This is a genomic window from Roseibium sp. 10G30-5 (genome assembly GCF_055809635.1).
Map to the genome: position 1 here is coordinate 2068187 of NZ_CM147918.1, position 115343 is coordinate 2183529.

110 protein-coding genes, 2 tRNA genes and 12 pseudogenes (2 of these 124 running past the window's edge) are annotated in these 115343 nt (G+C 56.3%); 59 read left to right on the top strand and 65 right to left on the bottom strand.

Annotated elements, in window-relative coordinates:
- The 5 genes and pseudogenes from AC0L7U_RS10490 to AC0L7U_RS10510 form a co-directional block, all read right to left on the bottom strand.
- On the bottom strand, positions 1-488 hold the 5' portion of the coding sequence (locus tag AC0L7U_RS10490) for a GatB/YqeY domain-containing protein (RefSeq protein WP_473690504.1). Its footprint begins 40 nt before the window's first position; only the first 488 of its 528 coding nucleotides appear in the window; its start codon is at positions 486-488; its stop codon lies beyond the left edge, outside the window.
- A pseudogene (locus AC0L7U_RS10495) lies at positions 485-3981 on the bottom strand (AAA family ATPase). The gene AC0L7U_RS10490 and the pseudogene AC0L7U_RS10495 overlap by 4 nt, the downstream one beginning before the upstream one ends.
- On the bottom strand, positions 3981-4313 hold the full coding sequence (locus AC0L7U_RS10500; RefSeq protein ID WP_473690506.1) for a hypothetical protein: 333 nt from the start codon (positions 4311-4313) through the stop codon (positions 3981-3983). Before AC0L7U_RS10500 ends, AC0L7U_RS10495 begins: the two are co-directional and overlap by 1 nt.
- Complete coding sequence (locus AC0L7U_RS10505) at positions 4310-5200, bottom strand: metallophosphoesterase family protein (protein ID WP_473690508.1); 891 nt, start codon at positions 5198-5200, stop codon at positions 4310-4312. Before AC0L7U_RS10505 ends, AC0L7U_RS10500 begins: the two co-directional genes overlap by 4 nt.
- 171 nt (positions 5201-5371) lie before the next feature.
- A tRNA-OTHER gene (locus AC0L7U_RS10510) sits at positions 5372-5444 on the bottom strand.
- Positions 5445-5673: 229 nt separating this feature from the next.
- Here AC0L7U_RS10510 and AC0L7U_RS10515 point away from each other — a divergent pair.
- From AC0L7U_RS10515 to AC0L7U_RS10555, 9 genes are all read left to right on the top strand, one after another.
- The gene (locus AC0L7U_RS10515; RefSeq protein ID WP_473695761.1) at positions 5674-6753 is read left to right on the top strand and encodes a tyrosine-type recombinase/integrase; all 1080 of its coding nucleotides are present in this window, start codon (positions 5674-5676) and stop codon (positions 6751-6753) included.
- A complete protein-coding gene (locus tag AC0L7U_RS10520; protein ID WP_473690510.1) occupies positions 6743-7510 on the top strand; it encodes a hypothetical protein in 768 nt (255 codons plus the stop codon). The genes AC0L7U_RS10515 and AC0L7U_RS10520 overlap by 11 nt, the downstream gene beginning before the upstream one ends.
- 70 nt (positions 7511-7580) lie before the next feature.
- Positions 7581-7874, top strand: a complete 294-nt coding sequence (locus AC0L7U_RS10525) for a helix-turn-helix transcriptional regulator (protein ID WP_473690512.1) — start codon at positions 7581-7583, stop codon at positions 7872-7874.
- Entirely contained in the window at positions 7871-8656 is a 786-nt protein-coding gene (locus tag AC0L7U_RS10530) for a hypothetical protein (protein WP_473690514.1), read from the top strand. The genes AC0L7U_RS10525 and AC0L7U_RS10530 overlap by 4 nt, the downstream gene beginning before the upstream one ends.
- A 1081-nt stretch (positions 8657-9737) precedes the next feature.
- Positions 9738-11513, top strand: a complete 1776-nt coding sequence (locus tag AC0L7U_RS10535) for a P-loop NTPase family protein (RefSeq protein WP_473690516.1) — start codon at positions 9738-9740, stop codon at positions 11511-11513.
- Between the two features lie 238 nt (positions 11514-11751).
- Positions 11752-13353, top strand: a complete 1602-nt coding sequence (locus AC0L7U_RS10540) for a hypothetical protein (protein ID WP_473690518.1) — start codon at positions 11752-11754, stop codon at positions 13351-13353.
- Between the two features lie 19 nt (positions 13354-13372).
- A complete protein-coding gene (locus AC0L7U_RS10545; protein WP_473690520.1) occupies positions 13373-16165 on the top strand; it encodes a hypothetical protein in 2793 nt (930 codons plus the stop codon).
- A complete protein-coding gene (gene avs3b, locus AC0L7U_RS10550) occupies positions 16149-16901 on the top strand; it encodes an AVAST type 3 anti-phage proein Avs3b (RefSeq protein WP_473690522.1) in 753 nt (250 codons plus the stop codon). The genes AC0L7U_RS10545 and avs3b overlap by 17 nt, the downstream gene beginning before the upstream one ends.
- 168 nt (positions 16902-17069) lie before the next feature.
- Positions 17070-17774, top strand: coding sequence for a recombinase family protein (locus AC0L7U_RS10555; RefSeq protein ID WP_473690523.1), 705 nt, complete (start codon positions 17070-17072; stop codon positions 17772-17774).
- Here the strand turns inward: AC0L7U_RS10555 and AC0L7U_RS10560 are convergent.
- Positions 17761-18057 (bottom strand): STAS-like domain-containing protein, encoded by a 297-nt coding sequence (locus AC0L7U_RS10560; RefSeq protein WP_473690525.1) that lies wholly within the window; start codon positions 18055-18057, stop codon positions 17761-17763. The genes AC0L7U_RS10555 and AC0L7U_RS10560 overlap by 14 nt on opposite strands.
- Entirely contained in the window at positions 18051-18935 is an 885-nt protein-coding gene (locus AC0L7U_RS10565; RefSeq protein WP_473690526.1) for an ATP-binding protein, read from the bottom strand. Before AC0L7U_RS10565 ends, AC0L7U_RS10560 begins: the two co-directional genes overlap by 7 nt.
- Before the next feature lie 376 nt (positions 18936-19311).
- On the opposite strand from AC0L7U_RS10565, the gene AC0L7U_RS10570 reads away from it, so the two are divergent.
- From AC0L7U_RS10570 to AC0L7U_RS10590, 5 genes are all read left to right on the top strand, one after another.
- On the top strand, positions 19312-20172 hold the full coding sequence (locus AC0L7U_RS10570; RefSeq protein WP_473690528.1) for a tyrosine-type recombinase/integrase: 861 nt from the start codon (positions 19312-19314) through the stop codon (positions 20170-20172).
- A gap of 33 nt (positions 20173-20205) precedes the next feature.
- Positions 20206-20481: a hypothetical protein gene (locus tag AC0L7U_RS10575; protein ID WP_473690530.1), complete on the top strand. Its 276-nt coding sequence runs from the start codon at positions 20206-20208 to the stop codon at positions 20479-20481.
- The gene (locus tag AC0L7U_RS10580) at positions 20471-20719 is read left to right on the top strand and encodes a helix-turn-helix domain-containing protein (RefSeq protein WP_473690532.1); all 249 of its coding nucleotides are present in this window, start codon (positions 20471-20473) and stop codon (positions 20717-20719) included. The genes AC0L7U_RS10575 and AC0L7U_RS10580 overlap by 11 nt, the downstream gene beginning before the upstream one ends.
- Before the next feature lie 172 nt (positions 20720-20891).
- Positions 20892-21029 carry a hypothetical protein gene (locus AC0L7U_RS10585; protein ID WP_473690534.1) on the top strand — a complete coding sequence of 46 codons (138 nt, stop codon included), beginning with the start codon at positions 20892-20894 and terminating at the stop codon, positions 21027-21029.
- Between the two features lie 101 nt (positions 21030-21130).
- Positions 21131-23437, top strand: coding sequence for a bifunctional DNA primase/polymerase (locus AC0L7U_RS10590; protein ID WP_473690536.1), 2307 nt, complete (start codon positions 21131-21133; stop codon positions 23435-23437).
- A gap of 175 nt (positions 23438-23612) precedes the next feature.
- Here the strand turns inward: AC0L7U_RS10590 and AC0L7U_RS10595 are convergent, their stop codons facing one another.
- Both AC0L7U_RS10595 and AC0L7U_RS10600 read right to left on the bottom strand, forming a co-directional pair.
- Positions 23613-23903, bottom strand: coding sequence for a hypothetical protein (locus AC0L7U_RS10595; RefSeq protein WP_473690537.1), 291 nt, complete (start codon positions 23901-23903; stop codon positions 23613-23615).
- Positions 23904-24157: 254 nt separating this feature from the next.
- Positions 24158-24811, bottom strand: a complete 654-nt coding sequence (locus tag AC0L7U_RS10600) for a HEPN domain-containing protein (RefSeq protein WP_473690539.1) — start codon at positions 24809-24811, stop codon at positions 24158-24160.
- Between the two features lie 135 nt (positions 24812-24946).
- Here AC0L7U_RS10600 and AC0L7U_RS10605 point away from each other — a divergent pair, with 135 nt between their 5' ends.
- A complete protein-coding gene (locus AC0L7U_RS10605; RefSeq protein ID WP_473690541.1) occupies positions 24947-25333 on the top strand; it encodes a hypothetical protein in 387 nt (128 codons plus the stop codon).
- Positions 25334-25428: 95 nt separating this feature from the next.
- Positions 25429-25689 carry a hypothetical protein gene (locus AC0L7U_RS10610; RefSeq protein ID WP_473690543.1) on the top strand — a complete coding sequence of 87 codons (261 nt, stop codon included), beginning with the start codon at positions 25429-25431 and terminating at the stop codon, positions 25687-25689.
- 13 nt (positions 25690-25702) lie between these two features.
- Here AC0L7U_RS10610 and AC0L7U_RS10615 read toward each other — a convergent pair whose 3' ends face one another.
- Positions 25703-26104: a hypothetical protein gene (locus tag AC0L7U_RS10615; protein ID WP_473690545.1), complete on the bottom strand. Its 402-nt coding sequence runs from the start codon at positions 26102-26104 to the stop codon at positions 25703-25705.
- Between the two features lie 66 nt (positions 26105-26170).
- On the opposite strand from AC0L7U_RS10615, the gene AC0L7U_RS10620 reads away from it, so the two are divergent.
- The 6 genes from AC0L7U_RS10620 to AC0L7U_RS10645 all read left to right on the top strand — a co-directional run bounded on the left by AC0L7U_RS10620 (position 26171) and on the right by AC0L7U_RS10645 (position 28873).
- A complete protein-coding gene (locus tag AC0L7U_RS10620; protein ID WP_473690547.1) occupies positions 26171-26923 on the top strand; it encodes a hypothetical protein in 753 nt (250 codons plus the stop codon).
- A 3-nt stretch (positions 26924-26926) separates the two neighbouring features.
- Complete coding sequence (locus AC0L7U_RS10625; RefSeq protein ID WP_473690549.1) at positions 26927-27193, top strand: hypothetical protein; 267 nt, start codon at positions 26927-26929, stop codon at positions 27191-27193.
- A 2-nt stretch (positions 27194-27195) separates the two neighbouring features.
- On the top strand, positions 27196-27501 hold the full coding sequence (locus AC0L7U_RS10630) for a hypothetical protein (RefSeq protein ID WP_473690550.1): 306 nt from the start codon (positions 27196-27198) through the stop codon (positions 27499-27501).
- A gap of 36 nt (positions 27502-27537) precedes the next feature.
- Complete coding sequence (locus AC0L7U_RS10635; RefSeq protein WP_473690552.1) at positions 27538-27978, top strand: HK97 gp10 family phage protein; 441 nt, start codon at positions 27538-27540, stop codon at positions 27976-27978.
- A gap of 77 nt (positions 27979-28055) precedes the next feature.
- The gene (locus AC0L7U_RS10640; protein WP_473690554.1) at positions 28056-28373 is read left to right on the top strand and encodes a hypothetical protein; all 318 of its coding nucleotides are present in this window, start codon (positions 28056-28058) and stop codon (positions 28371-28373) included.
- 71 nt (positions 28374-28444) lie between these two features.
- Positions 28445-28873, top strand: a complete 429-nt coding sequence (locus AC0L7U_RS10645; protein WP_473690556.1) for a DUF2786 domain-containing protein — start codon at positions 28445-28447, stop codon at positions 28871-28873.
- 71 nt (positions 28874-28944) lie between these two features.
- Here AC0L7U_RS10645 and AC0L7U_RS10650 read toward each other — a convergent pair whose 3' ends face one another.
- The 3 genes from AC0L7U_RS10650 to AC0L7U_RS10660 form a co-directional block, all read right to left on the bottom strand.
- Entirely contained in the window at positions 28945-30294 is a 1350-nt protein-coding gene (locus AC0L7U_RS10650) for a hypothetical protein (protein ID WP_473690558.1), read from the bottom strand.
- Positions 30295-30325: 31 nt separating this feature from the next.
- The gene (locus tag AC0L7U_RS10655) at positions 30326-32710 is read right to left on the bottom strand and encodes a hypothetical protein (protein WP_473690560.1); all 2385 of its coding nucleotides are present in this window, start codon (positions 32708-32710) and stop codon (positions 30326-30328) included.
- A 111-nt stretch (positions 32711-32821) separates the two neighbouring features.
- Entirely contained in the window at positions 32822-33445 is a 624-nt protein-coding gene (locus tag AC0L7U_RS10660; RefSeq protein ID WP_473690562.1) for a hypothetical protein, read from the bottom strand.
- Between the two features lie 121 nt (positions 33446-33566).
- On the opposite strand from AC0L7U_RS10660, the gene AC0L7U_RS10665 reads away from it, so the two are divergent.
- The gene (locus tag AC0L7U_RS10665; RefSeq protein WP_473690564.1) at positions 33567-34127 is read left to right on the top strand and encodes a hypothetical protein; all 561 of its coding nucleotides are present in this window, start codon (positions 33567-33569) and stop codon (positions 34125-34127) included.
- Positions 34128-34170: 43 nt separating this feature from the next.
- On the opposite strand, the gene AC0L7U_RS10670 is transcribed toward AC0L7U_RS10665, so the two are convergent.
- Positions 34171-34247 (bottom strand) — tRNA-Arg (locus tag AC0L7U_RS10670).
- 859 nt (positions 34248-35106) lie between these two features.
- On the opposite strand from AC0L7U_RS10670, the gene AC0L7U_RS10675 reads away from it, so the two are divergent.
- Both AC0L7U_RS10675 and AC0L7U_RS10680 read left to right on the top strand, forming a co-directional pair.
- Entirely contained in the window at positions 35107-35571 is a 465-nt protein-coding gene (locus tag AC0L7U_RS10675) for a hypothetical protein (protein ID WP_473690566.1), read from the top strand.
- Positions 35572-35667: 96 nt separating this feature from the next.
- A complete protein-coding gene (locus tag AC0L7U_RS10680; protein WP_473690568.1) occupies positions 35668-37071 on the top strand; it encodes a M48 family metalloprotease in 1404 nt (467 codons plus the stop codon).
- Positions 37072-37172: 101 nt separating this feature from the next.
- On the opposite strand, the gene AC0L7U_RS10685 is transcribed toward AC0L7U_RS10680, so the two are convergent.
- The 5 genes from AC0L7U_RS10685 to AC0L7U_RS10705 form a co-directional block, all read right to left on the bottom strand.
- Positions 37173-38054 carry an RNA polymerase factor sigma-32 gene (locus tag AC0L7U_RS10685; RefSeq protein ID WP_473690570.1) on the bottom strand — a complete coding sequence of 294 codons (882 nt, stop codon included), beginning with the start codon at positions 38052-38054 and terminating at the stop codon, positions 37173-37175.
- 242 nt (positions 38055-38296) lie between these two features.
- Positions 38297-38875, bottom strand: a complete 579-nt coding sequence (locus AC0L7U_RS10690) for a CarD family transcriptional regulator (protein WP_473690572.1) — start codon at positions 38873-38875, stop codon at positions 38297-38299.
- A gap of 517 nt (positions 38876-39392) precedes the next feature.
- On the bottom strand, positions 39393-39764 hold the full coding sequence (gene fdxA / locus AC0L7U_RS10695) for a ferredoxin FdxA (protein ID WP_473690574.1): 372 nt from the start codon (positions 39762-39764) through the stop codon (positions 39393-39395).
- Positions 39765-39957: 193 nt separating this feature from the next.
- Positions 39958-40359, bottom strand: a complete 402-nt coding sequence (locus tag AC0L7U_RS10700; protein WP_473695763.1) for an RNA-binding S4 domain-containing protein — start codon at positions 40357-40359, stop codon at positions 39958-39960.
- Positions 40359-43379, bottom strand: a complete 3021-nt coding sequence (locus tag AC0L7U_RS10705; RefSeq protein WP_473690576.1) for a helicase-related protein — start codon at positions 43377-43379, stop codon at positions 40359-40361. The genes AC0L7U_RS10700 and AC0L7U_RS10705 overlap by 1 nt, the downstream gene beginning before the upstream one ends.
- Positions 43380-44097: 718 nt before the next feature.
- Here AC0L7U_RS10705 and AC0L7U_RS10710 point away from each other — a divergent pair.
- Together AC0L7U_RS10710 and pyc are read left to right on the top strand one after the other, a co-directional pair.
- Positions 44098-44826, top strand: a complete 729-nt coding sequence (locus AC0L7U_RS10710) for a helix-turn-helix transcriptional regulator (RefSeq protein WP_473690578.1) — start codon at positions 44098-44100, stop codon at positions 44824-44826.
- Positions 44827-44963: 137 nt separating this feature from the next.
- A pseudogene (gene pyc / locus AC0L7U_RS10715) lies at positions 44964-48410 on the top strand (pyruvate carboxylase).
- Positions 48411-48583: 173 nt separating this feature from the next.
- Here pyc and AC0L7U_RS10720 read toward each other — a convergent pair.
- Both AC0L7U_RS10720 and AC0L7U_RS10725 read right to left on the bottom strand, forming a co-directional pair.
- Positions 48584-49327 (bottom strand): glutamine amidotransferase, encoded by a 744-nt coding sequence (locus AC0L7U_RS10720; RefSeq protein ID WP_473690580.1) that lies wholly within the window; start codon positions 49325-49327, stop codon positions 48584-48586.
- Between the two features lie 39 nt (positions 49328-49366).
- Positions 49367-49855 (bottom strand): tellurite resistance TerB family protein, encoded by a 489-nt coding sequence (locus AC0L7U_RS10725; RefSeq protein ID WP_473690582.1) that lies wholly within the window; start codon positions 49853-49855, stop codon positions 49367-49369.
- 468 nt (positions 49856-50323) lie between these two features.
- Here AC0L7U_RS10725 and AC0L7U_RS10730 point away from each other — a divergent pair, with 468 nt between their 5' ends.
- Positions 50324-50599, top strand: a complete 276-nt coding sequence (locus tag AC0L7U_RS10730) for a hypothetical protein (protein WP_473690584.1) — start codon at positions 50324-50326, stop codon at positions 50597-50599.
- Positions 50600-50999: 400 nt separating this feature from the next.
- Here the strand turns inward: AC0L7U_RS10730 and AC0L7U_RS10735 are convergent, their stop codons facing one another.
- From AC0L7U_RS10735 to yddG, 3 genes and pseudogenes are all read right to left on the bottom strand, one after another.
- Positions 51000-51206, bottom strand: a complete 207-nt coding sequence (locus tag AC0L7U_RS10735) for a DUF1737 domain-containing protein (protein WP_473690586.1) — start codon at positions 51204-51206, stop codon at positions 51000-51002.
- Between the two features lie 4 nt (positions 51207-51210).
- Positions 51211-52122, bottom strand: coding sequence for an HpcH/HpaI aldolase/citrate lyase family protein (locus AC0L7U_RS10740; RefSeq protein WP_473690588.1), 912 nt, complete (start codon positions 52120-52122; stop codon positions 51211-51213).
- 2 nt (positions 52123-52124) lie between these two features.
- Positions 52125-53010: pseudogene (gene yddG, locus AC0L7U_RS10745) on the bottom strand (aromatic amino acid exporter YddG).
- Between the two features lie 207 nt (positions 53011-53217).
- On the opposite strand from yddG, the gene AC0L7U_RS10750 reads away from it, so the two are divergent.
- Complete coding sequence (locus AC0L7U_RS10750; protein WP_473690590.1) at positions 53218-53670, top strand: GNAT family N-acetyltransferase; 453 nt, start codon at positions 53218-53220, stop codon at positions 53668-53670.
- Between the two features lie 3 nt (positions 53671-53673).
- On the opposite strand, the gene AC0L7U_RS10755 is transcribed toward AC0L7U_RS10750, so the two are convergent.
- Positions 53674-54726 (bottom strand): DUF2125 domain-containing protein, encoded by a 1053-nt coding sequence (locus tag AC0L7U_RS10755; protein WP_473690592.1) that lies wholly within the window; start codon positions 54724-54726, stop codon positions 53674-53676.
- Between the two features lie 159 nt (positions 54727-54885).
- Between AC0L7U_RS10755 and AC0L7U_RS10760 the strand changes: the two are divergent.
- Positions 54886-55386 (top strand): annotated as a pseudogene (locus tag AC0L7U_RS10760) (gamma-glutamylcyclotransferase).
- Here AC0L7U_RS10760 and AC0L7U_RS10765 read toward each other — a convergent pair.
- From AC0L7U_RS10765 to ftsE, 4 genes are all read right to left on the bottom strand, one after another.
- A complete protein-coding gene (locus tag AC0L7U_RS10765) occupies positions 55376-56080 on the bottom strand; it encodes a lysophospholipid acyltransferase family protein (protein ID WP_473690594.1) in 705 nt (234 codons plus the stop codon). The pseudogene AC0L7U_RS10760 and the gene AC0L7U_RS10765 overlap by 11 nt on opposite strands.
- Before the next feature lie 216 nt (positions 56081-56296).
- Positions 56297-56887 carry a YdcF family protein gene (locus tag AC0L7U_RS10770; protein WP_473690596.1) on the bottom strand — a complete coding sequence of 197 codons (591 nt, stop codon included), beginning with the start codon at positions 56885-56887 and terminating at the stop codon, positions 56297-56299.
- A 188-nt stretch (positions 56888-57075) separates the two neighbouring features.
- Complete coding sequence (locus AC0L7U_RS10775) at positions 57076-58116, bottom strand: cell division protein FtsX (protein ID WP_473690598.1); 1041 nt, start codon at positions 58114-58116, stop codon at positions 57076-57078.
- Positions 58117-58126: 10 nt separating this feature from the next.
- Positions 58127-58786 carry a cell division ATP-binding protein FtsE gene (gene ftsE, locus AC0L7U_RS10780; RefSeq protein WP_473690600.1) on the bottom strand — a complete coding sequence of 220 codons (660 nt, stop codon included), beginning with the start codon at positions 58784-58786 and terminating at the stop codon, positions 58127-58129.
- 195 nt (positions 58787-58981) lie between these two features.
- On the opposite strand from ftsE, the gene AC0L7U_RS10785 reads away from it, so the two are divergent.
- The 3 genes and pseudogenes from AC0L7U_RS10785 (at position 58982) to AC0L7U_RS10795 (ending at position 60917) form a co-directional block, all read left to right on the top strand.
- On the top strand, positions 58982-59926 hold the full coding sequence (locus AC0L7U_RS10785) for an MJ0042-type zinc finger domain-containing protein (RefSeq protein WP_473695765.1): 945 nt from the start codon (positions 58982-58984) through the stop codon (positions 59924-59926).
- Between the two features lie 24 nt (positions 59927-59950).
- Positions 59951-60516: pseudogene (gene hpt, locus AC0L7U_RS10790) on the top strand (hypoxanthine phosphoribosyltransferase).
- A 2-nt stretch (positions 60517-60518) separates the two neighbouring features.
- Positions 60519-60917, top strand: a complete 399-nt coding sequence (locus AC0L7U_RS10795) for a response regulator (protein ID WP_473690602.1) — start codon at positions 60519-60521, stop codon at positions 60915-60917.
- Positions 60918-61129: 212 nt separating this feature from the next.
- Here AC0L7U_RS10795 and AC0L7U_RS10800 read toward each other — a convergent pair whose 3' ends face one another.
- From AC0L7U_RS10800 to argH, 5 genes and pseudogenes are all read right to left on the bottom strand, one after another.
- On the bottom strand, positions 61130-63064 hold the full coding sequence (locus AC0L7U_RS10800; protein WP_473690604.1) for a TIGR02302 family protein: 1935 nt from the start codon (positions 63062-63064) through the stop codon (positions 61130-61132).
- Positions 63030-63740, bottom strand: coding sequence for a DUF4175 family protein (locus AC0L7U_RS10805; protein ID WP_473690605.1), 711 nt, complete (start codon positions 63738-63740; stop codon positions 63030-63032). Before AC0L7U_RS10805 ends, AC0L7U_RS10800 begins: the two co-directional genes overlap by 35 nt.
- Before the next feature lie 93 nt (positions 63741-63833).
- A pseudogene (lysA, locus tag AC0L7U_RS10810) lies at positions 63834-65107 on the bottom strand (diaminopimelate decarboxylase).
- Between the two features lie 63 nt (positions 65108-65170).
- Positions 65171-65425 carry a hypothetical protein gene (locus AC0L7U_RS10815; RefSeq protein ID WP_473690607.1) on the bottom strand — a complete coding sequence of 85 codons (255 nt, stop codon included), beginning with the start codon at positions 65423-65425 and terminating at the stop codon, positions 65171-65173.
- Positions 65426-65563: 138 nt separating this feature from the next.
- Complete coding sequence (gene argH / locus AC0L7U_RS10820) at positions 65564-66946, bottom strand: argininosuccinate lyase (RefSeq protein ID WP_473690609.1); 1383 nt, start codon at positions 66944-66946, stop codon at positions 65564-65566.
- A 40-nt stretch (positions 66947-66986) separates the two neighbouring features.
- Between argH and tlpA the strand changes: the two genes are divergently transcribed.
- Complete coding sequence (gene tlpA, locus AC0L7U_RS10825) at positions 66987-67661, top strand: thiol:disulfide interchange protein TlpA (RefSeq protein ID WP_473690611.1); 675 nt, start codon at positions 66987-66989, stop codon at positions 67659-67661.
- 88 nt (positions 67662-67749) lie between these two features.
- Here the strand turns inward: tlpA and AC0L7U_RS10830 are convergent.
- Positions 67750-68735: pseudogene (locus AC0L7U_RS10830) on the bottom strand (aldo/keto reductase).
- Between the two features lie 89 nt (positions 68736-68824).
- On the opposite strand from AC0L7U_RS10830, the gene AC0L7U_RS10835 reads away from it, so the two are divergent.
- Together AC0L7U_RS10835 and AC0L7U_RS10840 are read left to right on the top strand one after the other, a co-directional pair.
- Positions 68825-69202 (top strand): LysR family transcriptional regulator, encoded by a 378-nt coding sequence (locus AC0L7U_RS10835; protein ID WP_473690613.1) that lies wholly within the window; start codon positions 68825-68827, stop codon positions 69200-69202.
- 40 nt (positions 69203-69242) lie between these two features.
- Positions 69243-69752, top strand: coding sequence for a LysR substrate-binding domain-containing protein (locus AC0L7U_RS10840; protein WP_473690615.1), 510 nt, complete (start codon positions 69243-69245; stop codon positions 69750-69752).
- 35 nt (positions 69753-69787) lie between these two features.
- Here the strand turns inward: AC0L7U_RS10840 and AC0L7U_RS10845 are convergent, their stop codons facing one another.
- The 10 genes and pseudogenes from AC0L7U_RS10845 to AC0L7U_RS10890 all read right to left on the bottom strand — a co-directional run bounded on the left by AC0L7U_RS10845 (position 69788) and on the right by AC0L7U_RS10890 (position 76803).
- Positions 69788-70000 carry a hypothetical protein gene (locus AC0L7U_RS10845; RefSeq protein ID WP_473690617.1) on the bottom strand — a complete coding sequence of 71 codons (213 nt, stop codon included), beginning with the start codon at positions 69998-70000 and terminating at the stop codon, positions 69788-69790.
- Between the two features lie 34 nt (positions 70001-70034).
- Positions 70035-70292, bottom strand: coding sequence for a hypothetical protein (locus tag AC0L7U_RS10850; protein WP_473690619.1), 258 nt, complete (start codon positions 70290-70292; stop codon positions 70035-70037).
- Between the two features lie 216 nt (positions 70293-70508).
- Positions 70509-70709: a hypothetical protein gene (locus AC0L7U_RS10855; protein WP_473690621.1), complete on the bottom strand. Its 201-nt coding sequence runs from the start codon at positions 70707-70709 to the stop codon at positions 70509-70511.
- Between the two features lie 66 nt (positions 70710-70775).
- Positions 70776-71658: pseudogene (locus tag AC0L7U_RS10860) on the bottom strand (3-hydroxybutyryl-CoA dehydrogenase).
- Positions 71659-71815: 157 nt separating this feature from the next.
- Positions 71816-72748 carry an electron transfer flavoprotein subunit alpha/FixB family protein gene (locus AC0L7U_RS10865; RefSeq protein ID WP_473690623.1) on the bottom strand — a complete coding sequence of 311 codons (933 nt, stop codon included), beginning with the start codon at positions 72746-72748 and terminating at the stop codon, positions 71816-71818.
- 25 nt (positions 72749-72773) lie between these two features.
- Positions 72774-73523 carry an electron transfer flavoprotein subunit beta/FixA family protein gene (locus AC0L7U_RS10870; RefSeq protein ID WP_473690625.1) on the bottom strand — a complete coding sequence of 250 codons (750 nt, stop codon included), beginning with the start codon at positions 73521-73523 and terminating at the stop codon, positions 72774-72776.
- A 245-nt stretch (positions 73524-73768) separates the two neighbouring features.
- Positions 73769-74342: pseudogene (locus AC0L7U_RS10875) on the bottom strand (cob(I)yrinic acid a,c-diamide adenosyltransferase).
- Positions 74343-74383: 41 nt separating this feature from the next.
- Complete coding sequence (locus tag AC0L7U_RS10880; RefSeq protein WP_473695767.1) at positions 74384-74461, bottom strand: hypothetical protein; 78 nt, start codon at positions 74459-74461, stop codon at positions 74384-74386.
- A 177-nt stretch (positions 74462-74638) separates the two neighbouring features.
- Positions 74639-75493 (bottom strand): SDR family oxidoreductase, encoded by an 855-nt coding sequence (locus AC0L7U_RS10885; protein WP_473690627.1) that lies wholly within the window; start codon positions 75491-75493, stop codon positions 74639-74641.
- A gap of 35 nt (positions 75494-75528) precedes the next feature.
- A complete protein-coding gene (locus AC0L7U_RS10890; protein WP_473690628.1) occupies positions 75529-76803 on the bottom strand; it encodes a ubiquinone biosynthesis hydroxylase in 1275 nt (424 codons plus the stop codon).
- 148 nt (positions 76804-76951) lie between these two features.
- On the opposite strand from AC0L7U_RS10890, the gene tesB reads away from it, so the two are divergent.
- Positions 76952-77827 carry an acyl-CoA thioesterase II gene (gene tesB, locus AC0L7U_RS10895; RefSeq protein ID WP_473690630.1) on the top strand — a complete coding sequence of 292 codons (876 nt, stop codon included), beginning with the start codon at positions 76952-76954 and terminating at the stop codon, positions 77825-77827.
- Between the two features lie 6 nt (positions 77828-77833).
- Here the strand turns inward: tesB and AC0L7U_RS10900 are convergent, their stop codons facing one another.
- From AC0L7U_RS10900 to AC0L7U_RS10915, 4 genes are all read right to left on the bottom strand, one after another.
- The gene (locus tag AC0L7U_RS10900) at positions 77834-79093 is read right to left on the bottom strand and encodes a CobW family GTP-binding protein (RefSeq protein WP_473695769.1); all 1260 of its coding nucleotides are present in this window, start codon (positions 79091-79093) and stop codon (positions 77834-77836) included.
- Positions 79094-79213: 120 nt separating this feature from the next.
- Positions 79214-79459: a hypothetical protein gene (locus AC0L7U_RS10905; protein ID WP_473690631.1), complete on the bottom strand. Its 246-nt coding sequence runs from the start codon at positions 79457-79459 to the stop codon at positions 79214-79216.
- Positions 79460-79721: 262 nt separating this feature from the next.
- Positions 79722-79913, bottom strand: coding sequence for a hypothetical protein (locus AC0L7U_RS10910; RefSeq protein ID WP_473690633.1), 192 nt, complete (start codon positions 79911-79913; stop codon positions 79722-79724).
- 40 nt (positions 79914-79953) lie between these two features.
- Positions 79954-81183, bottom strand: a complete 1230-nt coding sequence (locus AC0L7U_RS10915) for a D-alanyl-D-alanine carboxypeptidase family protein (RefSeq protein WP_473690635.1) — start codon at positions 81181-81183, stop codon at positions 79954-79956.
- A 707-nt stretch (positions 81184-81890) separates the two neighbouring features.
- On the opposite strand from AC0L7U_RS10915, the gene AC0L7U_RS10920 reads away from it, so the two are divergent.
- The 14 genes and pseudogenes from AC0L7U_RS10920 (at position 81891) to AC0L7U_RS10985 (ending at position 91045) form a co-directional block, all read left to right on the top strand.
- A complete protein-coding gene (locus AC0L7U_RS10920; protein WP_473690637.1) occupies positions 81891-82568 on the top strand; it encodes an urease accessory protein UreD in 678 nt (225 codons plus the stop codon).
- 44 nt (positions 82569-82612) lie between these two features.
- Positions 82613-82915 (top strand): urease subunit gamma, encoded by a 303-nt coding sequence (locus AC0L7U_RS10925; RefSeq protein WP_473690639.1) that lies wholly within the window; start codon positions 82613-82615, stop codon positions 82913-82915.
- Between the two features lie 47 nt (positions 82916-82962).
- Positions 82963-83268 (top strand): urease subunit beta, encoded by a 306-nt coding sequence (locus tag AC0L7U_RS10930; RefSeq protein ID WP_473690641.1) that lies wholly within the window; start codon positions 82963-82965, stop codon positions 83266-83268.
- A gap of 25 nt (positions 83269-83293) precedes the next feature.
- A complete protein-coding gene (locus AC0L7U_RS10935) occupies positions 83294-83725 on the top strand; it encodes a lysozyme inhibitor LprI family protein (protein WP_473690643.1) in 432 nt (143 codons plus the stop codon).
- A 54-nt stretch (positions 83726-83779) separates the two neighbouring features.
- On the top strand, positions 83780-85513 hold the full coding sequence (ureC, locus tag AC0L7U_RS10940) for an urease subunit alpha (protein WP_473690645.1): 1734 nt from the start codon (positions 83780-83782) through the stop codon (positions 85511-85513).
- A gap of 78 nt (positions 85514-85591) precedes the next feature.
- A complete protein-coding gene (locus AC0L7U_RS10945) occupies positions 85592-85870 on the top strand; it encodes an urease accessory protein UreE (RefSeq protein WP_473690647.1) in 279 nt (92 codons plus the stop codon).
- A gap of 18 nt (positions 85871-85888) precedes the next feature.
- On the top strand, positions 85889-86089 hold the full coding sequence (locus AC0L7U_RS10950; RefSeq protein WP_473690649.1) for an urease accessory protein UreE C-terminal domain-containing protein: 201 nt from the start codon (positions 85889-85891) through the stop codon (positions 86087-86089).
- A complete protein-coding gene (locus AC0L7U_RS10955; RefSeq protein ID WP_473690651.1) occupies positions 86016-86819 on the top strand; it encodes an urease accessory protein UreF in 804 nt (267 codons plus the stop codon). Before AC0L7U_RS10950 ends, AC0L7U_RS10955 begins: the two co-directional genes overlap by 74 nt.
- Positions 86816-87430, top strand: a complete 615-nt coding sequence (ureG, locus tag AC0L7U_RS10960; protein WP_473690653.1) for an urease accessory protein UreG — start codon at positions 86816-86818, stop codon at positions 87428-87430. Before AC0L7U_RS10955 ends, ureG begins: the two co-directional genes overlap by 4 nt.
- Before the next feature lie 146 nt (positions 87431-87576).
- Positions 87577-89520 (top strand): acetate--CoA ligase, encoded by a 1944-nt coding sequence (gene acs, locus AC0L7U_RS10965; protein WP_473690655.1) that lies wholly within the window; start codon positions 87577-87579, stop codon positions 89518-89520.
- A gap of 210 nt (positions 89521-89730) precedes the next feature.
- Positions 89731-90105: a copper homeostasis periplasmic binding protein CopC gene (copC, locus tag AC0L7U_RS10970; protein WP_473690657.1), complete on the top strand. Its 375-nt coding sequence runs from the start codon at positions 89731-89733 to the stop codon at positions 90103-90105.
- A 15-nt stretch (positions 90106-90120) separates the two neighbouring features.
- On the top strand, positions 90121-90411 hold the full coding sequence (locus AC0L7U_RS10975; protein ID WP_473690659.1) for a hypothetical protein: 291 nt from the start codon (positions 90121-90123) through the stop codon (positions 90409-90411).
- A 315-nt stretch (positions 90412-90726) separates the two neighbouring features.
- Positions 90727-90774, top strand: a pseudogene (locus AC0L7U_RS10980) (hypothetical protein); the annotation flags it as partial.
- A gap of 70 nt (positions 90775-90844) precedes the next feature.
- Positions 90845-91045, top strand: coding sequence for a hypothetical protein (locus AC0L7U_RS10985; protein ID WP_473690661.1), 201 nt, complete (start codon positions 90845-90847; stop codon positions 91043-91045).
- A 74-nt stretch (positions 91046-91119) separates the two neighbouring features.
- Here AC0L7U_RS10985 and AC0L7U_RS10990 read toward each other — a convergent pair whose 3' ends face one another.
- From AC0L7U_RS10990 to trmD, 6 genes are all read right to left on the bottom strand, one after another.
- On the bottom strand, positions 91120-91599 hold the full coding sequence (locus AC0L7U_RS10990; RefSeq protein ID WP_473690664.1) for a hypothetical protein: 480 nt from the start codon (positions 91597-91599) through the stop codon (positions 91120-91122).
- Positions 91538-92500: a TadE/TadG family type IV pilus assembly protein gene (locus AC0L7U_RS10995; protein ID WP_473690666.1), complete on the bottom strand. Its 963-nt coding sequence runs from the start codon at positions 92498-92500 to the stop codon at positions 91538-91540. The genes AC0L7U_RS10990 and AC0L7U_RS10995 overlap by 62 nt, the downstream gene beginning before the upstream one ends.
- Before the next feature lie 122 nt (positions 92501-92622).
- Positions 92623-93180, bottom strand: coding sequence for an HNH endonuclease (locus tag AC0L7U_RS11000; RefSeq protein WP_473690668.1), 558 nt, complete (start codon positions 93178-93180; stop codon positions 92623-92625).
- Between the two features lie 285 nt (positions 93181-93465).
- Positions 93466-94878 carry a 3-isopropylmalate dehydratase large subunit gene (gene leuC / locus AC0L7U_RS11005; RefSeq protein WP_473690670.1) on the bottom strand — a complete coding sequence of 471 codons (1413 nt, stop codon included), beginning with the start codon at positions 94876-94878 and terminating at the stop codon, positions 93466-93468.
- A gap of 294 nt (positions 94879-95172) precedes the next feature.
- Positions 95173-95637 carry a 50S ribosomal protein L19 gene (rplS, locus tag AC0L7U_RS11010; protein WP_473690672.1) on the bottom strand — a complete coding sequence of 155 codons (465 nt, stop codon included), beginning with the start codon at positions 95635-95637 and terminating at the stop codon, positions 95173-95175.
- 232 nt (positions 95638-95869) lie between these two features.
- Positions 95870-96586 (bottom strand): tRNA (guanosine(37)-N1)-methyltransferase TrmD, encoded by a 717-nt coding sequence (gene trmD, locus AC0L7U_RS11015; protein WP_473690674.1) that lies wholly within the window; start codon positions 96584-96586, stop codon positions 95870-95872.
- A gap of 152 nt (positions 96587-96738) precedes the next feature.
- Between trmD and AC0L7U_RS11020 the strand changes: the two genes are divergently transcribed.
- On the top strand, positions 96739-97224 hold the full coding sequence (locus tag AC0L7U_RS11020; RefSeq protein ID WP_473690676.1) for a VanZ family protein: 486 nt from the start codon (positions 96739-96741) through the stop codon (positions 97222-97224).
- Here the strand turns inward: AC0L7U_RS11020 and rimM are convergent.
- The 4 genes from rimM to ffh are packed head-to-tail and all read right to left on the bottom strand — an operon-like array spanning position 97197 to position 100074.
- Positions 97197-97727, bottom strand: coding sequence for a ribosome maturation factor RimM (gene rimM / locus AC0L7U_RS11025; RefSeq protein WP_473690678.1), 531 nt, complete (start codon positions 97725-97727; stop codon positions 97197-97199). The genes AC0L7U_RS11020 and rimM overlap by 28 nt on opposite strands.
- A 49-nt stretch (positions 97728-97776) precedes the next feature.
- The gene (rpsP, locus tag AC0L7U_RS11030) at positions 97777-98172 is read right to left on the bottom strand and encodes a 30S ribosomal protein S16 (RefSeq protein ID WP_473690680.1); all 396 of its coding nucleotides are present in this window, start codon (positions 98170-98172) and stop codon (positions 97777-97779) included.
- Between the two features lie 19 nt (positions 98173-98191).
- Positions 98192-98521, bottom strand: coding sequence for a chorismate mutase (locus tag AC0L7U_RS11035; protein WP_473690682.1), 330 nt, complete (start codon positions 98519-98521; stop codon positions 98192-98194).
- Positions 98518-100074: a signal recognition particle protein gene (ffh, locus tag AC0L7U_RS11040; protein WP_473690684.1), complete on the bottom strand. Its 1557-nt coding sequence runs from the start codon at positions 100072-100074 to the stop codon at positions 98518-98520. Before ffh ends, AC0L7U_RS11035 begins: the two co-directional genes overlap by 4 nt.
- A gap of 531 nt (positions 100075-100605) precedes the next feature.
- On the opposite strand from ffh, the gene AC0L7U_RS11045 reads away from it, so the two are divergent.
- Both AC0L7U_RS11045 and AC0L7U_RS11050 read left to right on the top strand, forming a co-directional pair.
- Positions 100606-100914: a hypothetical protein gene (locus AC0L7U_RS11045; protein ID WP_473690686.1), complete on the top strand. Its 309-nt coding sequence runs from the start codon at positions 100606-100608 to the stop codon at positions 100912-100914.
- Positions 100862-102055: a TrkH family potassium uptake protein gene (locus AC0L7U_RS11050; RefSeq protein WP_473690688.1), complete on the top strand. Its 1194-nt coding sequence runs from the start codon at positions 100862-100864 to the stop codon at positions 102053-102055. The genes AC0L7U_RS11045 and AC0L7U_RS11050 overlap by 53 nt, the downstream gene beginning before the upstream one ends.
- A gap of 29 nt (positions 102056-102084) precedes the next feature.
- Here the strand turns inward: AC0L7U_RS11050 and AC0L7U_RS11055 are convergent, their stop codons facing one another.
- Entirely contained in the window at positions 102085-102762 is a 678-nt protein-coding gene (locus AC0L7U_RS11055; protein WP_473690690.1) for a YggS family pyridoxal phosphate-dependent enzyme, read from the bottom strand.
- A gap of 210 nt (positions 102763-102972) precedes the next feature.
- Here AC0L7U_RS11055 and leuS point away from each other — a divergent pair, with 210 nt between their 5' ends.
- Genes leuS through holA form a run of 3 tightly spaced genes read left to right on the top strand, consistent with a single transcriptional unit; the run spans position 102973 to position 107198 of the window.
- Positions 102973-105585, top strand: coding sequence for a leucine--tRNA ligase (gene leuS, locus AC0L7U_RS11060; RefSeq protein ID WP_473690692.1), 2613 nt, complete (start codon positions 102973-102975; stop codon positions 105583-105585).
- Entirely contained in the window at positions 105572-106144 is a 573-nt protein-coding gene (locus tag AC0L7U_RS11065; RefSeq protein ID WP_473690694.1) for an LPS assembly lipoprotein LptE, read from the top strand. Before leuS ends, AC0L7U_RS11065 begins: the two co-directional genes overlap by 14 nt.
- Positions 106145-106151: 7 nt before the next feature.
- Entirely contained in the window at positions 106152-107198 is a 1047-nt protein-coding gene (holA, locus tag AC0L7U_RS11070; protein ID WP_473690696.1) for a DNA polymerase III subunit delta, read from the top strand.
- Positions 107199-107503: 305 nt separating this feature from the next.
- Here holA and AC0L7U_RS11075 read toward each other — a convergent pair whose 3' ends face one another.
- From AC0L7U_RS11075 to mnmE, 5 genes and pseudogenes are all read right to left on the bottom strand, one after another.
- Positions 107504-108418 (bottom strand): ParB/RepB/Spo0J family partition protein, encoded by a 915-nt coding sequence (locus tag AC0L7U_RS11075; RefSeq protein WP_473690699.1) that lies wholly within the window; start codon positions 108416-108418, stop codon positions 107504-107506.
- Positions 108419-108608: 190 nt separating this feature from the next.
- Positions 108609-109435 (bottom strand): annotated as a pseudogene (locus AC0L7U_RS11080) (ParA family protein).
- 17 nt (positions 109436-109452) lie between these two features.
- Positions 109453-109947, bottom strand: coding sequence for a 16S rRNA (guanine(527)-N(7))-methyltransferase RsmG (locus AC0L7U_RS11085; protein ID WP_473690701.1), 495 nt, complete (start codon positions 109945-109947; stop codon positions 109453-109455).
- 165 nt (positions 109948-110112) lie between these two features.
- Positions 110113-111986, bottom strand: a pseudogene (gene mnmG, locus AC0L7U_RS11090) (tRNA uridine-5-carboxymethylaminomethyl(34) synthesis enzyme MnmG).
- A gap of 324 nt (positions 111987-112310) precedes the next feature.
- The gene (mnmE, locus tag AC0L7U_RS11095; RefSeq protein WP_473690703.1) at positions 112311-113657 is read right to left on the bottom strand and encodes a tRNA uridine-5-carboxymethylaminomethyl(34) synthesis GTPase MnmE; all 1347 of its coding nucleotides are present in this window, start codon (positions 113655-113657) and stop codon (positions 112311-112313) included.
- Positions 113658-113779: 122 nt separating this feature from the next.
- Between mnmE and AC0L7U_RS11100 the strand changes: the two genes are divergently transcribed.
- Positions 113780-115132 carry a thioredoxin domain-containing protein gene (locus tag AC0L7U_RS11100; protein WP_473690705.1) on the top strand — a complete coding sequence of 451 codons (1353 nt, stop codon included), beginning with the start codon at positions 113780-113782 and terminating at the stop codon, positions 115130-115132.
- Between the two features lie 48 nt (positions 115133-115180).
- Positions 115181-115343, top strand: the 5' end (the start) of a protein-coding gene (locus AC0L7U_RS11105) for a hypothetical protein (RefSeq protein WP_473690706.1). 479 nt of this gene lie beyond the right edge of the window; 163 of the gene's 642 nt are visible here — the first part of the coding sequence; its start codon is at positions 115181-115183; the stop codon falls past the right edge of the window.

Genomic DNA, 115343 nt, shown 5'->3' on the forward strand with positions numbered 1-115343 from the left:
AGCTTGCCATCATATTGGCCCGCACGTTCAGACTTCAGCGCGCCCATGATCTGGCCGATATTGGCACCGCTGTCCAATTGCCCTTGAATATAGCTTTCCAGCTCGGCTTCACTCATCTGCTTTGGCAGATAGGCATCCAGAGCCCTACGTTCGACAGCGATCTTCTCGCGCACATCTGGTGCTTCGGCGCCCCCGAGTGCGGCTTCGGTTTCAGCAATGCCCTTCAGGAACTTCTTCACTTCCGCCACAACCTCTTCATCGGTCATGTCGCGCGGCGGGCTAAAAGTCTTGCTCTTGGTCTGAATGGCCCCCTTCAACGTCACGAGAACGGACGCCTCCGGCGCTCGCGCTTTCCGAGCGGTCAAAGCATCTGCGCTAATCTGGTCAACCAGGTCATTCATCTCTTCCTTGTTCTTGTCGACAACACTGTCGTTGCGGGCAAGATTCGTCTTTCGGCAAGCGAATGCAAGCCCGAAGACATTCTTCACGACAGTTTGGCATCTTCCCCCTGAATCATATGCACCTGAACCCCATCACCACAGACCTGTTTGGCAATATCAACCACATGGCGATGGTGGGTCAGGTAGATCGCCTGTCCGGTCTGGCCGATCCGGCTCATCAAACGACAGGCCGCGCGGGTCCGGTCCTCGTCGAATGTTTCAAAGATATCATCACAGAAGAAGGGGAGCACCGAGCCCCCTGCAGCTCGTTCTTCATAGGCTGCGGCTCGCAGAGCCAGATAAAGCTGAAAGCGCGTCCCTTTGGACATATCTTGTTCACGCGCCTGCTTGACCGTGCCTTGCGCATCGACGACTTGCAAAATTTCCTTGTCGCCATCCGGCACGGTGCGCAAGCCGGTGTAGACCCCGTTGGTCAGGTCGGAGAAAGCATGCTCCGTCGCCGTCAACATGCCTGAGCGGTGCTTGTCACGGTAGCGCCGTAGGGCTTCCTCTGCCAGCCGATGCCCCAACTTCAATTCAAGATAATTACGGGCAATTTCCTGCAATTCAAGCTCAAGCGTCTGCCGAGAGGCTGTCAAACGAGCAACATCCTCCTCCCCTGTGACCTTGTCATAAGCAATCTGTGCCGTGATGCGTGCCTCCGTCGCAGCTTTGCTCAACACTTCCGCAGCCTCCAGACGCTGGTTCATCTCGATAAGCTCTGCCTTGACCTCAGAGACGTCCAGATCGGCACACAGCGTTCGTACGTCCTCAAGCGACATGCATCCAAGCCGGTCACAGATCTGAACACTCTGATCGTCAACCCGTTGCCGCTCTGCAATCGTCCTCTGCGTCTCGGCAACTGCGGTCCTCAGATCTTCCAGCGTTTCGGTGACGATGCGAGCATCAAACCGGGTCGCAAGCGTTCGCACCTTTTGCTCAAGGTCCGACAAGACCTCCTGTTCTTCTGCAAGCTGTTTCACCAGCCCATTGCGCTCTTCAGTCTTTGTTGCCCATGCATCCGCGATCTTGCGCGCCTCCGCATAGCGCTGATCCAGCGTTTCATAAAGGCTCAACAGCGCGGCGCCATGCGCCCGGTCGCTTGTGATCGGTTGCATACTCAGATCTTCAAGGCCCTGCCGGAGAGCTGCCGTATCCGCTGTCATGACATCAAGCTGCTGCTGCGCGCGGGTCGCCTCCTGCGCCGCCTCACGCAGGTTGCGCAAGGGTTCCAGCGAAGACAACACGCGTTCCGCAGACACCGCATCTGGCAAATTCTGGCGCACCAAGACATGCCATGCGGCATCCGCATCCGCAGCCCTTTTGCGCGCTTCAGCAAGACGAGCGGTCTTGATCTCAAGTGCCTTGCGATCACGCGCAATGTCTCGTTCAAGTTCCTGACATCGCCTGCGCACCTCACAGAATTCTTTAACCCGAGCTTCGGCGCGCACCAACATATCCGGCAAGGGCACATCTGTAGCAAGGCCCAGCGCGTCAGCCAGCTCGGCCTGCAAACGACTGGCCCGCACCACCGTCTCGCGGTGCTCCTCTTCCACGGCCTCAAACTGTGCAACCTTCGAATGCGCGAGGTCCAGATCACGCAGCCAGTCGACCAGCTCGGCAGGCTCCAGCGCGACGGTTACCCCCATATCGCGCAAAGCCATGTCTTTTCTCCCCTCAAGAGCGACAAGCGCCTCACCGAGACGGACCTGCTTGCGTCCGGCCTCGTCCCGGCTCACCTGCAACTGCGCAAGGTCATGCTGAAGCTGACGCAACTGGCCAAGATCACTGGCCTGCACAGCACGCGCATCCCCCTTGAGGTCAGCCTCGCTTAAAAGGACTTCAAAGCGCGCTGCACTGTCACGCCCCAACTCCGCTTTATGTGCCTGCCAAGCCGTGTCCCGGGTCTGCCGCACCCGCACCAGTTCCTCATCTGAAACAAGTCCCGGCCGATTTTGCAAAGCGGCAATATCGGTCTCTTTTCCCGCAATCTGACTTTCCAGCCGGTCCGTCTCGTCCCTCAGGCTTTCCCCCTGTTGGCGCAACGCCAACAGGTCTTCCTGCATCTGGCTGGCTTCGGACACAAGCAAGCAAAGCGGCGGCAAAATATCAAAGATCTGTCCCTTGCGCGCCACCGCATCACGCGCGCGGCGAGCCTCCTTCGCAGCCTGTTTCAGCGCAACCGCTGCCAGCGCGTAATCCGCGGCCAGACGTGGCGCAGCACGGGCATCCAATAGAGTTTCAAGGGCTTCATCAGCGCTGGACAAAGTCGCCCTCTGCTCTGCCAGGGCGTCATCCTGCCTGCGTTGAAGCCCTTCTGTCTCAGCAATCTGGCTTTCCTGCTCGCTGACTGCTGTTCGCGCCTGCGCCAGCGCGTTGCGCGTTTCTTCCATGTCCGCCAAAACGGTTGCAGGCAACATCAGGCTGTACAGATCATCCAGAGCACAACTGCGAGTATTTTCCAGGCCCAGCTCTGCCGCCGCCCGACGCATCTCATCTGTTGCAATAACCAGCGAGTGCTCGTGGTTAGGCCGGTCTCCCTGATGCATTGCGACGCGTTGCTGCAGGGGACGCAGATGGTCCAGAACGGCCTTCAAACTCAGATCGGCAGGCCTTTCCTCAAGAGCGGAAAGCGTGTCCTCCAGCGCAGTGAGATCCGCGGTCAATCTTGTCACGCCGCGCCGCGCCGCCGCCTGTCTGTTCGACCAGTCGACCAATTCTTCCGCGTCAATTTCAAGGTGCTCGGGATAATGTGACACAGAGGACAGCGCACTCAAGCGGCGATCAATCTCAAGCAGCATCGGCAAGGCTTCATTCAGCGCCCGTAGCCGCTCAAACGCCTTGCGCGTCTCAAGTTTTCCCGCTTCCGCTGCGTCCTCCCGGGCCTTTGCACCAGCCAGTTCTTTCTGCAGGGTCTTGTATTGATGGGCAGACACATCAAGAGCGCGGATCTGCGTATTGACTTCTTTCAGGTGGCGATTGACCTCGGCAAACCGCGATTTCTTCCCGTTTTTCAGATACAAATCCCGTGCCGTCGCATCGATTGCATCCAGCCGCTCGGACAGCGCACTGACCCCGGCGCTTGCCGAAAACAACAACCGCCCGATGTCGCCCTTGCTCGCAACAATTTCCTCCCCCCCTTTTCAAGGGTGGCGTCATCCAGACAGAGCAACTGGCGATAATCATCTTCACTCATGCCGCCCAAACGCGCACTCAGGAAGGTTTCGGGCACCGGCGCGTCATGTTCATTGACAAGGGAAGCTGCGCGGGTCGGCAGACGCGTCAGATGATGCAAGCCCTCACGCGTCTCCAGAATCCCCGAGACGCGCAGATTCTTGCGCTGGTGCTGAAAGTCATAAGGCTCGCGCGCATGAAACCCATAAAGAAGGCGCAGATACCCTTCCATCGTGGTGGTCTTGCCCGCTTCATTGGGACCATAAATGATATGAAAATCCGGCGCATCGGCGCGGGATGCGCCAAAGTCATAGGTCTTGTCGGTAAACTGGCCAAAGACATCAAGGGAGAAACGGCGCAACCGCATCAGCCAATCTCCCCGCCACGCAACATGGCACTGACACGGGCAGCCCCCTCCAGGCTCAAATCCGCGCGCAATCGTTCAAAATCTGTTTCGTGCGGGATCATCTCCTGGCGACCGCCAGCGGGGAGCTGCGCAAAAACCGTTTCCATTTCGTTGCGAGCGTCTTGCTCAAATCCCGGTTCTTGTCGGATCTCATCCATCAGACGAACAAGCTCGGCCATGGCTTCCACCTCGTCTGCCATGCCTGTCCCATCCCGAGAGGCGCTGATCGACAGGCTGAGTTTTTCCAGCCAAAGCCGGCCTGTTGCCTGCGCCTTAGCCAGCCAGCGTCTCACGCCAGAAATCCTGAGTCACGGCGCAAGTGCCAGCCAAGATCCGTTGCCCCCATCAACCGGACCCGCAAGATCCCACTGTCCGAGACGAGAGCCTCAGCCGTCCCCGCGATCCGCTGACCGGTCAAACTGCGCAGATCATCCAGTGTTTCCAGACCAGTGACATCAATATCAAGCTGCACAAATTCGACAGAGGACGTCGCGACTTCGTCCAGGGTGATCACGCCTGCCTCGATGGTCAGCAGCGTGGCCGATTTTGGCCCGGCCTCCCCAATGTCGCGCCCTTGTGGAATGCCCGGCATGACCACCCAGGGGGCATCCGCATGGACCTGCCGCTTGTGTACATGACCCAGCGCCCAATAATCGAAGCCGCAGCCGGTCAACTCTGTCAGATGGCACGGGGCGTAGGTATCATGTCCCTCCGCCCCTGCCAATGATGTGTGCAGCATGGCAATATTGACCGCATGAGGAACGGGCGCATGAAACTTGGGCAGCAGACTTTCCGGCGCATGGCGATTGTTGAAACTGACCCCATGCACCCAAATGCCCGTCTCACCGATCTGAACCTTGCCACCGCGCCCGTCAAACACATGCACGTTGTCTGGGAACGGTACGTCTCCGGTAAGTGGATTTTCGGCATCGTGATTGCCCTTGATGTAGAACACCGCAATTCCAGCGTCGCGCAATCGGTCAAGCTCATTCACAAGGAAGGCTGCCGTTTTGGCGCTGCGCTCTGTGTTGTCGAACAGGTCCCCGGCAATCAGCACAGCGCAAACGTCTTCTGCCACGGCGATATCAATAATCCGCGTCAGGGCAAGACGACTGGCAGCCGACACCTTTTTTTGAAGGTCCTCATTGCGCAGAGCAAGGGATTTGAGCGGTGAGTCCAAGTGGACATCAGCGGTGTGGAGAATTTTGTACAAAATCAGCCAGCCAGAATTCAAACATCTTTTGAAAAGCCTAGCGGATCTGTCTCAAGGATGCGAGAGCCGATCCCGGCATCGCGCTGACACCTAAGGTCATGCTATACTTCAGACGGCACGTGGCGACAGTCCGGAAAGTGGTGATCCCGACGCGATTCGAACGCGTGACCCTCAGATTAGGAATCTGATTCCAGGCAAGTCACGCGAGATCACCCACGATCACGCTACATCATTAAACTGTTGAAACTAATGCCTTTCTAGACGACCTACAGATCAAGGCATGTCACGCTGCATCACGCTCAATCACGTTCTGCCGCTTACATTGCGCTTACATATGTCGACATCGATCAAGATCACCAAACGCTTCGTCGACCAGTGCCGAAGCCCCCACCTACAAGAACCAGACCTTCTTCTGGGACAGCACCACCACCGGCTTCGGCCTGCGCGTCACGGAGGCTGGCACCAAGAGCTACGTCTTCAGGTATCGAGATCACGCCGGACGCGAGCACCGCGGGACAATTGGCAAACACGGCGCCCTGACGCCTGAGCAGGCCCGTGAGGAAGCCCGCGATCTTTATGCCAAAGTCCGGCGCGGTGACGACCCTTTTGCGGAGAGAAAGGCCCTGAAGGCAGCTCCGGATGTCTCGAAGCTCTGCGACGACTATATTGAGCGCCACGCCAAGCCGAACAAGCGCCCACGCTCACTCGAAGGTGACGAATCCCTCATCCGCCGGATCATCAAGCCGCAGCTCGGCAAGAAGAAGGTTCAGGATGTCACCCTTCGAGACATCGAGCGCGTGGCCGCCTCGATGAGCGACACGCCGACTACAGCCAATCGCCTAGTCGCTCTCCTAAGCAAGATGTTCAACCTGGGCAAGCGCTGGGGATGGTGCCTCCAGAACCCGACAGAAGGCTGGAAGAAGCATCATGAGGAACGTCGCGAACGCCCGCTTAGCCCGAAAGAGCTAAGTCGTCTCTTTGAGCTAATGGACGACCATCCCAACCAGAAGGCGTGCGATGTCATCCGCTTCCTGCTGCTCACCGGCGCCCGATGCGGCGAGGTCTTCAACATGACCTTGAAGCACGTCGATTTGGAAGCCGGCATCTGGGTGAAGCCCTCCCACAACACAAAACAGAAGCGCACGGAGAGGCTGCCGCTATCCAAACCGGCGATCGCCTTGCTGAAGCAACGTCATAAGCGGCGCTCTGAGGAGGATACCCACGTGTTCCCTAGCAAGGAACCGGGAAAGCCTCTTACGACGCTCAAGACGTTCTGGGGGCGCATCAGGATCGAGGCGGGCATTCCCGATGCACGTCTCCATGACCTGCGCCACACGACAGCAACTGTGCTCGCAAGCTTGGGAGCATCCCTGCCAATGATCGGCCGGCAGCTCGGGCATACACAGCACCAAACGACCATGCGCTACGCCCATCTCTACGATGATGGCGTCCGCGAATACGCAAACAAGTTATCAGACGCTCTTAGCACAGCGACCCATGGCCCGAAGAATGAAGATTGATTACAAGATCCTCACTGACGAGGAAATGCGGAGCCTGCCGGAAGACGCCCATCCTATCATACGCGTCCGTATCACCGGCGTCGAGGATCACGCCGCTAAACGCTATCTATTCGAAGAGCTGGGACCGCTGTCGGAAGAACGACTGGATGAATGCATCACGGACATTGAACGCATACTCCACATGTACCTCTACTGGAACAGGCGCCTAAATCTCTACAGCGGCTTCGACATGTTCGAGTCGCGAGCAGCGAAACAAGCCTTCGCAGCGCTGGCAAAGCACCTTAACGCTGCGCATAAGCTACTTATGGACATGGACGACCTCACCCTAGATCAGATCAGCATGGGTGTTGAAGAAGAAGATGCGAATGAAGCCGAGCATTTCGAACCGGTATATTTTCGATATCATACCCGCCTCGTCGCAAAAGCTGCAGAAGGCATTGAACGCGCGATTGAGCCAACGCGTGGTCGCCCCGCTCGTGATGACCTAATTGACGCTTTGCAGCAACTTGGGATCTTGTTTGAGGATATGACCGGTCAGAAGCCCGGCTACTCAAGCGCACCTGAGCTGAAGCCAGGATCGGCGGGACAGGGGCGTCATGGCCCCTTCGTTCGCTTCGCAATGCGCATCCTGGGGATCGTGGAACGCTCCGAAAGCGCCATCGACAACGCCATCCGTCGTTATGTTGAACAGGAAAACCGGCGGGAAACGGCCCGTCACGGATCAGTGGAAGAATATGGCCTGATCAACCCTCAATAATCCTCTGCAAAGCACGATCTACAATTCGGCACCTTCTGCTCATCGAAGACAACGAGCGCAGGAGGCTCCCATGCAAGATACCGAAATTCATACCGCCATTGAGTTCCTCAAGAAGGAAATCCTACCGCAGCACCGTTCTAATTCGCGCCTGCTATCTGCTGAAGACATGCCACCGTTTCTGTCTGAAGTCGATTTGGCGGCATGGCTGGACATCAGTGCCGGAACACTACGAAACTGGCGCGTGAAAGGAAAAGGGCCAACTTATTGTAAAATCTCAGGCTCCAGAGTTCGATACCCGCGTCAGGCGGTCGTCGATTGGCTCACGAAACGATGCTTTCGAAACACCTCGGAGGCAGGTCAATGAACGGCGCTGATTTCAATGAAACTGCACACTCGGGCCTCACTGAAAGCGAAATAGCGGAGCCTTCAGAAACTAGTTCCTATGCGCCACATCCTATAGTCCCTATTAAATTTCATACGGGAAAAGAAAAGAGAAGCTACGTTCGAAAGACATATAACAATCAACTCCCTTTCTTTGGTGGCACACGATCCAGAAGAAGGGTGGCCATGTACACCGATGCATGGCGCAACTCAAATAAGCCCTCACCTAACATGGGCCTTACCATTGATCTTCCTGAGTCCTTCAAAGCGGATGCCTTGAGGCATGGTCTGTCTGTCACGGGAGCTGTCGACAGATGGATCAATGCAACAGTTAGGAAGCGGATGAAAGACGCTTCTCATCCATGCATGATGATCAGTGTAGTGGAGACTGATAAGCTGCATCATCTTCACAGTATGATGTACCTCGAAAGCCATGAGGCATTCTTGAACGCGTTCTACGGCGCCTGTAAAAGGCTCGCAGATAGTGGCTTCCGAGGCTGGCATAGCTACGAAAGCCTTTGCACGCTTGATCGAAGCGGAACTCGAATCCATGTCCAGCCTTTGTCAGATACATTTGTCTACAAGGCGACTGGCCGCAGAGGCGCCTTGGGCTGGCACGACTACATGACGAAGTCGCTAGATCAAACATTAGCGAGCCGCAGCCAATGGCCGGTTGGCGGAGCGATTGGTATCTCTCAACCGATCAAAGACCTCGTTTCAGACTATTCGCTTGGCCGGAACACGATCAGATACAATTTAGCTTGAAAATTCAAGATGCGCCAACAATGGCGCATCTCCTTGATTTTTGTGCTGTCCCCAGACTTCGATTTTGACTGAGCGCTGGGCCCGTCATTCCCGACGAGATTGCCAAAGCGCAAAAACGCTCACTGAGAGTCAATACAAGTCGGCACGCATCATCCCAACTCAGAAACGACGAACGCTCGCAGAGCCCTGCTCAGAACCCGTTCTAGAGTCGCTCTTGCCGGTAGCCTCCCCCATCGCGATTGGAAGCGAATAAAAAATGGTGGTCCCGCCATAGCCGGACCATGGTGGCTTCATTTTGCAGCGGGGGTACAGGGGGCCCTTTTGTGTCTTCTGACGACGGAGACGAGCTACGCTAGATTGACCATGGCAAAAGTGGCCGGCGCTGCGTCATCTGTCGGAAGAGGTCTTATCAAGCGATAAGGATGCTCGGACGGATCAGGACATTTTCGATCGCTCCGGCCAGATCGAACTTATCATGATAAGGCTTTTGATTAGTTTTTCCTTATCATGATAAGTCAGAAATGGCTGATTTCTGCCATTCGAGATGCGAGAACTTATCAAGTTGATAAGGCCAATGGAGCATCTTGATAAGAGTAAATATTCAACAATATCAATTAGTTATGTTGTAAACCCTTATAAAAACTAATCAGAAAATCACAAATCTGGCTCTGTAGACGGTCCTGATCCTCTCTGATTTCACACGGCGGCAATAGGGCCCCTAAGCGTCTCTGAATAATCGGATGCGGCTTTTGGGTTAAAAACATCCGGTTGAAGCCGGAAGTTCATCGTCGATATCGATACGTTGGAACGATTGTCAGCCCCGGCGATCGAGCGTGGCAGTCTCGATAATTGAACCGTGCCTGCAGTCTACGAGCGGTGAAAAAGTCATCGCCCAAACGTTCACTCAAAGTGTCGAGATTGAGAGATGTGTCACGACCACAACTCATGCAGGCCACGTAAGCATGCAAATATATGGGGAGATGCGTGTTTTTCCAATAATTCGCCCCCCCTTTAAGCTTGGCAGTTGTATTTATTAGCGACCACACTACCACTTTATTTTCACGAACATTTGTCGGATCTAATGCTTGAACCTGATTTCGGTGGTGCGCGCGGCGCAAATGCGGGGGACGAGTTCCACGAATTATGGGCGTTGCGACAAGCGCTTGCCATGCTTGACTTTGACACCGAGCTCAAGGCGGTTGCTGTCGAAGGGCTTCGTACATCTGACGAAGCAGGCACGAGTGGCGGCACTTGGGACGGCGTCGATTGCACCTTCTATTTCGGTGGTGACCGGGTCGAAAGTGCCAATCGTATCGTCGTGGACCAACTCAAGTACTCCTCTTCGGATCCGCAGGCTCCTTGGACCGTTTCACGTTTCTGCAAATCGACGAACAAAGCTAAAAATAATTCGCTGATTGCTAGGCTCGCCGCGGCATTCCGCGAACTCCACTCTCGCCGACCAGATCTTGAGCCTGGGCTCGATCTCGTGGCCCGTCTAATCAGTAACCAGCCTGTTCACGCCAACGTCATCGCTGCCATCGCCGACAAGGCGGGTTCCGAAGAGGACCGCGTTTTGCTGCGGCGGGCGAGCCAGCTCGACGAAGACACTTTTCTAAAATTCTTGAAGGCAATTGACCTTTCTCAGACAGGAGACAGCTCTCGATACGCCATAGACGATGCAGTTCTGGAGGTGCTTACTGAACTAACGGGAGACGATGCGCGGCCGATTAGCGACGAGCTTATGCGATGGATACGCCGGGATTTCATGATGCCCGACAGGCCACGCGATCCGATCACACGCGCGAGCCTCCTGATCAAGTTTGGTGTGTCAGACCCTGCGGCCCTATTTCCTTGCGAGCCTGAAATCAAATCGGTGGTAAATCCGGTACCTCGGAAGGCTGCGAAGGATATCCTTGCCAAGATGCTAGAAGGTAACCAAACGCTTCTTCTTGTTGGCGAAGGGGGGTGCGGAAAGACTACGGCTCTGAAGGAAATCGAAGCAGGTTTACCTACCGGCTCGGCGATGATCATCTTTGACTGCTACGGAGGGGGGCGTTATCTCGATTCCGATGCGCAACGCCATCGACCACAGGACGCCTTCCTACAACTCGCAAACGACCTAGCCCGGCACTTACGCACGCCACTTCTGATCCCGCGCAACGATCGCCAGGACTGGCCGCGTACATTCAAACGCAGGTTGGAGCAGACGGCAGCAGTGGTAGCTGCACGCGACCCGATGGCGCTGTTGGTCGTTGCCGTTGATGCTGCGGACAATGCCGTTACAGCGGCAGAGCAGAATCCGATCGCGGGTCAAAGCTTCATTCCCGACTTCGTCAAGCTCGGTGCGCTACCAAAAAACGTTCGCCTTTTGGTTACTGCACGTCCTGGTCGTCTTGAAGGACTGGAACTTCCGCCCCGTTTCAAGCGCAAAGAAATTGGTGGCTTTCGCCCCGAGGAAACCGCAATCAACGTGCGACGCCTTTGGCCAACGGCGACGGATGCATGGATTCAGGATTTCCATATCCTCTCCGGCGGGAACCCACGAGTGCAGACCTACGCGCTTGAGCAAGCCGGTGAAGATATCGCGCGAGCACTGGACTTCTTACGTCCTCACGGGAAGGCACTCGACCAGATCTTTTTTGACAGTTTTGAGCTCGCCCTAGCAAAGGCGGGGCGGCCTGACCACCTTCAGGCGCTATGCGCTAGTTTGATCGGCCTACCTCGTCCGGCGCCCGTATCGCACGTAGCCACCGTAGCCGGTCTCTCTGAAGCCCAAGTTCGTGACCTTGTCGCCGATTTGCGACCCGGACTCAGACTCGACGACGATGCTATAGGATCTCGCCGACGAGGACATTGAAGCTTTCGTCCGCAACGAGGCAGGCGTCTCTCTCTTAGAGACAGAGAGGCGCATAGCACAGAGGCTATACGACCTCCGAGGCAAAGACCCCTACGCCGCCGCGCATGTCGCGGCAGCCTTGCTCATTGCGGGACAACGCAGTGAGATCGTGGATCTTGTAAAGACAGAGAAAGAGCCAGTCGCTATCTCCGATCCTGTTCTCCGTCGGAGTGTCCAACTGCAACGGTTGCGAACAACAATGAAGGTTTGTCGCGAGGTCGGCAATACGGTCGATGCCGCCATGACAATACTCATTGGCGCCGAGGCAGTTCGCACTGACGCCGCGCTGAGAGAGTTGCTGTGCGAGAATCCCGATCTAGCAGTAAAGTTTGCAGGCGATGCCGCATCCCGCCTGATCTTGCGTGATCCGGAGGAGATTGAACACCATGGGCCATTCATAATGCATCGAATGTCCATCGACGCGCGTGATGGACAATGGAGTGACGTAAGGGAGGGCTTTCGAAGGCTTCAGGCGTGGTATCGGCGCCGGCAGGAGGAGGTTGAGGCTGACGATCGAGGCGTTGAAGATGAATGGCGGACGGACCTCACTGATAATGCGGCCGTTGCCGAGGCGTTGGCGCGTACTGAAGGACCTGCGAGCCTCATGTGGCGCTTGCGCCGTTGGGGTTCCAGGTATTTGCTAAACCTCGCTATCTCTGTTTGCGAAGGCATGACAGCTCGCGGCGAATCCGACCGCCTTGCGGACTGGTTTTCTGCCGACAAACCAACGCGCGTGTTTCAGTTCATCCCGCTTACTTACCTTGCTCTCGCTGGCCACGAGATCGATGTGGACGCTTTGCTCCTATCTCTCGAACGGACTGCTCGGGTTGGCTTGGTGGATCAGACGGCTTTAGATCGTAGTTCCGATAAGGATGACGCGGCTGCCGACCTTATTGATCTGTTCCTAACTGGGTGCGAAGTCGCGTTGGCACGCGGAGTGCCGCATGAACGCATGATGCCGCTTATCACCGCATTCCGACCAGCCTCTATCCGGAAGCCGGGGCACATCTATCAAGCCGATAAATTCGCTCTGGCACTGCGCGCGCACTCTCTGTGTGAAGTGCTTTCGGGTAGCCGTGACATCCGTAGAAGCTTCTTTCTACCCGATGAGACGAAGGACGACGACGGCCGAGGACGGCGCAGAACTACGCGCCGTGATGAAAACGCCGAATTAATGGTTGGAGCCTTCGCCGCGACATACGAACAAAGGGCACTGTTTCTAATCGGTAAAGCACCTCAAGAAAACATACCGGTACCAAGCACTCATGAGGAGTATAGGCTCGATCCGTTTGACCGAATATCCACATTTCCTCGGATGCGAGCTCGGGCTGCTGTTTCGGTTGCTAGATTATGCCATTTACCCAGTGTGGTTCTGCAAGAGCTCGCGAGACAGGTTGTCAGTATCGGAGAATCTGAGAGGACATACCTTCCTCCCGGCGAGATCCTGTACCTTCGGTCTCTAACTGCGCGACCGGAATGGCACGATCTCCTTTCGGACAGGATCGCGAAACGTTCTGAGAATGTTCGTCGGCAACGAACGAGCGCCGAGGAAAAATCAGGGGCGCTTGTTCAGTTTGCTCGCATACTCGCTCCGTCCAACCAAGCGGACGCCCGTGAGATATTCAATTGGGCAGTAGATGCCGCAGGAGAAGTCGACCGAGACTTAGCCCACGGCCTCGTCCTTTTCGCACCATTGGTTCGTCGCGGCCTCCCGCACATGGATTTGGCTGCACGTCGAAATTTGGCAGGGTGTCTTGCAGTCGTGGCGAGCGACGTGGGGATCTCGACTCGACGGCACTGAAACGTTCCCATGGGTGCAAATGATCGAAGCTCTCTTAGAGCTCGATCTTGGTATTGCGCTGGCAGCTATTTCACGTTGGGATGATGAGGACGTAGTTCGCCGTTATACGTCTTTGCCAGCGGCTCTTCGAGCAGGTGTCGCGAGCGGAGCTCTCACTCCTGAGTTCGCGACATCGCTACTGCCCCTGCTTCAACATGCCGAAGAGGATATTTTCATCTCCATCGCAGGTGGAGCTCAGGCGAGCAAGGAGAAGCGCAAGCTATCAGAGGAGCTTGCGAGAGACGAATGCCTGTACTTCGGACGCGGGGAACGGCCCAACATTCCTGCAGCTCTTGAGAACCTCGTCGGGGGAGAAGCGACCGAAGGTTGGATGTGCGAGCTCCGGGCATTGACGACGTTTCACGAGAAAGCACTGCCAATCCCAAAAATCGAGGAACGGTGGACATCCCGTAGGCCAACGAGAGAGGAGAAAGTCGACCCTCGAGATACCTTTGAGTGGTCTGCCACACGTTACAACAGCCCCGAGGCTATCGATCGGACGCTGAGTAAGTTGCTCGAGATGCGGAAAGAAGCGGGGGCATATTTCTCCGCAGGGAACGTACTCGATCGTATGGCAGAAACGGTCAGTCCTAGTGATCGCAGAGCTCACTTGGAGGCGCTCGCAGCCTGCAATGCTGAAGATGCAACCGACGGAGAAATTGGCGAAACAATCGCCCGTCGGATTGCAGAATGGAAAGACCGGCCCGCGGTTCGCGGCTGGTGCCGAGAACACTTGCTGAGTGTCGTTGCGGCAAAGCTTCCCGCTTTCAGCCGTGGTTTATCATACCGATATTCCCCACTCGCGGATGTACTTACCGCCACCGAGGCCGAACCGGCTCAAATTATCGAGGCGCTCATATCGGGCATTGAGCAGAACGTGGACTATCTAGATGCGACAACGCTTTATGCCCTCGTCGGGGTTATAGCTAGCTACGCTCAGCCGGCGGTGTCCGCTGACGTGGCTATTGGGTTCGCTGAGCGCCTCGAGGTCGCAGTGCCGGTAGAGGATAGGGAGTCACGACGTCTCAATCTGATTCCGGCCGGACACTCCGAGGCAAAAGCTCGATTTCTCTATGCGATGATGAGCGACGTCGAAGTTCCTCTACGGTGGCGCGCGGCTCATGCCGTTCGACGTCTTGCCCGCCTTGGCGAAACGCCGACTATCGATGCGCTCGTAGACCTCATCGACTTGCGAACTGAAGAAGCCTTTCGCGATCCTAAAGCCCCTTTTTACTGGCTTTCTGCAAGGCTTTGGCTCCTAATTGCGCTCGATAAGATTGCCGATGAGGTACCAGAGGCTGTCCGTCCGCACGCACGTACGCTCCTGACGATAGCTAGGGACGTAGAGCTTCCACATGTTTTAATGCGAGAGTTTGCCGCATCAGCTGTCCGCAAGTTGGTTAGAGCCGGAATAGTGTCTTTTAACGAGGAAGAACTCGCAGTATTGGCCGAGGTGAATAGCTCATCTCTGCCGCCATCCCATTCTTCCGATGGGTGGAACCGCGGTTTCGGACACGTAAGTTACGAAATGATCAAGGGCCGACGGTTCCATTTCGACAGCATGGATACGATTCCGTATTGGTACGGCCCTGCGTCACGGATGTTCGCCGATGTGTCGCAGGAAGTCTTTCTGGATACAGCCGAGACGTTCATCGTAGATCAATGGGCCGCCGGCGATGCCGAGTGGGCTTGGGATGCGCAACCGCGGCTGGCACGCATGAATAGGGGCAGCATGTCCACCTTGAACAGGCATGGGTCACTCCCGTCTCTGGAGCGCCATACTACGCACCTTGAGTGGCACGCCATGTTCTGTGTCATTGGCGCTCTCCTGCGTAGCCATCCCCTCGCTCAACCAGACGACGAAGAAGATGACTATTATACGCTTCCGCGTTGGTTGCGTGCGGAGGGCCTTTCGGCGCCGCCGTCCTGGCTTTCCGATGATGTAGCACCCAAGCCGACCAAACCCGAACTCTGGCAGGAGCCATCGGATCCTGAGGCTTGGTTGGCCCAGATCGAGGAGGAGGAGTTTCGTTCCGCAGCGGGTTTGACATCCGGCCAGGACTTCGTCATTGCCGCTGATTGGGACGCGCGGTCTACTAAGATTGGCTTCGACGCCGATGTTGTGAGCGCGTTGGTATCCCCTCAAACTGCCTCGGCACTTCTGCGGGCGATTCAACTAGCTCCAAGTCGCCATGACTACATCATACCGCATGAAGAAGGAGGCGAGTTTGCAATCGATGAGCAGAATTTTCGTCTTCTGGGCTGGCTTCGCCTAAACGATGGCGATCTTGGGATAGATGAACTCGATCCACTTCGAAACGGCCGGCGCAAAGTTGTCTACTTTCCCGGGCGGTCCGCAAGTGAACTCCTCCAGATTACACAGACGACGCTCAATGGCAGGCCGACATGGCATCGCCCGGATGGTTCTCGAGCATTTACTTACGAGGCATGGGGGGATCTAACCGGCGATCAAGACGATCGGAGAATGGCTTATGGTGGTCGCATCCATTCAGAGGGATATCGGCTCCTGATGGCCGCCGCGGCTCTACGAGACGTGCTGAACGCGAAGGATCTTGACCTTCTAATTGCGGTAACGCTCACAAAGCGGAAAACCGATGATCGTGGAACCGTGAGCTACGACGATAAAACCTCGGTCACGCAAACCCGACCGTATTTACTTCGCCGCGACGGGTCTCTCGAAACTATTGAAGGAAAAGTCGGCCTTTGGCTGCCAAGTCATCTAGTGGTGCAATGTGATGGATCATCAAATTAACGACGAGTTGCCTAGCACACCCTCGGCAGGATCTGAAGGTGCGGCGTCTAGCGAACGCATAATTGCACTCGGCCGAAAGCTCGTCGGCGAGTTGGGACAGGAGAATTCGAGCGATACACTCGGGCTTTGGATGGCGCACTACATTGCAGAGCTAATTACGAGAGCGGAGACGGTGTCTGCCGACAAAAAGGACGCCGCCAATCAAGAGTGTTTCGCCGCAATCTTAGCACTGTGGAAGCACCGAGCAGGGATGAGGAACGGCACAAGACCTTTCGAGGAGTTGGAACCCATCACGCGCACGATCGAAAGTCTCGATCCAGAAAATAGCATACCGCGATATTTTCGCCCGGCTCGCCCGCCGATCGACGAAGCGCCAGATTCACCAGAGCAAGCCAAGTGGTTGGATTTAGCTGATAGACTGGACCATGAGGCAAAGGTTCTTATTGGCTACTGCCTCGCTGAAGCTGCGGATACCACGCTCGACAAATCAAAGGAATGGGTGGAACTGGCGAGCGGGATCGAAGACAATACCGTACCTGATGTCGTAGTGCGCTACATTTCGAAAACTGCGGAGGAAATTAAAGATCCTGACCCAAGCGAGCCAATACGTTCGCTTCTCAATGATAGAATTAGCAGTCTGCGCGGTTTCATTGATACCGCCGAAATCGTCGCAGACCACCTCGAGCAACGCCTCCAAACGCTTTCTCCGAAAGATGACACTGACCGGCAGGGGTAATTCAGAAAAGTCGAAATTGCTTCTCGGAACAACCTCACCATTCTCTTGCTGCATTTTCTTGATGCACACCTCGATCATACGTGATCAAAAATCAAATAATAGGATTCCTCTACTTGTCGAAACCTTGTACAAGACTGATCAACGCTCGTTGATCAGTCTTGTACAGGCATGAATACCGTGAAACCTTTCCGCTTTGTCGCTTATTACCGTGTCTCCACCAAACAGCAGGGTGCGTCCGGCCTCGGTCTTGAGGCCCAGCAAGCTGCGGTGAGCCGGCACCTCCTGTCGACGCCAGACGCACACATCACAGAGTTCGTGGAAGTCGAGAGCGGCAAGCGGAAGGATCGTCCTGAGCTGGAAAAGGCCCTCACTCTGTGTCGCCAGACTGGCGCAACACTGATCATTGCGAAGCTCGACCGGCTCGCCCGCAATGTGGCATTCGTCTCGGCACTCATGGACAGCGGCATCGATTTCAGCGCCTGTGACAATCCGCAGGCGAACCGGCTGACCCTTCACATCCTCGCCGCGGTCGCGGAAGACGAGGCCCGCCGGATCAGTGAGCGCACAAAGGCCGCTCTTGCGGCCGCCAAGGCGCGCGGGACGAAGCTGGGAGGTGATCGCGGCTACAGGCCCAACGGCCGGCCGGATCACGCTTTGAAGGCGCTTCAGACGAAGACGGACGATTTCATGCTCTCGGTCGCGCCGATCATCGAAGACATCAAGGCCCTCGGGCACGTATCTCTTGGTGCAACTGCAGCTGAATTGAACGCTAGAAGCATCCGCACTACCCGTGGTGGCAGATGGCACGCATCGACGGTTAGGAATTTATTGCTCAGGCTACAGGCTGCAGGCTGCAAAATTACGCAGCAATAAGATCTCGCTGCGCTTCTTTCATCATACGCGACTTAATCAGGTCCGCAGTTTGCCGGTTAACATTTCTGACCGCGACAAACTTTTTGAACGTGTCGAAACTGAAGTCGCTAAGAAGCTCAACAAACGCTGTGTTTACGAAAGAAGACGTGGTGTTCGGTACGCCGGTAAAGTCGAGTGTAACCTTGATGCGATCACTAATGTGTTGGCGCACTACAGCTTGCACGATCGCGCCTTGTGCGTTCGTGTCGCAATTATCTACCAAATTTCGTATGAAGATTACCATTCGATATTCTCCATTTCTCCATTCGTTGGAACGATCAAGTTAGTACTAAACTCTAACTCAATCAACGTCCCTGGGCACAATCCAGTTCCAACGTCGCTCATAGTATTTAAAGAATCGTTGCGCAACTCAAATGTTACGGCGCCATTACCTGAATGGATTTTAAGCTTTCCGTTTAGCCGTTCCACCACATTCTGACGCAAGTAAAACAATCCCGCTCCTCTGTTTCTGGGGGTGCTATGTGAAGAGAAACCATCTTCAAAAGCTTGGATTATCGCTTGATCGTCAGGCAATCCTTCTACTATCCGGCCTACCGTTTCTGGAATTCCGCAGCCGAAGTCTGCGATGCAAACTTCTAATCTATTAGTGGTCGGATACCACTGAGCAAAAATGCTCCCAACCTCAAGCTCCGTATGATCTGATATGTTGTTGAATAATTCGGATAGGCAGCTAGCGAGTTCCATCAGATCGTGTTCAGGCACGTTGGAGCTTGCCGAAAGCCACGGAATGAAATTCTGTCTTATCCAATTGTGACTATTTTCGTGCCGAACCTCAAGAAGAGGTCGGGTCGTATTTCGTGGTGTACTGGAAGCGTCTAGCTTACTCCCAAGATGTTGCTCAAAAAACAGTGAATCATCTAGAAATTTTATACATTGATTCTGAATATCGTGCCCTGTGAAGTAGACTTCACAGCCATTTCTCAGAAGAAATTTTGAAATGTTGCTTAGAAAGACGATGCCGGAAGGTCGAACAAATCCCATTGTTGAAAAATTAAAAGACACCTTTTTTGGGATTTCAGTAAAGTCGCCAAAAATTTCTCGCATAAGCGGGAATAGTCTCTGAGCTCGAAATTCCCAAGGTAAATTAATTACTTGTACCATATCCACTGGCCGGTTCGCGAATCTTCTGCTGGCGATAATTACCAAGACTCGCGCCAGCGTAGTAAGGGGGAAAATTGCATTTCCAACATAGAATCGACCAATCAGCAATTAGAAAGCTTGCGCTTACATTGCGCTTACATGATCCAATTCGATGCAGTGGCAAATTCTTCTAAGATATTGAAAAGATTGGTGATCCCGACGCGATTCGAACGCGTGACCCTCAGATTAGGAATTCGGCACGAAGTCGTTGATCCATAACGAGTTATTGCGGATTAATGGTTCGCGGACAGCCACTTGCGCGACATCATCGTCGATGTACGCTGATCCGTAAAGGTCTCCGTACGGTGCTCCACACAGTGCTCCGGAGAAGACGAAAATGGCTGTCATCAACCTCACCGAGGCCCGCATCCGGGACCTCGAATTTGGCTCAGGCATCTGGCGCGACGAACAGGTCAAGGGCCTGATGGTCGTCTGCCATGCCACCACCAAGACCTACGCCGTTCAAGGCGATGTCCGCCGCAACGGCCGGCACGTCCGCACCGTGCGGGTCAAGATTGACCGCGTGGACCGCATCGGCCTGCGCGAGGCCCGCAACCGGGCCAAGGCGATCATGTCGCAAATCCAGTCCGGCGTCGATCCGACCGCGGGACCGGAAGAAAGCGGCGTCACGGTCGCCAAGGCCCTTGAAATACATCTCGGCGAGAAGCCTTTCCGAAAAGCGACAGAGGAGAGTTATCGCTACCACGTCGACCACTATCTCGCCCGCTATCGCAACCGGGCAGTGGCCGATCTCGGTCGCTCCGAGGTGCGCGACATCTACGACCGGCTTCGCGAGAAGAGTGGTCAGACGACCGCGAGCGGCGTCATGCGCACCCTGCGCGCCGTCATCAACACTGCCATGCGGATGGACGAGTCGATCACGTCCAATCAGGTTTCCGCCATCCGCATTCCAATGCCGAAGCGGCGCGAGGTCGACGGCCTTGATCTTGCGGCGTGGTGGCGGGCGAGCGAGAGCCTGTCGCCCATTCGGCGTGACCTGCACCGCGCTATGCTTCTGACCGGCGCTCGAAGGTCGTCGATCCTTCAGGTGCGCCGGGCCGACATCGATCTCGAGAAGAACGTGCTGACCTTCGACCACATGAAGACCGGCAGCCGGATGCTGTTTCCGATGGGAACGTGGCTTGCCGGCATGATCCGCGATCGCCTTGCCGAGGACGAGCCCTTGAACAATCCCTGACTCTGGCCGTCGCCCTTGAGCAGTTGCGGTCATGTGACGGAGCCGCGCGAGGATGGTCCGGACCTGCCGAGCCCGCATGAGTATCGTCACCATGCCCGCACATTGTTTATTGCATCCGGCGTGCCCTATGCCGAAAGCGCTTTGCTTCTCGGTCAGCGGCTTCCGGGCGCATCGGGCGGATACGTCCATGCCGAACATCTTGTCGAGCACCTGCGGCCGCATGCGCAGGCGCTGGAAGACAAGGTTCTTGCCGGCCGCCATCCGACGCTCGCTGTCGTCGAACCGGAGGATGCCCGCCATGCCGCATGAACCGGCAACCCCGGAAATTGCCAGCCCCTGGCTCGACACCTCAGCGGCCGCCCGGCATCTCGGAAGGGAGCCGGGCACGCTGCGGGGGTGGCGCTCGACCGGCAAGGGTCCGGCCTTTCACCTCGTGAGCGGACGCTTCGTCCGCTATCACATCGTCGATCTGGAAGCCTTCGAAGGGCGGCAACCGGCAAAAAACCTCCAGCCGACGATGCCGCCTCACGAGAAATCAACGACTTAGGCACTGTAAACGTTGATGTCTGCCGATCCTGATCGGTGATTATTAGACGACGCGCGCTCTCGAGGAGCCGAAGGGCCAAGCGCGTGACCGGGGCGATCCCGGTCCTCCTCAGACAGAAAATCAATGTCTGAAACCAGCCGGCAGAAATGCCGGCTCAACGGAGGTCTATGCCATGTCGGCAACTCTCACCAAGAACGACATCGAGGACGCGGTGCGCCGCGTTCTCGACACCCACTCGCGCAGTCCCTGGTACGATACCGAAGCGGCGGCGGTCTATCTCTCCTCGACGCCCGGCACCCTGCGCTCCTAGCGCGGCAGCGGCGCCGGGCCGCGTTACCATGTCTTTCACGGCAAGACGGTTCGCTACAACGTCGCCGACCTCGACGCCTTCATTCGCGGGGAGGATGGTCGATGAGCAGGCTCTTGGAAAATGAAGAAGGGCGCGCCGAGGGGATCGGCGCGCCCGCAGGAGCATTGGAGAAGACCGTCGCGTTCGACTTCGACAAGGCTGAGGATATCGCCGCCAAGGCATCCGACACGCCGTCGAAGCACGATCCCGACGCGCTCGATGCTCATGCTTCTGCCGGTCACGACCTGATTCCGATCAACGGCAAGGCGCCTACTGAGAAGGGATGGCGCCGTGCCTCGCCTTTGTCTTTCGAAAGGGCCAAGTCCAGGATGACGCGGGGCGGCAATATCGGCGTTCGTCTGCGTGGCACCGACCTGGTCGTCGATGTCGATCCTCGGCACTTTGCGGCGGGCGACGATCCGCTCGCTCGGTTGACGGCGGATTTCGGTCTGCCCGAGGCTCCCTTCGTCAGGACCGGCGGCGGGGGTCTGCACCTCTATCTGCGCAAGCCGGCCGATGCCGAGATCGTCAACGGCCTGCCGAACTATGAGGGGATCGAATTCAAGTCGTTCGGCCGACAGGTCGTGGCGGCAGGCTCGATCCATCCCGAAACCGGCAAGCCATACGGCCTCGATGACGATCCGCTTGCTCTGTCGCTCTCGGAATCGCCCGAGGCTCCTACGGCCTTCCTGGACGCGATTGCGAAGCGTTCCGTCGAGCTGTCGGCCGATGCGCACGGCGAGATCACGCCCGAGCAGTTGGAACGGCTTCTCTCCAGGCTGGACGCGACGGCCTATAACGGCCGTCACGACGATTGGCTGGCGATCATGATGGCGAGCCATCGCGGCACGGGCGGCGCGGGTATGGACGAGTTCGTCGCCTGGTCGATGTCGGACGCAGCCTATGCCGATGACGAGGCCGACATTCGAAGGCGGTGGGCATCGTTCAAGCCGAGGCCGGGCGGTGTCACGCTTGGCAGCTTGCTGAAGGCATTGTCCGACGCGGGACACGGCGCCTTCATCGAGGAGGTTTTGCGCGCGCCTGCCGTCGAGGACTTTCCCGACGACATCGGCGATGCACCTCGGGCAGAGCCGAAGGAGCGGAAGCGGCGCACGCTTCGCATGACCGGCGTCTGGGACGAATGGGTCTGGGTCGTCGAGCCTTACCAGTTCGTCAGGCGCTCGGATACGCGCAAGTACCGCACCGAACAGTGGAAGTCGGTCCATGCCAATCTCAAGCCTGACGGCGACGTGCTCAACGCCATCTGGAAGGGCAATTTGCCGATGCGCAAGTTCGAGACGCTGGTCTATCTGCCGGAGGCGGACGAATTTCCCGATGGCGAGGATGGCGGCCGCTACAACATCTGGCGGAAGTCTGGCGTCGAGCCGAAGGCGGGCGATGTGGCGATCTTCCTCGATCACATGGCGCATCTGTTTCCCGATGAGGACGACCGCAACCATGTGCTCGACTATCTGGCGCTGCTGGTCCAGCGGCCTGCCGACAAGATCCATTTCGCGCTGCTGATCCGCGGCGTGCAGGGGACCGGCAAGAGCTGGATCGGCAATCTGATGGAGGCGATCGTCGGCTCGCGCAACACCGTGCGGCCTTCGAATGACGAGGTCACGTCGCGCTGGACGGCATGGATGGAGGGCGCGCAGCTCGCCGTTATCGAGGAACTGATGACGCTCGGGCGGCGGGAGGTGGCGAACCGGCTCAAGCCGGCGATCACCGACCCGACGCTTCGGATCGAGGAGAAGAATTGCTCCATCTATTCGATCCCGAACTGCCTGAACTTCCTCTGCTTCACGAATCACGACGACGCTCTGCCGATCGAGCATGGCGACCGGCGCTGGCTGGTGGTCTTCTCGCCTGCGCAAAAGCGGGACGAAGATTATTATCGGCGGCTGTTCGGCTATCTTGCCGATGGCGGCGCGGCGTTCGTCAAGCACTGGCTGCTTGAAAGGCGCGTATCACTCAACCCTCACGGCGTGGCGCCGGCCACAGTCGGCAAGGAGGCCATGCGGCGGCTCGGCATGGGAGACGCAGAGTCCTATCTGCTCGACCTTTTCGAAGCCGGCGAACAGCCTTTCGACTTCGACCTCGTGCGCGTGGACGATCTGGTCGATGCGGTGCCTTCGGCGTTGCGTGGACGCTCGAACCTGCGCGCCCGCGTGTCGAAGGTCCTGAAGGGCGAACTCGGCGCCGTCGAGCACACCCGTTACACCAAGGGAGACGGCAAGCGGCCGGCGTTTCATCTTTGGTCGGTGCGCAACCACGACCATTGGCAGGACGTCGGGGCGGCTGGACGGATCGATGCCTATCTGGCGTTTCGTACGCTCGAAGGGCTCGATCTTGCGCCTTTGCGGTAGACCGGTGGACAATCGGTGGACCGGGAGACTTGTCCACCGATTGTCGCAGCAAATTCAGCGCCTTGAGTGCCTTAGTGGACCGGTAGACAAGCAATTTACAGATTTCAGCAGAATGGACTATGACGGCGAATGAGGGGCCGAAGGGGATCGCCGCGGCGGCTCGGCACCGATCCTTTTAGAACTCGAACCGAGCGAAACCTTTGTCTACCGGTCTACCGCCACGCTTGCCGCGTCGGACCTGAGGTCGGCCGGATCGGCCCTGCTCCATGATGGCAGCATGGCTTTCGGAGGCGAATTTCGCGCAGACCCCGTAGTCCTCGCGCGTGAGACCCAGGCAGTCAGCCGGGCGGAAGGCGGCGGCAAGAGGCACCACGGCGTGGCCGTTGGTGGCTTCCACGACATCGGCGCGGGGGTCGGACAGGCTGGAAATCGTCAAAGCCGCCAGGGCCTGCCGAGAGGGCCACAACCTCAGACCCTTGAATTGATGATCGGGCGCTTCATGCCTGAAAGGTGAGTCGAAACAAGGGCATGGTCGGCGACACCACCCAAAGCACCGGACCAGGCACCGGCACGGCGGCTCGGGCCAACAACCGACTTCCCTTGGAGATGTAGCCGGCGCCCTGGGGCGTCCGTATGCCTGATGGGTGCCCTCCGATGGAAAACGGCGCCGGCAGGCTGTTTCCCAAAATTTTGAAGGTCGCTTCAGCAGGGGCTAGAAAACTATAGGGTACGCCTATTCCAAGGATATGATTTTGGGTTGAAAGCACCCCTAATATAAGTTGTCACTGCGTTGTCCGTTTCAATGGCCGATAGGCATATGTTGGGCTTATACACGTCACGAAGTTTGGAAATTTTTATGTAGCCTGAGTCGCTGCCACGGTGCGCCACGTCACCTCTTGCTTCCACAAAGTCATTGATCGCCACCGGCCCTTTTGACCAACAGCTTGATAGTTCGGAAATTCCAACATGATTGAGAAAAAGCTGATCAATGTTGTGTTTCTTCGGAGTGTTGAGGCTGACAACTGCCTCGTTGGCGATTTCAAGGTACATTGCCTTCCAGCCGTCACCAGCAAGAGCAAGTGCTTTCAACTCGTGTTTCGAATCAGCAACGTGCTTGGCAATCGCTTTCTGTACAGTCTTTGGCAAATCGTCTGGCCCGCTTGCCTTATCTCTGCATGCGGAAACAGCCTCAATCAGAACCTCCTCAATGTACAATTCCCAAGCGGCGCAAAGGAGCAAAACTCCTGCGCGAGTGAGGTGCCCAAGCGCCTTTTTTCCCTTATCGCCAGTCAGCAGACCGGTATGAGTGTCGATGATACGATCGACATCCTTCATCATTGAATGTTCAAATTTTGCCAGTGCTTTGCTTGGCATACCGCGCCCCCTGCATTTATTTTGTGCGACTAGAGTATCCTGCCATTGGGCGACCGCCTAGCTATTCGACTTCAATGGCTCCCCGCAAACTCCGCACATCGCATGGTCGCGGCAGATCACGCGAGGAGTTGCACCATGTCGGACAGGTCATTGGAAAAACGCGAGGTCCGCCGTCCCGAGAAGGATCGCAGGTGGACGCCTGCCATAGAGACGAAAGTCCTGGACATCGTCGCGAGGACCGGCTCGCCGAAAATAGCGGCAGAGCAGATCGGCATCTCGGTCGCCACCATCCACGATCACCGGCGGCGCGACGCCGAGTTCGGTTCAAGGTATGGCGCCGCTATGGATACTGCTTTCCATCAGGTGCTGAGCAAGGCGTTCGAGCGCTCCATGGCCGATGTCGAGCCTTCGGATCGGCTGATCGAGGTATTGCTCAAGTTTCGGTGGCCCGAACGCCTCAACGGCTTCCTTGGCATTCACAGCGGAAGGCGGATCGGCCGCCACGGCGCCAGCCGGCCTTAATCCGCGTGTTATCGCCAGAATGGAGCCGGCTGATCGCGCAGCCCTGATTGAACTGCTTGGGCGCTATCTCGTGGCCGAAACCGAGGCGAAGACGCATGGCACAATCATCCCAATCAACTGAGATCGTACAGCGGATGTTGCGCGACCTGATGGCCGTCGAAGTCTTGGCGGCATCGCTCACCGCTACGGCGCCAATTGCCGTCGCGACAGCAGGCGGCGCGCATCAGCTTGTCGCCAGGTATGGCCAGCCGACCGGGGCCTGGTTCTGGGCGATCAAGCCGATGCCCGAATCCTTGTGGGTCGCAATGGCCGAGGAACATCAGGCGTCGCACCGGTCGAATTCGGGCGACGCCTGATGTTCTTGGTCGATCAGTCGGGGATTCTACTGATGCCGTCACCGCACCAGTCGAGCTCCGAAACGGTCGGCCAGGCGCCTACGGATTCGACACCGAGGTTAGGTGCCGTTCGCCGACATTCGCCTCGACGTGTCGACGGATATCGATGGCTCATGTCAGGGGCGAAGTGCTCGCACGAGAAACACATGACGGGCGGAACATAGTTCTTGTACTTTGCGATATCGATCTTTTCCATCTTCTCTTCTCCTTTTGCAGCCGAGTTCAAAAAATGGCTGCGGGGAGAGGGAACAGGAAAGCGCGCCCCTTTGGCATCAACATTAACATCTGCTGGCTCTGCGGCCTTGACCTCCACGACATCCTGATCATGTCCGGGCGGCCGATGGGCCGTCCGTACCGCGATGGCGGTGAACAACACGACGGCTGAGCCCGCGCCTGTTTGCTCCCCGGACCGTCGCGTGACGTGACGCGAAGGGAGATGAACATGGCGGTCAATAAAGTGACCCTCGCGAACCGGTGGATGTCCGTGACGGACGTCATCGACCGGCTGCGCCGGGCCCGAGAAAATCGTGAGCAGCAATCCAGGCTGCTTGATGGACTTGAAGGGCGAGCGAAGCAGCGCCGCGATGATGTGGAGCGCTCGCTCGCCGATCTTCCCCACAACCAGCGCAGCCAAGTCGTGACCCGCGCCGTCAACAGCTTCCGGTCCGAGTTGAAGCGCCAGTCCCTCGACAGTCGAGTGGCCTATCTCAAGGCGATCGGTGCCTTGCGCGAGGACGCGAACTCGGCCCGCGCGCATTATCAGAGTCCTGTGCAGATGCTGGCCCGCGAAGGTCTCGGCTCGGAGCGCCGCAGCCGCCTGCTTCACCAGATCGAAAAGTCCGGTCAGATCGAACTGGCCTCGCTTGCCGCTTTGGCCGCATCGACCGGCGACAAGGAACTAGCGGCGGCGCTCCTCACCCGCAATTCCGGCCTGCCGGTCAACGACCGGGCTTTCTCCTCGCAGGAACTGGCCGACGCGCTCGTCGGTGACGAATGGCGCAAGGTCAATCAGGCGATTGCCGAGGTTGATCGGCTCGCCGTCGAGGCGGTTCATGCCGATAGCGCCTTCGAGACGGGAAAGCCGAACGCCACCCGCGCCGTGAACATCGCCCTGATGCGGCGTGATGAGCAGGCCATGGGTGCCGACCTCACCGACCTTGAAGACGAAGACGCCGAAGAAACCCAGGAGGACTGAGTTATGACTACTTTCGCTTTCTACCCCGCTCGTGAGGAGCAGCGCCGCGCTGACGGGCTCAATTTCGCTGTTGCGGTGGGCGCTTCCGCATCCACCGCCCGCGTCGTTGCCGAAACCTTGCTTGGCGAGCCGAATGCGCTCGTCGGCTGGTCGTCCGTCGATCTCACTGCGGCGCCTGCCGCCTTCGTCGCCGGTCTGCCGGTCGGTGCGCGGGCGCAATCCACGTGGCCGAACCTTGACCGGGGCGGTTCGTTCATGCGCGGGACCTGATCATGGCCAGACCGCGCACCGCCTATAAGGAAAAGCTCTTGTGGCTTCTGGCCGGAAGGTCGGTCATCCAAGTCAGGGACTTGTGGGGCGGGGCCGGTCTTGACCGCGATTGCTATGCCGATACGCCGCTGGAACGCTACCACCTCGCGCGGCTGATCGAGGCGGGCTATCGGCCCGTGTCGGTTCCGGTGCTGTCCGGTACGCATTCGACATTCATACTCGTCCGCGATCCGTGGGCCTTGGACAGTTTCGCGGGCGCAGTCGATCCCGGCTTTCGGCCTTACTGCAAGACGGTGATCCGCTCATGACACTTCTTGTTCATCGGGCACAAAGGGAGAGCGGCCATGGCCGGACTTGATGATTTTGCCAACCGCATGAGCCGGATTTCGGTCGAGGTCGAAGACGGCGTCGAGCAGACTGTGAAGGACTGCGCAGTCGCCGTCACCCGCACCGTGATCAATGCCACCCCGGTCGATACCGGCAGGGCTCGATCGAACTGGACGGCCGAGTTGGATCAGGCGCTTCAAAAGCTGTTTCCGGCTCATGTCCCAGGCGAGAAGGGCAGCACGGCAACGGCAAATGCCGAAATCGCCATCGGGAAGGCCGAAGCCGTAATCGAACAATTCGACATCGGCAAGAACGGCTCGATCCATATCTCGAACAGCCTGCCGTATATCGGTGCACTCAATGATGGGCATTCAGCGCAGGCGCCGGCCGACTTCGTGAAACTGGCCGTCATGGATGGTCTGGCTACCGTCCGCGGAGCCAAAATCCTGAAAGACTGAGGGCCGCCCCACGCTCCCGAGGATCTATATGCACGATAGCGTTCAACGGTAACCCGAGCCGGTGGACGCCTTTGGACTTGATCTCGACCGTCACGACCTGGATTTATGCGGGCATCGCGACCTGGTACGGGGCGGCGATCGTCGGCGGCGTGCTGATCTTGATCGCCGAGCGATTCGACCGCAGGCGCGAGCCGTCCGACGCAGACGTTAGCCACGCCGCTGTTCGCTATCGCCAGCATTATGGCGAACAGGCATTCATGGTGATCGGCGACCACATGCTGGCTGCGTCCTTCGCGCCTGACGGTCGGCACAGGCAATTCCTCAAGCGGGTTTCGGCCGAGCTGCTGGCAACCAGCGTCTCCGACGAGGACCGATCCCGCGCCATCGAGCCCTGAAGATTCTCCCTTCCGGCAGGGTTCGCGGACGCCCTCATCCGCGACAGCATGGTCCCAGCGGCATCCCGCCGTTGGAAGACATCACCATGAAGAAGCCGAACGCGAGAGAGTTGCCGCTGGTCAAGCGGCGCGTCGGGGCATTGCTGGACAAGACCGAGGCCAACGGCTGCACGCCGGGCGAGGCTGCGGCGGTCTTCGAGAAGGCCGAGGAACTGATCGCCAAATACAAGCTCGATCCGGGCGCGTTCCGGTGGCCGCCGAGGCCTTCGACGACGTTCGGCTCGGCGACATCGGCGCCGAAGCCTTCGAAGCAGCCACGGGCCGCCGCATCGGGCCGTGGACGCGGCATCGGCAAGCTCGCCGAGCAACTGATCGCGGAGCATCAGGATTGGACCTACCGTCGCATCGCCGAGGAGGTGAATACCCGGATCGACGGGGCGAAAACTAGCGAGAAATCTGTCAGGTGGTATGCAAGCAAGATGCAGAGGCGTTCGTCGTAATTCACCTAGTGGGTCACGTTCCAATTTGGATGCGCAATCGCGAGCTATCGACATGCAGCCGCCAAATCCCGCTAGAAGTTATAACTTGCGATGGTGTCGAGGAATAAGCTCTCACCATCGGCCAGCTCGTCAAGCATATGAAAATTAATGGGCTGCGGAGCGTCGACAATCAGCAGCCCTTTCACCTCGGGCGTCTTCGGCAACTTCAGGTTTTTAGCTATCGCTTCTGCTCGGTCCCGCAGATATTGAACTCTGCGGATATGGCGAAGCATCTTATCCGGCTTCTCGCGTCCCTTTGAATCTCGATTCGTTCGACCTCGATATTCCGACATTCGGGCCGCTGCCTCGGTTTCCGTGCGGCAAAGCCTTACATCTTTTGCCTCGACCACGTAGACGCGGTCGCGAGCTTCGGTGACGGCAAAAACATCGACATCGCCCAGCTCCGGCGGCACCTTCTGATTCAGGATGGCGGACAATTTTGACCGCGCCGTAGCATCCAGTCCAAGTTCACGCAGGCGTTGCGCCACAGACTCCTCGAACGCCTCCCCGGCAAGACGCCCTTGCTCTCCGGCATAGCTCCGTGCCCGGTCCGACTGCCAGAAAGCATTATTCAGATTTCCTTCCATAAGCCCGGAAATGGAATACATGGCCGAATCCGAGATCAGGATCGGAGACATCAGTACGAGCGGATCGTCCTTACGGTCGTCCATCATCAGAAGAGGGCGATTGATAAGTGAAAACGGCCTATCGAAACGCCCTAGATCAATATCGGCTTCTGGCAGTCCCGCCGTCCAGCAACTCCGTCTTTGAAGAGTCAGACGCGTCAGGATCGGTTGCGGGTCAATGTCTTTGAACGACGGGTGCTTTGCCAAAATCCCGGCAAGTTCCGAGTGCCTCGCCGCAATTATACTGAGCTCGCTCGCTTCAGCGAACTCCGTAAGCGCGAACTGCAGATCGATAAACGCGTCGGCCGAAACTCCGTACTCAGCCTCAATCGCCCGTTTCAAGTCCGCGTTCCATCCGGACCGTTTTTCCAGCGGCTGCCACTCGCGTCGCTCTTTTTTGACGTACTCGTCGGAAGCAAAGTCGAGACTTTTGTTTGTCGCCCAAAGGGCTCCAGGTTCTAGGAGCTTGCTGAGCATCGCCCGTTCCGTAAGCACATCACCGGCAGGACTTAGCTTGATTTTTGGCGGGATAAGTCCGGCGCGTATGGTGGCGAAAAGCTGGCTGTTTCCGATCAGCAGGAGTATTTTGGCGTAGAGTTCTTCCACGTCGGCACGGCCGGGTTCAAGACCGCCATCTTCGGGCGCTTCACATGCGGCGATTTCCAGGATCGCTTTTGCCGCGCGCTGTACAGCGTTGATCTCGTTCTGCCGCTCAAAGGCCGTTTGATTTGCTTGATCACCACGGATAGCGCGCAAAGCGCGGATCGTTCCCCGCCACCTTGCCTGCTCACGCCTCCCTGCCTTGGTAGTCGTGTGCAACTGTTGTTGCCAGCGCTATGCGATTGAAGCTGCGGATATCGCGGACAATCGAGGCCAACATTTCCTGCTTGTATCTTGCAAGGAATTCCCGGCACTGATCTTCACCTTTGATATCTATTCCCTCAGCCCTGCTCCGAAAGGACCAGACCGACTGACATTTGACGAGCGACGAAGCGGAGAGAGGAACACGCTTGAATAATCGGATCAGTTGATGGCCCGCAAGACGTTCAAGCGGTATCTTGGCCTCAAAAGCGTGGAGCCAGCGCCAATCCTTTGTGCCGATGGTAGCTGCAACGATTTCAGCAATTTCTGTCCTCGATAGTGGGTTGTCGCCGGTTTCGCTCAAAAGCTCTACCGCCGCTGCGGCCAACTCAATCTCTGCAATATTCTCTGCCGATTGCAGGAAGGGCAGCCAGCGATCCTGGATAACAATGGCCCCACCTGCGCCATCGTCAGAGCGGCGGATCTCGACGGTATCGCGGATCGACCCTGCTGCCCTTCCGGCTGAAATTCGCTCGAAGGCCTGTGTTTTGGGGATCTCCAAGGTGATACGCATGGCCCGCGTAGGAAACCGGTCGGGACAGCGCTCTACGATGGTGGCGCCGATTGTTCCCAGCCATTGCAGAGTTGCGTTCCATATCTGGTAGCGCCACTCCCTGCTTTCGCCCTCGTTGGCTTGGGACTCTATCCACCAAGCGCGCCCAGCGATCGCAACTGCTCCGGACAAGCGGCCCTCGTTGATATCATCAACGCTCGCATAGATCGGCGGCGAGCCGTCCTTTCCCCACTCGGTCCTTTGAACCACTTTGTGCTCGTTTCCAAGTGCTTCAAGGGCTCGATAATTACGCCGGGTAATTCCCTCGATCCGAGGCTCCAGGAGTTCGTTGGTGCCCATGCCAATCATGGTGGGAGGCACGATTTCTGTTAGATGTTCCGGAATAAGATTGCCGTCAGTGGACCGAAAAAATCCGAACAGGTTCAGCAGGCCATTCGCGTTCACAAACTCGAAGCCTTCGGTATTCAATCTGTCATGCTGTTTCAGCAGTCTGACAATGTCCGTGAAATTGCCGCCGTCACACGCCCCGAGTTGGGTAGCGTCTGCGAAGGCTAACGGGATGAATTGCCAACTCTGAGGGGCTTCTTCGTGCCTAACAGGTGGTGCGAAGCTGTGGGGCACACCCCATCCCGTGAGGAGCAGCACCGTCGCGCTTTCCCGACAATCCCCCTGACTTTCGAGAAAGCGCCAGAAGCGCGAAATGTCATCAGCGATAAACTGATTGGTCTCCTGTGAGAGAGGACGAACCGTTGCAAATCCGGCCTGCGGAAAATCCTCGAAGCTGGTTGGTATCTGCAAGACATGGAGATACCGGCCATAGTCATATTGGGTAACCATGCCTCGCAGCGAATGTTTGACTGGCTCGGAAAGGTTTAGTCTTGGTACAGGCCAAAAGCCAGTTGCTTCCGCGTGAATCTCTTGCCTGCGCATAAGCTCATACTGCAATCGGTTGGTCATACCGCCGTTGATTGCGGTGTTGGCGAGGACGCTCCGAACAGCAATTGAAATGTTGTTGGGGCTGACGACCAGAACTTCGCCGCGAAGCGAGAGAAGCGGATAAAATTCAAGAGGTGTGTCCCCTATGGCGCTGGTGCTGACGAACGGAAGTGCCTCCGCATCCAATACAAAGGGGATGAGCGAAGCAGGCTGGACACCAAGCATCTCCAAATCTCCGTGGGTAAATCGAACCCGTTGAGCGAGCTGGGAGAGCACGGAATCGTCCGGCAGCGCTATGCTCCCGAACGTGTCGCCTCCAGAAGGCGTGCCCCGATCTACTTGCGCTCTCTGCGCAATTGCATCGCTCAGGATCAGAAGCGAACGCGTGGCACGCAATGCGTCGCGCTTGAGTGATGCGTCGGGCAGCATTTCAAATGCTTCGATGAGCGTTTGCGTGTAGGCGGTTGCCTGCTCCCATTGGCCCGGAAAGATTCGAAAGTTGCCTTGTCTCGTAGCGATGAGGTCGCAAAGCAAATCTTCGTTCGGGTCCTCCAGCCGGTTTACGCCCGCTTGCGACAAGCCCTCATTCAAAGCCCGCTGTAAATCTTGAGAGGTTGGTTTATGAGCACCTTCCGACTTGCTCAACACGAGTCTCAGGAGCCAATCGAGCCTAATGCCGTTCGCATGGAATTCGGGAACAGTGCAGAGACCGGACAACACAGCGGCGGCATATTGCTTGTCCCATCCGCTGATCTTCGACAACTCGGCATTCTCCGCGACAAATACCTTCTCAGGAATGTCCGGCGGCATCATGCGTGCAAAAATTTCTTCTAGATTGTTCTCTCCGTCTTCAATTTCCATCTTCGATTCATTTCTCTAACGCTGGTCGCGCTATTTCTATCGGTGCTAGCAGATTGCATGTCGCACGATCCAGGGTGGAAGCCAATACGCTCAAGGCTTTCAGAAGCGTTTTCAGGTTTCTGACCCCAACGTCGCGTCACGAAAGAAGAAACTGTCTACTGTCCTTTCACGAACAGGCCCGAACAGTGAGGTTGTTGCAAGGAGATCCTCCATCTTGGCATCAGTCGCCCAAGGTTCGTCGACGAGACACCAGTCGAGCTGAAAGTACTCACCGTCCTTCGAGATCAGAAGCCCGACCCCCACTCGAGTTTTCAGATCGTACTTCGCCGCTTGGGTGAACATCGTAACGGCACTCATTCTCATCCTGGAGCCGTCCGCTCCCGTTGCTGGCCAATCCGGATCCATGCTCGCGACCATGAACGTACAGTCAGTTCTCGGGAAGGCGAATCTGAACGGCCGACGAGGTTCTCCAACCTTACTGGCCTCAAGGGATCTGACGAGCCTGGTTTTGAACTCGCGCCAGATAGATCGGGGAACGCGAGCGAACTCCTCCATGATCCGGTAGTATTCCGAGCTCCCGTCCGGATTAACAATATGATCTTGAAGGTCACGCATTATGTTTGACAGATCGAACGCATCGAAGTCCTGCACGAATGCGCCCAGCCGTTTAATCGATCCCGGCTCTGGGAGGTCCTTACCTGAAAGGAATCCGACCATGATGTCGGCTTCCTCCACGACAGCGCCAGCCTCTCGTAGTCGCGGCAGGACAGCTTCCCGATATTTAAAATAAAGCCGCACGTCGTCAGGGACACGTAACTTGTCTAAAACGCCGAGATAGTCATTCGCGGCTAGGGATATGGACGAAGCCGGCGGTAGCCGAAATGTGGAACTTGGTTGCCCAACATTCCTCTGGCAGCGACCGTCCGGGGAGGAATACAACTATCTTTTTGACGTCTTCGAGGTCGGCTCCTCGAATCGCGACTTCATAGCCATGCCCATTGGCAAGGCGGATCTCCTCATTCTCGGCCAGGTAGCGCATGGAGGCCTTGATTTGATCTGTCGCCTTGCGGAGCACCTTCCTCTGAAACCAATGACGCTCAGCCTCTGGGTCCGACGTCTCTTCAGCCCGCTCTTTAAGCTGGAAAATGAAGGCCAACGAGCCGATTTTGACAATCCCGTCTGCCAGTTCGACTTGCTGCTTTGGACGAGGGAAAAACCGCGTCTCGGAGAAGGTGAATTCCCTCCAGAACGTGGTGGCGTTGAGCTGAGCGGTGAATTCTTCGAGCGTCATACGGCGCAGGATAGGCGTCTGCTGGCGAACTTTGAAGGGCTTGTCCCGGAAATGGTGCCGGCGGAGAGGATCGAACTCCCGACCTTCGGTTTACAAATTGAAGCGGCAAATCGTTTCGTGAGGTAGGCTAAGGACCTGACTTCGCGTTAAGGTAGCGTTGCGCTGGAAATGGTGATCCCGACTGGATTCGAACCAGTGACCCCGAGATTAGGAATCTCGTGCTCTATCCTGCTGAGCTACGGGACCAATTTGGCAGTTTTCGGTGCCTATTCGGTACTTGGTCGATACCGAAGCGACTTATGGTTATGATCCGATTAGCCTTTTCGTCTCAAGAGCGTCGAATTAGGAATCTGATGCTCTATCCTGCTGAGCTACGGGACCACGGGGTCGGTGCATAGCACGAATTCTTGAGGTGTGCGAGCCTCTTTGCGGCACTTTACAGCAACGGACATGGCTCTGAAACATCACCAGACAACCCGGCTCGACAGACCTTCACAGATGCGAGACCATGGCACTGCCGCAATTGCCCATCAGGCTTGCCGCACAGCGAGAGAGGCTTTGATCCTGCACCCGGCAAGCACCTGCAAAAACCTGAAAGACCGACTGCATGCGTTTACCTCATGCGACGGCGGCCAGCGAGAAATCCGATGCGGTGCGCGGGTTTTTTATGCGAAGACTTTCGCATGCGAACAACCCGATCGCCGCGGTCTTTTCCGAAAGGGTATCAGATTGGCGCCGGTGATCGCCTGCCTTATGGGGATGCCACTGACTGCGCGTGCGGATATACTTGCAGATTGCCTGCCTTCAAAGCAGACCCTATCGCAGGGCGACATGCCTGTCAGCCACCAGACGTCCGCGATCCGCGTCGTCGGACCAAGCCGCGGCGGGCTCTATTTCGGACCCAACGGGCACCGGTTTATCGCCACCGATCTGCATCCTCCAAAGACCGGCATACAAAACAGAGTACAGCCAGATGTGACCAGATGGATGGCCTATCCTTCCGGCCCCGAAAACCGCTGGGGACTGACGCCAGCCTTGGCTTGTTCGAGACACGCAAGGTCCTCGTGACAAAACAGATGCACTCAGTGATATAAAAGTCACTTTGATGCAGGCGGAAGCTGTAGAACAAGGGCGCGCGCTCTTTGCACCCCATGCTGCAAGTGCTTCATGTGCCAGAGATTTTCTGCAACTTGAAGCTCAAGCACGTGCGCACGGTCAAGGACTATGGCGCAACTATAAACCGCTTCCCGCGTTGCACTTGAGGCAACTTTCGACCCGATCTGGCCACTTTGTTCTGATCGAAGGGACCATAGTTTCTCTTGGAAAAACTCCCAAGACGCTTTATCTGAATTTTGGTGAGGACTGGAATACGGATCTGACCGCAACACTGGACCGAACGGCAGAATTACGTGTCAGCAAATGGCTGACGCAACAAGGTTTGAGATTGACCGATCTGCCGGGAAGGCACGTGCTGTTGCGAGGTTTGATAACGAATAAAAAAGGTCCCCTGATGCACGTAACCCACCCCGGGCAGCTCTGGCTTTTGGAAGGCAAAAAGGACAAAGAGTGACACAGCACTTGCGCCCTGCTCCGACCACACGAAACGCGCGCTTCTCTTCGACTGATTTTCTTCGCAAGCTGATGGTTGTGGCCATGGCTGCAAGCCTTGACCGGGTGTCAACTTTTTTCCGACACCACTCCCGAGGGCCGCGTCATTGCGCCCGGCACGCTGCGCCCTGCCAGTTCCAACAGCGATATTGGCGCACGCGAGCATCCCCGCGTCGTTGCCACCTATGGCGGTGTCTACAAGGACCCTGGCGCGGAACGCGCTGTCGCAGGCATCGTCGGTCGCTTGGTGGAAGCCTCCGAGGACCCCTCTCAGTCCTACCACGTTACCATTTTGAACTCGCCCGCCATCAATGCCTTTGCCTTGCCGGGCGGCTATCTTTATGTCACACGCGGCCTGCTGGCTTTGGCCAATGACACATCAGAGCTGGCCGCCGTTCTGGCGCACGAAATGGCACATGTCACCTCTCGTCATGCCATTGCCCGCCAAAAACGTGCAGAAGCCCGCGATCTGGCTAACCGGATCGTCACCAATGTGGTCGACGACAAGGAGAAAGCGCGCGCGGCCATCATGTCGTCCGAGCTGTCCTTTGCCCGCTTCTCGCAAGCGCAGGAACTTCAGGCCGATTCCATCGGCGTGAAAACGCTCGCAAAGGCTGGCTATGATCCTTTTGCCGCTGCGCGGTTCCTGAAAGCCATGGCTGCCTATTCCGACTTCGAATCCGCTCAGGAAAAGAAGAGTAGCGCGCCGGACTTCCTTTCGTCGCACCCCTCAACGCCGGAACGCGTGAGTCTGGCCATTCAGGAAGCCCGTCACTACGGCGCACCGGACGTCTACAAGGCAGATCGGGACACCTATCTGAGCGAAATCAACGGCATGCTTTATGGCGATGATCCCCTGGAAGGGTTCGTGCGTGGCCGCTCGTTCCTGCACAAGGCGCTGGCCATCAGTTTCACCGTCCCCAAGGGCTATGTGCTGGAAAACTCACCGGAAGCAGTACTTGCCAGCGATGGTGATGGTGTGGCGGTGCGCTTTGATGGCGCTGACATCAGCGGGTTCCCGACGCTGGACGCTTACATGCGCTCCGGGTGGGTCAACGGCTTGTTGCCAGACAGCATTCAAAGCAAGACAGTCAATGGTATTCCAGGCGTCACAGCCGCCGCAATCACCCAAGGATGGTCGTTCCGCATCGCCGTTTTCCGCATCGGCGGCACTGGCTATCGCTTCATCTTTGCAACACGCCAGCCGCAAAGCCAATTTGAGCAGGCGTTCAGTGATACACTTCAAACCTTCCGGCAGTTGAGCCCAACCGAGCAGGCACGCTTGCGTTCCCTGCGCATCAAGGTGATCCGGTCCAAGCCGGGAGATACCCCGCGCAGTCTGGCAATTGGCATGAGCGGGATAGAGCCCTCCCGACGCCTGACGTTCTTCTCGGTGCTCAATGCAATCGAACCGAACGACAGCATCAGGCCGGGGACGGCGATCAAGCTGGTGGTCGACTAATCAGAAGTTCTCTGGACGTGACGAAATCGAAGCGAGATACACGAAGGGCGGGACTGCACCTGGCAAATCCCGCCCCTTTCACGAATTTTTCTATCTACGGCTTACGCGCGATAGACGCTCACATCACTGTTTCGCCTGACAAGTGCCGCCCGTAACTTTTCAATGGCGCGCCCTTCAATCTGGCGCACACGTTCCTTTGAAATGCCAAGCGACTTGCCAAGCACCTCCAGCGTAGCACCGTGGTCGGTCAGGCGACGCTCTGTCACGATCTGCTTTTCACGCTCAGACAGACCCTGCAACGCCTGTTGCAGCCAACGGGTTCGCCGTTCGCCGTCAATCGCACCAGAGACGAGCTGATCTGGACCTGGCATTTCGCTGACGAGAAAGTCCTGACGCTCTGCGCCATTGCCATCCTCATCATCCGATTGCGGGGCATTCAAAGACATGTCCGGAGCGGACAGCCGCGCGCTCATCAACGCAACATCCTTCGGCTTGACGTGCAGAGCATCCGCGATTTTCTGGTGCATCTCCACGCTCGTCAGATTGTCTTGCGTTCGGGACAGACGAAAGCGCAAGCGGCGCAGACTGAAAAACAAGGCTTTCTGTGCCGAGGACGTCCCACCGCGCACGATAGACCAATTTCGCAGAATGAAGTCCTGAATGGAGGCCCGGATCCACCAACTCGCATAGGTCGAAAACCGAACTTCACGGTCGGGATCATAACGCGCGGCCGCTTCCATCAAGCCGATATGGCCTTCCTGGATCAGGTCGCTGAGCGATAATCCATATTTTCGAAAACGGCTGGCAATGGCGATAACGAGGCGCGTGTGCGCCATCGTCAAAGTGTCGAGCGCCTTCTTGTCTCGGTCTGCCTTCCAACGCGTCGCAAGCGATTGCTCTTCTTCACGCGTCAGATAAGGCGCCTTGCGCGCGACGTGCATGAGATGACTGTTTGTATCCGGCTCAAAGATCTTGATGGACATTGCATATCTCCAGATCAATCTTAGCCATAATTACGCAACAGAACTGACTCTGGATCACCACGAATGCCTGAAAGCTACACCACCCTCGAACATGGTTGACCATATCTTAGCCCGGCATGCGATACTTTGAGCATGCAAACAAAAAGCCCCCGGCTGCAACACCAGGGGCTTCCAAAAGGTCTCGCCGTCACACCACAGGCTGACGGATCAATTAAGAGGATCAGGCAGCAGCTTCTTCTTCCTTAGTCATCTTCATCGCTTTCTTCACCGGCAGCAGCCTTGGCGGCAGCCTTGATACGGCTCGGGGATTTCTCGAGATTCTGCTCGATCTGCTTAACAGCTTCCGTTTCGGTGCACTTGTTTACGGCCGCAATTTCACGAGCCATGCGGTCAAGAGCAGCTTCATAAAGCTGGCGCTCGGAGTAAGACTGTTCAGGCTGACTGTCGGAGCGATACAGGTCACGCACAACTTCAGAAATGGCGCTCAGATCACCAGAGTTGATCTTTGCTTCATATTCCTGAGCGCGGCGGCTCCACATGGTGCGCTTGACGCGCGGACGACCACGAACCGTTTCCAGAGCCTGCGTTACAGCTTCCGGATCTCCCAGCTTGCGCATTCCCACCGAAGCAATTTTCGCAACGGGGACGCGAAGCGTCATCTTGTCTTTTTCGAACTCGATCACCAGCAGTTCAAGCGACATACCAGCCACCTGCTGCTCTTCGATCGCGGTGATCTGGCCAACACCGTGAGCCGGATACACGATATACTCGCCGGTTTTGAAACCCTGACGCTGCGCGGCTTTTTTGATACCTGTCGCCATGCTCTTTTCTACTCCTGCGCAGTTGCCGGTCTAAAAGACCGTTCGAGAGCCACACAAAAGCGGCTCTTTATAATTTTTAATGACGCGCACAAAACCAACCTGCGATCCTTTTTCGGGAACGCCTGTTGATATTGGGCGTATCTGGGTGGTCAGCCGTTCAAATCCACTTTAGAAAGTCCCTATCAGGTGACGCAGCAAAACAAGATCGTTCACAAACCATCTTGGCATGCGACTGCATTGGGGCCTCCTTTAGGGGGGACTTGGGTACGTCCAAACGACTATCCAGCAAATATAGCACAAGTTTCTGAAAAATTAAAGTGTAACGATAGGTGGTTTCATTTATCGCAAACACATTGCCAATAATGACAGGCTTTTTCGCAGCGCGTGTTTACCGCTTTTTAAGAGCACAAAATTTGGCTTTGAACTCAACGACGCTTTTGCCCTGATCCACGCTCATCGCGATATTGTTTGCCAAAGACAGACAAAAGGCGCGCCCCGAAGACGCGCCTGTCTGATTTTAATGCAGAAAAGTGATCTGCGGGCCCTGCCTCAGACGCCGGTGCCTCAGCTCTGCGGAGAAATATTCCTCAAGCTTGTTCTTCTTGCCGTCGAATTCTTCCGCTTCAGGAAGCGCTTCCTTCTTCTCGGCAAGGTTCGGCCACTTCTCGGAATATTCAGCGTTCAGCTCGATCCACTTGTCGAGACCCGGCTCGGTATCCGGCAAAATAGCCTCGGCCGGGCACTCAGGCTCACAAACGCCGCAGTCAATACATTCATCAGGATTGATGACGAGCATGTTCTCGCCCTCGTAGAAGCAGTCCACGGGGCAGACTTCGACACAATCGGTGTACTTGCACTTGATGCAGTTATCTGTGACGACGTAGGTCATCGAAATCCTCTATCGCGGCTATGGTCTCGTAACTGGCGGTCTTGATCGCAGTCTTGAATAGGCAAGCACGATCTTATTTTATTTATGTGTTGGGTATCCTTTTTAAAGACAGCGCGCAAGCTTCGTTGGCCGTGCAAAACAGGCCGTCTCTGAAAAGGCTTTTCGGGAAATGCGACAAGGTGGAAAACTGGTTTCAACCCTTGTCCATAAAGGCGTCCAGACGCCGTCGGTCACGTTTTGTGGGCCGTCCGGCACCGAAATCACGGCGTGGCGTGGCCTCCTCGGCAGCGGCAGATTTCGTCGGAGCTTCGGGAGACAGATCTTCATAAAGCAAGCGCGCTTCTTCATAAGGGCCGCGCCGTGTTCCAAGACCGAGAACCGTCAGAACAAGCACCCTACGCTCCAGCGTAATCGTCAGCGTATCGCCAACCTTCACGGTCTTGCTCGGCGACGAGATCTTGTCCTTGTTGAGCCGAACGTGACCGCCGGCCGCAAGTTTCTGCGCCAAAGTGCGCGACTTCGTGACCCTGGCGTACCAGAGCCACTTGTCTATCCGCAGGGCCCCACCGCCCCCATGATCAGCTGCACTGGAAATCAGGATTTATCCTTCGTCTCCAGCCCTTCCTTCAATGCAAGAAGAGCTGCAAAAGGCGAATCCGGATCCACCGGCTTGTCGCGCTTGGGCGGCCGCGGTGTCTGGGACTTGGAGCCAGCGTTTCCACCCCGACCCGACGCACCATTTGGACGATTACCGCGACCCTTGTGGGGCGCGCCACCGCGTGGCCCGTCTTTCTGATCCCGGTCGCGAGACAGGTTCTGAGACCGGCCTTGCCCTTGCTTGCGGGCGGCGTCACCTGTCGCGCGACCGCGCGCGCGGCGCTCCGGGCGACCCGGCCGCCAAATCTCGATGGTCACGGTTTCCGTGTCCGTCGCATCTCCAGGAGCAACCACATCGCCAGTGGCGGTTGTGTCAGCAGCAACCTCCGAAGCACCGTCATTCGATGGACCAGCATCTGCATCAGCAGTCGCAGTCTCAGCCACAGGCGTCTCGCTCGATGCGGCATCCCCCGCACCAGTAGATTCAACGGGAGAGACCTCGGTCGCCGCCGCATCTGCGGCCTCCGCAGCAACAGCAACGGGTCGCTCCACCTCACGGGTTTCAACACGGTAGCCAAGAGACTTGAGCACTGACGAGAAATCCTCGCCCGCACAGCCCAGAAGGGATGTCATCGCAACGGTAACGGTGAAACCGCCGCCTTGCTGAATAGCGCCCTCCGGTGGCGACACAGTTTCGTCCAGTGGCTTCCAGGCGATCAAAGGACGGATCAGGTCAGCCAGACGCTCCAGAATATCCACGCGCACGGCACGAGCACCACACACACGGAAGCCGACGACTTTGTAAAGCGCCTTGTCGATGGACGGATCCACCGGGATCGACGTGCGACCAGAGGCCGAAAGCTGCGGCAACTCTTCAAGACCTTCCATGTCCATCGAGCCATGCCTGAGTGCCCAGAGCTGCGCCAGAAGCTGACTCGGCGCGGGCTTCAACAGAGCCGGAATAAAAATCGTATAGGCACCGAAACGAACGCCCATCTTGCGTAGCGATGCGCGCATATCCTGATCAAGCTGACGAATTTCTTCAGCAGCCTTCTGGCGTTCCAATGTGCCAAGATCTTCAGCCAACTGGAACCCGACACCTCGCGCCAGACCATCAAGGCCTTCGCCGTCGCGCAGATCGACCAGAGGTTTCAACAAGGTGTCGATCTGAGCCTTGAGCCACAAATCAATGCGATGTTGCACTGTTTCGCGAGCCGGCCCCGTCAGGGTCTCGTCGGCCAGCAACATCGCTGTTGGGGTCAGGACAGCTTCGCCTGCAACGATCTTTGCCACTGGCTCGCCGCGCCAGCGGATCGTTCCATCAGACGACAGGATGAAGTCGCCATTCTCCGCACGCCCAAGCTTGTCTGCCCGGCTCTCGATTTCGACAGCCAGGGCCTTTTGGGCCGCAGCCCGCAGGGTTTTACCATCAGGACCGTCGGCAGCCGCATCGGGGGCAAAACGGAACCCAAGCAAATTCCCGATGTGCTGACCTTCTACGAGCACATCCCCGCCCGGTGAAATTTCCGCTTCCAGCATGGCGTTCTCTCTCAAACGTCTCATCAATACACTCGTCCGGCGGTCCACGAAACGCTGAGTAAGGCGCTCGTGCAGTGCGTCGGACAGCTTGTCTTCTATCTCACGCGTCACGCCCTGCCAGTGAGCCGGATCGGCCAGCCAGTCAGAGCGATTTGCAACAAATGTCCATGTCCGGATATGGGCTATCCGGTTTGCCAGTGTGTCGATATCACCATCAACGCGGTCTGCGAAGTCCAATTGACGCCGAAACCAACTATCTTCGACCCTGCCGTCTTTGATCAAGTGGGTATAGATATGACCCAAAATGTCGGCATGATTGGCGGGGGCGATTTTCCGATAGTCCGGGACCTGACAAACATCCCATAACAGTTGAAGTGCGGCACGACCGTTTGCCATCGCGGAGACGGCACTATCTCGTGTCAAATGTTCAAGAGCTGTAACATCGTCCCCAGCAGGAGCCCGCGCAAGCCCCTGTTCCTTCGGGACGTCGTCCAAACTGCCTCTTAATGCAGCCAGAGAGGTAAAATCCAGCTGGGTGTTGCGCCATTGCAGCACTTTCAAGCCATTGAACTCATGGCTTTCAATTTGGGCAACCAGATGATCGTCCAGCGGATCGACCCGCCCTGTCACGCCAAAAGTGCCGTCCCGCATGTGACGCCCGGCACGTCCCGCAATCTGCCCCATCTCGCCCGCAGTCAGGTGACGATACTGAAATCCGTCATATTTCCTGTTTCCCGCAAAGGCAACATGGTCAACGTCCAGATTCAAGCCCATGCCGATGGCATCTGTTGCCACCAGATGTTCAACGTCGCCATTCTGGAACAATTCGACCTGAGCGTTGCGCGTTCGCGGGCTGAGAGACCCGAGCACCACCGCCGCACCGCCACGTTGACGCCGGATCAATTCGGCAATGCCGTACACTTCTTCTGCGGAGAAGGCGACAATCGCCGAACGGGCAGGAAGGCGCGAGACCTTCTTCGACCCGGCATACGTCAGCACAGACATACGCGGCCGAGTAATGACGTTCAGGCCGGGGATCAGCCTTTCCAGCAATCCGCGTACCGTACTGGCGCCCAGCAACAGGGTTTCAGACTGGCCCCGAAAATTCAGAATGCGGTCGGTAAACACATGACCACGGCCAAAATCTCCCGCCAACTGCACTTCGTCGATCGCGACAAAGTCTGTCTGCAAATCGAGCGGCATAGCCTCAACGGTCGACACCCAATACCTGGGAGCTTTGGGAATGATTTTCTCTTCGCCGGTGATCAACGCGACCTTGTCTTTCCCGACACGTTCGAGAATACGGCCATAGACCTCACGCGCCAGCAGCCGCAGGGGAAGTCCGATCAATCCACTGGAGTGGCCCAGCATCCGTTCAATGGCGAGGTGGGTCTTGCCTGTATTCGTGGGACCCAGCACAGCCGTCACAGTGCGTGAACGAGCGGCGGGTGGAAGCGGCATTTTCAAAGGACGGGACATCAATAACTGATACGAACTCTGGCTTCTACAAACAAGGCAAAGCTGACTAGGCTCCGAGATTGCGATTCTCTAGCACAGGGTCTGTAGGCTGTCGCCTCTTTCTTCGGAAATGTATCTGAATTGGTCCTGCGCCCGCACAAATAGACGCCCAAACACAAGAACAACGGGGAGAACGCGGGTCAGCCAAACCGTCATTTTCGCCACAAATTCGGCCAAATGACGCCCAACCGTGCGTCAAATCAATCAAATCGCGACGCGAGGCAGCAAAAGCGGCAGAGACGTCCGGAAAGTTAACGTCTATTGAAATTTGTGTTCCGCATAAGGCCAGAAAAACATTAAGCAATACGGCGCATTCCTGCGTCAAACAGCGTTTTGGCACAAATAGAGAACAAATATCGTCCGAATCGGGATTCCAGAAAAATCCGCTTTTGTTCTATACAAAATATGGAAAAATCGCCAATTTGACCACACGATCTTGATCAGACTACGGCTCGTTTTCCGCGCAAGACATTCTGGCAACAATCTTACTTTTTGTCTGTCAACTGACCTTTTTACGTAGTGCAATTTTAATTCAAAACGTTCACATCTAAGAGACTGGGTCGGAACGTAACCGGCAAAATCCGGCCTCATTGCGCGCGCGTTGGACAACGTCGCCCTCAGCATTTTTAACGAGATACTTTATACCAAGACTTTCAAAAATAAATTTCACAGGCACCCCATGAACCGACGTATTCCAAAAGTTCTGGATCTCATCGACGCAAGCGCCGAGCGGCAGACAGTTGAAGCCGTTCAGGACGATATTCGCGGCCTTTGCGAGGTCTATCAGTTTTCATTTCACAACATCGCCAAGCTCAAGAAACCCGGCCGCATGGGACCGTATATTTCGCTGGCGAGTGACCTCAATCCAAAGTTACATGACAGCTACATCAACGGCCAGTACCACCTCGACAATCCCATTGTCGACATGGCACGCCGCAAGGGAGCACCCTTGTTGCTCTCGGAAGCAGCAAGCTCAGGCGCCCTGCCTCCACGCGGACGCAAGCTTGTCTCGATCATCCGGGCGGCGGATGTAACCGAAGCTGTTCTCGTGCCCAATTTCGGCGAAAACGGGATGGACGGGTTCGCGATCTACTCCGGCAAGCAGCCGGAACTGGATTCCAAGGACCTCAAAGTGCTGGAGCTCGCCAGCCACACGTTTTTACGCCAGCTTATCAAATTGAGCACGCCCGCTGCCAATGACGACAAGCTCATGCCCCGGCTCACAGCCCGCGAACGCGAATGTCTGTCCTACACTGCCGCCGGCCTGACCAGCCTCGACATTGCCGACGATCTGGGCATTTCCCACCACACCGTCGATTGGTACCTAAAGGAAGCCGTCAAGAAACTGAAGGCAAAGAACCGGATTCACGCCGTTGTTCTGGCGATGGAAATGCATCTGCTGGACTGATCGTCGCTGCTCTGCACCATTTCTGGCGAACCCTTGGTTAACAGGCCTCTTTCTTTCTTTGACAGGGACAAGTAAAAATCCCTAGGGTAGTTCACCTGCCACAGCATTTTGTTATCGGCACGCCTTGGGAGACGCTTTTGGGAATTCGCAAGATACTGGTCGCCAACCGCTCGGAAATCGCAATCCGCGTGTTTCGCGCTGCAAACGAACTGGGCCTGAAAACGGTCGCCATCTATGCCGAACAGGACAAGCTGGCCCTGCACCGTTTCAAAGCCGACGAGGCTTATCAAGTTGGCGCCGGGCTTGGTCCAATCGAGGCCTATCTGGCCATTGACGAAGTCATCCGGGTCGCCAAGGCGGCAGAGGTTGACGCAATCCACCCAGGCTATGGCCTGCTGTCGGAAAGTCCTGAATTTGCCGAAGCATGTGATGCTGCCGGCATCATCTTCATTGGCCCGCGCCCCGAGACGATGCGCAGCCTCGGCAACAAGGTTGCCGCGCGTAACCTGGCCATTGAGGCTGGCGTTCCGGTGATGCCTGCGACCGATCCATTGCCTGATGACATGGACGAAATTCGCAAGCTCGCCAAACAAGTTGGCTATCCGGTGATGCTGAAGGCATCGCGGGTGGCGGCGGACGCGGCATGCGTGTCATTCCGGACGAAGAAACACTGAACCGTGAAGTCGTTTCAGCCAAGCGCGAAGCCCGCGCGGCCTTCGGCAAGGACGAAATCTATCTGGAAAAGCTGGTCCAGCGCGCGCGCCACGTTGAGGTTCAGATCCTCGGCGACGGCGACGGCGGCCTGGTCTCATCTGTTCGAACGTGACTGCTCTATCCAGCGCCGACACCAGAAAGTCGTGGAGCGGGCGCCCGCCCCTTATCTGGACCCAGCCAAGCGCGAAGAGCTGTGCAACTACGGTCTCAAGATCGGTCGCACGGTCAACTATCGCGGTGCGGGAACAATTGAGTTCCTGATGGATGCCGACACCGGTGACGTTTACTTCATCGAAGTCAATCCGCGCGTTCAGGTTGAACACACGGTGACGGAAGAAGTCACCGGCATCGACATCGTCAAGGCACAGATCCAGATCGCCGATGGACATAAGATCGGCTCCGCAGAAAGCGGCGTTCCGCTTCAGGAAAACATCCGTTTGAACGGCAATGCGTTGCAGTGCCGCATCACAACGGAAGACCCGGAACAGAACTTTATTCCCGACTATGGCCGCATCACAGCCTATCGTGGTGCAACCGGATTCGGCATTCGTCTGGATGGCGGTACAGCCTACTCCGGCGCAGTGATTACCCGGTTTTACGATCCGCTTCTGGAAAAGGTCACAGCCTGAGCCCCGACCTGCGACGAGGCTCGTAAACGCATGAAACGCGCCCTGCGCGAGTTTCGTATCCGCGGCGTGGCAACCAACCTGGTATTCCTTGAGAACATCATCTCTCACCCCTCGTTTGAAGCGAACACCTACACCACCCGCTTCATCGACGACACGCCGGAACTGTTCGATCTCGATACCCGCCGGGACCGAGCCACCAAACTCTTGACCTATATCGCGGATGTCACCGTCAATGGTCACCCGGAAGCCCGCTCGCGTGCCAAACCGAGCAAGGATATTGCTCTGCCGCAGGTGCCTGAGTTTGGCAATGAAAAGCCCGCTGGCAGCAAACAATTGCTGGATGAACTGGGTCCAAAAGGTCTCGCCAAGTGGATGCGCGAGCAATCTCGTACCCTGATCACCGACACCACCATGCGCGACGGGCACCAGTCGCTTCTGGCGACCCGCATCCGCACGCATGATATAGTCAAAATCGCTGATGCTTACGCGTCAGGCCTGCCGAACCTGTTCTCGCTGGAGTGCTGGGGCGGCGCAACGTTCGACGTCTCTATGCGCTTTCTGACGGAAAGCCCCTGGAACGTCTGCAATTGCTGCGTGAACGTGCGCCAAACATTCTGTTGCAGATGCTGCTGCGCGGCTCCAACGGCGTTGGCTACACCAACTATCCCGACAATGCGGTGCGGTTCTTCGTCAAACAGGCGGCAGAGAATGGCGTCGATCTCTTCCGCGTCTTCGACTGCCTCAACTGGGTCGAGAACATGCGCGTCTCCATGGACGCCGTTCTGGAAGCCAACAAACTGTGCGAAGGCACCTTGTGTTACACCGGCGACCTGTTGAACAGCGCCCGGCCGAAATACGATCTCAAATATTATGTCGGCTTGGTGAAAGAACTCGAAAATGCGGGCGCGCACATCATCGGCATCAAGGACATGGCCGGGCTGATGAAGCCACAGGCAGCCCGGATGCTGGTCTCTGCATTGCGCGATGAAACCGATCTGCCGCTGCATTTCCATACGCATGACACCTCCGGCATTGCCGCATCCAGCATTCTGGCGGCGGTTGAGGCCGGTGTGGATGCCGTGGATCTGGCAATGGACGCCCTGTCCGGCATGACAAGCCAGCCGTGCCTCGGCTCGGTTGTTGAAGCACTTGGCGACGGTGAACGGGAAACCGGCCTCGATCCAAAGGTAATCCGTCAGATCTCCTTCTATTGGGAAGCCGTGCGCAATCAGTACAAGGCCTTTGAAAACGATCTCAAGGCGGGCGCGTCTGAAGTCTATTTGCACGAGATGCCGGGTGGCCAGTTCACCAATCTGAAAGAGCAGGCTCGCTCGCTTGGACTGGAAACCCGCTGGCACGAAGTAGCGCAGACCTATGCCGATGTGAACATGATGTTCGGTGATATCGTCAAGGTCACGCCGTCCTCCAAGGTGGTGGGCGACATGGCCCTGATGATGGTCAGTCAGGGCCTCACCGTTAGCGACGTCACGAACCCGGCGAAGGATGTTGTCTTCCCGGATTCAGTGATCAGCATGTTGCGGGGCGATCTTGGGCAACCGCCCAACGGCTGGCCGGTTGATTTGCAAAAGAAGGTCTTGAAAGGCGATAAGCCGATCATGGTTCGCCCGGGCTCACTGCTGGATGATGCGGATCTGGATGCCGAACGAAAAACGGCAGCCGATGGTGCCCAGAAAGACATCAACGACAAGGATCTCGCCTCCTATCTGATGTACCCGAAGGTCTATCTCGACTTCGAAAAGACGCAGAAGCAGTATGGACCGACATCCGTTCTGCCAACGCCTGTGTATTTCTACGGGCTGAGTGTCGATGAAGAGATCTTCATCGATCTCGAACCTGGCAAGACAATGGTGGTGCGCTGTGTCGCAGTTTCTGAAACTGATGAAAACGGTGACAAGAAGGTCTTCTTCGAGCTGAACGGGCAGCCACGCGGCGTCAAGGTTCCAGATCGCCTGCATGGCGACGCGGCCAAGGTCGTCAAGCACAAGAGCGATCCAGAAAACGCCAATCATGTAGGGGCACCAATGCTCTGGCGTAATCTCCACCGTTGCGGTGAAAGCCGGTCAGGATGTTGCCGCAGGCGATGTTCTGTTGTCTATCGAAGCAATGAAGATGGAAACCTCGCTGCATGCCGAGCGCGACGGCAAGATCGCCGAAGTGCTGGTCGCACCGGGCGCTCAGATTGATGCCAAGGACCTATTGGTTGTCTTCGAAGAAGCTTAAAAGCCGAGCAGAACCATAGACGCAAGAAAAAAGGGTGGCCCAACCGCGACGAGGAGGCCACCCTTTTTAATGTCTCGTCCCTAGCTCCAGGTTATTTTAGCACCCCGGATGACGCTTTCCCGGGCCGGACAAACTCGCCGCCAATCAACCAAACTGCAACAGAGCTGAGAGCCTCAGACAGCCAGTTCCGGGGCAGTCGCTGTGCCGATCCACCGGTCAAGAAAGCGGTCAAGCCAAGCCTTCACAGACGGATCATGCACAAACCGACCCTCAAAGTGATCATGACGGTGTTGGGCATTGGGCGCGCCCATCTTCGGCGCACCAAGTGTTGTCCAGCGCACCATCATCGCATGGGTCAATTCCGGGTGGAATTGAATGCCGAAAGCGTTTTCACCAAACTTGATCGCTTGATTGGGGTAGGTTTTACCGGTCGCCAGAAGGTCGCAGCCAGTCGGCAGATCGAAGCCTTCATTGTGCCATTGATAGACCTTGGACGGCCAATCCATGATTTCTTCACCGAGCTCCGTCGGCATCAGATCATAATAACCGATCTCGACACGTCCACCGCGATCCGGTTTCACACTTCCACCGAGCTGCTTCACCATCATCTGAGCACCAAGGCAGATGCCCAGAAACGGCTTGTCCTCGCGCAGAGGAATATCAATCCAGTCGATCTCGCGGCGAATGAACGCATCCGGATCGTTGGAACTCATCGGGCCACCAAAAACGATGGCTCCCGCATGATCATTCATATTCTCGGGGAGAGCGTCGCCAAAGCGAGGTTTGCGGATATCCAGCGTGAATCCACGCTTGAGCAATTCCTGCCCCACACGCCCCGGCGTCGAGTTTTCCTGATGCAAGATCACAAGAAGCCTATTCTCGCCCGTTTCCGGAAATTCATCTCGTTTCATAAGCATTGTAGTCGCGCAGCCTTTTTTGCGTTACTCCTGCCCTTATCAGGACGCGTCCTCCCCGGACGACACGATGACCGACTGTCCCTCGGCAACCCGTTTGCGCAACAACACACGATCGCGCGTAGAAATCCCGAGCAGTTCGGCTGCTCGCCAGATCATGTTATCTTCAAATTCGTGGACGTGACCGTCAGAATAAACGATTTCCCACATCATCTCCACGATGGCGAGACGCTCTGCTTCATCGCAGCTGTTTTTCAGGACGGACGTAAAGCCGTACAGGTCAACTGCTTCTTCGTCTTTCTGCTGCGCCGCCTTGATCAGTTTGGTCGTCTCGGCATCCGTCAGATTGAAATGCGCCTTGAGGATTTCGCGAAGCTTCTTGCGTTCGGCTTCGTCGACCACCCCATCAACATCGGACAGATGAAACAGCAGGGCGGCCGCGGCCAGCCTTTTCTCATGAACTTCCAGCTTCGAGCGCTCTTCAGCCGGATGAGCAAGTTCATTGAGGAACTGCCTCAAGGTATCAAACATTCAGCGGTCCAATCTGTATGTGCGCAGTGACGTCTATCAACGTCAGTGTAAAAAAATATGTTGCGTTGCGTCAAATGAACCTTTGTCCAGAATGACATTGCATTTTAGATTTATTCTAAATTTATCAATATGCTGCGTCAAGAAGCAGGCCTAGAAAAACAGCATTCGCCGCTTAAAACGGTCCTCAAGGTCACTCGAACTGCCTCATCGTCCATATCCAACACAAACTATGCCAGCAGCCTATGAAAAACCGCTTAAACTCGCTGCGTGGCTAGCGGCAAACGGGTGCAGCGCCCACATCTTTGACGTTCTGCTTACCAGCTCATTGCATCCGTCCATTTAGACGTGTTCTGAATGTTGCGTGCTTTTATAATATGAGTATTAAACTCATATTTATTGACTTCACAGGTTAAAAGATGCGACAAAAGATCATGGAAACCGTAGATCTGCAGGAAAATCATGTCGCAAATGCAGACATTGACATCCCCGCCCGGACAGGCCGAACACCTTGTTGTCGAAGGTGTCCGTCGCTGGATGGCGGGATATGCCACGGGTGACGTGCACTGCTGGGAGATGGCCTGGAGCCTTTATTCCAAGACGCTGGGGAGCAAAGGGCGCGCCGACCTGTTGGCGATCTGGCCTGCTTCACCCGCATTCTCAACGCCAACGGCACACGCCATCTCTGCCTGTTCCCCTATGACTGCCCCCGACTTTGCAAGGATGAATGCCTTGTCAGCAGTCTGATTGCCGCTGCCCAAAGCGAAGATATGGCTACCAGCCGGGTAATCGGCTCCGCCCTCGTCTCAGAGGACGCGCAAGACGCCTTTCTTTTCTCCGCCTTTGAGTTCGCAAAGTCCCTTTTGCAGTGCGATATCCGGCTTGCCCCCGTTCAACTGGACACCTTGTCACTGGACGAATGTCCTCTCAAAGCCGTCCTGCTTCACGCGAAACCGCACTGACATCAATCCCGTCTCAGGATCTCGACGCGAGCGCATGCGATAAAAAATCCGGCCCACGCGGACCGGTCTGAAGCGCCTGACGACGTCTCACGCGGCACTCGCATGACCCTCTTTTGACCTGAAACGCCGGACAGTGCGTGCCACGTGTCCGGCGTTTCAGGTTCAGTCAGATCCAGCAAACGGGATCAGTAGGCCCCGAGCTTGGTGTCCGGCGTGTAGTCTTCGCCCGGCACTTCCTTGGTGACGGCCTGACCACACATGGTCAGCCCCTGTTTGGCATCATAGGAAAGCTGTGGCGACCCCGACAGCTCCCATCCCTTATTCAAGGCCTGCGTGACACGATGGCAGAATGCGCTGTCATCCGGGCCGGTGATAAAACGATAGAGTTTCATCGACTTAATCCTTTGTCTTCAAATCATTGCCAGACGCCGACCGTCTGGCAATTGCCTCTGTCAGGCCAAGCGTGCGCCACGCCATATCGGCGTGCAGGCGCTCCACCATGATGCCTTCAATCTGGATGACACCTTTATCCCGGTTTTCAGCCAGATCAAAGGCGCTCGTTACCTTCTGCGCCCAAGCAACAGCGTCTTCGGTCGGTGAAAATACCGCATGACAGGCCGCAAGCTGGCTCGGGTGAATAACGGTCTTGCCATCCATCCCCATATCGGCACCCTGACGGCATTCTGCAAGGAACCCGACCTCGTCTCGAAATGCATTGAAAACGCCATCAACAAGATCGCAGCCGTTGGCCCGTGCCGCGGCCACACAGGTCATCAGCCAAGGCACCAGCACCGCACGGCCCGGTGCAAGGACCGCCCGCGTGTCCTTGGCAAGGTCATTGGTCCCCATGACAAGGCAGGTCAGACCAACAGCTTCATCGCGCGCGCAAGCGGCGATCTCCGCCGCATTCACCATCGCCAGCGGTGTTTCCATCATGGCCCACAGACCAATATCATGACGGCCGCCACAGGCGAGGCGCAGACGTGTTGCCGCCAATTGCAGATCGGCAGCGCAGCCAACCTTGGGCAGCAAAACTGCATCCGGTCGACTGGCTTCAACCATCGCCAGATCGCCTGCACACCAAGGCGTATCCAGCCCATTCACCCGAATGACCAGTTCGCGCTCGCCGTAACCTCCTTGAGAAAGTGCTGCAAGAATATTGGCCCGCGCCGTATCCTTCTGCGTCGGCGCAACAGCATCTTCCAGATCAAGGATCAGACAATCCGCATCCAGATCCCGAGCCTTTTGCAAGGCTCGCACGTTGGTGCCGGGAATATAAAGCGCGGATCGCCGCGGCCTGACGGACATCGTCATTGCGGCGCCACCGGGTCACTGGCATCCGGCAGGTCCAACGGTTCAGGTGCCTCGTGCGTCTTGCCTCGCAAGATCATATCCTTGGAGGCCCAGACCGCTCCCACTGTAATGGCAACACAGGCAACGCCGATTTGCCAGGTGAACGCACCAAACCCAAAGGCCAAAAGCAACAAGGTCGACAAGAGCGGCGCGGAATAGGCCGCCGCGCCGAGGATCTGAATATCTCCGTTCTTCACCCCCACATCCCAAGTGAAGAAAGCAAGCCCAACGGGAAACAGCCCCAGCCCGACGACACTAGCCCACTGGATCAGGCCAGACGGCCAGACGGTTTCTTCCAAGGAGATATGACACAGCGCCGAGAGCAGCGCCGCCAAAAGACAGAACCCGGTGACAACTTCTGTTTGAACCGCACCGAGACGCCGTGACAGCACGGAATAGGACGCCCAGAACAGGCAGGACAGAACCGCAGCACCATATCCGAGCAAGGTCCCGGTTCCCGCGTCGCCCGTGGCAGCACCGGTGATCAGGACGATGGTTCCTGCAAGTCCGATCAATGCACCGAACACATGGTGTGGCTTCAGTTTTTCACCGGGTAGCAGCGCCGAAAAAATGACAATCAGCAGGGGCCACATGTAATTGATCAAATTGGCATCAAGCGGTGGCGCGTTGCGAATGGCGGTGAAATAGAAAAAATGATAGCCAAACAGGCCAACTGCGCCAAAGGCCCAGACTTTCCAGCGATTGCCGCAGCACTCCAAGACGTCCCCGCGCGATCAGCCAGATCAGCGCCAGAGATCCGGACAAGCCAAAGCACAACGCATTCAGCAGAAACGGCGGGACCGCGCCGGACGCGGCACCGAACAGGCCCAACGTGGCCCACATCACAATGGCAGTCAGCCCGACCAGCGTGGCCCGGACGCGCTTGTCGATCACGCTATTCGCGTTCTGACCTGTCTTTTGTGTCCCCAAAGCGCCACCTATTCACGCATTTACGCCTAACAAAGCAACAAGGTATCAGCCGCTCCTTGATTGTCGACATGTTTTGGAGAAAATGCGCAACAGTGGATCTCAACCGAAGCGGGGCCTGCCATGAGCAGCGTGACGATCAAATTCCTGGGTCTGGACGATGCGACCCAACTGTCGCCCTTGATCGCGGAAAACGCACAGGCCCTGAAGCGTGGCGCGCCGCGCAACCCCGACGACTATTACGCCGAGCTGATCCTGAGCGACAAGGCAGCGGAAGTGATCGGGGCATTTGTCGAGGATCAATTGATCGGCTTTGCCGTCTTCATTGACCTGCCGGACGTCATCACCGGACTGCGCATCGGCCAGATCGACGATATTTACGTTCATCCCGGTCATCGCCACAACGGATACGGCAAGCAGATCATCGAAGCCCTGCGCCAGGAAGGCGAGAGCCGCGGCTGGCAGCACTTGCGCTGGCTGATCCACAGCGACAACAAACCCACATTCGGGCTGCATGAAAAGATTGCCTCTCCCGACAGGCGCGAAAGCTATATCATCCCGATCGGACGGAGCTGACAGTCAACTTCCTGCAACGATCGCAGGCCATGGAAATGCCAGCGGCGGCACTTTGCCCAAAGGTATGAAACCGAGAGAGACCTTCCCCTTGTGGAGCGTCAACGGCACGTGCATTCCGCCCTTGCCATCGCCGTTGGCCGAGCCTTGGCTAAGAGACACCATCAGATCATGGATCGAGTTGATGTCTTTGGCCTTATCTGGAAAAGCCTTGACCAGCCGGTCGCGCAGCGCGTCAAATCCAGTAACAGACAGGCTCATCTTGCCAGACATCAGTCCCTGTCTGTCCAGCGTGACGTTGCCAGTCAGCTTGAGAGAGAACTGCCCGTCGTAGACCGTCAGATCGTTGATCTGGATTGGAAAAGCCGTCTTGTCCTCAACCGTCTGTCCCGGCGCGAAGAATGCCTTCACCTTCGGCGCTGTGACATGCACGGAGAGGTTCACCGGCGTTTCCAGCGCCGGAAACTTCTGCAAGGAAACGCCCTTGAGCGAGATCACCGCCTCGCGAGACGGCACCTGTGCCTTGACGTCGCGCACATGCAATTGCGCGTCATCAGCCATCAACGCCCCTTGCTCGGGGAAGGCCTGCGCCGTCAAAAGCAGAGACTTTATCTCCGCATCCAGCACCCGCACGCCGGATGAGGTGAACCCAACACTGGTGCGCGCGCTCTGCCAGTTGGCGCGCCCCTGCCCCAACTGTGCCGGCATCGAGAACCAGGCAGGCCCCGTCAGACTGGCAATTGCCTGCCACGGTGAATAGACCAGATAGACTGCATCCAGACGCTCGGCATGAATACGCTCCAGAAAAGGCCCCTGCAAATCCGGCCCGACACACCCAACCTCATACCGAAACGGATAACCGCCAATCGTCCGGTCGTTGCAGGTCAACTGGATAGAGCCCTTGCGATTAACCCGGTCAAAGGCGCGCGACAGGCGTTCATCTAATGCATGACGTCCGTAAAACCAGACAGCGGTCCAGCCTGCGATCACCAGGAGAACCCCTCCCAGAAGCAGGATATATTTGCGGCGCCCCGCCGGTTTCCCGGTTTGATCCGACACGAAACTCTCCGTTCAAATTGAGGATTGGCGACGACAATCCGCAGGAATGCAAAGACATGCCATTGAAAACCGCCATACGCAATTGCTATTGGCTTGTGAGTGCGGCGAAACAAGGGAAACGAGATGAGCGATTTTTGGGTTTTCGGCTACGGCTCTCTGATGTGGAAGCCGGGATTTCCCTATCAGCGCAAAGACGAAGCACTGCTGCGCGGCGCGCATCGCTCACTTTGCGTCTATTCCTGAGTGCATCGTGGCACACAAGATCATCCCGGCCTGGTCTTCGGTCTGGACCGAGGTGGATCCTGCCGCGGCATGGCATTTGAGGTGTCTGCCAGTGACCGGGAGGCGACCATCCAGTATCTGCGCGAGCGCGAGCAGACGACGATGGTGTACCGCGAAGCCTGGCGCAACATCGTGCTGCAAAGCGGCGAAACGGTTCCCGCCCTTTGCTATCTGGTGGATCGTCACCACACCCAATACGCTGGCGCTCTTCCACTGGAAAAGCAGTTTGAAATCGTACAGTCCGCGGTGGGGAAATCCGGCAAGAACCCCGAATATGTGCTCAACACTGCCGATCATCTGGCCGAACTGAACATCCGCGATCAAAACATTGCCCGACTGGCAAAGGCCCTGCGCGAAAACCCCTCCCTTAGCGCCTGATGGAGGTCACCTTAGAGGCCTGACGAAAGTCATCGTCTTCCTTGTTGCGGTTCTGATCATAAACCTTGAGCATCGGTGACGGATTTGGCTCGTTGCGAGCCTCTTCGCAAAGATCGGTCACAGCGGCCTCGATTTCGGCCACCAGCTTGCGATGAAACGTACCCATATTCAGCCCCGGATCAATTGGCGGCAGAAACTGAACCAGCACTGTGCCCGGATAGAGCAGGAAGGATTTGCGCGGCCAATATAGTCCGGCATTCAGCGCCACCGGCACAACAGGACATTTGATGTCCTTGTAGAGATGAGCAACGCCATACTTATAGGCCGGATCGACACCAACCGGGCGGCGCGTGCCTTCCGGAAAGATCATGATCTGCCTCCCATCGGCAATTGCCTGCTTTGCCGAGATCGACAGATCCGCCAAGGCCGCCGCCCGCTTACCACGGTTCAACGTGATCTGACGGAACTTGTAGATGTACCAGCCAAAAATCGGGATCCAGCACAATTCACGCTTCAAAATGAAAGTCGGATCTGGAAACTCCGGGATCAACGCCACGGTTTCCCAAGCAGATTGATGCTTGGAACTGACGATGTACCCGCCATCGGGAAGGTTCTCCCGGCCCCTGACGTCAACCTTCACACCCGCAATCCACTTCAACATGAAAAGCGTGGTACGCGCCCAGAAGGGCACCATCCACCATCCCACAAGTGCGAGGCAGCAGAAAAACCGGAGAGAAGATCACCATCAAGACAAACGTCACGAGATGAAACAGGATCTGAAACAGGGCCGAGCGTATATAGATCATGGAAGCCGGTCTCGAAATGGGCGGTTTGCTTCAACCGCTCGCGATGAAAAGCCAAGGCATATCCCACCAGCGGACACCTGCACTATATCGTCTTCGGGCAACACTCAAGACCCCGAAGGCAGTGTATCCAGATGCGTCAGATGGTGCAGGACAATCCTGAGCCTAGCAGCGGTATACTTGACATATTCGCGCATGAGAAGCTGAATCGTCTTGGGTTGTCGATACCATGCATGTAAATCCAGATCCCGTGAGTAGACGGGGTAAAGCTTGAGCTGAACATCCGGCAGCATTTCTCGAATTTCTGCGGTTGCCCGCGGAAGATGATAGGCGCTTGTCACAACAAGAAGCGTTTTGAAATCATGTTTACGCACCCAATGTGCCGTAGACATTGCGTTGCCTTCTGTATTGAGCGCAATGCGGTCAAGATCGACGCAGCACTTCAGCAAGCGCAACCGCGACGAGGTCAGCGCGGCGATCTGCCGACGGGTTGTCCCTGGATGCACCCCTGAAATCAGCAAGCGCTTTGCATGACCGCCTGCCAACAGAGTGATTGCGTGAGCCACGCGATCCTTGCCGCCGGTCAACACGACAATCCCATCGGTCTTGGGGTCCTGAGGCACCTCCAGCGTGGCGATCCGATGCGCAAATATCAGGAAATGACCAACAAGACAGATCAGCAGCGCAGCCGGAATCACCAGGGCCCAATAGAACCGCCCTGTCTGCTTGATTGTCCGCTCTTCCTTCGTCGGTTCCAGGGCACTTCTTCCAGCTGGCCCTTATTCAAACTCATCCGGCATCCGGTTTTCAGTCCACACAGCAAATCGATTTGAGGAGTGTCTCAAAGCAACAAGGAAAAATCGCGGCAAGACCGCCAATGTATCACTCAGTCAACATGCCTGAGATGCGCCTTCACCGCCAGCCCCGAGGTCACCGCGGTGAGCACCGCCACCAGGGCCACAACGCCCAGAATACCGATATAGCCACCAAGGCTGACCGATACACTGCCGAACATCGCAGACAATTGATCGGTCCCGGCGCGCCCCGGTGTTTCACGTGTCACCAAATCGATCAAGAGAAAAGACAAGGAGGCCAAGACACCCCCAAAAATGCCGCCCTTAAGCCCAAGCATCAGAAAGTGCCGCTGAAATTCGCGCGCGATGAAGCTATCCTCCGCCCCCACAAGGTGCAGGACGGACACCACGTCCTTGTTGCCAGCCATGGCTGCTTGCGTTGCAAAGACAACGCTCAACACCATCGACCCAAGCATCAACAGCATGATCGTCACCCCCCCGAGAACGACCGCGCCCGCCATCGCAGACAGGCGAGAGGTCCAGATCGAATGGTCATCAAGGGTGGCGCCGCGCACCTGGGTCTCCAGCGCTGATCGTAACTTGTTGAAATCAACCTTGGACGGATCGGACAATGTTACCTTGATCAAGCGCGGCACAGGCAGATCATCAAGATCGACCCCATCTCCTAGCCAGGGTTTCAACAGCGCCTTGGTCTCATCATCAGACAGGGCACGCACCGTTCCCACGCCTTCAAATTCCTGTGCCAGCGCCACCGCCTTGTCGACCTCGCGCATGACATCAATGCCATCAATCGGGCGGATCTGAATGGTCACCTCGCGCACAATGTCATTCTGCCAGTCATGTGCTGCATCCCAGACCACAGACACTCCGCCAATGGTCAGGCAGGCCAGAAAGCTCATGATGGCCACGACGAGCGTCAATGCACGCCCGGCAACAGATTGCGGCGGGACGATCGCGGCTGACGAACGGATCTTGTCGGTGGACGTCTTGGCGGCCGACTTGCCCTGTCCGCTCTTGCGACGCGGCAATCGCGGTTTGGTCGCACGGGGCCCCTTGATGGCAGGGGCCTTGCGCAGGGGCCGACCCGGAGCTGACTTGCTGTTTTGCGACATGAAGGATCCGCTAGTCGAAAATGGTCAGACCACCATCACCAAGCACCATACGGCGTGCATCAATCTGTTCAAGCAGAGTGATGTCATGCGTGGCGATGATAACGGATGTGCCAAGCTTGTTGAGTTCAATGAAAAGTCGCAAGAGACGTCGGGCCAGAGGCGGATCCACGTTCCCGGTCGGCTCGTCTGCGAGAAGCAATTCGGGCCGCGTGATGAGGGCCCGGGCAATAGCAGCGCGCTGCTTTTCTCCCCCGGACAACACCGGCGGCATCACATGCATGCGCTCGCCAAGTCCCACCCACTTCAGCAATTCCACCACATCAGAGCGATATCCCGCCTCGTCGCGCCCCGCAACGCGCAGCGGCAAGGCAACGTTTTCATAGGTAGTCAGATGATCAAGCAGGCGAAAATCCTGAAACACCACACCGATCTTGCGGCGCAGGGCCGGCAATTCATTCTTGGCAATCATCGACAGGTCCCGGTCGAACACCCGGATCAGGCCGCGCGTCGGCTTGAGAGACATGAATAACATTCGAATGAGGCTGGTTTTACCCGCTCCTGACGGCCCGGTCAGAAACTGGAAGGACTGTGGTTCGATCCGAAAAGTCAGATCCCGCAGCACTTCTGGCCCCATTCCATATCTCAGGCCGACATTTTCAAAGCGGATCACTCTCGACAACTCCCGTGAAAACGCCAAAACTAGAGGCTGCGAATTAACGCTTCATTAAACATATAAATGTCCTCTATGGAGGTCATTCTCCGATTTGACCAAAGGCGGTAAAACGCTGCGTCATGAAGCCGGGTTTCCTCCTATTGGAGAAATGTTTTGCAGGATCCTCTCTCACAAGGGCAGGTATCTTCCTTGGTGAAGATCAAATGTCCGGCTTGCAGTACCTCTTACGAGATCAAGCCGAAAGCCTTGGGAGCAAATGGGCGGAACGTCAAGTGCGCCCGCTGTGGAAATCATTGGTTTGCCGAGCCGCAGGCGCCTGACGACGAGCAGCCTGCCTCGACAGACGAAGAGGAATGGCTGCGCGATACTCTTGCCGAAGAAGAAGGCGTCAGCGAGGCGGAAGACGATGACAAGGCGAGCGAAGACGAGCCCGTTATCGACGACGAAACCGACCCGATGCTCAACACCCCTGAAGAAACAGAAGACCCTATCGTCGATGACGAGGGGATAACTCAAGCCGGATTTGGCCTCTCTGGCATGAACGATCCTGTGGATGAACCGATATTTGGCGGGACGGATGAGGCGGATGGCGAACTGGACGACATCGAAACGCTCGCCAAGAAGACAAAGACTCCAAAAGTCAGTCGGGCACGCGGATTTGCACCCGGCTCTGGACATGCTGGAGCCACCATGTTCTGGCGGTTTCGCCGCCGTATGAGGCGCGTTTCCGGCGTCGTCCTCTTTCTGTGTGCCGTCGGGTTATGCGCTCTGATGATCACCATGCGCGTGGAAATCGTGAAGGCCGCGCCTGACCTCGCCAGTCTTTATGCATCCATCGGCTTTGACGTAAATTTAAGAGGTCTCGAGTTTCATGACCTGCGGACCTTCAACGAGGTCGAGGACGGGCAACCCGTCCTTGTGATCGAAGGCTCCATTCACAATATAGAAAAAGTCGACAATCCAGTTCCCAATGTCCGCCTGACACTCAGAGATAACGACCTTCAGGAGATCTATTCCTGGAGGGTGGAACCCCGGACCAAAATCTTGAAGGCAATGGACGAAACTCGCTTCAGAACCATTTTGCGGGATCCACCACGCGGGGCCAGCGATGTTCAGGTGCGCTTTGTCGATCGATAATTGAAATTAGGCAGATCCGACTTCATGACCGTTCAAATCAACACGCTCTTCGACGAGGAGACGATCGCAACGCGCGTGGCTTCAATCGCTGGCGAAATCGCCGAGGCCAAACCGCATGATCTTCTTGTCGTGGCGGTGCTGAAAGGCAGCTTCATTTTTGCAGCCGATCTGGTGCGCGCAATGCATCGCGTCGGCTTGGAACCCGAAATGGAGTTCATGCATTTATCCAGTTACGGGGCAGGAACTGTCGGATCTGAAAATATCCGAATTTTACGCGATGTCGAAAGTGACGTTAACGACCGGGACATAATATTGGTCGATGATATCCTTGAATCAGGCCGCACACTGACATTTGCACGGGAGAGACTCCTGGAACGCGGTGCCAGATCTGTTCGCATCACTGCTTTGCTCGACAAACCCGAGCGCCGCACTGCTGCCATTTCTGCGGATTACGTTGGATTTGCGTGTCCGGATAAATTTGTTGTCGGCTACGGCATGGACATGGGCCATGCCTGCAGCGCCAATTGCCATTCATTGGCTACGTCGTTCCCGAGAAAACCGGGGATGTGACGGAGATCGGAGGAGACTGACCATGGCTCGCATTCTTCTGACAGAAGATGATGAAGCAGTGCGCAGCTTTGTAAGGCGCGCTCTTGAGCTTGACGGTCACACAGTCAGCACGGCAGAAGATGGCGCCGAAGCCATTGATGTCCTGTCTCGTGAGCAGGGTCAGTTTGACTTGCTTCTGACAGACATCAAAATGCCGATCATGGATGGAATTGCACTGGCCCTGAAAACGGCCAAGGACTATCCCGATGTTCCAATTTTGCTGATGACCGGATTTGCTGACCAGCGCGAGCGGGCCAATGGCCTCGACAAGCTGGTGCATGACGTGATTACCAAGCCATTTTCTCTGGCCGACATTCGCTCGGCCGTGAAAAATGCGGTTTACGGGTTTTTTCCTGAGCAGACGAAACGCTACGCCTGTTAAAGCGTCTGCTTGCCCGCTGGCCTGAGATGTGCCCGCACGGGACGGACCCCGTCTGCCCGAAGACTCATATGGAAACTTTCAGAAACCCCCGCTCATACGGCATGAGCGGGGGTTGTTTACTGAGATGCATCAAACACGAACGACGCAGAAAGACCTGATGTCAAAGCCTTGACCGTATCTGTGTCCGTCCTTCCGGCAGGCCAGCGGTTACCTCAATAACGCTTCAGCAGACGCTCAAGATAATCCAGCTCCAGCTTGGGCCGGTCCGGATCTGAAAACCGCTTGCGCAACTCATTGAGAATACGGCGAGCCCGCTGCGTGTCGATTTCATCCGGCACTTTGACCTGCGATCCCAGATCATTTCCCGGGCGCCGACGCGGACGCCCCAGCGGGTCTTCATCCATCGCACCGCGGCGACTTTGGGCATATCCCTGCCCTTGCTGACCTTGCTTGAACATCTGCTCCGCCATCCCGCGGGCGCCCTTGCGCAAGGCCTCCAAAGCTTCGCCCTGCTGGCCCATTGCCTGACCCGTATCACCTTGCCCGAGCGACTTGCCAGCCCCTTGCATGGACTTTCCAGCCTGCCCCAATTGCTTGTTCTGCTGGCCTTTTCCCTGTTTTGTCAGGCGATCCATCAATTTTTGCAGTTGCTGGGCCAAGTCGCCCTGCCCTTGCTGCAATTGTTTCAAAGCCTGTTCAAGTTGCTGTTGGGTCAGCGACCCGTCCTGTTGTTGTCCTTGACCATCTTGCTGCTGATCTTCGTCCTGCGGTTCCTGTCGGTCCCATTTGTTCGTCTGATCCATCAAGCGGCGCTGTTTCTGGATCATCTGCCCAAGCTCGTTGAGCATTTTCATCATTTCACTATTTTGCTGGGCACCCTGTTGCCCCTGCTGTTGCTGCATCTTGCCGGTCTGCAAGTTTTCCAGCATCTGCTGCATCTGCGCCAACAACTCACGCGCCGCATCCCGCGATCCGGTTTTGGCCAGATCCTCGATCCGGTCCAGCATCTTGTCGAGATCTTGAGGATTAAGCGACTGCGCCTGATTGTTCATCGACTGCATGTTTTGCGGATTGCGCTGCATCTGCTCGGCCAGTGCGCGCATATGGTCCTGCAACGCCTGACGCAGCTTGTTGGTCAGGCGTTCGATGTCCTGATCACTCGCGCCGTTTTCCAGAGCTTTGCGCAAGGCTTCCTGTGCGTCTCGCAAGGCACGTTGGGTTTGCGAGAGATCGCCATTCTCGATGGTCAGAGCCACCGTCCACAGCAACGGCAGAACCTCGCGCAACCCGTCGTCACTCGTAGCCGCATTCAACTGGTCATGCGCAAACTGCAGACCAAGATAGGTCTTGGGGCTCATGCCAAACACATCCGGCGCCAGCAGCAAACCATCAAGCGCCGTCAACACTTGCACCTGCCGATTGGCATCCAGAGCAAGATCGCGACGCTGTTCCACAACCGCCCGCGCCAAAGGCTTGGTGAACCGGCGCTGTGGCAGTGTTATTTCCATCGGGGCGGAGTGGCCGATCTGTCCCGCCTGATCCCGCGCCTCAAGGGTGACAAGAACCTTTGCTCCCGACCATGGATGCGACGTGAGGTCACGAATCGTCGAGGCCTTGACCGCCCCTTCACGTCTGGAGGGCAAGGACAAAGACACTTCCGGCGGCTTGACCAACGGCCGCCGCTTCCTCGCGTCGGCACTCAGTTCACTGGCAACCGGCTCAAAATGAGCCTCTGCTGCCACAACTCCATAATCATCCCGGATCGAATAGGAAAATTTCAGCGCACCGCTCAATTGCTCTTCCGGCTTGCCATCAAAAGCAATCGTTGGCGGAGTGTCGGCGATGACGTGAAACACCCAGCTCTTGACTACAGATTCGCCATTGACCAGTTCGATCCGTCCCGAACGCATCAACTCCAGACCCGGCTTTTCTGCCGTATCTGGACCATTTGGCGCATTTTCCGCAGACCTCCCCTGCGGAGGGCTTCTCGGCTTATCGCCCGATGGTTTTTCAAGGTCAGTGCCGTCGTCGCCAACAAGACGAGCCGTCATCTTACCCGCCCCCTCGCTGCGGAAGATGAAGCGTGAGCCCTGTGGAACACTGATCGTGGCATCAGGCTGGCGCAACGCGGCTGTTTCGCCCGTCAAATAAATCGGCGGCTGCCCTGTATAAAGCGGCGGCGTTACCCAGAGCATCAAGCCGGGTCGCAATCACCGGTGCGCTTGGCCAGAGATCGAATGCAGATCCAATACGGCGCAGTGGATCCTGCGCACCGGTCGCTACTCCGACCAGCAGCAAAGTTCCCACCACAACACGCAGGGCATAAGGATCAAGGCGGTAGGCATCCGGACGCGGCATTCGCGTGCGCAAGGCCTCAATGGCTGCCATCATGCGTTGCTGATGCAAGCGCCAAAGTGTGAGGGTCAGCGGATCATCGCTACCGAACGAAAGGTCGTCCTCAACCGCACTCAGCGGGCGGTGCAACCCGGCAGACGCACTTTCTGTCCGCGATAAACCCTCAGAACGCGACGGCCAACGCACTTTGCACAATGGCAGTGCGCACCAGACCAGCGCCACAAGAAAGGCAAGAAGACCGATTGCCCGTGCCCAGAGTGGCAGCACAAGCCAGCCGCCCAAAAGCGAGAAGCCGAAAAAAGCACCAAGGACAAGGGATGGGCGGAAAGCCGCAAGCCAGACCCGTTCAACAAAAAGCGCTGCTTGATTTCGCCACACCAGACGAGACCACTGCCGCTTCAGCGCACCCTCTTGCCTGCGCAGACGTTCTGTCTCGACGTCCGTGTCCGTGTCACGTTTCTGGATCAAGTCAGAGCTCTCCGTTCGCACCTGCAAACGCTATCGTGCGCCACCAGAACAGGGACGGCAACTGTCAGCCGCCTCATCGCCCGTGAAAAGGGGTCACGTCTCCTTGAGCCAGTCTGGAACCTGGTCAAGTTGCAGTAGATCATCGAAGGTCAAGCGCGGCCGCACGACCGCATACCTGTCTTCATTGACAAGGACTTCCGGCACCAGCAACCGACTGTTATAGGTGCCTGACTGCGTGGCACCATAGGCGCCGGCAGAATAGACCGCCAGCAGATCACCGGCAGAGACGTTCGGCAACTCCCGATCAAGACCGAGATAATCGCCAGTCTCGCACACGGGACCAACCACATCGGCTCGAATGCGAGGATGATTATCCGGCGTTTGCCGCACGGGCCCGATCTCATGATAGGCCTCATACAAAGTCGGTCGAATAAGGTCGTTCATTGCCGCATCGACGATGACGAAATTCTTGTTTTCGCCCGGCTTGACGTAAATCACCTTGGTCACAAGGATGCCCGCATTGCCCGCAATCAGACGTCCAGGCTCAAAAATCACTTTGCACTGAAGGCGTTCGACGTGCTTGCGCACCACGGCGGCATAAGCGTCCGGCAAGGGCGGCGGCGTGTTGTCTTGCGTGTAGGGAATGCCCAATCCACCGCCAAGATCGATATGCTCAATGGCATGGCCATCAAGGCGCAAGGCTTCGACCAGTTCGCCGAGACGGGCAAAGGCATCGTCAAACGGCTCCAGCTCGGTGATTTGCGATCCGATGTGCATGTCGATACCAGACACCTGAATGCCCGGCAGTTCAGCGGCTTCCGCATAGACCCGACGTGCATCCTGTAAGGCGATACCGAATTTGTTTTCCTTCTTGCCCGTCGAAATCTTGGCATGGGTCTTGGCATCAACATCCGGATTGATGCGCAAGGAAACCTGGCTGGCGTGCCAAGACGGCTGGCAACCCGTGACAACTGATGCAATTCAGGCTCGGATTCCACGTTGAAACACAGAATGCCTTCCTTCAGCGCGTATTCCTGCTCGGCCTCGGTCTTGCCCACACCGGAAAACAGGATTTTGTTGGCGGGCACACCAGCGGCACGGGCACGCCGCAACTCGCCTTCTGAGACCACATCCATGCCAGCGCCAAGCGCCGCGAGTGTTTTCAGAACCGCCTGATTGGAGTTCGCTTTCATCGCGTAGCAAACAAGCGAGTCCAAGCCATCCAAAGCCTTTGAAAAAACTTGGAAATGACGCTTCAGTGTCGCTGTCGAATAAACATAGAATGGCGTTCCGACAGCCTCGGCAATCTCGCGAATAGAGACGCCTTCCGCATAGAGTTCACCCTCACGGTGGTCAAAGTGGTGCACGGGAAGACCTTTTACACAATGAAACAGAGATGAAATCTGGCACGGGGAAGCGACAAGTCGCGCCTACAGCAAGCTGTCCAGAAAGAAATGCTTGCGCAGTGGTTTTGCCTTGTCATCGTCGCGAGCATCCCCGTATCGGGATGGCAGACCTGCCGCAGACGAAGCCGGCGCAGGATCCTGTTTCCGGGTTGTCGGAGCCGGAGTGTTCGGTGCCTCCAGATTGCCGTAACGCCCACATCCAGACACAAGAACAGCCAGACTGAGACACACGCCCACTGCAATGATGGTGCTTTTGCCCGGACGCATCCGATCCGCCATATCAATGCCCTTTCACATCTCTCACACGTGAGAGCCATGCCTGCCGACGCCAGCGCCTGACGCGCCAGAGTTGTTCTCAATCTTCCTCGCATGCCAGCCCCACATCTGCAAGACGTGAAGCTGGCATACGCGTAGAAATTAGCCCGCGAGCGCGTCGAGCCAGCGTTGTGCCTGCTCGCGCACGTTGACGGGCGAGGTGCCACCGTAGCTGACTCGCGATTGAACCGAGTTTTCAACGGTTAGAACCGAATAGATCTCTTGCGTGATCTTCGGCTCAATGGCCTGCATCGCCTCAAGTGAGACCTCATGCAGCTCTATGCCCTGCTCCACGGCGAGTGCAACGACACGACCAGTCACATGATGCGCATCGCGGAACGGCATACCGAGCACCCGAACCAGCCAGTCCGCCAGATCGGTTGCGGTCGAATAGCCAGATCCCGCAGCCGTCTTCAGATTATCCGTCAGCGGCGTCAGGTCACGGATCATGCCGGTCATGGCGGCCAGCGCCAGCGACAGACTGGCAAGCCCGTCGAAAGTCTGCTCCTTGTCTTCCTGCATGTCCTTTGAATAGGTCATCGGCAGACCCTTCATCACCACCAGAAGACCCTGCAAGGCACCATAGATCCGGCCAGCCTTGGCCCGAACCAATTCAGCCGCATCCGGGTTTTTCTTTTGCGGCATGATCGAGGAGCCTGTCGAGAACTTGTCCGACAGCTGCACGAACTTGAATTGAGCCGAACACCAAATGACAATTTCTTCAGCCAGACGTGACAAATGCATCGCTGCAATTGAAGCGCAGGACAGCGCTTCCAGAGCAAAATCGCGATCCGACACGCCATCGAGAGAATTTGCCGTTGGGCGGTCGAAGCCAAGCGCCTTCGCCGTGGCAACCCGGTCAATCGGGAAAGATGTACCGGCCAGTGCCGCACACCCAAGCGGGCTTTCATTCATACGGACGCGAGCGTCCCGCACACGGGACCGGTCACGCGCGAACATTTCCACATATGCCAGCATGTGGTGCCCGAAGGTGACAGGCTGCGCAGATTGAAGATGCGTAAAGCCGGGCATAACATCACCGGCATGCAGCTTGCCCTTTTCCGCCAGCGCCGACATCAGATCGGAGAACTGCTCGTCCAGCGTATCCATCGTCTCGCGCACCCAGAGGCGAAAATCGGTCGCCACCTGATCATTGCGGGAGCGCCCGGTATGCAAGCGTCCAGCCGCTGGGCCGATCAGCTCAGCCAACCGGGCTTCGATGTTCATATGGATGTCTTCAAGCGCCCGCGAGAACGTGAACGTGCCTTCTTCGATCTCCTTGCGGATCGTATCCAGACCGTCCGAAATCTGCTTCGCATCGTCAGCCGTCACAACACCTTGTTTGGCCAGCATGCTGACATGGGCCTTGGAGCCCGCTATGTCCTGCTTGTAAAGCTTGCGATCATAGTCGATGGAGGCGTTGATTTCCTCCATAATGGCATCAGGCCCTTCGGCGAAGCGGCCGCCCCACATCCGATTGCTCATACGCTTTCCCCTGAAGGTCCCCTTTGAGAGGTCTTGAAGAATGAATGAACCGACAAGTCGACGCAAAAAAGCAAAAAGGCAGGCTTTCGCCTTCGGTCTCGCCGGTCTCGTGATAATCCTTGCTGGGGTATACGTGATCCTGGGTCCGAATGGCAACTCGCCGGGCACGCAAAGCTGCCCCTTCACGCAAAAGACCGCTGATAAAATCGCGCCTTATGCCAAGGGAGACGTTGCCGCCTTCGTCCCCGCACAGGAACCGTTGTCACTGGCGAACCTGACGTTCAAGGGACCGAAAGGCGATGACATGAGCGTCGCTGATTTTCATGGCAAGACGATCCTGATGAACCTCTGGGCAACCTGGTGTGCGCCTTGCCGTAAAGAAATGCCAACGCTTGACCAGTTGGCGCAAGAAAAAAACAGCGACGATTTCAAGGTCGTACCCGTCAATGTTGACCGGGGCGGCACCGAGAAACCCAAGGCATTCCTCAAGCAGATCGGCGTTCAGGACCTGCCCGTCTATCATGAGGGAACAAACACACTGCTGACCGATCTGCGCGCCCATGGCAAGGCCCGTGGCCTTCCGACCACCATCCTGATCGGACCAGACGGCTGTGAAATCGGCACAATGTATGGCCCGGCGGAGTGGGCTGGAAAAGAAGCCAAGGACCTGGTCCACGCCGCCATGTCGACGATGAAAGACATCACGGCCAACTGAGCCATATTGCTTTAAAGGCCCTCCAGACAAACAAAAGGCGCGTCTTCCATTTTTGGAACCGCGCCTTTTCAATTTTGAAAACCCCGGATCAGGCGTTGAGACTCTTCATGCCCGCTTCCGGATATCGCTCTCCGGTAATCTGTGTGGTTTCAATCAGGCCATCGAGAGCGGTCAGTTCGGTCCCGGACAGTTCCACATCAAGCGCGCCAATATTATCCTGCAGATACTTGAGCTGTTTGGTGCCCGGGATCGGTACGATGTCCTCACCCTTGGACAAGACCCAGGCGAGTGCCAGCTGTGCCGGGGTACAGCCCTTGTCACCTGCCAGCGTCTCGACCATCGACACCAGCTTGAAGTTGGTCTCAAAGGCCTCACCGCTCATCCGAGGCAAATTGCTTCGGAAATCCCCCTTGGCAAAATCATCGGTCGACCGGAAGCGCCCCGTCAGAAAGCCGCGACCCAGCGGAGAGTAAGGCACGAAGCCAATACCCAATTCCCGACACGTCGGCAGCACACTTTGCTCCGGCTCGCGGGCCCAGAGCGAATATTCTGTTTGCACCGCCGTCACCGGATGGACCGCATGGGCCCGGCGCAAGGTCTCTGCACTGACTTCAGACAAGCCAATCCGCGCGATCTTGCCTTCATTTTTCAACACGACCAAAGCCTGCATTGTATCTTCGATAGGCTGATCGGGATTGATCCGATGAACATAATACAAGTCAATCTGCTCGATGCCCAAGCGGTGCAGAGAGGCTTCACAGCAGGCCCGCGCATAAGCCGGGCTGTTGTCGATGGACCGGTTATATTGGCACTTGGCTCACGCTTGATGCCAAACTTCGTCGCAATCTTCACATCAGCCTTGCTGTCTTTCAGAAAACGACCGATCAGCTCTTCATTGTGATGTGGGCCATACATGTCAGATGTATCGAAAAAGTCGATCCCCTCCTCAACAGCCTTGGCCAGAACCTTCAAAGACTGAGCATCATCGCGTTGCCCATAAAATTCGCTCATCCCCATACAGCCGAGCCCCAGCGCGGAGACAGACAGATCGGATCCCAGAATTCTCTTTTTCATCAAATGGCTCCTTGTGGTGTACCGCTTTCAAATGGCAAGCTCGCGGGAGTGAAAAAAGCCCTCAAAAAAGGGAAGCAGTTTTTTCAAAAATGAAAAACAAATCTAACACACTTGTCTGGGACGACCTGAAGCCCTTTCTGGCGCTGGCCCGTTCCGGCACATTAACAGCTGCCGCCCACCAGCTTGACACCAGCATTGCCACGCTTTCACGCCGCATCACCCGACTGGAAACAGCGCTTGGACAGCCGCTTTTCATCCGCCATCAGTCTGGCTATCACCTCACCGAAGACGGCGAAGCCTTTCTGCAACGGGCAGAGGCTGTCGAGGACGCCGCATTGGCGCTTCAGTCCTCAACCGCAATCGCCGAAAGTGCCCTCGTCGGTCCAATCAGACTCGCCACGGCAGAAAATTTCGCCACACGCCTCATCGCTCCCGCCCTGCCGCAATTCCTGAAGCAGCATCCCTAGCATCACGATTGAACTGATAACCCATGTCAATGCGCTCAACATGCATCGACACGACGCAGATCTGGCCATTCGCATGGTCCGCCCTGAACGCGGCCATCTGACAATCCGGCAACTCGGCAATCTCGGATACGGGCTTTACGACACACGAGACCTGGTGAGCAAAGCAAGACAGCATTCTGTATCGGAGTGGATCCGCGATGAGACAGGACAGGAGCGCGGCATTCTCATCGGTTGGGAACGGGAATTTGATCATTTGGTCAGCGCACAATGGATCAACCATCGGCTGGGACGCCTGCGACCTGTCCTGCGCACTTCGACGCTGGTGACCCAACTTGCCAGCGCCGAAGCAGGTGTCGGACTGGCTCTGCTGCCGCACTTGCTGGCGCGGCCGGCAAATCTGTCCTGCCTCATGCGGGTAGAAGAGGTAACGCAGTCGATCTACCTCATCATGCAGTCGGATATGGCGGCTGCCGCCAGAGTGCGCGCTTTTGCAGAATTCCTGGGCGAATTGTTTCACAAAAACAGGGCGCACCTTGCCGGTACGCCCTGATCATCCTTCTTCGCAAACCTCAATCAGCCCGTTTGTCAGACCGAGATGTCAACCGCATCGCCAAGACCGGCAATCTTGCGAACATCGCGCTCCTCACGAGAGCTTTCTGTGGTCTGCTGACTGTCTTGCAACTGTTGCGCCACGCGCTGATCCTGCTGCGCAGACTCTCGCACGGCATTCGTCGCAAGCTCGCTGCGCACGTTAGCATTGCTGTAGGCAGCAGCCGTACTGTCAGAAATTGATGCCATCTTTCCTCTCCTGTTTCCAGGGGCTATTTCGGCGTCAAACCGAAATATCCAGTTGTCCTCCAAGTCCGGCACCACGCCCCGTTCCATCGTCTGTGCGATCAGCCAGTTGTTCGGCCTGACGTTCCAGATTCTCGGTTCGGTTGCCACTGATGCGGGCCCGAAGCTCGACTGTCTCGGCCACGGCCTTATCCTGTTTTGCCTCAACCTGCTCCAGCTTCTGAGCAGTCTCGCGAGGTGCGGATAAAGGTTGATAGCCGTATTGGGAAATCAAGGATGTTGCCGTCTCTATCATGACGAACTCCTGTTACGACCCAATTTTCTTTAATATAAGAGATCGTACGCAGAATAAAATAGAAATACAGGCAAGTTTTTCATCGAATAAAACTACCTAAAAACAAGATGTAATACGCCAAGTAGCATTTAATTCAAATTTTAATTAAATGGATAAAGAGAGTGAATATTACAACATTCTCATTTTTAGCCGAAAAATCGCAGTATAAATGTTGTATCAGGCCGAAATATCGACCGATGCGCCCATGCCCGCGGGAGCCGATGACAGGCCTTTCAGGTTTTGCGCACCCTCTTGCAACATTGCCACAATACCGGCATCACTCGAAAGCGCCATCTTCATCATCGCAGCCTGAAGCTGCTGTCCGGTCTGCGCCTGCTGACTGGCGACATAACTCAGAGCAATCGAAGTCGAATCCATAGCGTTCATCTCCCTTTCTGGGGTCAAATGAACGCTACGGAACCGCGCGTAAACAAACCGTAAAAATCAGCGGGTCGGAACCGGTGTTTCGCCGCGATAATCGTAAAAACCACGCTTGGCCTTGCGACCGAGCCAACCGGCCTCGACATATTTGACGAGGAGCGGACAGGGACGATATTTGGAGTCAGCCAGCCCTTCATAAAGCACCTGCATGATTGAAAGGCAGGTATCCAGACCAATGAAATCGGCGAGTTGAAGCGGCCCCATCGGGTGGTTGGCCCCCAAACGCATGGCGGTGTCGATGGATTCCACCGAGCCGACGCCTTCATACAGCGTGTAGATGGCCTCGTTGATCATCGGCAACAGAATGCGATTGACGATGAACGCCGGGAAATCCTCTGCCACCGTTATAGCTTTGCCAATGTCAGCAACGAATTTCTTTGCAGCCTCGAAGGTCTCTTCTTCGGTGGCAATGCCGCGCACCAGTTCGACCAGTTCCATCACCGGAACCGGGTTCATGAAATGGATGCCGATGAACCGCTCAGGTCGATCTGTCGACGCTGCAAGGCGGGTGATTGAGATCGACGAAGTGTTGGTCGCCAGCATGGCTTCCGGCTTCAGGATAGGGCAAAGCTGCGCGTAGATCTTCTTTTTGACCTGCTCGTTTTCCGTAGCCGATTCAACCACAAGATCAGCATTTTCCAGGCTCTTCAGGTCAGGTGCCGCAGTGATGCGCTTCAAGGCCGCGGTCCGATCCGCATCGGAAACCAGTTCCTTTTGAACCTGGCTGATCCAGGTTCTTCCCGATCCCTTCGATCGCCTTGGTGATATTGTCCGGAGAGACGTCACTCAACAGAACGTCGAAGCCCGCCAAGGCGCAGACATGCGCAATGCCGCTGCCCATCTGACCTGCTCCAACGACGCCCACTTGCCTGATTTCTACAGTCATTGATCAGTTCCTTATGAGTTCGCGCCTTCATGCCGTGAAGGGAGCGAGGCTGCCCCTGTGACCACACCTGCTGTTTCAATCCACCAACGGACCAGCGGTGCCCGATCCAAATCGGCCCCTCAGGCATTAGGCACCTGAAAGGCCGATCCGGGAATGCTTATTCGACCGCAGACTTGAGTTGCGGCAGGATCTCGAAGAGATCGCCCACCAGACCGTAATCCGCGACCTGGAAGATCGGGGCTTCGTCGTCCTTGTTAATGGCGACGATGACCTTGGAATCCTTCATGCCCGCCAGATGCTGGATCGCACCCGAAATGCCGCAGGCAATATAGAGGTCCGGTGCCACGACCTTGCCGGTCTGACCGACCTGCCAGTCATTCGGGGCATAGCCCGCATCCACTGCGGCGCGTGACGCGCCAACCGCGGCACCCAGCGCATCCGCCACAGGCATGATGACTTCCTGAAACTTCTCTTCCGAGCCAAGCGCACGACCACCGGAAATAATGATCTTGGCACTGGTCAGCTCCGGACGATCAGACTTGGAAATCTCTTCCCCGACAAACTGCGATTTCGATGCACCGGCCTCAAAGCTCACTGCTTCGATAGCGGCAGACCCGCCCTCTTCCGCCGATGCGAAGGACGAAGTGCGCACGGTGATGACCTTTTTGGCATCTGACGATTTCACCGTCTGAAGCGCATTGCCTGCATAGATCGGACGTTCAAAGGTCTCAGCGTCAATCACTGCCGTGATGTCAGACACCTGCATGACGTCCAGCAACGCGGCAACACGTGGCAAGGTGTTCTTGCCGTTGGCCGTTGCCGGAGCGACAATGGCATCATAGCCATCAGCCAGCGACAGGATCAAATCGGTCATCGGCTCGGCAAGTTGAGCGGCGAATGCATCGCTGTCAGCGCTCAACACCTTGGCCACGCCAGACAATTTTGCAGCCGCTTCGGCCACAGCGGCAATATTCTTGCCCGCCACAAGCACATGGACGTCGCCGCCCAGTTGCGCGGCAGCGGTCAGGGTCTTGGCGGTCGCGTCATTCAGCGCACCACCGGCATGTTCTGCCACAAGAAGCGTGGTCATGTTTCAATTCTCCTGTGCAGACGCGTTAAAGAACACCAGCTTCGTTCTTCAGCTTGTCGACCAGCTCGGCCACGGTCGTCACCTTGACGCCAGCCTTGCGAACCGGCGGCTCACTTGTCTTGATGACGCTGAGGCGCGGCGACACATCGACACCGAAATCATCGGCGGTCTTCATGTCGATCGGCTTCTTCTTGGCCTTCATGATATTGGGAAGCGAAGCGTAACGCGGCTCGTTGAGGCGCAGATCCGTCGTGACGATGGCGGGCAGTGCCAACTTCACGGTCTGCAAGCCACCATCGACCTCACGCGTCACGTCAACACTGTCGTCACCCAGTTCAATCTTGGACGCAAACGTCCCCTGCCCCCAACCCAGCAGCGCGCCAAGCATCTGGCCTGTCTGGTTGCAGTCGTCGTCGATGGCCTGCTTGCCAAGGATCACAAGACCCGGCTCTTCCGCCTCGACAATACCCTTGAGGATCTTGGCAACCGCGAGCGGCTCGACGATCTCGTCCGTCTTGACAAGGATGCCGCGATCAGCGCCCATTGCAAGACCAGTGCGGATGGTTTCCTGAGCCTGCTGCGGCCCAATGGACACAACAATAACTTCGCTTGCCTTGCCAGCTTCCTTCAGACGCAGCGCTTCTTCAACTGCAATCTCGTCGAAAGGGTTCATCGACATCTTGACGTTGGCAAGATCGACGCCGGTGCCATCATCCTTGACGCGGACCTTGACATTGTAGTCGATGACCCGCTTGACGGGCACAAGAATTTTCATAGAGCATAACCTCCATTGAACCAGCCCGAGCGGGCCGATTTCACTTCCGAAACCAAGGAAACCGTCAGCTGTGTGCGTCGGTTGTCTCTGGGCCTAAATTTCCGTTTGGACGGCGACGGTAAAGGACCGCTGCCATACCTGTCAACGATCCCGCCACCTGCATGCCAACGCACCTGCAAAAACGAAAAATTCGCCTAGTTTTGCGAGGCTTCAGACAATCGTGACCCGCCAGAGTGCTGCGCTGCCTAACGATTTTTCCCGGGCACCCACAACACGTCGCGCCCGCCCTTGTCGTTTACGTACCGCGAGGCAACAAAAAGGTAATCTGACAGGCGGTTCAGATAGACGACGACATGTTCATTGATGGGCTCACGCCCCTTGAGCGTCACCACAAGCCGCTCCGCCCGCCGGGTCAGTGTGCGCGCAAGATGCAGATAGGCTGCCGCAGACGTGCCGCGCAGGCAACACGAAGGACCGCAGTGGCGCCAGGTCCGCGTTCAGACCGTCGATCGCATGCTCCAGCGCCGCAACCTGTGTCTCGGTGATACGCAGCGGCTCATAGCCAAGCGGCTGGTCACTTTCCGGCGTTGCCAGATCGGCGCCCAGATCAAAAAGATCGTTCTGAATACGAAACAGAACCTCATCGATCTCCGAAATATTTCCGGAAAACTGCCGCACCAGACCGAGTGCTGCGTTGGCTTCGTCGACCGTACCATAGGCTTCAACACGCAGATCATCCTTTGATCGACGTTCGCCGTTGCCCAGCGCGGTCGTACCGTCATCACCGGTCTTGGTATAGATCTTGTTCAATACGACCATGCTGCCTCAGCCTTCTGCTGTTTCATTTCGCCTCTTGTGACCTAACCTGAGCCAAAGAGATAGAGGCTTGCCATCACCAGACAGATGGCCAGCAGTTGCAGAAGAACTCGCCAGCGCATGAAAGTTTGCGAACGGTTGGCCGGCCCTGGCGCATCATGTTGAAGATCCCGAGTGCCAGAACCACCACGACCGCCAGCAATGCAATTGGTATCAAGCCTTCAAAAACCGTCTCCATGGCATTTCCTCCCCCTGCATGGACACACTGCTTTGATCCGCCTCTGCTCTGGTCTTTTGTTCTATTCCTCCCCATCGGCGGCTCTGATCAAGAACCTGTCGAGCCACCGGGTTGGCAGAATACGGCGCAAAGTGCCCACCACATAGGTCGGCACCGTCACATAGTAGCGCTCTTTTGGGCGCGGCGCTTCAAGTGCATGGACAAGTTTTTCGACGACGGCCTCCGCTGGCAATTTGAAACGGCCCGGTTCGCCATTTTCCATGCGCACCCGTCGCCGCGCATAGGCGTCGCGATGAGGCGACTTTTCCATCACCCCAGGTCCGAGCCAGTAATCAAAATTCGCCAGCGCATTGGCCGTAAACCGTGTCTCGATTGGCCCCGGTTCAATCAAACCCACATGAATGTTGGTGCCATTCAGTTCGTGACGCAGGGTGTCCGTGTAGCCTTCAAGCGCGAATTTCGACGCCGTGTAGGCACCTCGATATTTCATCGCGATCAAGCCAAGCACAGATGAACACTGCACAATACGCCCTTCGCCTTGCGCACGCATGATGGGCACAAGGCGTCGGATCACCTGATGCCAGCCAAAGAAATTGGCCTGAAACAGCGCTTGCAGGGCTTCCGTTGGCACATCTTCGATGGCCCCCGGGATCGCATAGGCTCCATTGTTGAAGACGGCATGCAGCCGATCGCCGGTTTTGTCCAAGACCGTATCCAGCGCAAGATCAATGGAGGCGGGATCTTCATAATCGAGCCGCAACGCGTCGAAACCTTCCTCCGACAGCCGGGCCACATCTTCCGCGCGCCGCACAGTGGCAAAGACCCGCCAGCCGCGTCGACGCAGTGTATGGGCCGCGCACAAACCAATCCCGGAGGAACAGCCGGTGACAAGGATGGTTTTTCCCGTCTTGTTCATCGTGCCTCATTCACCATGCGCACATCCAAATCCCTTCAGATGTCGTGGCCCTCTAGCAGTTTGGGCACCGGGCCCATAAAGCCCGATGCCTGCTTGATAAAGCGCGACTTGAGGCTCGGCAGCCGGTCGACAACCCCCAGCCCAAAATCACGCGCTACCCGAAACAGATCCCGATCATTGGAAAACAGACGGTTGAGCACATCGGTCACCACGCCCATCTGCCAGGTGTCATAACGCCGCCAGCGCTGATAGCGCTCCAGCACATCCAATCCGCCCAAATCCTGACCAAGCCGATGAGCATCGACCAGGACTTCGGCCAGCGCCGCAACATCCTTGAACCCCAGATTGAGGCCTTGCCCGGCAATAGGATGAATACCGTGCGCGGCATCTCCGGCAAGCGCAAAGCGAGGGCGGACGAAATCACGCGCCAGACGCAACCCCAAAGGAAACGCATTGCGCCCACCTGCCAACTCAAGCTTGCCCAGATGATGGCCAAACCGACGCTCTAATTCGATCTCGAAAGTAAAATCGTCGCTGCCGACCAGCCGCGCCGCTTCCTCCGTCTTTTCCGTCCACACCAGCGACGACCGATTGCCCGGCAGCGGCAGGATCGCAAACGGACCCGACGGCATGAAATGCTCTTCCGCACGGCCATTGTGGGGGCGTTCGTGTTTCACCGTGGTGACAATGCCCGACTGGCCGTAGTCCCAATAAACCGTGCGAATGCCCGCCAGATCACGCAAGCGTGAGCGAACGCCATCGGCTGCCACCAGAACGCGGGCAGACAATTTGCGTCCCGAGGCAAGGTCCAGATCCACTTGCGAGCCCCGATTGCGGAAACTCGATGCGGTGTCCGGTGCGGCAAATTCAACACCCAGATCTCGGGCCGCACCATATAATGCCGGCAACATCGCCCCATTGGGGACCATATGCGCAAAGGGTTCGTCGGTTTCAGAAGTCGTGACAGTTCTGGACCCGTCATTGGTCTGAGTGCCAAAGGTGAGGAAAACAGGCCGCACTGCATCGCGTAACTTGCTATCAGTCACAATCATTTCGTTGATCGGCTGGGTATGCTCACGAATGTCGGACCAGACGCCCAACTGATCCAGCATACGACAGGCTGCCGCGGCAACAGCGGAGGCGCGTGGATCCTTGTCCAGCATTGTCATCGGCTTGGGGTCGATGACAATGACACGCATCGTCGCGCTTGCCTTTTTCAGCGCAAGGGCCAAAGACAATCCGACATACCCACCACCCGCAATGGCCACATCGTAAACGTCCTGCTTCTTTGTATCTGCGCTTTCAGCCATTTGGCTCTCCCTGGCTTTTCAGTCCCTCTTTGTCGCGGCAACTTGACTTAAGTGCAAGCCCACGGTCACAAATCAGGTTCGGCCCTTTATGGGGCATCTGCCCCGGGTCCTATCGCTTTAACATTTTTTTGCCGCAAGGATCACGCCCATGAAAACGGCCATCGACAGCCTTCTTGACATCCTTGACCTTGAACCTCTTGAACAGAACCTGTTCCGCGGCCGTAGCCCTCAAGTCGGCTGGCAGCGGGTTTTCGGCGGTCAGGTCATCGGGCAAGCCTTGATGGCAGCCTCACGGACTGTTGTCGAAGATCGACATGCTCACTCGCTGCATGGATATTTTCTAAGGCCGGGCGATCCGTCCGTGCCGATTATCTATGACGTTGATCGTATCCGCGATGGCGGCAGCTTTACGACGCGGCGTGTCGTCGCAATTCAACATGGCCAACCCATTTTCTCCATGTCCTGTTCCTTCCAGATCGAAGAAAAAGGGCTGGAGCACCGGCTCGACATGCCTGAAGACCTGCCACAACCCGAAGACCTGCCGAGCGAACAGGAACTGCGCAACAAGTTTCTGAAAGTCGCGCCTCCTCATGTCCGCCGCTATTGGGAACGCGACCGGCCCATCGAGTTGCGCCCTGTCGATCTGACCCATTACTTTTCCGAAAAGCCCTTACCCCCCAAACAATATGTCTGGGTGCGGGCCACACAAGCGCTTCCCGAGACCCTCTCCATCCATCAATGCGTTCTGGCTTATGCCTCAGACATGACCCTGTTGGACACGGCCCTGTTCCCACATGGAAAATCGGTCTTTAGCCCGGATATTCAAGCGGCAAGCCTGGATCACGCCATGTGGTTTCACCGGCCATTCCGGGCCGATGACTGGCTGCTCTACGCCGAAGACAGCCCGTCCGCGACGGGATCGCGTGGCATGAACCGCGGTTCGCTCTATACCCGAGACGGCGAAATCGTCGCCTCGACCGCCCAGGAAGGCCTGATCCGACAGGTCACACCGCGCGAAAAGTAAGCGCGTTTACAACGAACTGGTGAAGCCGGAAATCGCCAAAGGGTTTTCGGTCATCGCCTTGGCATCGGGCGTATCGGTCTGCAAGGCGCTGGTAAAGGCATCGAACAATTTGCGCACGAAACTTTCCGGCAGGTCATTGGTGATGAACACCAACCGCGTGCGATGATCCGCGTCCGGCCACTGCTCCAGCACCAAAGGCGGATGAAACACATGCTGGACGCCGTGGATCACCACAGGATGCTCAGGATCTTCGACCACCTGCACGATGCCCTTCATCCTGAGGAGTTTCGGGCCATGCGCCGAACTCAGGAGATCCATGAACATCTCAAGACCCGCCCGCGGGATCGGCCGGTCGCTGGCCAATGTGAAGGCCCTGATCTTGTCGCTGTGCCGATTAACGTCATGCGTGTGGCCATGGCCGTGTGAATGGCCATGATCATGATGCTTCTCACTTTCTGGGTCGCCTGAAGGGTCCGCTTGCTCATGTGTGTGAACGTGCCCGGAGCCATGCTCTGCATGGGGATGTGCGGCATGTGCTGCGGCCTGAGCGTCTTCAACCGCTTGCGCGTTGAGCCACTTAGTCACATCCGGCACCTTGGTCGCCGGATCATACAATCCTGTATCAAATAGATGCGACGGCGTAGCCTCACCGGCCTGCGCATCAAGTACACGCGCAGCCGGGTTCAACGTTTTAAGACGCGAAATCAATGACGTACGGAGATATCCCGCATCAGGCGCTGCCAGATCCGTCTTGGTCAGCACCAGACGATCAGCCACCGCCGCCTGACGGCGCGCTTCTTCATGAGTATCAAGCGTCTCCAGACCATTGATCGTGTCAACGAGTGTCACGACACTTTCCAGCCGGTAGCGCAACTTGAGATAGGGATGCAACATGACAGTGTGCAAAATGGGGGCAGGATCGGCCAAACCGGTTGTCTCTATGACCACGCGCGACAAGTGGTCCAGCCGGCCATTGTCGATATCCCGCAACAGCTTCTCCAGCGTCGTCACCAGATCACCGCGAATGGTGCAGCACAGGCAGCCCGACGCCAGTTCCAGAATGCCATCACTCGACTGATCGACCAACAGGTGATCCAGACCGATTTCACCAAACTCATTGATGATCACAGCCGTATCCGCCATCGCCGGATCTTTCAACAGACCGTTGAGCAGCGTCGTCTTTCCCGAGCCCAGAAACCCGGTGATGATGGAAAGGGGGATAAGAGGCTTGCGCGGGCGCGGTGCCCTATCAGATGTTTCAGCCATGTCGTGAGTGCTTGCCTGACCAGAAGAAGGGAATTTCATCCCACTACGTAATCCTGTAACAGGTCAAATTCCAGCACTCACCAGTCAAAAGCATCACATGGCTGCAATGCGCCTGCGTCATCAGGCAGAAACGTCGGCCAGTGTTTTTTCGTCCGCATCGTCTTCAAGAGAGCTTTCGGCCAGATCATTGGACGCCTTGTCATCATCAGAAATGACCTTGCGAACTGCGACCGCCGCGCTGCGCAGCGTTGCAATCACATCCTCGATTGACGATCCCTCTTCCAACTGGCTGGCAGACAGCTCTGCCAAATCAGCCAGAGCCAGAATAGTTGCAGAGCTTCTCGGTTCGACCAACATCCAGATCATGACCTCTATCAAGTCGGGGCCCAAAGGATCGTCCCGACGTCCACCCAGCGTTCCTACGCATTGGCTACGATCATTGGCGGGTATCGTTAATTTTTACTTAAAAGATATTATCAAATAATACGAAAGACATGTCTGCATCAGGCGGAAATTTTAAGATATTTTTCACCAATACATCGAGATTCGACCTCAAACATGCAAAAAGGGCGGAGGACCGCCCTTTTTGCATGTCAAATTGCATCACGTGGCCCAGCCAAGCCACACGCTAGTTATGCGGACTGGCCACAGGCAAGGGACCCATCGCGGTTGTACCGCTTGTCGAAACTGCCGCAGCCGTCTTGATCACTCCGTCAGGACCAGGACGCTTTTGAAACAGAGCAAAGCGATCACTCTTTCCGTTCGCCAGACCTGTATCAAAGAAGCTTGCTTGTTTGATCGCGCCAGCCTTGTTGGTCATCGGAATCTCACCCGGCGCAGCGACAGCAGAATGCTTTTCATCAAGAGAAGCCCTGGCGCCGCGGGTTTGCCTGAGGCACCGGTGCATCAGCGGCTGACACGGGCGCGTCCGCTGCAACAGCCTCCGCTCGGGCCTTCGTCATCGTCGCATTGGCTGGAACACCAACATTCACCCGCAGCGGATCAAAAGCCTTTCGGCGCGGTCCCAGGATGCGGTTCATCAACTTGCGCCAATCGGTCTTGCCATTGGCCAGTTTGATACTGTCGCCACCAGACGTCACGATATTGGCCGCTTGTGTGCTAGGACGCACGATACCGCCCTTGCTGCCAGTCGAGGCATAGGCCGAAACCGCGCTGGAATCAGACTTCTTCATGTCGTACCGCGCCATGAGTTGATCTGGAGTCATATGCGGATGGCGTTTGCAATAATCGCTCGGCGGCGGCGGCGCAGACGGGCCACGCAACTGACGCACAGTGGTCGGACCCGGGCGCTCGGCGAAACCACGATCAACCAGTTCGCGAGCCAGGGCGGCACGCTCCAGTCCGGAAGATGCGCCAAACATCACCGCCAGAATCGTACGGCCCCTGCGGGTTGCCGTCGCCGCAATATTATAGCCAGCGTCGCAGATATACCCGGTTTTCATGCCATTGGCTCCCGGCACACGCAGCAGATATTCACGATCCGGCGAGTTGTAGACGCGTTTGCCAAACCGAATGCCGGAAAAATCATAGAACTTGCGTGATTCGGGAAAGTCATTGCGCAGCGCCATGGCGAGAATGGCAATGTCGCGTGCTGTTGAATAATTCCGCGGATCCGGCAGACCATGCGGATTGTCAAAGGACGTGTCGGTCATGCCGAGCTGACGCGCCTGAGCATTCATCATCGCCACGAAATTAGGTCCCGTGCCACCAATGGCCTCGGCCAGCGCATAGGCGACATCATTGGCGGATTTCACCAGCATGATATGCAGCGCGGTATTGACCGTCAGCTTCGTGCCAACCGGAAAGCCCATACGGCTCGGCGGTTCCTTGATGGACCGTGCAGACTGCATGACAATGGTGTTGAGGCTGGCACGTCCTTCACGAATAGCCTTGAAGGTCAGATAGGCCGTCATCATCTTGGTCAACGACGCTGGATACCACTTGTGCAGGGCATTCTTCTGGTCAATGACCTTGCCCGACTTGGCATCGACGATGAGATAGGCAGCAGGATCAGCTCTGGATGCGACCGTTGCTGTAACAAAACAGAACGACGCGGCGAGCGCTGTCAAAAAGACGCGCCGAAATCCAGGCCGGAGACGGTGAAACAAATTGCCGGACACGGATACCCCCGATACGATGTAAGCCCCCGCACAAGCGCCACACCGCTTGCCCGGTCGTCATACCTCAATTGACAGGACAGATGCAAAGCATTCGCACTGCACCTGATAAGTCTGCTTATAAAATTTGCACGCTGCGTTCAAAAACATTGCAGATCCGGGACAGCAGGCTATCCGCCTGCACAAGCTGCATGAAAAGCACCTCGGAAAATGCCTCGCCCAAGCAGGCCAGTTCCCTCGCTCTCAAGCTGATTTTGCAGCCTGCGGCGTCACTCTTACATGACCGATCACAAATGCAAATGACCAATCACCGACGTCTATTTTATTGACCTTGCGGAAAACGTCAAAGCCTGATGATGTGCTTGGTAGATTTTGACATGCCAATCATTGCAAGCCGCCACGGACTGATGCCACGATCCGGCCGGCCTGAAACCGGCAGCTTCGGGGAGATGATGCTGACGCGTCGAGGAAATTGGGTTTGAGTGCATCCTTGCAAATCGCTGAGACATCTCTGAAGCCACCGCAGATGCAACGGGCCAACGGCCACGCTCGCGTCGGGTTCAAGCATCAAGACGGCAAAACCAGGGCTCGACACTCTGTATCAGAGCGGCTGCGCCAAGATCCGCCTTCCCAAGGTTTATGATACGCCGGAAACCGCCGTGCTGATCAACACCTCTGGCGGCATCACCGGCGGCGACCGTCTGCGCTACGAGGCCTGGGCCGAAGACCGGGCGCATGCGGTCATCACCACGCAAACCGCCGAACGCGCCTACCGCAAATCGCATGACATCGGCGTACTCGATACGCATTTCATGGTCGGCCAGGACGCCTGTCTGGAATGGCTGCCGCAAGAAACCATTCTTTTCGATCATTCGGCGCTGCGACGCTCCATGACCGTGGAACTTTCAGAAAACAGCCGGTTCTTGGGTCTGGAAACCGTGATCCTGGGCCGAACCGCCATGCAGGAGACCATCGAGCAGGTTCTCTTCAAGGATCGTTGGCGCATCCGTCGCGGCAAAGCGCTGGTCTTTGCCGACGATGTTCGTATCGTAGGCGATCCTCGTGACATCCTCAAAGGCTTTGCCACCACCGCGACCGCGATCGTTTTTGCCACATTGATCGACGTTGATCCCACGGCTGAAAGCCGTCTGGACCTTGCACGACACGCCCTCGCAGGCTGTGAGGAGAAAGCCGGCGTGCAAGCAGCCGTAAGCGCATGGAATGGGCTCCTGAGTGCGCGCTTCGTTGCCCCCAGCGGTCGTGCTCTGCGCGATGTGCTGATGCCTTTTCTGGAAACCTATCGCTCCGCCCCGCTGCCAAGAGTGTGGCATTGCTAGACCATTCAATACGTCCTTGAGGACCAAAAAGCCGGGAGGCCCCCTTGAATCTCACGCCCCGTGAAAAAGACAAGCTCTTGATCGCCACAGCCGCCATGGTCGCTCGGCGACGTCTGGAGCGCGGCGTCAAGCTGAACTACCCGGAAGCCATTGCTTTGATTTCAGACTTCGTCGTTGAAGGTGCGCGCGATGGCCGCACTGTTGCCGACCTCATGGAGGCAGGCGCCAGGGTTCTGACGCGTGATCAGGTAATGGACGGCATTTCCGAAATGATCCACGACGTGCAGGTGGAGGCCACTTTTCCCGATGGCACCAAGCTTGTCACCGTTCACACACCGATCCGCTGACATGCGGACCCGGCCGCACCTTGGACCGGATTGAACAGGAGAATGCCATGATCCCGGGAGAACTTTTCCCAGCCGACGGTGAGATCGAATTGAACGCCGGTCTCGCCACTGTCGTCCTTGACGTCGCCAACACAGGCGATCGCCCGATTCAGGTGGGTAGCCACTATCATTTTGCCGAAACCAACGCCGGTCTTTCGTTCGACCGCGACGCCGCACGCGGTATGCGGCTGGATATTCCGGCGGGAACCGCCGTGCGGTTCGAGCCTGGACAAAGCCGCTCTGTCACGCTGGTGCCTTATCGTGGTGACCGCAAGGTCTACGGCTTCAATCAGGCTGTCATGGGCGACCTCTGACCCACGACGGAAAGGACAAAAGGTCATGCGCTCTCACACCAGTCTCGCGTTTCTCGCACTCGCTTTCATGACTCTCTCAGCGTCTGCGGCAATGGCTCAGGACCGCAAAGTCGACTGCGACAATGCGATGACCCAGAGCGACATGACCTATTGCGCCTCCAAGGAGTGGGAGGCTGCCGATGCAGAGCTGAACAAAGCCTATACCAAGGCGATGGCGCGAATGCGCGACACCGACAAGTCATCGCAAGAATTCACGCCGCATCTTGTGGGCGCCGTCAAAGCTTTGCGAGAAGCCCAGCGCGCCTGGATTCCGTATCGTGACAAAGCCTGTTCATCCTACGGCTACATTGCCGTTGGCGGCAGCATTCAGCCCATGCTGGTTTACAATTGCCTGACGAACATGACGCAGCAAAGAACCAAAGAATTGAAAGACCTCGTCCAGGGTCTGGGAAACTGATCATCGTGTTGCGGGCGCAGACACCTGCCGCCGGCAGCCCAGAGGAGGATTGAAATGCCTTACAAAATGTCCCGCGCCGCCTATGCAGACATGTTCGGACCGACCACCGGCGACCGTCTTCGACTAGCTGACACGGATCTCATCATTGAGGTTGAACGTGACCTGACAGCGGAAGGCACTGGCACGCTGCTGTACGGCGAAGAAGTGAAATTCGGTGGTGGCAAAGTCATCCGCGACGGCATGGGGCAAAGTCAGGCACCCCGATCGGCAGGGACGGCAGACACCGTCATCACCAATGCCCTGATTGTCGATCACTGGGGCATCGTAAAGGCTGATGTTGGCCTCAAGGATGGCCGCATCATTGGCCTTGGCAAAGCTGGAAACCCCGATGTTCAGCCCGGCGTCAACATAATCATTGGTCCGGGCACCGAAATCATCGCCGGCGAAGGCAAGATCCTCACTGCGGGCGCACTTGATGTCCATATCCACTTCATCTGCCCGCAGCAGATTGATGATGCCTTGATGTCCGGAGTCACCACCATGCTTGGCGGCGGGACGGGGCCGGCAACCGGCACCAACGCAACCACCTGCACGCCTCAGCTCTTGGCACATCACGCGCATGCTACAATCCGCCGACAGCTTTCCGATGAATCTGGCTTTCGCAGGCAAGGGCAACGCATCGCTTCCCGCAGCCCGCAAGAACAAATTCTCGCAGGCGCATCCGCCCTCAAGCTGCATGAAGACTGGGGCACCACACCTGCGACTATCGACAATTGTCTGGCTGTTGCCGATGCCTATGACATTCAGGTCATGATCCATACGGACACGCTGAACGAAAGCGGCTTCGTCGAGAATACCACGTCCGCATTCAAGAACCGCACCATCCACGCCTTTCACACCGAAGGGGCTGGCGGTGGTCATGCGCCGGACATCATCAAGGTCTGCGGCGAGTTGAACGTGATACCTTCCTCGACGAACCCGACGCGACCTTATACGGCCAACACCATCGACGAGCATCTCGACATGCTGATGGTTTGCCATCATCTCGATAAATCCATCCCTGAGGACGTTGCCTTCGCCGAAAGCCGCATTCGCAAGGAAACCATTGCGGCGGAAGACATTTTGCATGACATGGGCGCCTTTTCGATCATCGCGTCAGACAGTCAGGCCATGGGCCGGGTGGGCGAAGTTCTCATCCGCACGCTGCAAACAGCGCACAAGATGAAGGTACAGCGCGGACGCCTGGTGGAAGAAACCGGCGAAAACGACAACTTCCGCGTCAAGCGTTACATATCCAAGGTCACCATCAATCCGGCAATTGCACATGGTCTTGATGAGCACATCGGCTCGATCGAAGTCGGCAAGCTGGCGGATCTGGTGCTCTGGGATCCGGCATTCTTCGGTGTGAAGCCGGATATGGTGCTGAAGCTCGGGACGATCACCGCGGCGCCGATGGGGGATCCCAATGCCTCCATTCCAACGCCGCAACCGGTTCATTACCGCCCAATGTTCGGCGCCTTCGGCAAAGCACGCACCCACAGCCGCGTGACCTTTGTCTCGCAGGCAGCCTATGACAACAACGTCAAGCAAAAAGCCGGTCTCGACAGCCTTGTCTTGCCCGTGCGCAATGTGCGCAGTGGCATTTCGAAAAAGTCGATGATCCATAACGATCTGACGCCTCAAATCGAAGTCCATCCGGAAACCTATGAAGTGCGAGCCAACGGTGAACTGCTCACCTGCGAACCCGCAACCGAATTGCCGATGGCGCAGCGCTATTTCCTGTTCTGAGGACACATTCCCTGCCCGGGCCACACTTTAGTTGGATCGGGCAGGAGTGCATCAGCAACGAATTCAAAGGAAACCTTCATGCAACGTGTTGTCGAAATCTGCGCCGCCGGAAGCTGGCAGGCAACGCCGGTGGACACCATCACGCTGGACCGGGAAGACCGGCACCGCCGCCGTGCCGTTCTCACCAGTGATGCAACACGCCGCTCCGTCTTGCTGGACGAGCCAGTTGCAGTGCATCTGCGCCACGGCGATGCCTTGAAACTGGAAGATGGCAGCCTGATCGAGGTCCGGGCTGAACCGGAAGATCTCATTGAGATCGAGGCCGATGACATGGGCCATCTCGTCAAGATCGCCTAGCATCTGGGCAACCGTCACTTGCCCACGCAACTGATGGGCACCACCTTGCGCATCCGCAAGGATCACGTCATCGAAGACATGGTGACCCGACTTGGTGGCAAATTGACCGCTCTTCGGGCGTCCTTCGATCCGGAAGGCGGTGCCTATGGCCATGGCCAGACGCACGGACATGACCATCCACCACATGATCACGCCCACGGCCATTCTCATGACCACTGATGTCTCCATGTCGTCACAGGCAGCGCTTTATCGGCTCATGACTTTTCTCTCTCCGGCCTTTCCGGTGGGCGCTTTCACCTATTCACACGGTCTTGAGCAACTCATCGAAGACGATATTGTAAGCAATGCCGATACGCTGACCGACTGGATCGCCGATATCCTGACTTATGGAGCGGGGCGCAGTGACGCAATCTTGCTGACGCACGCCATGAGATACACCTCCTCTGGCGATGGACACGCATTGAGCGAACTGATCGACCTTGGCCTTGCCCTTCAGCCTTCAAAAGAGCGGTTCCTTGAGAGCAATGCGCAAGGCACCGCCTTTCTTCGCACGGTGGCACAAGCCTGGTTGCCGGATCCTGTAACGCCCGCAGCCCGCCTGCTTGGCGATCTCGGTGCGGCCCATGCCGATTCCCACAAAGCAGGGCCTGACTGGCCCTATCCTGTAGCTGTTGCTGCAACCGCCGCCGCTTGGAAGTTGCCTGAAAGCGACACGCTGCTCGCCTTTCTGCACGCCTTTGCCGCCAACCTGGTATCGGTTGCGGTTCGCGTCATCCCGCTGGGCCAGACAGAGGGGCAGCGCGTGCTGGCGCGGCTCGAACCCCTCGTCCACGCAACAGCCGCAACCGCACTGACATCTGATCTTGATGATCTCGGCACCTGCACCTTCCTGACAGACATTGCCTCCATGGCCCACGAAACGAAATACACAAGGTTGTTCCGCTCATGACAGCATCTCAAAACGGTCCTTTGCGTGTTGGCATCGGCGGTCCGGTCGGCTCTGGCAAAACAACCCTGACAGACCGGCTGTGCAAAGCCCTGCGCGACCGCTATTCACTCGCGGTGATCACCAACGACATCTACACCAGCGAGGATGCAGAGGCGCTGATGCGCTCGCAAGCCCTGCCGAGCGCCCGTATTCGCGGCGTTGAAACGGGCGGCTGCCCACATACGGCCATCCGTGAAGATGCCTCGATCAATCTGGCTGCGGTTCATGATCTCAACGAGGCCTTTCCAGATCTCGACATGATCCTGATCGAATCCGGCGGAGACAATCTGGCCGCAACATTCTCACCGGAACTTGCCGACCTGACGCTCTACGTCATTGACGTCGCCGCGGGAGAGGAAATCCCACGCAAAGGCGGCCCCGGGATCACCCGCTCCGATCTTTTGATCATCAACAAAACCGACCTCGCCCCCCATGTGGATGCGGATCTGTCAGTGATGGACCGCGATTCCAAAATTATGCGCAAGCAGCGCCCTTATGTTTTTGCAAACTTGAAGAATGATAAGGGCGTCGAAGAAATCTGTACCTTCATCATCGAAAAAGGAGGGCTTTAAGCCCAACGCACAAGAGACCGACGCCCGACTGGGAACACCGCGCGACATTTTGGGTCTTGCATCGTGCCTCCATTCGGCAGCATCATCCTTATCAAGGAAGATCCAGGTTCAACGGCCAAGGATCATGATGTCATTGGGAGGACACTATGTCGGATACCTCGTACCCCGTTTCGGCGGCGGTCGCAGACCACGCATTGATTGATAACGCAAAATATCAGGAAATGTATGATCGCTCGGTTGCTGATCCCGCCGGGTTCTGGGAGGAACACGGCAAGCGTGTTGACTGGATCAAGCCTTACAGCACAGTCAAGAACACGTCGTATGACCACGACAACGTGTCGATCAAATGGTTCGAAGACGGGACACTCAATGTCTCTGCGAACTGCATCGACCGCCATCTTGAAACACGTGGCGATCAAGTTGCAATCATCTGGGAGGGTGATGATCCCTCCGAGAGCCGCACCTACACCTACCGTGATCTGCATGAGCACGTATGTCGCTTCGCCAATGTCTTGAAAAATCAAGGCGTTCAGAAGGGTGACCGGGTCACCATCTATATGCCGATGATCCCGGAAGCCGCTTTCGCCATGCTGGCCTGCACCCGCATTGGCGCGGTGCATTCGGTCGTCTTCGGTGGTTTCTCGCCAGACAGTCTGGCGCAGCGTATCAAGGATTGTGCCAGCACCTGCGTCATCACTGCCGATGAAGGCTTGCGTGGCGGGCGTCGTACTCCATTGAAAATCAATGTCGACAAGGCAGCCGAACGCGCCCCGGTCGACAGCGTGATCGTTGTGAAGCGCACCGGCGGCGACATCGCCATGAAGGATGGACGCGACGTCTGGTATCACGACATTGCCGACACGGTCTCCACCGACTGCCCGCCGGAAGAAATGAACGCGGAAGATCCGCTGTTCATTCTCTATACCTCCGGCTCGACGGGCAGTCCCAAAGGCGTGTTGCACACCTCGGGTGGCTATCTCGTCTATGCGTCCATGACGCATCAATATGTGTTCGATTACCACGACAACGACGTCTATTGGTGCACTGCTGACGTGGGCTGGGTCACAGGCCACAGCTACATTGTCTACGGTCCCCTGGCCAATGGCGCCACAACACTGATGTTCGAAGGGGTTCCCACCTATCCGGACGCCAGCCGCTTCTGGCAGGTAATCGACAAGCATAACGTCAATATCTTTTACACAGCGCCGACAGCCATCCGTGCTCTGATGGGAGCTGGCGACGATTTTGTCACCAAAGCCTCACGCAAGAGCTTGCGGGTTCTGGGGTCCGTTGGCGAACCGATCAACCCGGAAGCCTGGACGTGGTTTTACAATGTCGTGGGCGACGCGCGCTGCCCCATTGTCGACACCTGGTGGCAGACCGAGACCGGCGGTATCATGATCACGCCCCTGCCCGGCGCAACGTCCCTCAAACCCGGCTCGGCCACCCGTCCCTTCTTCGGCATCAAGCCTGCCATTGTCGATGCACAGGGCAAGATCCTGAAGGGTGCCGCAGATGGCAATCTGGTCATCACCGACAGTTGGCCCGGACAGATGCGTTCAGTCTACGGCGATCATGACCGCTTCGTGCAGACATATTTCTCAACCTACAAGGGATACTATTTCTCCGGCGACGGGTGCCGCCGTGATGAGGATGGCTACTATTGGATCACTGGGCGTGTTGATGATGTCATCAATGTTTCCGGACACCGCATGGGCACGGCAGAGGTCGAAAGCGCCCTTGTTGCACATCCAAAGGTATCGGAAGCGGCTGTCGTCGGCTATCCGCACGATATCAAGGGCCAGGGCATCTATGCCTATGTCACCTTGATGGAAGGCGAAGAGCCCTCCGAAGAGTTGCGCAAGGAACTGGTGAAGCATGTCCGCAGCGAGATCGGGCCGATTGCCTCTCCCGATCTCATCCAGTTTGCACCAGGCCTGCCGAAAACCCGCTCTGGCAAGATCATGCGCCGCATTCTACGCAAGATCGCCGAGGACAGCTTTGAGAATCTCGGCGACACCTCGACACTGGCTGACCCGGGCGTCGTCGACGACCTGATCGACAATCGCCAGAACAAAATGTCAGCCTGATCCCATAGAAAGCCCATCGGCGGCGCATCGTCTCGTAGACTGTGCCGCCGACGGAACTGCCACCCGGAAAATCAGCTGTGACGTGCAGGGCATTCTGTCCAGTTGAACCCGCTCACACGCCATGTCCTACAGATGCAGGATCTCGTTGATGACGCGCGGGTGATGCGCATATGAGATCTTCCCTTTTCGCTCATTTTTGGAAGCCCCATCATGACCCGTCTTGCCAACAAGCTTCTTGTCGCCGGTGCCCTGTCTCTTGTTCTGTCAGGCACCGCATTTGCTCACGCTCACCTGAAATCGGCACTGCCGTCCGCAAACAGCAAGGTCACTATTGCACCGACAAAGCTCGTTCTGAAATTCACTGAGGGTCTCAACATCCATTTCAGCAAGGTGACGCTGTCCGGGCCGAAGCATATGACCGTTGCAACCGGCAAGCAGATGCTCAAAAAGGGCGACGACACCATCTTGAATGTCATGCTGCCCAAACCGCTCAAGGCCGGAAAATATACCGTTTCCTGGAAGGCACTGGCCAAGGACGGACATAAGTCCAATGGCAACTACACGTTCACCGTTACGGCCAAATAGGACGATCTGACAGTCGTGACGCCTGATCTTGCGCTGATCATCTGCCGCTTCTTGCAGGAAGCTTCCGCCTGTCTACTCTGGGGCAGTTTGCTGTTCTGGCTCATCTGTCTGCCCAGAGGATCGGTCGACAGATACACGCAAGTCACCCTGCGCCACATGGCGCAGGGCTTTGGCCTTGTCGCCACTTTTGCGTCGTTGGCCCTGCTTCCGATCAATGGAGCACGACTGGGTAACGGCTGGCCGGACGCGCTGTCGGCGTCACTTCTGCAAGACGTTGTGCACTACACCTCGGCTGGGTCCTCCTAGTTGCTCGCGATGTTGGGTGTGCTGTGTCTCCTAGCAAGCCTGACTGGCCGGCAGAGGCTCTCCGGCGCATTCGCGCTTCTTGGCGCGGGGACTATTCTCACGAGCCTTGCCTTGACGGGACATGCCCGCCTCAATGAGGGGTGGATCGGTGCATTACATCAGATCAGCGATGTCCTGCATGCATTGGCCGCAGCATCCTGGGTTGGCGCTCTTCTGCCCTTTGCACTGATCTTCACCAGACGCCCATTGATCAGTGACAGCCCCCTCTATGCGGCACGCTTGCGTCTCAGCATTGAGCGTTTTTCGCGGCTGGGTATGATTGCCGTCGGGATTATCCTTTCAAGCGGATTAGCCAATACGCTGCTGACCCTCGGAACACTGCCTCTCGATTGGCATGTTCCCTATCAGGCACTTCTGTCGGCGAAAATCAGCGTTGTCCTTGGTCATGCTGGTGCTGGCGGGCCGCAACAAGGCGATCCTGAGCCGACGGCTTTCGTCCCGCAGCACACAGGCGCTTGCCATTCATGCTTTGCGCAATGCAGCTTGGGTAGAATTGGGGCTTGGTTTGGTCGTCATCGGACTGGTTGCCATTCTCGGCACACTCGACCCTTCAGGCGGGATGATGATGCATTGATCCGCGCGACCCAACCAAGATTGGATGCGGTTCCCATCTGCAAATCAAGAGAGCTAATGACGCGCACTGCATGGCTATTGCGCCAGATAGATTGACTGGATCTTGCCCGCAATGCCCGAAAACGCTGACAAAAGCGCACTGTCGTTCTCTGCAAGATAATAGTTCTGTGTTCCGCTGGAACAATACTGCATTTCGGCAGGGCCCAGTGCAGAACCACCTGTATTAAAATAAATACCAAATATTGTTATATCTTTTTGCTTCATCGCATCGCAAAACTTACGCCCACGCGTCGCGGATGGATCATCATAACTTGCATATGTTTGATAATATTCCGTCCAAAAAGACTGCGTGTAAGGTTTATAACAATAATTACCAAATTGAAAGGTACAGGCAGTTTCCGTTCGCGTGTCGTAATAATCATTGAAATCGCCATCTGTCATGACGATGGCAAACTTCAAAACCTTATCGTCATCATAATCTGCCGGTTTGCTGCTAATCGGCCAGAGAGGTGCCCAGTTGGGCGACAACGTATACCAACCAAAAGAAATTCCCACCTGTACCTGCAGTCCCCCCACTGGCCTCAAGACTGTTGATCTTGTTGATCAGCGTCGTGCGATCAGACGTCAATGGCAGAATCTGCGCCTCAGGACATTTGTCTCCCTGCGCGTACCCATTCAGGCTGCCATTTAAATAATAGCGTTCTGCTGTGCCATTAAAGTGCTCGGAAGACCAGCGATCATCGGTAAACTGCGAACTTCCCGTTCGCTCCGTAATACAGCCGCGCCCGGTGATATTTCCGGTGGTAATGACCTTTGCCAAGGTGCCCATATTGACGCCTTGTGAATACGGGATGATAGAGATACGCACCTTGCTGTCGGAAACCGAGGTCCCGTCTGACGACAACAGCGTATTGATCAGCGATTTGGCCGCACTCTTCAGGCCACCAATATCGCTGGCCATAGAGCCCGTCACATCAAGAATAAGCGCAACTTCGACATCGGAACGCGAATAAGTCGCCTTGGCCGTAACCGCCATGTCGATGGACTTGGGTCCAATCCCAGCGAGACTGATGAAATATGTCTTCACCTTCGCCTCAACAGAGGCTGAAATCGTTCCATCAGTGGAAGAAACCTTATACGTCAGATCATTGATATTGACGTTCTCGATTCCAAGCATGGTCATGTTGCCATCGAAGGAATCCTGCAAGGCCGCTTTGACCTCACTGTCAGTCATCACGCTGGTCGATAACTTCTTCGCCACAAACAGAACGGCAGCGTCAAGCGCGTTGGCCACAGACTCCCGGGTGGTCAATGCCCGTGCGTAGTCAACACTGGACCCGCCAACCACGAGCACGATAATTACCATCAGCGCAAAAATCGGCAGAATAGAGCCCGAAGTATCCCTCCGGAACCGCTTTGAATGTGATTTGAGCTTGCTGACCAAATTGGCAATCATGTGCCGCGACCCTTTGATGTCATTGTCAAAAGGTCTAAGGCAAATGTCTTTACCCCCGGTTAACACCCGGTATTTCATTTTAACCGGTTGCAGCAAAACCGCTGAAATCCGGCCCCTGCCCCTCACGGTTCCAGCTCGGTGTCCCAATAGAGAAAGTCGAGCCAGCTCTCATGCAGATAATTGGGCGGAAACGCCCGACCATTGTTGTGAAGGTCCTGAATGTCGGGCTGGAAGGGCATATGCATGGGCCACATGTTGAGCTGCGCGCAACTCTTGTTGGCCTTTTTCAAATTGCAGGGCGAACATGCGGTAATCACATTCTGCCAGGTGGTTTGCCCACCCTTGGACCGAGGCACAAGATGATCAAAGGTCAGTTCGTCGCGTGAGCCGCAATATTGGCACTGAAATTTGTCGCGAAGGAAGACGTTGAAACGTGTAAAGGCGGGAAAGCGATTTGGTTTTACGAAAGTCTTGAGACATACAACGCTTGGAAGCTGGAACTTGAAGCTCGGACTTCGAACAATCGCGTCGTATTCCGCCACAATATTCACCCGCTCCAGGAAGACGGCTTTGATGGTATCTTGCCATCCCCAGAGGGATAAGGGGTAGTAGCTGAGAGGCCTGTAATCTGCATTCAGAACCAATGCAGGATAGGCACCCGATGAAACTCCTATCGTCACCGTCCGCTCCTTATGCCTGTCATTCGGTTCGCAAAGCAGCGCAGCAAGCAAACCGGATTTTTTCAGACAGAAGTATTGTAGAGCGCAGGTGACACTCTTGTGAAGCCTATTACATCTATTTGACTTGGCTGACACTTTTGCGCTGGGCGACAAATATTTCCGTGCATCGTCTTTCTAAAATGCGTTAATTTACAATCGTTTCCGGCCCGGCTGACAACCGCAATCCGCCACAACGAAAAACGGGCGCCCAATGGACGCCCGTCGTTTTCCACTCAAAATTGCAAATCAGCCTTTCGGCCACTCGCGAATGTCGATGAAATGGCCCTTGATAGCCGCCGCAGCCGCCATTGTCGGCGACACCAGATGCGTGCGACCCTTGAAGCCCTGACGACCTTCGAAATTACGGTTCGAGGTCGAGGCACAGCGCTCACCCGGCTTCAATTTGTCAGCGTTCATTGCCAGACACATGGAACAGCCCGGCTCACGCCAGTCAAACCCGGCATCCTTGAAGATCTTGTCGAGGCCCTCGGCTTCCGCCTGTTCCTTGACGAGACCGGACCCCGGCACAACCATTGCGTCAACGGTTGAAGCGACCTTATGACCCTGGACGATAGCCGCAGCAGCACGCAGATCTTCAATGCGACCATTGGTGCAGGAGCCGATGAAAACGCGGTCCAGCTTGATGTCGGTAATCTTGGTTCCGGCTGTCAGACCCATGTACTCAAGTGCACGGATCTTGGAGACCCGGCGGTTTTCTTCCGGGATGTCATCCGGGTTCGGCACAACGCCCGTAACCGCAATGACGTCCTCTGGCGACGAGCCCCAACTGACGATCGGCGGCAAGTTAGCGGCATCAAGACGCACAACCTTGTCGAACTCGGCACCTTCATCCGTGTGAAGGGTCTTCCAATAGTCGATAGCCTTCTCAAGCTGCTCACCGGCAGGAGCCTTCGGACGACCCGTGATATACTCAAAGGTCTTTTCATCCGGTGCAATCAACCCAGCGCGCGCACCCGCTTCAATGGACATGTTGCAGATCGTCATGCGACCTTCCATAGTCAGCGCACGAATGGCTTCGCCTGCATATTCCATGACATAACCTGTGCCGCCAGCGGTGCCGATCTCGCCGATGATGGCTAGGATGATGTCCTTCGCCGACACACCATCCGGCAACGTGCCATCCACCTGGATGAGCATATTTTTCGCCTTGGACTGGATCAACGTCTGGGTTGCCAGAACGTGCTCCACTTCAGACGTTCCAATGCCATGCGCCAGCGAGCCGAAGGCACCATGCGTCGACGTGTGACTGTCGCCACACACAATGGTCATGCCCGGTAAGGTAAAGCCCTGCTCCGGTCCGACGATGTGGACAATGCCCTGACGCAAATCCAGCTCGTTGTAATATTCAACGCCAAACTCGGCGGCATTCTTCGCCAGCGTTGCGACCTGCAACGCAGAATCCGGATCGTCGATGCCATGCGTGCGATCGCTGGTCGGCACGTTATGATCCACAACGGCAAGCGTGCGCTTCGGTTGACGAACCTTGCGATTGGTCATCCGCAGACCTTCGAACGCCTGAGGGCTGGTCACTTCGTGAACAAGGTGACGATCAATGTAGATGAGCGCCGTGCCGTCCTCTTGGACATCAACCAGATGATCATCCCAAATCTTGTCGTAAAGCGTCCTGGCCTTGGCCATCTCTCTCTCCTCAAATCAGCATGGACCCTGGCCCTTTTCAGGGTGCTCCGGCTCTGCGCCGAACCGAAGCGTCTGATCCATCAGGCGACCAGCCGGAATGCCGACATCGGCTTTCCACGGTGATCGGATATGTCCGCGCCAAAATGCCTGAACAGGCCTCTCCCGGTCAAGTGAAACGACTTGAGCTTTTTTCAAGTACCATTGACTCTGGAACAGCTATTGCGTGGGACGAAACCAAAAAAGGCAGGCCACATGGACCCGCCTTTCAAAATCTTGAAGTTGAGTTTTAAACTCTTATTCTGCCGCGTCGTCGGACTTTGCAGCTTCTTTTTCGGCAACCTTCGCAGCGCGAACACTTGCGGCCTGCGCACGAGCTTCATCGTTGAGGCGCTTGGCGCGCGCGTTGGTTGCTTCCACGATACGTGCAGACTTGCCGCGACGATCGCGCAGATAGTAGAGCTTCGCACGACGAACCTTACCGCGACGAACCACCTCAACGCCTTCCAGCATCGGGGAGAAAATCGGGAACACACGTTCAACGCCTTCGCCGTAGGAAATCTTGCGAACCGTGAAGCTTTCGTTGATGCCACCGCCAGAACGGGCAATGCAGACGCCTTCGTAAGCCTGGGTACGAGTACGTGTTCCTTCCGTCACGCGAACGTTGACGCGAACCGTGTCACCAGGAGAAAATTCCGGAAGCTTACGAGCTTCTTCAATGCGAGCCATTTCTTCGGCATTGATCTGTTCGATAATGTTCATGGCAATTATCCTTTTCAATTTCAAAGCGGCCAGAGCGTCCAACGCATACGCAAAGGACGACTTCACCGCCTTGGGCCATGCTTCATTGATTTGCAATCGGCATCAAAGACAGACGACCGGACACCAAAAAGGCATCGGTATCCTACAGTGACCGACTTGCTAGCGCAGGTTGTTACAGGAAGAGACTACCCTTGTCACCCTCTTTTCGACTGTTTCGTGCCAGAAAAACTGATCAATTTTGGTCAGACTGACCCGTTTCGCGCAAATAAGCTTGCCAAAGGTCAGGACGCCTCGTCCGAGTCAGCTGTTCTGCCTGCTCCTGACGCCAGTTGGCTATCTTTCCGTGATTGCCACTGGTGAGCACACCAGGGATGCTCAGGCCTTCAAACTCAGTGGGGCGGGTATAATGCGGATGCTCCAGGAGGCCTGTCTCGAAGCTCTCCGTCTCAGCACTTTCCATATTGCCCATGACGCCCGGAATAAGCCGAATCACCGCGTCCAGAAGTGTGAATGCGCCGATCTCGCCACCCGAGAGAATGTAATCGCCAATGGAGACTTCCTCCAACTCACGCGTGTCGATAACCCGCTGGTCGACCCCTTCGAACCGACCGCAGACAACAATGGCGCCCGGCCCTTCAGCCAGGGCATGTGCACGCTTCTGAGTCAAAGGCTTGCCGCGCGGGCTCATCAACAGTCGCGGGCGCCGATCTCCCTCTTGCGTTGCCGCATCGATCGCCTTGGCCAAGATGTCGGATCGCAGCACCATTCCCGCGCCACCGCCTGCCGGTGTGTCATCGACAGAACGATGTTTATCTTCAGCGTAATCCCGGATCTGGCGGGTTTCCAATTCCCATAATCCCTTGTCGAGAGCCCGACCGGACAGGCTGTGGCCGAGCGGGCCAGGAAACATATCCGGATAAAGGGTCAGAATACTCGCTCTAAAGGCCATTGTTACTCCGCACTACTGCCTGAATTGACAGCCTCTCTATTCATTTACCTTGTTTTCCGTTTTCTCGGAAAAGCGAAGGAAGAAAGTCGTTTCCTAAAACGGCGTTAATCATTACCGCCAAAACTGCAAGGATCCCCATCGGAGGTGATCCTGTGCCTGTTCTGCGTTACAAAGTGCCAAGTTTCATGCGCCCTGTCATGCGTCAGCCTTATCTCGAAGTGACAGTCTGGCGTCTGATGCCGCTCGCCCTGCTGCTGGTTTTTGGACTGTTCGCGGGTCTCATCTTCTCGACAGGCTTATCGCACCCTTACGACAAGATCGTTCACGTCACTTTCTATGGCCTGTTGACGCTCTCCATCCACTCGGTGCTGGGCTGCCGCCTGCGGTTTTCCGGATCGGTGTCCTTCTTCCTGGGCGTGATGGGTGAAGTTCTGCAGAATTACATGCCACACCATGATGCATCTTTCGACGATGCGATCGCCAATGGCATCGGTGTTATCCTGGTGTCTGCCGCCATCGCCCTGTATCGCTCGGAAACGCGACAAGCGCTGCGCGACGATCCCATCGACATGGATTTGGAAACAATGGGGCTTCACCGGGTCAACCGGGATCAATCTTCCGTCCCTGCCGAGAAATAATCCTCCGGCAAATCAACAATGACGCGTCCAGCATCAAGATCGACCTCAGGAACAAAGACCTGGGTAAAAGGAATGTAGAACGTTGCGCCCCGGGACGGACGGACTTCCAGCAGATCGCCAGCGCCAAAATCCTGGACAGCCGCAATTTTTCCGAGAGATTTACCAGTCTTGTCCTCGACAGCGACACCGGCCAGATCGGAATAATAGAATTCGTCTTCTTCAGGCTCGGGAAAAGCAGATCGCTCGATATAGAGCTCAATACCATTCAGTGCTTCGGCCGCGTTGCGATCGGCAATGCCCTTGAACTGGGCAACTGCAACGGTTTTTTGAACCCGTGCTCGGATCACTTCGAAAGTACGTGAACCGTCTTTGGTCTGCAAGGGACCATAGTCTGTAAAGGAGAGCGGATCATCCCCAAAGGGTTTGACCCGCACTTCCCCACGAATTCCATGGGCTGCGCCAATGCGCGCCATGAGAACCAGAGTGTCTGACGTATCCGCCATCTTGTTCACCCAAGGTTATGGTGCGCGCCGCGCAGCCCATTGCAATTCATTATTCGGCAGCAGCGTCTGCTTCGCTGGATTCGGATGCAGCAGCGGCGGCGGCAGCTTCTTCTTCAGCCTGACGCTTCGCAGCAAGACGTTCCTGAGCCTTCTGACCCGGAACAGCCTTTTGCGGATTGTTGCGTGAATCACGCTTCAGCAGACCGGCTGCATCGAGAAAACGATGAACGCGATCGGTCGGTTTTGCTCCGTTTGCCAGCCAATGCTGGATACGCTCAACGTCGAGCTGGATGCGCTCTTCGGAATCTTTCGGCAGCAACGGGTTGTAAGACCCAACCTTTTCGATGAAGCGGCCATCGCGCGGTGCGCGGATGTCGGCGATCACGATACGGTAAAACGGACGCTTTTTGGAACCGCCACGTGCAAGGCGAATTTTCGTAGCCATATTTCAAGTCTCCAATAGGTTATTTGCCGGTGTTCGCGGCGATGGCTTCATGATGCCGAATAACTTCCTTCACGATAAAGTTCAGGAATTTTTCAGCGAAATCTGGATCCAGATGGGCATCTTCCGCAAGTTGCCGCAATCTTTCGATCTGGACCTTTTCCCGCGCCGGATCGGCCGGCGGAAGATCGTGTTCGGCCTTGAGAACGCCCACCTTCTGAGTGCATTTAAAGCGTTCGGCCAGCATGTGAACGAGAGCTGCATCGATGTTGTCGATGGAGGAGCGCAAGAGCCGCAAATCGGCCAGTGCGTCGTTCGTTGTTTTCTGAGAAGAGGATACTCCGCTCGTCATCGCTTTTTCCCCTTGCCAAGGCCCGGCAGACCACCCAGTCCGCCCGGCATTTTAGGACCACCTAGCCCCGGCAATCCGCCAGCACCGCCAAATCCGGGAGGTAATCCTCCAGACAGGCCGCTCGACAGATCTTTCGGCATTTCGCCGCCACCGGGCAACTGGCCTGACTTGGCCATTTCTTCCAGCTGCTTGGGATCAACGTTCGGCATACCCCCCATACCGAGGCCGCCCATCATCTTGCCAAGCATGCCCTTGTTCTTGCCAACTTTCTTCATCATGTCCGCCATCTGGCGATGCATCTTGAGAAGCTTGTTCACTTCCGCAACATCGACACCGGACCCGGCAGCGATACGCTTCTTGCGACTGGCCTTGAGCACATCTGGCTTGCGCTTTTCCTGCGGTGTCATCGACTGGATGATCGCAACCTGACGCTTGAACATCTTGTCATCGATATTGGCCGACGCCATCTGCTTCTTGATCTTGCCGACGCCCGGAAGCATGCCCATCATTCCGGACATACCGCCAAGCTTTTCCATCTGCTTGAGCTGATCTGCCAGATCATTCAGGTCAAAATGACCCTTCTGCATCTTACGGGCCATTTCCGCGGCTTTTTCCGCATCAATGGCTTCAGACGCCTTCTCAACCAGCGAAACAATATCGCCCATGCCAAGAATACGATCGGCGATCCGCTTGGGATGAAAATCCTCAAGAGCATCAGACTTTTCGCCTGTCCCGATGAGCTTGACCGGCTTACCAGTCACAGCCTGCATCGACAGCGCAGCACCGCCACGGCCGTCACCATCCATACGGGTCAACGCGATCCCGGTAATGCCGACGCGCTCATTAAAGTTCTGCGCCAGATTGACGGCGTCCTGACCCGTCATGGAATCTGCCACCAGCAGAATTTCATGCGGCTGGGCAGCGGCCTTGACGTCTGCCATTTCGACCATCAAAGGCTCGTCGATATGCGTCCGACCAGCCGTATCAAGCAGAACCACATCATAGCCGCCGAGCCGCGCTGCCGTCATGGCGCGCTTGGCAATCTCGACTGGCCCCTGCCCTTCGATGATCGGCAATGTGTCGACATCGTTTTGCTCGCCCAGCACCTTGAGCTGCTCTTGCGCTGCCGGACGGCGCGTATCGAGAGACGCCATCAGAACCTTGCGCTTGTCGCGCTGGGTCAGGCGGCGAGCAATCTTGCCCGTCGTCGTGGTTTTACCGGAGCCCTGCAGACCAACCATCATGATCGCCACAGGAGCCGGTGCATTCAAATCAACGCCCTGACTTTCGGAGCCAAGCATTTCAATCAGCTGGTCATGGACGATCTTGACGACCATCTGACCCGGTGTGATCGACTTGACCACTTCGGCACCAACGGCCCGGTTACGGACCTTGTCGGTGAACGAGCGCACAACAGGCAGCGCCACGTCCGCCTCGATCAGCGCACGCCGGATTTCCCGCAGCGCTTCACTGACGTCGTTTTCCGACAAAGCCCCGCGACCGGTCAGCTTGTCGAAAATTCCACTCAGTCGATCTGACAGGCTTTCGAACATGAAAAGATCCTTACCACAGCAATTCTGGCCCGAGAGCCTGTTCCAAACAAACGCAAGACGGCCTTGCCCGAAGTGCCAAACGCAAAGCAAAACGACACCCGAGGGCGCATCGCGCTGTCGGATGTTTACCTCCAGGAACTCTTTACACCTTTACGGGTCCTGGTCGGCGAGTTTGGTTGTCTTACACTCAATTGGAGTTGGATTGGCTTATTGCAGCATTCAAGGTGCCAAGTCAAGGAAAAGCAGGAAAGCCATGCATCTCACTGCATTGATCGACATTTTGGGGCCCTCACCAACAAATAAAAAAATGCGCAGGACCATGTGATCTGGGAAATGCGCACCATAAAATCGCATGTCCGCCAGCACCGAATTACAGGTCTTGCCTGTTTGCACGAGTGACATGAGATACCAGGCTTTGCCGTTTAGCACTTGCATTGCAGCCGTCGTTAAGAGAAGAAGCAAGGACCTGCACTGTCGGCTCTGGCCGCTTTGACACGTCCACCCTCTGAAACATCAAGGGAAAAGCGGGACATGGATTTTCGCGCTGTCGCGCTGCCAATTGGCCGTCTGATGATCGTCATTGCGACCATCATGATTGTTCCAGCCATGGCCGATTTGTCCGCAAACAATCCGGATTGGATTGTTTTTCTGACCTGTGCAGCGGTTTTCGGCTGTCTCGGTGGGCTGACGACAACGGCCCTGTCCGGGCGCAAGTTACAGTTCAAGCGACGCGAAACCTTCCTGTTCGTCAACGCCGCCTTGGTTCACGTTCGTCATTGCCGGAGCAGTGCCGCTTTATGCCAGTGGCCTGCACATCTCTTTTGTCGATGCTTTCTTTGAGGCTGCGTCTGGCCTGACCACCACCGGATCCACCATTCTCAGCGGTCTCGACAAGATGCCCCCGGGCATTCTCTTGTGGCGCTCGCTGCTGCAATGGATGGGAGGTGTGGGAATTGTCGTGATCGGCATTTGGCTGCTCCCCGGTCTGCGCGTCGGAGGAAGCCAGCTCTTTCAGATCGAATCCTCTGAGAACACCGCCAAGCCTTATGGTCGCGTCGAGCCCTTCATGAAACGCCTCGTATTGATGTATTGCGTTCTCACGCTGAGCTGCACGATGCTCTATTACATCTTCGGCATGACTTTTTTTCAGGCGATCAATCACGCCATGACCACCGTTTCCAGCGGTGGATTTTCAACATCGGACCTGTCCTTCACCCAGTTCGACAACAAGCCGATTGCCATCTATTGGGTCTCTATCTTCTTCATGCTGTGTTCGGGTCTGCCGTTCCTTTTCATGATCCGCCTGACAGAAGGCCGCAAGATAGATCACATGCAGCAGATCCGCGTGTATCTTGGTCTAATCCTTGTCATCAGCGTTGGCTTGTTCCTGTCGCAGCGCTGGAGCCAGAACGACACCCCATTTCACCTTTTTACGATCTGCGTCTTTGATGTTGTCTCGATCATCACCACCACCGGATTTGGCGCCGGCGATTATCTGAAATGGGGCGCATTCGCCACGGCTCTGTTCTTCATCATCACCTTCATCGGCGGATGCAGCGGATCGACCTCAGGTGGCTTCAAGATCTTCCGCATTGCCATTCTGGCGAGCTATATCCGCTCACTCCTGCGCAAGATGGTACGGCCTCACCGCGTTGCCCCACCTCTTTACGAAGGCAGACCACTGACACCCGCCGTTATCGAAGGGGTTCTGATCTTCGGATTGGTCTATGCATTTACCTTCGCGCTGTTTGGAACCGTCTACAGCTTCTTCGGGCTGGATCTGGTCACGGCCCTCAGTGCCTCCATAACCGCGCTCGCCAATGTTGGCCCAGGAGCGTCGGAGGCCATCGGCCCAAGTGGCAACTTCGGCGGCCTGCCGGATGCTGTCAAATGGATGTTGAGCATCGAGATGATCCTCGGCCGCCTGGAGATCATCGCCACACTGGTGATTTTCCTGCCGGACTTCTGGTCAGAAACGTAAAATCAGGCATCAAGGGTCTGCCTGACGGCTCAGGTGGGATAGTCGCGCTTGCCAAAAATGGCAGATCCCACCCGTACATACGTAGCGCCGAACCCGACCGCGGTTTCGTAATCCGCCGACATGCCCATGGACAGTTCAGCCAATCCATTTCGCTTGGCAATCTTTTCCAGCAAAGCAAAATGCGGCCCCGGCGCTTCCTCGACCGGTGGGATGCACATCAACCCGATAACATTGAGACCAACCTCGTCGCGGCAAAACGCGACAAAAGCATCGGTTTCCTCTGGCGCAATCCCCGCCTTCTGTGGCTCCGCTCCCGTATTGACCTGCACGAAGCACGAAAGCTGGCGATCTTGCCGGTCCATTTCGTCCTTCAGTGCCTTGGCAATCTTGGCGCGATCAATGGTATGGATCACATCAAACGTCGCCACAGCCTCTTTCGACTTGTTCGACTGCAACGGTCCGATGAGGTGCAACTCGACACCCGGGTAGTCGCCGCGCAACTCCGGCCATTTGCCCATGGCTTCCTGAACACGGTTTTCACCGAAAACCGTGTGTCCTGCCTCCAGGACAGGGCGAATATCATCCGCCTCAAAAGTCTTGGACACTGCAATCAGAGTGACAGAGTCCTCAGGACGGCCGTAAGTCTTTTCGCTCTCGCGAATATCACTTTGGACCTGCTTCAGCCGCTCGTCTGCTGTCCCGCTCATGACCACACTCCTCATGTTCACTGCATGCTGATTATGTGGCCACTGATAGGGTTTCAAGGCTATAAAAAGCAAGGGGCAGATCAAGGCAACGGAAAATACGCACTTTTGAGGTCATGACTGTTGACCGGATAGCGGATTTCTGGTGACAGTCCGCCAAACACTCCAATCAGAAGCGCCTTAGCCAACAGGCAGTATGAAACGGCAAGATTTATGGTAACGGAACGATATAACGCGCGCGAAGTTGAAGCCCGCTGGCAAACTGTCTGGAACGACAAGGACGTCTTCGTCACTTCAAACGAAGATCCCCGCGAGAAATACTACGTTCTGGAGATGTTCCCCTACCCGTCTGGCCGAATTCACATGGGCCACGTTCGCAATTATGCGATGGGTGACGTGGTTGCACGCTTCAAGCGCGCCAAGGGCTTCAATGTTCTGCATCCGATGGGCTGGGACGCCTTCGGGATGCCGGCTGAAAACGCAGCCATGCAGAACAATGTCCATCCACGCGACTGGACCTACGAAAACATTGCCACAATGCGCTCCCAGTTGAAGATCATGGGTCTTTCGCTGGACTGGAGCCGTGAATTCGCAACCTGTGATGTGGAATATTACACGCAGCAGCAGCGCCTTTTCTTGCAGTTTCTTGAGGCTGGCCTCGTCTATCGCAAGAAATCCAAGGTCAACTGGGATCCCGTCGACATGACCGTACTTGCCAATGAGCAGGTTATCGACGGTCGTGGATGGCGCTCTGGCGCTCTGGTTGAACAGCAAGAACTGACACAATGGTTTTTCCGCATCTCGGATTATTCCAACGACCTGCTGGAAGCCCTGGACGATCTCGACCGCTGGCCGGAAAAAGTTCGCCTGATGCAGAAGAACTGGATCGGCAAATCCGAAGGCCTGCGGGTGCGCTTTGAATTCATCAGCCAACCACCGACCGGCGACAAAACACTCGAAATTTTCACGACCCGTCCGGACACTCTGTTCGGTGCTTCCTTCATGGGCCTGTCCCCGGACCACCCGATTGCATCGGAACTGGCCAAGACCAATGCCCAATTGAAGGATTTCATTGACGAGTGTCACCGCATCGGTACATCGGAAGAAGCCATCGAAAAAGCTGAGAAGCGTGGTTTTGATACGGGTCTCACGGTCAAGCACCCGCTGGACGACAGCATCGAGCTGCCCGTCTATGTCGCCAATTTCATCCTGATGGATTACGGCACGGGTGCAATCTTCGGCTGTCCGGCTCATGATCAGCGCGATCTGGACTTTGCCCGCAAGTACACTCTTTCGGTCAATCCGGTTGTTATCCCGGCTGGGACCGATGCTGCGTCCTTCGAGATCGGAGATGAGGCTTATACCGACGATGGCGTGATCGCCAATTCAGATTTTCTCGATGGCCTGAGCATTGCAGAGGCGAAATCGGCCGTCGCCAACAAACTCGAGACCACGAATATTGACGGGGCACCGCAAGCGGCACGTCAGGTCAACTTCCGCCTGCGCGATTGGGGCATCTCCCGTCAGCGCTACTGGGGTTGCCCGATCCCTGTCATCCACTGCGACGACTGTGGTGTGGTGCCAGAAAAGGATGAAAACCTGCCGGTGGAGCTGCCTGCCGACATCAATTTCGACAAGCCGGGCAATCCCCTTGATCGGCATCCGACGTGGCGCAACTGCACCTGCCCGAAATGCGGCAAGGATGCACGCCGCGAGAGCGACACGATGGACACTTTCGTCGACAGCTCCTGGTATTATACCCGCTTTACGTCTCCACGCGCAGAGACACCAACCGAACCTGCCGTGGCCGATGCCTGGCTGCCGGTTGACCAATATATCGGTGGCATTGAGCACGCGATCTTGCACCTGCTCTATTCGCGCTTCTTCACCCGTGCCATGAAAAAGATCGGTGCTGTTGCCGTCGACGAGCCTTTCAAGGGGCTCTTCACCCAAGGCATGGTCACGCATGAGACCTACAAATCCGAAGATGGTATCTGGCTGAGTCCAACCGATGTGTCCTTCAGCGAGACCGATGGAAAACGCATGGCAATCCATGCTGAAACCGGCGCACCTGTGACCATCGGGTCCATCGAGAAGATGTCGAAGTCAAAGAAGAATGTCGTTGATCCAACTGACATCATCGATACATATGGTGCCGACACCGCGCGTTGGTTCATGCTGTCGGATTCCCCGCCCGAGCGCGATGTGATCTGGACCGAAGAAGGCGTTCAGGGCGCATGGCGTTTCGTGCAGCGCGTCTGGCGCCTCATAAACGACATTGCCGAACAGACCGAGCCGCGTGGCAACATTGTGCCATCCCTTTCCACACCTGCCGAAGACTTGCGCCGCGCAACCCACAAGACGTGCGCCGCCATTTCAACAGATCTGGATGGCCTTGGGTTCAACCGTGCTGTCGCTCGCATCTATGAATTCGTCAACCAGATCAGCAAGACCATCAACGGCCAGATGGATCAGGATGGGATGCACTTCGCGGTGCGCGAAGCAGCAGAATACCTCTGCTTTGTGATGAGCCCGATGATGCCGCATCTGTCCGAAGAATGCTGGGCGGCACTTTCCATGGACGGTCTGATCTCACAGTCGCCATGGCCGGATGTCGATGATAGTCTCCTGGTAGAAGACAGCATTACCCTGCCGATTCAGATCAATGGAAAGCGTCGCGGTGAAATAACTGTTTCACGTGAAGCTTCCAAAGAGGAGGTTGAAGCGGCTACTCTGGAACTTGAATTCGTTCAGCGTGTGCTGGATGGCAAGCCGCCTCGCAAGATCATCGTTGTGCCGCAAAGGATCGTGAATGTCGTCGCTTAGGTTTTCAAGACAAGGCCGATCCGCCTGGATAGCCGTCGCTGCCATCCTGCTGGGAGGTGCTACGCTCGCTGGCTGCCAGACCCGCCCGTTGTATGCCACGATGAACAGCTACACACCCGCGTCGCAATCCGTACAGGCGCAGTTGGCGGCTATCCAGATCGAGCCGATCACAGATACGGGATCCACCGGCGTTGCAAATCGTGCGCTGTTCAACGAACTCACGTTCCGCTTTGAGCGCGGTGCCCCCTCGGCAGACAAGCGGTATCGCTTGAAGATCATCACAAGTATCAACGAGGCTGAAGTCGGCGTTGAACAGCTTGCTGATGTTCCCGCTGCCTACACCCGCACAATGAACACGACGTTTGTCCTCACCAACATCATCACCAACAAGACGGTGATGACAGGCCATTCCTTCGCAACCTCGTCCTATGACTTCTCAAACCAGCGCTATGCCAACATCCGCGCTCAGCGAGATGCCGACGAACGCGTGGCAAAAGTTGTTGCAAATGACATTCAGGCCCGCATCGCCGGCCGCTTTGCCATGCGCAACCAGGACTGACTGACCCATGACAGCACTGAAGGCAGGTGACATTGAGCGATTTCTCTCGGCGCCACCTGCCTCTGCTGCGCTTGTTCTGATCTATGGTCCAGACAGTGGTCTCGTGACCGAACGCGCTGGCGTTCTCGTTGCCAAGGTCAGTGAAGGTGATAACGATCCCTTCAACCTCATCAAACTTGATGCTTCGGATGTCGCTTCGGACCCGAATCGATTGATCGATGAGGCCCTGACCATCCCACTTTTTGGGGGCCGGAGGATCATCTGGGTCAAGGATGCCGGCGGCAAAAACTTGTCGAACGCTCTTACCCCTATTCTCAAGCTGCCAGATTGCCCCTCCCTGATCGTTATTGAAGCCGGTGACCTGAAGAAAGGCACTGGCCTGCGTAAACTGTTCGAGCAGGACCGGCAGGCGATCGCCATTCCGTGTTATGCTGACACTGAACGAGATATTGACCAGCTCATCGACTATGAAACCCGCGCGCTTGAGTTGACGATCACCCGCGAAGCCCGCGCTTCCCTGCACTCGCTGCTTGGAGCGGACCGGATGGCCAGCCGTGGCGAAGTCAAGAAACTCTGTCTCTACGCTCTCGGCAAAGGCCGCATCGAAGCCTCGGATGTTGAAGACATCATCGGCGATACATCTGCATTCGAAATGTCGGAACTGATCGACAGCACCGCGCTTGGCGATCTGATTGACCTCGATCGCGGTCTTGAACGGCTTTCAGCCACCGGCTCCAACGCCTCTGTTATTGCAGGCCAAGCCTTGAAGCACTTTCAATGGCTGCATCGTATGCGCGCCGATCTTGAGCGGGGCATCAATGCCAAGGATATTGTCGATGGACAGAGACCACCGGTCTTTTTCAAGCGGCGACCGGGGATCACCCGTCAACTTCAGATATGGTCGCTGGATGACCTGTCGCGGGCCACAGAACGCCTTCATGAGGCCATGAAGGTCTCGCGCCTGAATGCCGTTCTCGGCGTTCCTGTGCTGTCTGAGGAGCTTCTGACGCTCGCAAGGGTGGCAGCCACACGCAAGATCCAACGCCGGCGCTAAGACAAGCGCCTATGGGCTGATCTAGCCCTGACATACCGAAGCCTTTGCACAAGCTTTACACACGATTTCAACATTTAGTTCCGTAACTCACGAGAAAACTGCCAGCCCAATAAATAGGCTCGCGATTGCTCTTGCGAAGCAGATCCGGCGTGAGCGACATCTTAGTCAACAGTTTTCCAACAGCCTTTCCAATGAACTGTCACAGGTTCATGCGCATCATTTCAACAGGATGCACAACGCAAAAAAGCCGACCCTTGAACAGATCGGCTTAAGCTATTTTCTAAACAAAACCAGATCAGAAAAGTCTAACTGGTCTCAAGACCGAGCAGGCGGCAAATTTCGTCGAGCTGCTCAAGCGATGAGTATTTGATCTTCAGATCACCGCTTTCCTTGCCGGCCTTATGCCCGACGCTGACCTTCAAACCAAGCTTGTCGGTCAAACGTTTTTCCAGTGACAGTGTATCTGCATCCTTGCGCGGCCGTGTACCTGCATCAGCCTTATTGGCCCCCTTGGCAAACTTCTCAAGAAGCTCCGGATTTTGTGCCAGCTTCTCTGCTTCGCGAACCGTAAGCCCTTTTTCGACAATAATCTCGGCAAGAGCACCCGGATTATCAACTGTGATCAGTGCCCTTGCGTGCCCCGCCGTCAGCAAGCCCTCAGACAGATAGTCTTTCACCGCATTGGGCAATTTCAACAAGCGCATTGTATTGGCAACATGACTGCGACTCTTGCCAATCGCCTTTGCCAGTTCCCCCTGAGAATAGCTGAATTCCGCCGTCAGTTGGTCGTAGCCGAGCGCCTCTTCAATCGGATTCAAATCGGAGCGTTGAACGTTCTCAATGATCGCAAGCTCAAGTGCTTCCTGATCTGTCACCTCGCGGATGATCACCGGCGCTTCGTGAAGGCCAGCCTGTTGAGCCGCCCGCCAACGTCGCTCACCAGCAATGATTTCAAATCGATTGGCCTGCCCGGTCAATGGCCTCACCAGGATCGGCTGCACAATTCCCTTGGTCCGCAAGGACTCCGTCAGATCGGCAAGATCTTTTTCGGTGAATGTCTTGCGCGGATTGCGCGGATTGGGAACGATATGCTCAATCGGAACTTTGCGGCTGTCACGCTGCGTCCGGACCTGGCTGTTCGTATCCTGAACAGTTGCATCCCCGATCAGAGCCGCAAGTCCGCGTCCAAGCCGCTTGTTCTTGTTCCCATCGTCCGCCATAGCGTACCTATTTCTTCTTATATATTAATTACTTATAGAATTTCTGAGATTTCAGAGATCTCATGTGGCACCTGCTTCAAGAGCGGATGCACCACAACACGCCCCCTACTCTATCCGCAAAACTGCTGCAACGCTTCCATTCCGGCAGGACTTTCCTCAGGAAACCGTACCGGAGCCGAATCCAGTTGGATCAAGCGGCCACGGTTCGCAACTCGCGCTCCCGCTGGATGATCTCGGAGGCCAAACGCAGATAAGCCTGACTGCCAGTGCATTTAAGATCATACAACAGCGCTGGCTTGCCATAAGACGGCGCCTCAGAGATGCGAACATTACGCGGGATAACCGTCTCATAGACCGCATCGCCCATCGTCTCACGAACATCGGCAACAACCTATGGCTCGAAAGATTGTTTCGGCTGTCGTACATCGTCAGAACGATGCCATGAATGGTCAACTCCGGGTTCAAAGCAGTCCGCACCTGCTCTACCGTGCTCAACAACTGACTCAACCCTTCAAGCGCGAAAAACTCGCATTGCAGAGGTACAAGAATGGAATGGGAGGCAGACAGAGCATTGATGGTCAACAGGTTCAGCGACGGCGGACAATCAACAAGCACATAGCTAAAACCGATTTCACGGAACAGGGCGCTTTGCGTCAAATCCGCGATGGCAGCCCTCAACCGGAAGGCCCGATCCGAGGACGAAGCAATTTCCAACTCAAGTCCGAGCAAATCCATCGTCGAAGGCGCTACCCAAAGCCGGGATACCGCCGTTTCCTTGATAGATTCATCAAGCGAACAATCATTGCTCAACACGTCATACGTCGAAAGACCGCGGTCCTGACGCCCAATGCCAAGACCCGTCGAAGCATTGCCCTGAGGATCGAGATCAATCACCAGAACTCGCTCGCCGATGGCGGCCAGAGCCGTGCCGAGATTAATGGCAGTCGTAGTCTTGCCGACACCGCCCTTTTGGTTGGCCAGAGCCAAAACGCGAGGACTTTCCGGAAGCATTGTCATGAGGCACATGCCCCTTCCTAAATCGGCCGATATGCAATACCCGACAGGAGGAGCATTCGGCTTGAGGGATCAATGAGACTCTTCTTTTCTACCAGATCAAACGTCCAAGTGTGAGACGCTTCGTTAACCTCTCGTTGAAAATCTTGTCCTTTGTGGAAAACACAGGTTGCACCTGCACGAGTGAAGGGTTCCGCAAGGGTTAGAAGTTTATCCAGAGAAGCCAATGCCCGGCCTGAGACTGCATCTATAGGCCCATGGTCCCAAGTCTCGGCCACGGCTTCTATACGCGCTGCATGTACCGTTCCCTTAGCGCCTGTCTCTCGCAGTGCAGCGCGCAGAAAACTTGCTTTGCGTTGATTGCTTTCGATCATGTGAACATGTGCGTCAGGATCGTCGGCCTGCAAGATTGCAGTCACAACCCCGGGAAACCCGGCCCCACTGCCGATATCAACCCAGGTATTTGCCTTTGGAAGCGACCATTTGGTCTGAAGGCTATCCGCAACATGGCGCACCCATATATCCGCCAGGGTAGACGGCGCAATCAAGGTTCTGGACTGGCTGCCACTTCAAAACAAGATCGACATAAATCTGGAGACGTTCGATTGTTTCACGTGAAACATCCCCATACTTATAAACAGCTTGTGCACTGGTTGTGAGTTTTGAATCGGGCTTAGACATCAAGCAGCTCCGCGGCGTGATTGACGTTTGACATGCGACAAAAGCAGCGTCAGTGCGGCGGGAGTCATTCCGTCCATGCGCGACGCTTGCCCAAGAGTTTGAGGCCGAGCGATTTCCAGCTTTTGTTTCACTTCATTGGACAAGCCCGTCACGGTATCGAATCGAAATTGATCTGGAAAGATCAGCGCCTCATCCCGCTTCAAAGCTTCAATATCTGCGCTCTGCCGCTGCAAGTAGACAGCATAGAGAGCATCCGTCGACACCTGCTCCGCAATCGCAGGATCAATTGCAGCGAGTTCCGGCCAGACGCCCTGCAACATCGCATAGGTCATATTGGGATAGGCGAGAAGATCGAATGCGGATCGCCGAATGCCATCCTGGTTCACCGGCAGGCCGTTTTTCAAGGCCTCAGCTGGTGTGATTGTCAGTGACTTCAAAAGATCGCCAACCCGAGCGATTTCCAAAAGCTTCGTTTCGAAAGCGACTCGACGGGTTTCAGAGACACACCCAATCGCTACACCCAAAGGAGTGAGCCGTTGATCGGCGTTATCAGCCCGCAGCGACAAGCGGTATTCAGCTCGGGACGTAAACATGCGATAGGGCTCAGAGATACCGCGTGTGACAAGATCATCTACCATCACGCCGATATAGCCCTGACTGCGGTCCACAACGAAGCTGTCAGCGCCCTTCGACTGCAAGGCTGCATTCAGGCCCGCCAAAAGCCCTTGTGCACCGGCTTCCTCGTAGCCAGTCGTACCATTGATCTGACCGGCAAGATACAGCCCGGAACATCGCTTGGTTTGCGGGTCAACTTCAGCTCGCGAGGATCAACATGATCGTATTCAATCGCATAACCTGGTTGAATGACGCGAACGTTTTCAAGACCGGGGATGGTCCTGAGGAACGCCATCTGCACATCTTCCGGGAGAGATGTTGAAATGCCATTTGGGTAGATTGTATCGTCGTCCAGGCCTTCGGGCTCCAGGAAGATCTGATGGCTATCCTTATCGGAGAACCGGACGACCTTATCCTCGACCGACGGGCAATAGCGCGGACCAACGCCTTTGATGTTGCCCGAATACATGGCCGAGAGATGCAGATTATCACGAATGATCTGGTGCGTTTCCACCGTCGTTCGGGTGATGTGGCACGGCACCTGAGGCACGTCAATCTTGCTGGTCAGTGTCGAAAATGGAACAAGCTCATCATCACCAGGTTGTTCTTCGGTCTTCGACCAATCAATCGTCTTGCCATCAAGACGCGCCGGAGTACCGGTCTTCAACCGCCCCAGCTCGAAGCCGATCTCCTCAAGAGACACCGACAATCCCACAGCCGGGCCTTCACCCTGACGGCCAGCCGGGATACGGCGATCACCAATATGAATCAGACCGCGCAGAAAGGTCCCCGAGGTCAACACGACAGCGGCAGCAGCAATCTCCCGGCCATCCGCAAGGCGCACACCTGTGATGCGGCCTTCCGAAAGAAGGAACCGATCCGCCTCCCCTTCGACAACATCAAGCCCCTCAATCGATGAGATTTCGGCTTGCATTGCTTCCCGGTACAGCTTGCGGTCCGCCTGAGCTCTGAGTCCTCGAACAGCCGGCCCCTTACGCCGGTTGAGCATTCGAAATTGAATGCCAGCCTTATCGGCCACCCGGCCCATCAACCCATCCAACGCATCGATCTCACGCACCAGATGGCCCTTGCCCAACCCTCCAATGGCAGGGTTGCAGGACATCACGCCAATCGTATCGAAGCGATGTGTCACCAGCGCAGTCCTTGCGCCAACACGCGCAGACGCCGCTGCCGCTTCACAGCCGGCATGACCGCCGCCAATGACAATCACATCATAGTCCGAGACCAAGTCGCTCATCTTCATTCTCATCGTGTAAAGATTACGCCCAGCTGTTCAGGGCGTCTGTCTATCCCAAAACAGGGATCCACGCCGGTCTATCAGAAGACCCAAGCGTCGGCTGGTCGTGAGCACTTACTCGGTGACCGCCTTTAAAACTGTGATGATCTTATAGGTTGAAGCTCCGGATCGGTCAAAGAAAACCTTCAGCCGGCCCCTCTCCCAAGAGCCAACAGATCGTAAAGCTTTCGATCTCGCAGCCCTCAGTCTTTCAGAAAATCCCACCGCTTCACGTGAAACAGTTTCGCTTTGGAATCGAGATGGAATCGGAATCTGAAACGGTGCTTATTTTCCTATGCAAAAGTCTCGAAAAATCACATCCAGAAGATCTTCCACATCAATGCGCCCCGTGATGCGCCCCAACGCATTGGCAGCGATGCGCAAGTCTTCAGCCCTCAGTTCGGAAGGCAAATGATCCCCCGTACGTGCGGCGTTCAACGCTTTCAGGCACTCTTCGAGAGCGTAACGATGTCTCGCGCGGGTCGCCAATGGTGCTTCGCCAACGGAAATACTTTCGCTTGCGAAATTGGCCAAAGACGCAATGAGGTCGCCAACCCCATCTGGTCGCTCAACCGATGTTCCCAAACGATGCATGGCCAATACCGAGTGAGGTGAATGGCTCTGCGCCAAATCCTGTTTGGTCTCGACAAGCCACAGCGGCGCGGAGGTCGCGACGTCGCGCAAGAGAGAGGCGGGATCATCCGGCAGCACGCCACCAGGTTCACACGCCCAGACAATCAGGTCCGCGCCCTGCGCCCGCTCGACGGCTCGGCGGATCCCCTCTTTCTCGACCCGACCTTCAGTTTCCCGCAGGCCGGCTGTATCAACCAGTGTCACTGGATAGCCGCCAAGATCCAAATGAACCTCCAACGCGTCGCGCGTCGTCCCCGCTTCCTCTGTGACAATGGCAATGTCCCGCCCGGCAATGGCATTCAACAAACTGGACTTGCCAGCATTAGGCGCCCCCATAAGCACCACCTGCAATCCATTGCGCAGTCGCTCGCCATTCGTCGAGCGTAACAGATGACTTCCGATCTGATCAGCAAGCCTCCCCGCATCTGACCAGACACCCTCGGCGACGCTGCCAGGAACATCATCTTCATCCGCGAAATCAAAATCAGCTTCAATCATCGCCCGCATCTTGATCAACTGATGCCGCCAGTCTTCGTAGAGAGTACCGAGGTCACCCCGCATCTGACGAAAGGCCTGTTTGCGCTGGCCTTCCGTTTCCGCCGCAATCAGATCCGCCAGACCTTCCACCTCAGTCAGATCCATACGACCTGCTTCAAAGGCTCGGCGAGTGAACTCTCCTGCCTCGGCCGGACGCAAGCCTTCCTGTGCAGAGAGTGCGGAAAGTATTGCAGCGACCACCGCACGGCCACCATGACAATGAAATTCCGCGACATCTTCACCCGTGAAGCTATTTGGTCCCTTGAAAAAGAGCACCAGTGCTTCATCCAGTTTGTCTCCCGTAACCGGATCGACCAGTTGCCGCAAAGCCGTTGTCCGAGGTGCTGGCACCGTACCGCAAAAATCGCGCAGAACCTGTTCCACCTGCCGCCCTGAAAGGCGTATGATCGCAACACCAGAGGGCAAAGCCCCACTCGACAAGGCAAAGATGGTAGCTGACATGAAATGGTCCGACTTCTTTTCGTTTCGATCAGGAACCTTGTGCCTGACCGAAGCGTCTTTCTTATGAGATAGCGTTTCGCGGTTGTCTTTTTGCCCGCCACTTCAACAGGAATTGACGTCATATGGCTGAAAACCAGCTCGCCTCCTCGACCAGCCCCTATCTTCTACAACACAAAGACAACCCGGTGCACTGGTATATGTGGGGGGCAGACGCTCTGGAAGCTGCCAAAAAGCAGGACAAGCCGATCCTTTTGTCAATTGGTTACGCTGCTTGTCACTGGTGCCATGTGATGGCCCATGAGAGCTTCGAAAACCCTGAGACGGCTGATGTGATGAACGAGCTGTTCATCAATGTAAAGGTGGATCGGGAAGAACGACCCGACATTGACCTGATTTATATGCGGGCCCTGCATGCGCTTGGACAACAAGGCGGATGGCCTCTGACAATGTTTATCACCCCAGAGGGGCAACCCTTTTGGGGTGGCACCTATTTTCCGCCTGCTGCGCGCTGGGGTCAGCCGTCATTCACTGACGTGCTGCATACGATTTCAGAGACCTATAAAACGGATCGAAGCCGAATCGAAAGCAACACAAAGGGCCTTATGGAAGTGCTTCGTCGGCACACCAGTGCTCAAAGCGACCTCACCGATGATCTGGTTGCTGAAAGCGCCCGGCTGTTGCTCGATCTGTGCGACAAAGAACATGGCGGCATTCAAGGGGCACCCAAGTTCCCCATGGCCTCCGTCCAGGACCTTTTGTGGCGAGCGAGCCACCGCACTGGCAATACCGCCTACGCAGACGCGGTTGAGTTAGCGCTTTCTCGCATCAGCAACGGCGGCATTTATGACCACCTGAAGGGCGGCATCGCTCGCTACTGCGTCGACCATATGTGGCTCGTACCACACTTTGAGAAAATGCTTTACGACAATGCTCAGTACCTTCTGCAAATAGCTCGACTGTGGGTGCAGACAGGCGATGCCCTGTTTCGCAGGCGAATCGACGAGACCATGGACTGGCTTCGCGACGAGATGTTGCAACCTCATGGCGCCTTTGCCTCCAGCATAGACGCCGACAGCGAAGGCGAGGAAGGCCGCTATTACGTCTGGACATCAGAAGAGGTCAAGAAAGTTCTGGGAAAGGAAGATGTGTTGTTCTTCTCGCAGGTCTATGATGTCCACGCCTCGGGAAACTGGGATGGGGTCACCATTTTGAACCGTCTGCATTTTCCCGAGTTGGACGAAAAAGACGAGCAGCGCCTTGAAACTCTCCGTCAGAAACTTCTGGATGCGCGTAAGAAGCGCAAGCGTCCTGCCCTTGATGACAAAATCCTGACGGACTGGAACGGCATGATGATCGCGTCTCTGGCGCGCGCTGGACGGATTGTTTCACGTGAATCTTGTGTCGATATGGCGGAGACCGCCTATCGCTTCTTACGTGAGACCATGATCAAGGACGGACATCCTTGCCACTCCTAGCGAGATGGAAAGCTGCAGCCGGTCGGTTTCCTGTCGGACGCAGCCAGCATGCTTTGCGCGTCATTGGTGTTGTCTGAGGTTATTCCAGAACACTCCGACACATATCTCTCTCATGCCCGCGAATACGCCGAGGTAATGGAAGCTGACTTCGTTCGAGAAGATGGCGCTTATTATCAAACCTCCAGTTCTTCCGAAGAAGAATTGATCGTTC

Coding starts and splice junctions, on each gene's coding strand:
- AC0L7U_RS10520 (WP_473690510.1), top strand. CDS start 6,743: ATGAAGATTGATTACAAGATCCTCACTGACGAGGAAATGCGGAGCCTG.
- AC0L7U_RS10525 (WP_473690512.1), top strand. CDS start 7,581: ATGCAAGATACCGAAATTCATACCGCCATTGAGTTCCTCAAGAAGGAA.
- AC0L7U_RS10530 (WP_473690514.1), top strand. CDS start 7,871: ATGAACGGCGCTGATTTCAATGAAACTGCACACTCGGGCCTCACTGAA.
- AC0L7U_RS10535 (WP_473690516.1), top strand. CDS start 9,738: ATGCTTGAACCTGATTTCGGTGGTGCGCGCGGCGCAAATGCGGGGGAC.
- AC0L7U_RS10540 (WP_473690518.1), top strand. CDS start 11,752: ATGAAGGTTTGTCGCGAGGTCGGCAATACGGTCGATGCCGCCATGACA.
- AC0L7U_RS10545 (WP_473690520.1), top strand. CDS start 13,373: ATGATCGAAGCTCTCTTAGAGCTCGATCTTGGTATTGCGCTGGCAGCT.
- avs3b (WP_473690522.1), top strand. CDS start 16,149: ATGGATCATCAAATTAACGACGAGTTGCCTAGCACACCCTCGGCAGGA.
- AC0L7U_RS10555 (WP_473690523.1), top strand. CDS start 17,070: ATGAATACCGTGAAACCTTTCCGCTTTGTCGCTTATTACCGTGTCTCC.
- AC0L7U_RS10560 (WP_473690525.1), bottom strand. CDS start 18,057: ATGGTAATCTTCATACGAAATTTGGTAGATAATTGCGACACGAACGCA.
- AC0L7U_RS10565 (WP_473690526.1), bottom strand. CDS start 18,935: ATGGTACAAGTAATTAATTTACCTTGGGAATTTCGAGCTCAGAGACTA.
- AC0L7U_RS10570 (WP_473690528.1), top strand. CDS start 19,312: ATGGCTGTCATCAACCTCACCGAGGCCCGCATCCGGGACCTCGAATTT.
- AC0L7U_RS10580 (WP_473690532.1), top strand. CDS start 20,471: ATGCCGCATGAACCGGCAACCCCGGAAATTGCCAGCCCCTGGCTCGAC.
- AC0L7U_RS10585 (WP_473690534.1), top strand. CDS start 20,892: ATGTCGGCAACTCTCACCAAGAACGACATCGAGGACGCGGTGCGCCGC.
- AC0L7U_RS10590 (WP_473690536.1), top strand. CDS start 21,131: ATGAGCAGGCTCTTGGAAAATGAAGAAGGGCGCGCCGAGGGGATCGGC.
- AC0L7U_RS10600 (WP_473690539.1), bottom strand. CDS start 24,811: ATGCCAAGCAAAGCACTGGCAAAATTTGAACATTCAATGATGAAGGAT.
- AC0L7U_RS10605 (WP_473690541.1), top strand. CDS start 24,947: ATGTCGGACAGGTCATTGGAAAAACGCGAGGTCCGCCGTCCCGAGAAG.
- AC0L7U_RS10610 (WP_473690543.1), top strand. CDS start 25,429: ATGGCACAATCATCCCAATCAACTGAGATCGTACAGCGGATGTTGCGC.
- AC0L7U_RS10620 (WP_473690547.1), top strand. CDS start 26,171: ATGGCGGTCAATAAAGTGACCCTCGCGAACCGGTGGATGTCCGTGACG.
- AC0L7U_RS10625 (WP_473690549.1), top strand. CDS start 26,927: ATGACTACTTTCGCTTTCTACCCCGCTCGTGAGGAGCAGCGCCGCGCT.
- AC0L7U_RS10630 (WP_473690550.1), top strand. CDS start 27,196: ATGGCCAGACCGCGCACCGCCTATAAGGAAAAGCTCTTGTGGCTTCTG.
- AC0L7U_RS10635 (WP_473690552.1), top strand. CDS start 27,538: ATGGCCGGACTTGATGATTTTGCCAACCGCATGAGCCGGATTTCGGTC.
- AC0L7U_RS10655 (WP_473690560.1), bottom strand. CDS start 32,710: ATGGAAATTGAAGACGGAGAGAACAATCTAGAAGAAATTTTTGCACGC.
- AC0L7U_RS10665 (WP_473690564.1), top strand. CDS start 33,567: ATGGACGAAGCCGGCGGTAGCCGAAATGTGGAACTTGGTTGCCCAACA.
- AC0L7U_RS10675 (WP_473690566.1), top strand. CDS start 35,107: ATGCAGGCGGAAGCTGTAGAACAAGGGCGCGCGCTCTTTGCACCCCAT.
- AC0L7U_RS10685 (WP_473690570.1), bottom strand. CDS start 38,054: ATGTCCATCAAGATCTTTGAGCCGGATACAAACAGTCATCTCATGCAC.
- AC0L7U_RS10690 (WP_473690572.1), bottom strand. CDS start 38,875: ATGGCGACAGGTATCAAAAAAGCCGCGCAGCGTCAGGGTTTCAAAACC.
- fdxA (WP_473690574.1), bottom strand. CDS start 39,764: ATGACCTACGTCGTCACAGATAACTGCATCAAGTGCAAGTACACCGAT.
- AC0L7U_RS10705 (WP_473690576.1), bottom strand. CDS start 43,379: ATGTCCCGTCCTTTGAAAATGCCGCTTCCACCCGCCGCTCGTTCACGC.
- AC0L7U_RS10710 (WP_473690578.1), top strand. CDS start 44,098: ATGAACCGACGTATTCCAAAAGTTCTGGATCTCATCGACGCAAGCGCC.
- AC0L7U_RS10720 (WP_473690580.1), bottom strand. CDS start 49,327: ATGCTTATGAAACGAGATGAATTTCCGGAAACGGGCGAGAATAGGCTT.
- AC0L7U_RS10725 (WP_473690582.1), bottom strand. CDS start 49,855: ATGTTTGATACCTTGAGGCAGTTCCTCAATGAACTTGCTCATCCGGCT.
- AC0L7U_RS10730 (WP_473690584.1), top strand. CDS start 50,324: ATGCAGACATTGACATCCCCGCCCGGACAGGCCGAACACCTTGTTGTC.
- AC0L7U_RS10735 (WP_473690586.1), bottom strand. CDS start 51,206: ATGAAACTCTATCGTTTTATCACCGGCCCGGATGACAGCGCATTCTGC.
- AC0L7U_RS10740 (WP_473690588.1), bottom strand. CDS start 52,122: ATGTCCGTCAGGCCGCGGCGATCCGCGCTTTATATTCCCGGCACCAAC.
- AC0L7U_RS10750 (WP_473690590.1), top strand. CDS start 53,218: ATGAGCAGCGTGACGATCAAATTCCTGGGTCTGGACGATGCGACCCAA.
- AC0L7U_RS10765 (WP_473690594.1), bottom strand. CDS start 56,080: ATGGTGCCCTTCTGGGCGCGTACCACGCTTTTCATGTTGAAGTGGATT.
- AC0L7U_RS10775 (WP_473690598.1), bottom strand. CDS start 58,116: ATGTCGCAAAACAGCAAGTCAGCTCCGGGTCGGCCCCTGCGCAAGGCC.
- AC0L7U_RS10795 (WP_473690602.1), top strand. CDS start 60,519: ATGGCTCGCATTCTTCTGACAGAAGATGATGAAGCAGTGCGCAGCTTT.
- AC0L7U_RS10815 (WP_473690607.1), bottom strand. CDS start 65,425: ATGGCGGATCGGATGCGTCCGGGCAAAAGCACCATCATTGCAGTGGGC.
- argH (WP_473690609.1), bottom strand. CDS start 66,946: ATGAGCAATCGGATGTGGGGCGGCCGCTTCGCCGAAGGGCCTGATGCC.
- tlpA (WP_473690611.1), top strand. CDS start 66,987: ATGAATGAACCGACAAGTCGACGCAAAAAAGCAAAAAGGCAGGCTTTC.
- AC0L7U_RS10835 (WP_473690613.1), top strand. CDS start 68,825: ATGAAAAACAAATCTAACACACTTGTCTGGGACGACCTGAAGCCCTTT.
- AC0L7U_RS10840 (WP_473690615.1), top strand. CDS start 69,243: ATGCATCGACACGACGCAGATCTGGCCATTCGCATGGTCCGCCCTGAA.
- AC0L7U_RS10845 (WP_473690617.1), bottom strand. CDS start 70,000: ATGGCATCAATTTCTGACAGTACGGCTGCTGCCTACAGCAATGCTAAC.
- AC0L7U_RS10850 (WP_473690619.1), bottom strand. CDS start 70,292: ATGATAGAGACGGCAACATCCTTGATTTCCCAATACGGCTATCAACCT.
- AC0L7U_RS10855 (WP_473690621.1), bottom strand. CDS start 70,709: ATGGATTCGACTTCGATTGCTCTGAGTTATGTCGCCAGTCAGCAGGCG.
- AC0L7U_RS10865 (WP_473690623.1), bottom strand. CDS start 72,748: ATGACCACGCTTCTTGTGGCAGAACATGCCGGTGGTGCGCTGAATGAC.
- AC0L7U_RS10870 (WP_473690625.1), bottom strand. CDS start 73,523: ATGAAAATTCTTGTGCCCGTCAAGCGGGTCATCGACTACAATGTCAAG.
- AC0L7U_RS10880 (WP_473695767.1), bottom strand. CDS start 74,461: ATGCGCTGGCGAGTTCTTCTGCAACTGCTGGCCATCTGTCTGGTGATG.
- AC0L7U_RS10885 (WP_473690627.1), bottom strand. CDS start 75,493: ATGAACAAGACGGGAAAAACCATCCTTGTCACCGGCTGTTCCTCCGGG.
- AC0L7U_RS10890 (WP_473690628.1), bottom strand. CDS start 76,803: ATGGCTGAAAGCGCAGATACAAAGAAGCAGGACGTTTACGATGTGGCC.
- tesB (WP_473690630.1), top strand. CDS start 76,952: ATGAAAACGGCCATCGACAGCCTTCTTGACATCCTTGACCTTGAACCT.
- AC0L7U_RS10900 (WP_473695769.1), bottom strand. CDS start 79,093: ATGGCTGAAACATCTGATAGGGCACCGCGCCCGCGCAAGCCTCTTATC.
- AC0L7U_RS10905 (WP_473690631.1), bottom strand. CDS start 79,459: ATGATCTGGATGTTGGTCGAACCGAGAAGCTCTGCAACTATTCTGGCT.
- AC0L7U_RS10910 (WP_473690633.1), bottom strand. CDS start 79,913: ATGACCAACAAGGCTGGCGCGATCAAACAAGCAAGCTTCTTTGATACA.
- AC0L7U_RS10930 (WP_473690641.1), top strand. CDS start 82,963: ATGATCCCGGGAGAACTTTTCCCAGCCGACGGTGAGATCGAATTGAAC.
- AC0L7U_RS10935 (WP_473690643.1), top strand. CDS start 83,294: ATGCGCTCTCACACCAGTCTCGCGTTTCTCGCACTCGCTTTCATGACT.
- ureC (WP_473690645.1), top strand. CDS start 83,780: ATGCCTTACAAAATGTCCCGCGCCGCCTATGCAGACATGTTCGGACCG.
- AC0L7U_RS10945 (WP_473690647.1), top strand. CDS start 85,592: ATGCAACGTGTTGTCGAAATCTGCGCCGCCGGAAGCTGGCAGGCAACG.
- AC0L7U_RS10955 (WP_473690651.1), top strand. CDS start 86,016: ATGGCCATGGCCAGACGCACGGACATGACCATCCACCACATGATCACG.
- ureG (WP_473690653.1), top strand. CDS start 86,816: ATGACAGCATCTCAAAACGGTCCTTTGCGTGTTGGCATCGGCGGTCCG.
- acs (WP_473690655.1), top strand. CDS start 87,577: ATGTCGGATACCTCGTACCCCGTTTCGGCGGCGGTCGCAGACCACGCA.
- copC (WP_473690657.1), top strand. CDS start 89,731: ATGACCCGTCTTGCCAACAAGCTTCTTGTCGCCGGTGCCCTGTCTCTT.
- AC0L7U_RS10995 (WP_473690666.1), bottom strand. CDS start 92,500: ATGATTGCCAATTTGGTCAGCAAGCTCAAATCACATTCAAAGCGGTTC.
- leuC (WP_473690670.1), bottom strand. CDS start 94,878: ATGGCCAAGGCCAGGACGCTTTACGACAAGATTTGGGATGATCATCTG.
- rplS (WP_473690672.1), bottom strand. CDS start 95,637: ATGAACATTATCGAACAGATCAATGCCGAAGAAATGGCTCGCATTGAA.
- trmD (WP_473690674.1), bottom strand. CDS start 96,586: ATGGCCTTTAGAGCGAGTATTCTGACCCTTTATCCGGATATGTTTCCT.
- rimM (WP_473690678.1), bottom strand. CDS start 97,727: ATGGCGGATACGTCAGACACTCTGGTTCTCATGGCGCGCATTGGCGCA.
- rpsP (WP_473690680.1), bottom strand. CDS start 98,172: ATGGCTACGAAAATTCGCCTTGCACGTGGCGGTTCCAAAAAGCGTCCG.
- AC0L7U_RS11035 (WP_473690682.1), bottom strand. CDS start 98,521: ATGACGAGCGGAGTATCCTCTTCTCAGAAAACAACGAACGACGCACTG.
- ffh (WP_473690684.1), bottom strand. CDS start 100,074: ATGTTCGAAAGCCTGTCAGATCGACTGAGTGGAATTTTCGACAAGCTG.
- AC0L7U_RS11045 (WP_473690686.1), top strand. CDS start 100,606: ATGGATTTTCGCGCTGTCGCGCTGCCAATTGGCCGTCTGATGATCGTC.
- AC0L7U_RS11055 (WP_473690690.1), bottom strand. CDS start 102,762: ATGAGCGGGACAGCAGACGAGCGGCTGAAGCAGGTCCAAAGTGATATT.
- leuS (WP_473690692.1), top strand. CDS start 102,973: ATGGTAACGGAACGATATAACGCGCGCGAAGTTGAAGCCCGCTGGCAA.
- AC0L7U_RS11065 (WP_473690694.1), top strand. CDS start 105,572: ATGTCGTCGCTTAGGTTTTCAAGACAAGGCCGATCCGCCTGGATAGCC.
- holA (WP_473690696.1), top strand. CDS start 106,152: ATGACAGCACTGAAGGCAGGTGACATTGAGCGATTTCTCTCGGCGCCA.
- AC0L7U_RS11075 (WP_473690699.1), bottom strand. CDS start 108,418: ATGGCGGACGATGGGAACAAGAACAAGCGGCTTGGACGCGGACTTGCG.
- mnmE (WP_473690703.1), bottom strand. CDS start 113,657: ATGTCAGCTACCATCTTTGCCTTGTCGAGTGGGGCTTTGCCCTCTGGT.
- AC0L7U_RS11100 (WP_473690705.1), top strand. CDS start 113,780: ATGGCTGAAAACCAGCTCGCCTCCTCGACCAGCCCCTATCTTCTACAA.